This window comes from Staphylococcus chromogenes, from assembly GCF_029024625.1.
GTDB lineage: Bacteria > Bacillota > Bacilli > Staphylococcales > Staphylococcaceae > Staphylococcus > Staphylococcus chromogenes.
On the sequence record NZ_CP118953.1, the window covers coordinates 1,787,816 to 1,903,158 of the forward strand.

Below are 115,343 nucleotides of genomic sequence, written 5' to 3' on the forward strand. Positions count from 1 at the left end.
AATTTTGATGGTTATTTTAACATAACTTAGATAAGTAAAATTGCCAGTGAGGCAAAGACAAATACATTTGATGAATTCTGTAGCCTAGATTAATGAAACAATCAAAAAGGAATATGTCAATGCCCTCGCCCTTTCAACCTCTAAGAAGGAATATCGCATTGTTGTTGTAATTGTACAGCTTCCGTAGCTTTTTGCAGACAAGCGTCATAAGAGAGTTTTTCGTCAAAAGAAAATTGATATATGTCTTGAAATGCATGGGCAATATCACTAGGTGAGCCCAGTTGATGTACAGCATCCATCATTTCATAAACTTCAGCATCTCCTAATGTTTTATCTTCAAAATGCATCGGATTCCATTCGGATAGTAATTGATAAAGCGCTATATTCAAATCGTTGTTCGCCATTTAAGAGCCTCCCTCAATGCATTAACGATACAATTATGCAGTAGGTTCGTCTTCGATATCAATTGATTCAATGACAACATCGTAGGCTGGTTTGTCTCCAGGGCCCACTTTAACATTGGCAATATCTTCTAATGTCTTTTCACCTTCGATTAATTGACCAAACACGGTATGCTTTTGATCCAACCATGGTGTGCCACCTTTTTCACGATACGCTTCTGCGATTTCTTTTGGCCATCCACCATCTTGTAACTGATTGAGCATTTGAGCTGGAAGTTCTTTCATTTGGACAATGAAAAATTGAGATCCATTTGTTCCCGGTCCAGCATTAGCCATAGAAAGTGCGCCATACAAATTGAAAGCTTCCATTGAAAATTCATCTTCAAATGGTCCGCCATAAATACTTTCTCCACCCATTCCAGTTCCTGAAGGGTCACCGCCTTGAATCATAAAATCATTAATGACACGGTGGAAAGTAATCCCGTTATAATACCCTTGTTTAGAAAGCTCAACAAAGTTTTTCACCGTTTTAGGTGCAATCTCAGGGAATAATTTTAAAGTCATATCTCCCATATTTGTATGCATGACTGCTTTTATTTCGTTTTTTTGAATTTCTTTTGTCAATTGCGGATAGTTCGTCATTTGTCATATCTCCATTCGTGTTAAACTAAATATAACCATATCTTAACATATTTAGAAAAGGAAGGGATATCTATGCGCTATCGATTCGCTCATAAAACAGGCGTTTATGGTGTAGAAATTGTAGAAGAATCGAACGACCAAGTTCTCGTCAAAGTGATGCAAGTCATTAAACATCCCAAACAAGGAGATCTTCATCATCCTAATGAAGTTGAAGGCGTCTTTTTTCATGAACGGAAAGCGTTGAGTTTATACGAAAAACGTTTTACGACAAAAAGTAAATTAAAACCTTTTGAAGATGAAATTATGCCTTATACTGATTCTTTACAACAAGCGATCACAACGCTAGAAAATAAACTCAACACTTCGGATACACCATTCAACCAACAATCTCTTGCTTGTTTAGAAGCACTAAAAACAGATTATGCACGCCAATATAAAATAAATTTTGACTAATTGATTTACTTATTTTAGACGTGTTTCTTCTTATTTAAATAAACCTTTAAAAACAACCCTGTCCTTAGATGGGGTTGTTTTTCTTAACTTTCATAATCATGTATAATAGAGGTAATGTAGTTTTATGAAGGAGGACAATTTATGAGTTGGTTACATATTGCGGTCATTTTGCCGTTGATATTCGCACTTCTCATACCTGTTTTGTATCGTTTTTATAAACGTGTACATTTGGGATGGTTTGTGTTACCTATTCCAGTTGTGTTGTTCGTATACTTTTTAACGTATCTTCAACCTACGATGTCCGGTCATTACGAATTAGCATCTGTAAAGTGGATGCCTCAAATCGGAATGAATTTTGACATATATGTAGATGGACTCGGCTTATTATTTAGCTTGTTAATCACTGGTATTGGGAGTCTAGTTGTACTATATTCTATTAGTTATTTAAGCCGTTCTGAACAACTTGGCAATTTTTATTGTTACTTGCTAATGTTTATGAGCGCCATGTTAGGCGTTGTACTTTCAGATAATTTGCTTACTCTGTATTTATTCTGGGAGTTAACTTCATTTTCAAGTTTCTTACTTATTTCATTTTGGCGTCATAAGGAGAAATCGCTCTATGGCGCAATGAAGTCTATGCTCATTACTGTATTCGGTGGTTTATCATTACTTGGAGGATTTATTTTACTTTATATTGCTTCAGGGACTTGGAGCATTCGAGAAATTCTCACGCAAGTCAGCGAGATACAAGATTCACCGTTTTTCATACTTGCTATGATATTCATCATCATTGGAGCAATGACAAAATCAGCGCAATTTCCATTTTACATTTGGTTACCGGATGCAATGGAAGCCCCAACTCCTGTCAGCGCCTATTTGCATTCGGCAACAATGGTTAAAGCAGGAATTTATCTTATCGCCCGTTTTACGCCTGTATTTGCAATTTCGCAAGGGTGGATTTGGACAGTCACGCTCTTTGGTTTAGTGACGCTCTTTTGGGGTTCTCTAAACGCAACCAAGCAACAAGATTTAAAAGGGATTCTCGCTTTTTCAACTGTGTCTCAACTTGGGATGATTATGTCAATGCTTGGAATCGGAGCTGTAAGCTATCATTACACTGGCGCTCAAAATCAATTTTATGTCGCCGCTTACAGTGCAGCCATTTTTCATTTAATCAACCATGCCACTTTTAAAGGCGCTTTATTTATGATTACGGGTGCCGTAGATCATGCCACAGGGACACGTGATATTAAAAAGCTCGGTGGTTTGATGACCATCATGCCAATATCATTTACTTTAGCGATCATCACTTCATTAAGTATGGCAGGCGTGCCCCCATTTAACGGGTTTTTATCGAAAGAACAATTTTTAGAAGCCATGATAGAAGTGACAAACGCACATCTCTTTAGCTTGAATACGATAGGTCTTTTATTACCTATTGTTGCGATAGTAGGGAGCATTTTTACATTCGTGTACTCATTTAAATTCATCTCTGAAATATTCTTAGGCAAACATCAACCTGAAGCTCTACCCCATAAGGCTCATGAAGCTTCATGGCTGATGAATATCTCACCTACGATTTTAGCAACTTTAGTCATTGCTATTGGATTATTTCCGAGCCTTGTTTCAGGGCCACTTGTTGAGCCAGCTGTAAAATCAATTGGTAACGTTAATAATGTAACGGCTGAATTCCATTTATGGCATGGATTTACCCCTGCATTTTTCGCAACGTTAGTAATTTACATTGTAGGAGCACTTTTACTCCTCACACACAAGAAATGGGTCGGTATTATCAAAGGTTTACCTCAATTCTTAACGTTAAACCATTGGTATGATCAAACAGGTCGTTATTCCCCATATTATGCGACACAATTAACACGCACTTATATGACAGGGTTTAGTCGAAACAACTTAGTGATTATATTTACAACTTTAATCATTATTACGGTGGTTACATTAATTTCTGTACCGTTTACTTTTGATTTCAAACACGTATCACCTGTTCGCCCATACGAATTTATTTCAGTCATTACAATTATTATTGCAGCCGTGATGATTATCTTTGCACGTTCACGTCTGTTCAGTATTATCATGCTCAGTGCAGTAGGATATTCTATGGCCATTTTCTTTATTTTCTTTAATGCGCCTGACCTTGCTTTAACACAATTCGTGGTTGAAACGATTTCAACTGCACTATTTTTACTTTGTTTCTATCATTTACCTAATATGAGCCGCTATAACGAAACGCCTAAATTTAAAATTGTTAATGCCATCATCTCAATCAGTGTAGGTTTGATTGTTACGATTCTCGGTTTAATTGCATATGGTAATCGTCATTTTGTTTCTATTAGTGAATTTTATAAAAAACATGTCTATGACCTTGCAGAAGGTAAAAATATGGTTAACGTGATTTTAGTTGACTTCCGTGGTACGGATACATTGTTTGAATCGGCAGTGCTTGGTATTGCGGGCATGTCGATCTACACGTTAATTAAACTACGTGCTAAGCACAAAAATGGTTATGAAAGGGTTGAGAAAATTGAACAGACAGAAAAATGATTTAATCTCTCAATATTCTGCACTCATCATCTTTTTCTTAATTATGATGTTCGGTTTCTCACTCTTTTTAGCCGGACACTATACTCCAGGGGGAGGATTTATTGGGGGCTTACTCGTTTCAAGTGCGCTCGTCATTATTGCAGTAGCGTTTGATGTTAAAACATTACGCAAAGTCTTTCCTTGGGATTTTAAAAAGTTAATCGCACTCGGTCTTGCTTTTTGTGTGTTTTCACCTATGCTGAGCTGGTTTTACGGTAAAAATTTCTTTACACATACGTCAGTCGATATTCCTTTACCGTTACTAGCACCCATGCACCTTCACACAGCCGTACTTTTCGACACGGGTGTCTTATTCGTTGTTATCGGTACTGTATTAACTATCATTTTAACGATTGGAGAGAATGAGTAATGGAGATTGTTTTAATTGTCATTTGTGGCTTGTTAACATCAATTGGCGTGTACCTTATTCTTTCTAAAAGTTTGATACGTATTATTATCGGTACCGCACTCTTGTCACATGCCGCCAATTTATTTTTACTTACAATGGGAGGATTAAAAACGGGCAACGTACCGATCTATGAAAAAGATGTATCGAACTATGTTGACCCTATCCCCCAAGCCTTAATCTTGACAGCTATCGTTATTTCCTTTGCTGTTACAGCCTTTTTCTTAGTATTGGCATTTAGAAGTTATAAAGAATTAGGCACAGACAACGTAGAACGTATGAAAGGAGTGCCACAGGAAGATGATGAATGAGAACTTGATAATTTTACTTGTGGCAGTCCCGGTGGTCACTACGATTCTTCTTATATTTAGCGGTCTACGTCCATTTATTAAACGCTATATTGCTTTAACTGGGACGTTGATTACTTTAGGCTTTGCCATTTGGAATTTATTGAACGTATGGTATGCGGGGCATCCCATTATCCTTGAATTAGGTTCTTGGAAAGCCCCTTATAGTATTGTGTTTGTTTTAGATTTATTTAGCGCATTACTTGTCACGGCGAGTACACTCATTACTGTTTTGATTATTTTGTTTTCTTATCAATCTATAGGGTTACATCGTGAAACTTATTATTACTATTTTACTGTCATGTTTATGTTAGCTGGGATTAATGGCGCATTCATTACAGGAGATATTTTTAACTTATTCGTCTTTTTTGAAGTTTTCTTAATGGCTTCTTATGGCTTGATGGTAATTGGGGGAACAAAGATTCAACTGCAAGAAAGTGTGAAATACTTACTTGTTAATGTTGTCTCTTCAGCCTTTTTCGTCATCGGTGTCGGTATTTTATATTCTGTTGTCGGCACTTTGAATATGGCTGACATCAGTGTGAAACTTGCCGAAGTAGGTAAATCACATCCTGGGTTAATCAGTATCGTATTCATTTTGTTCATCTTTGTGTTTGCAACAAAAGCAGGTGCTTTCCCGATGTACGTGTGGCTTCCTGGCGCTTATTACGCACCGCCTTTTGCGATTATCGCTTTCTTCGGTGCACTATTAACAAAAGTAGGCGTTTACGCTATTGCACGAACGATGAGCTTGTTTTTCCAAGATACTTTGTCCATTTCGCACTATACGATTTTGACACTTGCCCTACTGACGATTATTTTCGGCTCAGTCGGCGCTGTGGCATATAGAGATACAAAACGCATCATTTTATACAATATTATGATTGCCGTGGGTGTTATTCTCGTGGGAGTTGCCATGATGAGCGAATCAGGAATGATTGGCGCTATTTATTACACATTACATGATATGCTTGTCAAAGCCGCTTTATTCTTTTTGATTGGAATTATGTTTAAAATTACGAAATCAACTGATCTACGTAAATTTGGAGGATTAATCCATCATTATCCCGTGTTAGGATGGACCTTTTTCATCGCCGCTTTGAGTTTAGCCGGAATTCCACCTTTAAGTGGTTTTTACGGAAAACTCTATATCGTCCAAGCCACATTTGAAAAAGGATTTTACGTGAGTGGTATCATCGTCCTTATTTCTAGTCTCGTTGTACTGTATTCTGTGATGAATATTTTTCTACGTGGTTTCTTTGGTAAAAGCTATGGCTATATTTACAATCCACGATTACATCACCGCGGACTATTAGCGGTAGCTATACTTTCAGTCATCATTACGGTTGTATTTGGACTTTCTGCCGGACAATTATATCCTCTTGTCTCAGAAGCAGCGAAATCTTTCTATCAACCAGAGACTTATATTCATAGCGTATTAGGAGGCGTTTAAATGGCAGTTCAAATATTAATTAATATTATTCTCGCTGTCTTTTGGCTCTTTTTATCTGGAAGTTACACGATGAATTCGTTTGTACTTGGATTTTTATTCGCCTTATTACTTGTATTTTTAATGCGTCAGATTTTACCAGGGCGTTTTTATCTCATTACGCTCTATAAAATTGTTAAACTTGCGCTAATCTTTATCGTTGAACTTGTTAAAGCAAACTTCGACGTATTTAAAGTAATTATGCAACCCCATTCTAAAAATGAATCTGCATTTTTCGTCTATGAAACGGATTTAGAACATAAATGGCAAGTCGCCTTATTATCTAACTTAATTACATTAACTCCAGGTACGGTTGTTCTTGGCGTGAATGATGATATGAAACGTTTGTATATTCATTGTTTAGATTTCTCAACTAAAGAAGAAGAGGTCGCTTCCATTAAAAATTCTTTAGAAAAAGCGGTCAAGGAGGTCGGTGAATCCTCATGAATTATGACATTTTTATCATTATTGCATTAATTATCGTTGTTTTGTCGATTTTAGCGATGTTAGTTCGCGTCATATTAGGGCCCTCACTACCAGATCGTGTGGTTGCATTAGATGCCATTGGCATTCAACTCATGGCCATTGTTGGGCTATTCTCGATTATTTTAGGGACGCACTATATGATTGTAGCAATACTTTTAATAGGAATTCTTGCCTTTTTAGGCACAGCGGTATTTGCTAAATTTATGGATAAAGGTGAGGTGATTGAACATGACCGGAACGATCGTGATTAGTATTGGAATCATTCTTGTCATTATCGGTGCTTTATTCAGTGCTTTAGCTGCGATTGGGATTTTAAAACTAGATGATGTGTACTCTCGTGCGCACGCTGCGGGTAAAGCAGCCACACTTGGCGCGATGCTCTTATTGACTGGCGTGTTCATCTATTTTATAGGTAAAGAAGGTTATGTGAATTTTCAACTTTTAATTGGAATTCTCTTTGTCTTTATCACAGGACCTCTTTCAAGTCACCTTATCTTAAAATCAGCCTATAACCTAAAAACACCGGCTTCAAAACGTTTGAAGCTAGATGAGGTTAAAGATGATTTAAACGGAACTAAACTATAATAATTCAAAAAAGCTAAGTTGCTTATATCGTGAATTAAATGTTCACTTGCAACTTAGCTTTTTTATTTTAATTTTTTTATTGCGAGGGTCCCTCTCATTACAGAAATTAAGTTGTCGTGATGATCTGTAATTCTAATATCCCATACATGCGTTGTTCGACCTTGATGAATGATTTTTGCTTCAGCAATCACTGAACCCTCTTTTGCTGATTTAATATGATTGGCATTCATTTCTAAACCAACAGGTATCTCTTCTGAGGTATCTAAAAGGTTAGCAGACCCTAGTGAACAAGCGGTCTCACCTAAAGCCATTGTGGCGCCCCCATGGAGATAGCCAAAAGGTTGCTTCACTTTATCACTTACCGGCATTTCCATTTTCAGGTAGCCTTCTTGTTGCTCAAGCACTTTCATTTCTAATAATTCAACTAAATTGGTCATCGTTGCGCCTCCTCAAATTTATTATAATACAAGTGCTGCAACAGTACCCATGATGACGAGCGGAATATTATAGAATAAAAAGTTAGGAATACATGTATCTCGAATATGATCATGTTGGCCGTCGACATTCAAACCTGCGGTAGGACCTAGTGTAGAATCACTCGCTGGAGATCCAGAATCTCCGAGAGCACTCGCTGTCCCTATTAATGCAATTAAAGCCATTGTACTCATTCCAAGTGACTCACCAAACGGAATAAATAACGCTGCAATAATTGGAATTGTGGCAAACGAAGAGCCAATGCCTAAAGTAACAATCAATCCTATTAAATACATGAGCACAATACTGACAAACATATTTCCTCCAGAGAGTGTTGTCAGTCCACTGACAAGTTTCTCAATGTCCCCTGTTTTATTCATCACACCCGCAAATCCATTCGCAGTCAAAATTACGACGCCAATATAGGCCATAATTTTAATCCCATCGACAAACTGCGCATCCAAATTTTTCCACTGATACACACCAGAAATAAAAAATACCAGCACCCCAGCTAATGCACCGAAAATCATAGAATCTGTCACAGTTTGAACGATAAATGTCGCGAGTATTGCAACAATGACGACAAGAATAACGTACGGTTTTAAAGTCACTTCTCCTGCTTTATCTGTCACTTCTACCGTTTTATAATCACGGGGTTTACGATAGAAGTATAGTGCTAAAATTAATCCGATAATATAGCCACTCGCTGGAATTAACATCGCTTTCCAAATCATTCCAAATGCAATGGGATGATGCGCCTTTTCAAACCCTTTTTGGATAATTTCATGGAAAATGTGTCCAAATCCAAAAGGTAATAATACATATGGAAAACATAGACCAAACCCAATAATTACCCCAATTAATCGTCGATCCATTTTCAACTCATTAAATAAGCTGAGTAACGGTGGAATCACGATTGGAATAAATGCAATATGGACAGGAATCATATTTTGACTCATCACACTTAATGCTAATAAGCTGATGATGATAAAAACTTTAACTTTAATACGCGAAAACTTTGTATTTTCTTGACGTATCGCATCAATGATTCGATTCACTAAATAATCTGTAATACCGCTGTATGAAATAAGCGCAGCAAAACCACCCAATAGCGCATAGCTGAGTGCAACTTCTGCCCCATCAACGATATTTTCTGTAAACGTTGTAATGGTTTTATCTAAAGGTAATCCTGCAATAAGACCCCCCACGAGCGCACTAATAAACAAACTAATGACAACGTTTAAGCGACACAAACATAAAATAATCATAAGTAATACTGCAATTAAAACTGCATTCATTCCCGTAATCTCCTTTAGTTCATTATCGTGTTAAAGCGTTATGCAAATCATAACAGTTTCACAAATTGATGTCAATGCAATAAAATAAAAAAGCGCTACAGTACAGAATGATGTATCTGTAGCACTTTCTTAGTCTTACTGTTGCCCGTATTCCTCTTCTAAAAAATGAATAATGGTTGAAATCATAAATCCGGTTGGCCCTTTTGGTCCTTTAAATGTTGCTTTAGAGGTTGTTGCCGGTCCTGCAATATCAAAATGTAAGTGAGGAATTTGTCCGCTAAAGTGTGTAATAAATGCAGCCGCAAACAACGCTTTACCATCAGCATTTACGTGGTTAGTTAAATCTGCGACATCAGATTTTTTAATATTACGCCGTTCTGTTTCTGTAATAGGCAGTTCAAAAACGGGCTCATCTGCTCGAGTCGCTTGTTCTAATATTGCGTTGAGTGTCTTATGTGGTACGCCTTTGTTAAATACCGCGGCCTTGTCTTCCCCTAATGCAACAATTGCAGCTCCTGTTAATGTGGCAAAATCCATTATTAATTCTGGTTGATATTGCGCAGCATAGAATGAAGCATCTCCAAGCACTAATCGCCCTTCAGCATCGGTGTTTGGAACTTCAACAGATTCTCCACTCATCGCAATGAATACATCATCCGGTTTCATCGCATTACCTGCAATCATATTTTCAGCAGCAGCAATCACCGCCACCACGTTTACTTTTAATTGGAGTGATTGAATCGCCTCAACCATACCTACTACATTAGCCGCACCACACATATCATACTTCATTGTTGGCATTCCTGTTTTAGACTTGATGGAATAGCCCCCTGAGTCATACGTAATTCCTTTCCCTACCAAGGCAATACACTGATCAGGATTTTCAGGGTTCCCACGGTATTCCAGTGTGATTAAACGAGGTCCATGTACAGAACCTTTTCCGACTGCATGAATTAAGCCAAATCCTTCTTGTTGTATGTCATTTTCATCTTTAATTCCAACTTGTACTTCTGTTTTCTCAAAATACTCTTTTATTATTTCGGCAAAATACGTTGGAGTTAAAATATTCGGAGGCATATTTCCTAAATCCCGTGCAAAATTAATGGCTTTTCCTATGTGTTCACCTACCTGTACCGAAGCAATCTCTTGTTGTTCTCTTTCAGGTTGAAACGTAATTTGTAAATGATAAGGTGGCTTCTTATCTGACTTATACGAATCAAACGTGTACAGCGCTTGTTGGCGTTGTAATCCTAAAATTTGGAAGATTTTGTTTGACTCAACAGATTTTGCATAGAACGTTGGAGTGACAATAGAAATTTCCGATATCCCTTGTTTTTTTAAGTATTGAAAAACATTTCCCCATATTTCTAAATAGTTTGCTTCATTTAATGTTTTTAAATTGCCAAGACCAACTGTAATTACGCGTACTACTTCTTCATCCAACATCATCGCAGTGTCTCGGATTTCTCCTAATTTAGAACTGATAATTTGTCGTGTTTTTAATTCTGTGAGACCTTTAATGAGTGATTCATTTTGTTTTGCCTCATTTAAATATTGGTTTAAATGTTCAGGAATTCCTATGACTTGAATCATTTTAGTCTCTTGTGTCGTCATATAAACACTCCTTTTTAGATATAAAGAAAGGCTAGATGGCGCCTCTTTCTAGGGCGCTATCTAGCCTAAATATTTGTGGACTTAAAATTTACCTTTTTTGTAAGCTAAACCTAAGCCACCAATTTTAAAGATAGCACGTGTATCAATAACACGTTTAAGAAATGCTGCTTTTTTACCAGTGACTTCGCGACCATAAACAAGTCCTACACCCTCATATTTACCTAATGATGCCACTGTACCACGGTCAACATAATTGAAGTTTTCTGTTGGTTCACCTTTTAAAATGTGTTGAATATTTTTCGCTACGTGTTCACCTTGTTGCATTGCAATTTGTGCTGTCGTTGGTAATGGACGCTCTTCACCTTCTGGAATAAATGCTGAACAGTCACCGATAACGAAAATATCATCATAACCTTCAATTGTTAAATCTTGTTTCGTTACGATACGACCACGTTTTACACCTTCGAAAGATTTTTCCATTAATTGACTACCGCGAACACCTGCAGCCCATACAACTGTGTTAGCTTCTAGTGTTTGTTCCTGATCGTTAACTTTTACAACAAATCCTTTTTCATTTGCTGCAACGATAGGTGTGCCTACTTTAAATTCAACGCCACGACCTTCTAAGTAACTTACCGCATGATTCACTAGGTTGTCAGAGAACATTGGTAACATTTTTGGAGCTGCTTCAACACAAGTAATTTTAACTTTGCTTTGATCCACACCATATTTATTCGCAAGTTCAGGAATACGGTCTGTCAACTCACCTAAAAATTCAACACCCGTAAATCCTGCGCCACCTACTAAAATCGCTAAATCGTTGTCGTCTTTTGTTTTAGAAGCTGCATAGTTTGCAAATTTATCTTCAATATGACGTGCAATTTTACGAGCTGTATGCACGTTTTCAATTTGGAATGCATATTCTTTCATTCCGTTGATACCAAAAGTTTCTGATTCGAAACCTAAACCAACGACTAAAATATCAAAGTCGAAGATACCACGTGTTGTTTCCACTTTTTTAGCATTGCGATCAATTTTAGTGACTTCCGCACGTACAAATTCAACATTGTCTTTTAATACACTTTCAACTGGGTATAATAAGTCTTCGTAACTTATTGTCCCCGCTGATGCTTCATGTAACCAAGTTGCTTCGTAGTGATAGTCATTTTTATTTATTAATGTAATTTGTGCATCTTCTTCTGATAATTGCTTTTGAAGTTTAACTACAGTTTGTAAACCAGCGTAGCCTGCACCTAAAACAAGCACTTTTTTACGTTCTGCCATTTCAATTCACCTATTCCTTCATAAATATTGTAAATACTTTTAATACTGTATACCCTCATAACTTTTAATGTACACAAAATTGTAAAATACAGTCCATTAATAGTTTATATTTTTTTAACAACGAATTCAAGTTAATCATCTAAGTCAAATATGTACACGTAAAGAAGCCTACACTTTGCAGAAAGCGCTTTCATTAATTCCTGAATAAAAAGTGAAGCATCTCTCAATGTTTCACTTTTTATATTTTTAGCAATCTTCTGGAGTACCTGCGACTTTAGCCGTTCTAAATGAACTTCCACAGCCACATGAAGCAATTGCATTAGGGTTTTCGATTTGGAAGCCACCACCCATGAGAGATTGTTTATAATCAATAGTTGTTCCATTTAAAATTGGCACATCTTCTTTATCAACAAGCACCTTTAGCCCAAAATATTCTAGTATTTCGTCATTTTCTCCTGGTTCTTGTTCTGCAGTCATACCGTATGTGAGTCCTGTACAACCTCCACCATTGACTTTAACTTTTAAATATCCTTCAGGCATATCATTTTGTTTTAACATATCTTTAACTTCATAAGCCGCAGCTTCTGTAAGTATTACTGTTGGCATTTAAAATCCTCCCTTAAAAAATCCATGTTGTTTCTATATGAGCATAAATATTTTGAAGCAACTCATCGGCGGTATCGCCTTCTACTAAATCGCCATTCACAAGCGCATATAATCCAGACGAGCAAATTCCGCAATTTTGTAAGCAACCATAATCCAAAACATCGACATTGGGATCATTTTCTAATGTTTGATAAACCGCTTCCGAACCCCGTGCCATATTCGAGATACAAAATTCAACAATAGGATTCATATTTCACCCTCTCGCATAATTTTTAGTATTCTCATTATAACAAACTCTGACTTCACATTCTATGAGACGCGCTTATGACTCATATCACCTTTTATATTGATGACCCACAATTAAATGAATAAATTATGTCGAGATTTTGACGATTGTTTGTACGCACATACAAAAACGTTTATAATTAATATGGAATAATGATGTCTGAATCTCATTCTAATATAATCACCTTCTAGCATGTTTTGGGGTAAATACATGTTAGATGTCGCATGATATCAAATCAACATTAAAGGGGAATTTTACAATGAAGAATTTAGTATTATTAGGCGGCGGCTATGGTAATATGCGTATTTTATCACGGATTTTACCAGATGCATTACCTGAAGAGTATCAAATTACGCTTATAGATCGTATGCCCTATCATGGGTTAAAAACAGAATTTTATGCACTGGCTGCAGGTTCTAAATCAGACAAAGAGGTACGTGTTGGATTTCCAAAATCTGAACGTATGAACATCGTCTATGGAGAAATTACAGATATAGATTTAGAGCAACAGATTGTTTCTGTAGGGCAAACACGTGTAGATTATGATGAACTCATCATCGGGTTAGGTTGTGAAGACAAGTACCATAATGTCCCTGGCGCAAAAGAACATACATATAGTATCCAAACGTTACCTAATGCGCGTAAAACTTATCATGATATTTGCGATTTACCTTCAAAATCACAAGTCGGCATCGTGGGGGCAGGATTGAGTGGTATTGAACTTGCGAGTGCATTGCGTGAAAGTCGAAGTGATATTGAAATCTTTTTATATGATAGAGGCGACCGTATTTTAAATCAATTTCCTGAAAAGCTCAGTAACTACGTTAAAAAGTGGTTTGAACAACATGATGTTACAGTTGTCCCAAATTCTGATATCGTAAAAGTAGAACCTGGAATTTTATACAATAAAGAAACGAAAAATGAACATGACTTAATTGTTTGGACAGCGGGCATTCAACCTGTTGAGCTTGTTCGTAACTTACCCATAGATTTAAGTCGTAGTAACCGTGTGGTGTTAAATCAGTATCACCAAATCCCAACGTATCCTAATGTGTATGTCGTTGGAGATTGCGCGGATTTACCTCATGCACCGAGTGCTCAGCTTGCTGAAGAACAAGCAGATCAAATAGCGACGGTATTGAAAACACAATGGCAAGGCCAGCCTCTCCCTGAACATATGCCAGAAATTAAAATCCAAGGTTTCTTAGGTTCATTAGGTGAGAAAAAGGGATTTGCTTACTTGATGGATAAAACAGTGACTGGACGCCTTGCTTCCATTTTAAAATCAGGTGTGCTTTGGCTTTATAAATATCATAATGGATAAGCAAAACAACAAGGTAAATGATCGTTTACAACTTCAGTCGTTAACGATTGCCTTTAACTAGGACAAAGAGCCTAAAATTTAAAAGAGGTTGGGACATAATTAATTTCATGTATTTGATTGTTCCAAAAAACCTCGCTTTTCTAGGCGCCTCAGAAGTCTCGGCTTAGGAATCAATCAAATTTGCTATAATTATTCACCGCTCTAAAGTTATAAAATTTGCATTATCAACTCAATTTTTATGAACTAATTTGTATCAAAATAGCCATCAAAATTTATAGTCAGGTAAATTTTGATGGCTTTCTAATTATTGGTAACCTTTATGTCCCAATCCCCTTTTTTGATTATTGAGCGATATGCTCATCAATAAATCGTGTAATTGGTTTGAGTTGAACATATCCGTCTGTTACATATTCATCGTTCATTGTGACTAACGGATAGAATAATTCATCTTCATTGATTTGTTCAATGTACTGTTGATCATGATCTGATAAATTTTCTGTATCTTTTTCAATATCTATATACGTATATTCAAATTGAATATCTGGATATTTTCGTTCTAAAATTGATTGTAACCACTCATAGGTGTTACGTGAACTCGGTGCATTCACACAACTGGCACAAATGACATCCGCACCGTAGACAACAACACTCACCTTATTCATTCAAAATCCCTCCCATTTTCAAATATAGATTTTTACTACTGATTCTATTATAATAAAAAAATAAGAGTAATTAGAACCATTTAACTTGAAAGGAGGCATTTTACATGCCAACTGAAAATGCAACCATGTATGACCAAGTTGCTGAAGTCATCGAAAAACTACGTCCTTTCTTATTACGCGATGGCGGTGACTGCGAACTCGTTGATGTTGAAGATGGTATCGTCAAACTTCAATTGTTAGGAGCTTGTGGTACATGTCCTAGTAGTACTATCACATTAAAAGCTGGGATTGAACGTGCTTTAGTGGAAGAAGTTCCTGGCGTTATCGAAGTCGAACAAGTCTTTTAATATATTTCATACGTTAGAGAAGAAACGGCGCATTGTGCCATTTCTTCTCTATTTTTTGTTAACATAAAAGTGATTTTTTCAAAATAGAATTCAAAAACCAGTAACCCGCTTCGATGGCGATGTTACTGGTTTTTATTTTTAAGATTTAATATGTTTTTCAATTTGTTCCGTAAGTTCAACAAGTCCACGCCATCCAATATGAACGGCATCACTCATCACATAAGGTTTGTAGTCTTGGTTTGTCATATCATAAACATTGCCACCGCGCTCATTAATTGTTTTAACAATTTTTTGATTTACTTTTTGACGACGTTCATGATTCACTTTAATTGAGTCGTACCACTTACCATTTACAGGTAACACTACATATTGAACATCTGCATTTCCAGCTTTCATTAAATCAACTAATAATGCCAAGTCTTTGAACTCTGGAGAATTTGTACGGAATTCATATTGACGGTTAATAGGTCGTTTATTTTCTTTAATTAATTTCCAGTATGCGTCTTTTATACGGTAAGGATTCGTTGAACTATGGGCTTTACCATATTGTTCTGCTTCTTTATCCAATTGTTGATAAGATTTATGCGTTGGTTTTGACTTATCAACAAGTTTCGTTAATTTATCAGTTTCTGAAGGTATTTGAAGATAACTTTTAATGACTTCCATTTTCTCTAAATGATTCGCATAAAACGGATTGAGATAATGTCCTTTAACCTCACCTGTTTTTGATACTTCTTTTAAGAATGCGTCATTTTTGTTCGTTTTAAAATGGAGCAGACGTTGGGCTAAACGTTGCTTAAGATGATTCGGTATGTTTGGATTATCGAAATATCGATTAATTTGAACTTTAGATACACGCCCTAAATAGTTATTTTCTAAAATACCATTTCGCGTGAACCACTGTGGAGAAACAATAATGGTCATCTTCTTACCTTTAAGCTGATCATATTGCGCCCCTAATGCGATGGCTTGTAATAAATCCGTTTGACCACCCGTTCCAACATAAAAGAGATCAGGTTGCTTTCCTTTTAATAGAATTAAAGGTTGGTAAGGATCGTCTTTACGAAGTTCACTCGAACCATAAACAGGATAAAAGTTTTTATCCTTTAGCATTGCATTTTGAATGGCTGAGCCTTTAATGACAGTATCGCTATTCGCCACTTGTTGTTTTAATAATTTATCATGCGACCAATTCGGCTGTAGCCATGAAGCAGGTATCAATACAAAGGCACCAAACAAAAGTGCACTAACTAAAAAAGCAATAAGTGCAGGATATTTTAGTTTCATTGTAATTCAGATAATACTTCAACGATTTTATTTGGTGTTGCCCATGCTTCACGATCAAAATCCATAATTGACACTTCGATATCCAATTCGTTCTGAATCGCTAAAATCAGTTGAACGGTTTGCATAGAGTCTAAAATACCTTCATCAAATAAACGCACATCGGGTTGTTCTTTTACAACGCTATCTTCTGTTACTTCTTCTAAAATATTCAATACTTGTTCTCTAAATTCCATATCAATCACTCCTAAATTAAATCAGTTTTCCTGAGAATATTAATAGTCCAAATGCTATAAAGTGGAACGTAATAAGGATACCCATAACATTAAAAAATGGATGTTTCAGTTGACCAAAACGTTTTTTACGCCATTTTTCATAATAGGCATATCCGATAAATAATGCTGCATGGTATAAACCATAAATAATATAGAACCATTCAAGACCGTGCCAAATCCCCATAATTCCGAAATTGACTAAAAATGCTAAATTAGAGATATGAAATGTTGATTTCATATATTTCTTTTTCGTCATAAAGAAGACGATACGCATGTAGACGCAATCTCTGAACCAGAAAGATAATGACATGTGCCAACGGTTCCAGAAATCTTTAATGTTTTTAGCAAGGAACGGTTTATTAAAGTTCATTGGTGTTTGAATACCATAGATGTAACTGAATGCCACCGCAAATAAACTGTAACCTGCAAAATCAAAGAATAAATAGAAAGTATAACCATACATATAAATCCAATAATCAGTAAAGGACGTTAAATGGTTACCCATTGGTGTTGTCACATATTTTTGAATTAAAAATGCAACAATGTATTTGTATAAGAACCCAAGCATCACATAGTGTACAGCTTTTTCTAGGAGTAATCGGTATTGCGCTGGGTCTGGAATTTTCTTTTCATCTTTTATAAATCGTCTAAATCGATCGATAGGTCCAGATGAAATTGTTGGGAAAAATGTCATAAAAGCTAATAATTTTTTGAGTGGTATTTCTTTAATAGAATGATCTCGAATCTCCATAATTAATTGGATACTCTTAAACGCAATGTATGAAATACCTAAAAACCCAAACAATCCTAAAAGTTTCGAACTATACATATGTACTTGTCCAGTACCTAGCCAAGAACTTTGTAACACTTTAACCGCAATTAAAGGAAGCAAAGATAAGAATAGGACCGTGATGTACAATGCCGTTGAATTTTTTTCTTTATTTTTATTTAGCTTTTCATATCCTTTTATCACCACGACTTGCCAAATGATATAAAGGAAAAATGTTATTGTATGATAACTTAAATATTGATTGCCAAAAAAGTTGTGCTTGTGATCAGCAAAGATAATCACTAGCATCACAAGAGTACTTAGGGCATTATAAATTTTTGAGCGTTTACCAAATAGCCCTAATATAATAATTGGCAATAATATAATTAAAGCAATTAAGAAAAAATGAAAAGAAGCATATGGTGTCATGATTGATATACCTCGTTAATCATTTTTCTGTCTATTTTACCATTATTATTTAATGGCATTTGATCCACACATACCCATTGTTGTGGAATCATGTAATCTGGTAATTCTTTTTTAATGCGTTCTTTAATTGCTTTTATAGCCTTTTTTTCATCTAAATCTTGTGAAGATAAACGAATGACGCCTTTCAACAATTTAACCTTATTATTTTTGCGAACAGGCACGACCATCGCACTGTTAATTTCGTCAAGTCGATTTAATTTTGCTTCGATTTCTTCAAGTTCCATACGGTAGCCGTTATATTTAATTTGGTTGTCAATACGTCCTTGGATGAACCATTGATCATTTTCAAATTTTGCACTATCCCCAGTTAAATAACCTCTCGTGCCATCTGTTTCAATAAACACACGGGCACTACGTTCTGGATCTTTCACATAACCTGCACTCACACAAGAACCCTCGATGACAAGCTCATTTTCCTCAGTAAGACGTAACTGAACACCTGGTCTCGGTGCGCCAATAGGGACAATGTCAAACTGATTCAACAATGCTTCAGTTACTAAAATACTTGTAATGGCCACTGTTGCTTCTGTTGGACCATACGTATTATAGATATCTGCTTGTGGAAATTGTTGCACCAAACGTTGTGCGGATTTGTGGCCAAACACTTCTCCACAGAATAAAAATGTCGATAAGTTCGGCATTTGCCCTTCGTTAAATGAAGGTAAGAGTAAGCACATTTCCATAAATGAAGGGGTAGATACCCACACATCTATGCGTTGTGAAATAAATAGCTCATGTAATGCTTTCGGGTTCATAATCATGTCTTTAGAAATAAACTGTATTGTCCCGCCTGAAATCAACGCAGGATAAACTGACATAACAGACAAATCAAACGAAAGTGGGGCTTGGTTCAACCAGACTTGGCCTTCTTTATTATGATTTAAATCATCTACCCAGTTCGCAAAATCCACAAGACTGTCGTAATAGATTTGTACACCTTTAGGTTCACCAGTAGAACCTGATGTAAAAATCGTATAGGCAATCGTATCAGGTTGAATATTGGAAATGTGATCATCTTCACCTATTAAGTCAAGTTCATGCACATCTACAACGTCGACACCTTCAATGGTGATTGTATCTGTCATCGTGTTCAAAAATAAACTCGGTTCAATTTTCTTAACTATAGATTCAATACGATTAGCTGGAATCGAATAATCTATGGGTACATAGCCACATCCTGCTTTCAATGCTGCAATCATTCCAACTATCATATAAGGAGACATATGTCCATACACAACAATAGGCTGTGTCTCGTTCTTCAAACGAAGTGCAAGTTGATTTGAATAAGTTTCTAATTCTGAATACGTGAGTGTATTCTCTTGATGTTGTACAGCATTTTTATTTGGAGTGGCTTTACTAAAATGGCGAATTGCTTCTAAAATATCTCTCATCGTCATCACTCCTAAATATTAAAATTCATTATAGACAAATGTACTTTGTGCACCGCTATCCCCGTACAACAAATACAAAGCCATCATTATTGCAAAATACAAAACCATTAATAAAAATGACTTTAGATACACATGATCTGCCAATTTCATAGTACGTCACTTCTCTTTTCTAAAATTGTCGTGCATAGAATTGTTAAACTCAGAAGTGAGCCAATATGTCCTTCGTTCCTCCTGGCTTTCCTTGATGTTTAACCCCAATTAAAACATACTTCACATTTCTCATTCATCTGTTTCATTCATTTACACAAGTAATATTATAATACTATTCAGTCATTATATCTCTCTTTTTTAATAATTTAAGTAAAATTTAAACTTAATACGACTAAGGTCGTAGACAGTCTTATATCCTAGTCTATGCCTCATGTTTATCCTCTATCTCATATGTAAATAGCAGGTGAAAGAAAGGTAAACACCGAATCAATTCAGTTTTTAGCACTCAAAAAAACAAACATACAAATATTGTATGTTTGTTTAATCAATACTATATTATATAAAATACATATAAAAAAACTATTAATGATAAAATTCTATATCGTGCTAATGCCCTTTGACTTGATTGCGTGCTGTTTTGCTATGAAAGACATCTTCAATATTTAAGACACACGTTTGAATCATTTGATCTCGCGTTAAAATAGAAGCACTACCGATATGAGGTGTGACAATCACATTTGGATATTTTAATAATGGGTGGTCTGTACGTATAGGTTCATCGCGTACGACATCTAAACCAGCACCTGCAATCTCTTTATTTTCAATGGCTTCTATAAGGTCTTCTTCTACCACTAAGTCCCCACGTCCGATATTAATAAAAATTGCATCATTTCTCATATTTTTGAATACGTCACGATTAAAGGTGTTTTGTGTCTCAGGCGTTGAAGGGGCGGTGGAAATGATAAAATCACTCTCTTTAATCAATGTTTCAAATGAGGTATAAAATGCACCCAATTCGCTTTCTGCTTTAAGGTTTTTTGATCGATTATGATATAAAATATCCGCATTAAATCCTTTCAGTCTGCGTGCAAAGGCCCTACCTATTTCACCCATTCCAAATATTCCTACTTTTGAACGGTAGATATCTTTACCTGCTAATAAGTATGGTCCCCAACTCTCCCATTTGCCATCTTGCACATATTTTTCCGCTTCTACAATTCGGCGCGATGTCGCAAGCATTAAAGCAAAACCTAACTCTGCCGTTGTTTCTGTGAGGACGTGAGGTGTGTTTGTCACCACAACACCATGACGTTCCGCTGCTGCCAAATCGATATTATCGTAACCTACCGCCATGTTGGCTACAACTTTTAAATGAGGTGCTGCTTGGAAAAGTTTTTCATCAATCTGTTCACTTAATGTGACAAGTAACGCTGTTTTATCTTTGGCTGACTGTATAAATTGGTCTCTTGGCATAGGTGTGAGGTGATGGTCCCACATCTCAACTTCTGATTGTCGTTCTAAGCGCGTCTTAAATTTCTCTGGAATTTGTCGCGTCACAAGTATTTTATTCATGTGTATCACTCGCCTTTTCAAGTTTCTGTTTTAATACTGCTAAATCTCGAACACTATAAGTTGGAGGTGTCGGTTTCGATAAGGCCTCTGATTCAGACGTAACGCCTGTTTGAACATGTATCGTGTCAATGCCGATATTAATTCCGGACAATATATCCGTATCATATAAATCGCCAATCATCGCAACATCTTTCGGGGAGACTTGTAATAAATCAAGCGCTTTATGCATAATTGGCGTCTCGGGTTTTCCGATAAATTTAGGTTCTGTTTTTGAAGAAACCGTCACCACGCTTGTTAATGAACCATTTCCAGGCAAAAAACCTTGCTCTTTAGGAATAGAGGGATCTTTGTTCGTTGAAATAAACGTGGCACCATTTTGAACGGCCAATGTTGCGGTCGTAAGCTTATCATAAGTAATATTTTCATCTAACCCCATCACAACATAATCCACATCTATATCTGATTTAAGTACTAGACCTGCTTCTTTCAAAGCACTTTCTAATCCAGAACCTCCTACCATATATACTGAAGCTTGTGGGTGTTCAGAAGCGATGTAATCCGCTGTAGCCATCGCTGACGTCACGACCTCTTGCGGTTTTGCTTCTATATTCATTTGCGTGAGCTTTTGAACCACATCTTCAGGTGATTTAGTAGAGTTATTCGTCACGTATAAATGAGGAATTTCTTGAACATTCAAATAGTCTATAAATTCACGTGCCCCTGGAATCACATCATTGCCCTTATATAACGTTCCGTCTAAATCAATGAGAAAAGCTTTGTATGTTTTCATTCTGCGTTCTCTCCTTTACCAAAAGCAGTGACAGGTACATTTTCATTTTCTAAAAAATAAACCACTTCCTCTATAAATTGACGATAGTAAGGCAAGGCCTCGTCGAAAAGTGGCTGTACCTCAGCCATATTTAATTCATCATATAAATGTACAAATTGTTTACGTACTTCAATCGTTTTATGTAAATGGAGCTTTGTTTCTTTAGAGATGGCACCTTCTAATTCTAAAATGTCAATCACATCTTTATAGTTACCTGGATCTCTTAAAATAAATGCATCAATAATCATATTGCCTATATCCACAGAAGATTCAATCAACATTTGAGCCACGCGTTCAAATGCATAATGATTGTTTTTAACAGATTCATAGTCTTCTGTGAGTTGTTTTAAATAAGTCAGTTTACGAGATAATTTTTCCTTATTTACAAAATACATTTTCGTCACCTCTATTATCTTAATCATATCACAATTTTGCAGTTCCAATCATTTATCGTTATACTTGCCTTAACATTTTCATTGAAGGAGTTCGAAATATGATAGATATGTATTTATATGATGACGTTGAGCCTTCCCAAGTTCGATTCGTTGGGTTTGTAGGAGAACATAGTCGATACGATTTGGTTTTAATCCAAACAGATCGCCATTACGGAAAAACGCTTGTGCTCAACACACAAACTAATAAATTTGGAATTATAGGAACCGATGATTTAGAAGAAGAAGGCTATATTGCTTATATTTTAGGTGTTAGCGAACAAGAAGGCGATGAAATTACAGCTTACTTGCATGAAGTGATTCAATAGATAAAACAGCGCTAGGATATCAATAATATTATTGATGCACGATTTCATGCTCAAATAATTGTATTAAAAGAGCCATCAAAATTTACCCTTGAATAAATTTTGATGGCTTTCTAATTTTTTAGGGGGTCCCGTTTATTTACTTTCGTCTGTTTTTGTATTTAAATTGCGCTCTAAGTTGATTGCTTCACGTTGCGCGCGTTTTCCAAAAATAATATTTGTACACGCCATCTGAACAATTAAAAAACTAGCGTTTGTAATCCAATATAACGCAATCGCACTCGGGGTTTGCATTGCTGCGAGTATAATGAAAAGTGGCATTAAAATAGCCAGAATAATAGACACACGCTTATGTTGAAAGTTCCCCATATTGACTAAAGGCTGAATGAAATAGAGTAAGCCTGCCAAAAGGGTTAAAACAAGTTCTGGATGTCTTAAGTCATAACCTAAAAACATCATTTCTGTCATTAATATATGATGACTTGGATGTTTAATTGCATATAATAGCCCCAGTAAAATAGGAATTTGTAACAATACAGGTAGACAACCTAACATGGTTTGAGAGGGATGCATACCATACAGTTTATACTTCTCCATTAACTTTTGATGAGCGATTTCTTTTTCCTCAGGTGTTTCGGCTTCTTTGAGTTTTTTTTTGCGTTCATTTATTAAAGGCTCAACGACAGGTTTAATATGTCTAAGACGATGACTCATTTTAGATTGGCGTACCATGAAAGGTAATAAACATAAGCGCACGAGTAAAACGAGTACAATAATCCCAAAACCAAAATGACCGCCTCCCCAACTGCTAAACAGTGTTAACAATCGTTGCATTGGAACGATAAATATCATTTCGAAACTTTTCGAAATCCAATCACTACTTTTCATAGAACATCCTACTAAAAAAATTGCACAACTGAACACAACCATTCCCTTTTTAAGTTGTGTCAACATCATTTAACCCCTCACAATTAATAGTCCACTGTCAGTATAACATGACTCCAAAACTAAAGAGATACAAATGAAATCCTTTCATTTCTATCTCCTAAAATATATTGCGCACTCATAAAGAGGAATAATCAATTTCTCTAAAAAAGCCCCTGAAGTCAATCACTTCAGGGACAGTATGAACACTAATCTTGTATACTCGGCTGGATTTTAACATCCTTCAATTTATCTTCTGCAATAATACGCGCATCTTCTGCTAGGTGTTTTTCTGCTTCATGTTTGCTTAAACGACGCACAATGAAATAGGCACACCCAAAATTACAATACTCTAATAAATAGTCTTGTATCGTGGAAAAACGTTTATTATAGTCTGCTTTTTTGTGTGTATCTTTGTAGAACCCTTTTAAGCGTAACTGTTCATATCCGTAATCTCCAACGACAAAATCATATTTATCTAAAATTTCTGAGTACCTTGCGACAAAATCTTCTTCAATAAATCCATTTTGATAAGATTCTAGAAGTTCAAAATAATGGTTACCTACTTTTATCATGCTTATCACACCTTGGTTTATTGATTCAATTGCGCTTCACCAAGACGATGTTTTTCTTTAGCAGCTTCGTTTACTTGTTCATCAGCATGATATGAACTGCGAACTAAAGGTCCTGCTTGACAATGTTTAAATCCTTTTTCCATTGCCACTTTACGCAATTTACCAAATTCTAATGGTGTGTAGTATTTTTGAACTTTTAAGTGCTTGCGAGAAGGTTGTAAATATTGTCCAATCGTTAAAATATCTACATCATTTGCACGCAAGTCGTCCATCGTTTCGTAAATTTCTTCGATTGTTTCCCCTAAACCTACCATAAGACTTGATTTTGTAGGAACATCCGGTTGTAATTCTTTAGAACGACGTAAAAACTCTAACGTACGATCATAAGTGGCACGTGCACGAACTCTTGGTGTTAATCGACGTACCGTTTCAATATTATGGTTTAAAATATCTGGTTTAGAATCCATTAATGTTTTAAGTGCTTCGTAGTCGCCACCCATATCTGATGGTAAAATCTCAATTGTTGTGAATGGATTACGCTCACGAACTTTTCGAACAGTTTCAGCATATACGTTTGAACCTGCATCTTTTAAGTCATCACGTGCCACAGCAGTTATAACAACATGTTTTAAGTTCATTAATTCAACAGATTCTGCTACGCGTTCTGGTTCTTCAAGGTCAAGTTCATTCGGTAAACCTGTTTTTACCGCACAGAAACGACAAGCACGTGTACACACAGCACCTAAAATCATAAATGTCGCAGTACGACGCGCGCCCCAGCATTCGTGAATATTCGGACATTTAGCTTCCTCACATACAGTATGTAAGTTTTTTTCACGCATCATTTTCTTGAGCCCAGTATAGTTCTCATTCGTGTTCAACTTTATTTTCAACCAATCTGGTTTACGTAATATTTCTTCATTTTTTGTAGCCATAACAGCAGATACCCTCCTGTATTTTTAGGTCTCACTATATTATAGCGAACTTTACACTAAATTAAAATCTACTGGCTTAAAATTCATAAACGCAGTAGCTTTTCTTTGAAAATATCTCTTAAAAATTCTGGCATTAGGTAATCTACCTTCTCATCTTTTAAAAGCGGGAAATAGCGTCCAAATGTATACATATCAACTGTCCCTAAGGTATAAATTTCATCATCAATGATTTCTTTCCCTTGCACAAAATAACGTTGGGAAGAAGCAATATAACCTGCATCATATAAAATATATCCTCCAAAGATATCGCCTCGAAAACCTAAACCTTGTGCATTTTGATACATATATTCATTTTCACTCGCCAATAACAAGACTTCTTTTAATTTTAAACCACTTAATTTTATCCGCACAGTATTAATCGGATGCGGTAACATTTGATGAATATCATATTCTGTGAGACGCGTATTTTCATACCCTCTTACTATCAGTCCCGCATTAATAATTGTACAGTCTGCTTCAGTAAATTCATTTACGCTTTCTGCTAAAAGATAACTTGCTTCAGTAATAAAATTTGTCGCCTTCTGAAATGTCATCGGTCGTGGGACCACCGCTTTACTCAGTAAAGTACGTCCTTCTCTTTCAAAATCTGTGGTCACTTCAGGGAGCGTCTCTAATGGATGCAGTTGTGCCGTATGACGAATGACTTTCCCTTCCTCAATATCTAACGTTACCTCGCCTAAATAATGCCCATATTTCCCAGCTGCTGCCATTAACACACCATTTTCAACTTTACCGTTTTCAAAATAATGATGGGTATGTGCGCCAAATATAACGTCAATTTCTGGTAATTTTTCACATAACATTTCATCAAAGAAAATTCCGACATGACTTAAAATTATAAGCACATCATATTGCTTTTCATGTTCAGCTATTTCATCTTTAATCGCTTCAAAAGGATCTGTCACCACCCAATCTAACGCACGATAAAAGGGTGTAAACGGTGCTGTCGCCGCCACGAAAAGAAAACGAACGCCTTCAATCACCTTAACAGTTGATGAAACAAAATGATGTGGTAATTGCCCATGCTCATCAAAAACGTTGGCACACGTGACTGTAAAATTGGCATCTGCATATAAAGTTTGGAGGGCTTCATGTGAAATGGTCATCCCTTCGTTGTTACCTATCGTTGCGATATCACAATGTGCTTCATTTAATAAGGCGACATTTCTTTTCCCCATCGTTCCTTCCGTTACAGGTAACGATAAATCCACGTGATCACCTATATCTACATAGAGTGAGGGATGACTTAATTGAGGTCGATGTTCAGCCATATATGTCGCTATGCGTTGATACTCATGCAAATGGCTATGTATATCGTTTGTATGATAAATCGTGATTCGCATACCTATCTCTCCTTATCCCATCATAGTTTGAAGAATTAAATACACACCTAACACCAACATCACGATGCGTAAAATTAAAACGATTAAATCGGATTGAATCGTTTTGTTCACTTTCACCCCGATTTGTGCACCGATATAGCTTGAAATGATTAATATAATGCTATACCCCCAAACGACATGATCAAGTAAAATGTGTCCAATAGATCCAGCTATACTTGAAAAGAAAATCATCATCATACTCGTACCGACGGCGACATGCGGTGGAAAGCGAAAAACAAGTAACATTAAAGGTGTCATTAAGGCGCCTCCACCAATCCCAAATAATCCTGACGTTAATCCAATGATAAACGATGCTATGACAGCAATATAAGGCACGACCCCATATTCATAACGCTTACCATGAGAGTCAATGAAGGTTTTCATATATTTCGGCTTTTGGAACGCTTTGATTGGCGGTATTTTGTGACGAATCATAAGCAACATCGCGACAAATATTAAGAAAATACCAAAATATAAATTAAAAGAGTCTATCGTTAAAAAACGACTTAGATATGCGCCAATGAAAGCACCCGGTAATATTCCTACTAAAAAGATCATGCCATTTTTAACGTCGACTTGTTTGACTTTCAAATACCCAATAGTAGAAGAAAGCCCTGTGGCAATTAAAATAATTGAAGAGGTTCCTATTGCAGTTTGAGGAGTAATCCCGTGCAATAGCCCTTGTGTCATACCAAAGTAAATCAAAGTAGGCACAATGATGATACCGCCGCCAATTCCCACTAAAGACCCGATAATAGCTGAAACGAGTCCAATGATAATCAATAACACAATGCTCATCACTTTCTCTCCTTATTAAAAAAGTTTAAGTTGTTGGGGTGCAAGACCTTCATAATCAATATCAAGGTATTTTTGAAACATTTTTGCATTTTGCGCGGCATGGCCACCAGAATTATTGTTAAAGACAACGTAAACATTCTTCGCTTTTTGATCTAAAATACGTACTTTTTCGGCTAAATCTTGTAATTCTGAGGCATTATAATCATATAAATAACGTACATCCCGCCATTCTTGGTCACTCATATCTTTTTTTGTCCATCCATGTACATTGCGTCCGTGAAAACGCACAAAGGCGAGTTCATGCGTTACGCGATTCACGAATGGAATACTGCCATCTCCAACTTGCGGCTCATCACATACAGAGTGAATCAATCCTTGTTGCGTTAAAAATTCAAGCGTGTGTTCTTTCATCGGTCCTTCAAACCACGATTGATGCCTAAATTCAATACAAGTCGGAACATCTTTGAGCTGTGATTTTACAAACCGTATGTAATTTATATTCTTAGTATTGCAATCAAACCAAGGTGGAAATTGCACGAGTACCATCGCAAGTTTGTTTGCTTTAATCAAAGGATTAATCATTTGTTTGAAATCTTCGAATAAAGATTTGATGGATGACGCAAAGTCTTTATAATCTGCGTGTAAAGTCAGTGCTTGATGGATTTTCACAACAAACTTAAAACGTTCTGGTGTCTCTTTAATCCATTTTAAAATATTTCGTTCAGGCTGGATGGCATAGTAGGAAGCATCTAACTCGACGATTGGAAAATGACTTGCATAAGTTTTTAATTTATCTGTTTGTCGAGCGACGTCTTCATACAATGAATCATGGTCTCCCCAACCTGTGAGTCCTATCTCTATCATGTTCATCACCGCTTTCATTTTATCATATTCGCTTCATATTCGACGACTTGAAGGTTGTATCTTCCGTTTTTCAAGTGCGGCTTAGGGTAAAGGGTTAAAAAAGACATTTAGGAGCGATGATTCATGGAACAATTTTTTTATGGAGACAATGCAGCACAGCATTATGATGTATATTTAAGCGATACAATGACTAACCCCACTTGGATTGTTTTAGTACATGGGGGGTATTGGCGTGAAAAATTTGATAAACATATGATGGACCCCATGATAGATGCCCTGTCTGAAGAAGGCTACGGTATAATCAATATAGAATATCGGAGAGGTCCAGAACATCCATGGCCGACACCTTCTGAAGATATCCATGCTGCGCTAAAACATTTTAAATCTTCAAAGTTTGCTCCTGATAAATGCATCGGATTAGGTCATTCTGTTGGGGGTCAACTTGTCTTATTAAATCACAAAGACTTTGATGCCGTTGTTGCTTTAGCGCCTGTGACAGATGTGTTATATACGTTACACCATCAATTAGGTCAAAATGCGGCTACTGAATATTTTGATACACGTGACACAAATATTTTAAAAACGGCTTCTCCAATCACTCAGTTACCTATTGAGACAGAAACATTAATCATACATGGATATAACGATACTTCTGTCCACATTGATACGTCACTTTCCTTAGTACATGAAAACTATCATAAAGGTGAATATATCACATTTTATGCGTTACCTTTTTTAGACCATTTGGAATGTATCAATCCAAGAGGAACACATTTTCCGCTATTATGTGCTTGGCTTAAGCAATTTTCATTATCATAATCATTTTATTGTATCTTGATGATTTATAATTACTTCGACGATTCTTTAATACATTCAAACCTAGAGGGACGTCACAGCGATTTATCGTTCCTTAAGCATTGAAACGTGATAATGTGAGTGACGTTTCCTCTTCCAAATGGGAAAGCAACGCTTTAGTTGTACAGATTCTTGATAATCTAAGACCTTGGCCACTCCACAGATGCGTCCAATCTGGAATGCCTTGTTGCGCAGCCATTTTTCGGACTCTTTTCGTCATATCATTTTGATAAGGATAAGGAAGAGGGTCTACCTGTTGTTTGCGCATGTCTATAATCCATTGATTTTTTATGCCTCGTGCCCATTTTCCACTAAACAGACGTGTGAGTGTCGTGTCTGTTTCATTATGTTGCATAAGGGCCTCTTGATGCGTGGCATTGGCACCGGACTCTTTTGTCGTCAAAAATGCTGTCCCCAATTGGACACCTGCAGCCCCAAGCATGAGGGCAGCACTGATACCTCTCCCATCCATTATGCCGCCTGCCCCGATGACAGGAACAGAAACGTAATCTACGACTTGAGGAATTAATGCCATCAATCCTATACCGGGAGCTTCGTCTGCCTCCTGTTTTAAAAATGTTCCTCGATGACCTCCTGCTTCCCAACCTTGTGCTACGATAGCATCTACACCTGCACGTTCATTTTTTATTGCTTCTTCAACTGATGTCGCACATCCAATCACAATAATTCCTTGGTTTTTGAGCTGTTGAATCACATTTTCAGATGGAATCCCAAACGTAAAACTACATACAGGGACTTTGAGGTCTATCACGGTTTGGATTAATTCTTGAAATTGTTTATCACTATGGAGTTCAGGAGCGTCATGTTGAAGTTGAAATTTATCTAAATAGGGTTCTAAATAATGGTGCATCGTTTCTACTTCATGTTGAGTATAGTCACTATGCTCAGGCACAAACAGATTGACTGCAAATGGTTGATCGGTCAGCGCTCGGACTGCTTCAATTTCGAATTTGAGTTTCTCTGGTGTATCATATCCTCCACCAATCGTGCCCAGTCCACCATATTCACTTACTGCTGCCACAAGTTCAGCAGAGGTCGACCCAGCCATACCGGCTTGAATAATCGGCAACCGTATTTGACATAATTGACTAATCGTCGTTTTTTTCCACATCCCTTTTTCCTCCATTCTTTTGTCATTACCATTTATATTAACCTTTCTTTTATTTTTTACTCTTCAATAAAAAAAACACAGTATCGACATCCCCCATTTTAGCTTGAGATCAATACTGTGTTTATTCGGTTCTCTGTCAAATCGGACTGGTCACATTAAATTAAGGAGTAAATTCCTTTTTAGTTGTGAGAGTATAAATTATTGAACGTTGTTGGTTATTTTAATACTACTTAAATCAGTATAACTAAGTCGTAAAATAGATTTTATAACGCTTATGAATATATATAGCGTATTTGATTAGTTCCTAAGCCGAGACTTCTGAGGCATCTAGCCGAAACCGAAATTCCATTTTAAGATTGAGTTTATCTCAATCTTAAACTATGGATCACCTATTCACATATGTTCATAGGTGTACTGAATACGTAACTCATTTCATTCGTAACGTTTTCATGCAGAGGTGAGGCGCCTAGAAAAGCGAGGCTTTTTGGAATAATCAAATACATGAAATTACTTATACATCAGTCCGATTTATTATAAAACCGTTTATTCGATTTAGTATGAGAATTAGCGGACTTTCTCGACCATTTCACTTTCTACTTTGTCCATTTCATCCTCAATTTCCATACCCAGCATTTCTTCAATTAAGTCTTCATGTGTCACGATGGCATCAGTCCCACCGTACTCATCAATCACAATCGCGAGATGTTTGCGTGTAACTGTCATTTTACGCAAAACCCATTCAGCACGGTTATGTTCATATACAAAGAGAGGTTCCGAACAAAAATCACGCAACGTTTTTTCAGGTTGGCGACTCCATGCAAGTAAATATTTAGAATGAAAAACACCAACCACATTATCTATGTCCCCTTCATAGACAGGATAACGCGTATATGGATGTTGCATGACGACATCATAAACTTCATCGTAAACGTCCTCCACATTTAAAGAGGTCACATTGACACGTGGTGTATTATTAACGTCGGTAATTTTGAGACGGTCAAAGTCCATAACCCCTTGAATACGGTTGCGTTCCATTTCATTAAATGCACCTTCGCTCCCGGCAATAGAAACCATTGCACGAACTTCTTCTTTTGACATCCCTTCATCGTCTCTTCCACGAGTAATCAGGTGATTAATCGCATCAGTTATCGCATTCAAAATGACCGTTAACGGTTTAAAAATAATAACAAAAAAGCGAATTACTGGAAAAACAAGACGCGCTATAGGATCTGGTGAAGTCGCCGCAATAGATTTAGGGATTACTTCGGCAAATAAAATAATAACCACTGTTAACACAGCTGATGCTATTCCAACGCTTATCCCCATATCAACAGCTAAAATTGTGACCAGTGTCGGTAACAAAATGTTTGCAATGTTGTTTCCGATAAGAATGGTTGTGATGAATTCACTAGGTTTTTCAAGCAACTTTAATAATTTAGCAGATTTACGATTTGAATCTGCCTCTGCTTGTAATTTCACCTTATTCGCAGCAGTCAATGCCGTTTCACTGCCCGAAAAGAAGAAAGATACACATATTAATAGAATGATCGCAATGATCATTAAGCAGTTCCCCTTCCGATACGTCTTTTTAAAATTAAGTTGTATGCTCATCATTTTGTAGGAAAAAGATTGAAAAATCAAGTCAAATTCCTCTTTTGTTTGATAACTTTACCCTTGAATATAAACAACTTAAGAAGCCAAACTTCAAAATATGAACATAAAAAAGAAGGAGTGAGCCATGAAATCCAGTCGATTTCTGCTCCACTCCTCATTAATCGCAATATTAACCGATTGAACCTTCCATTTCAAATTTGATGAGACGGTTCATTTCAACAGCGTATTCCATTGGTAATTCTTTTGTAAATGGCTCAATGAAGCCCATAACGATCATTTCAGTTGCTTCTTCTTCTGAAATACCACGAGACATTAAGTAGAAAAGTTGTTCTTCTGACACTTTAGATACTTTCGCTTCGTGTTCAAGAGAAATATTATCATTGAAAATTTCGTTATATGGAATTGTATCTGATGTGGATTCATTGTCTAAAATCAATGTGTCACATTCGATGTTAGAACGTGCACCTTTTGCTTTACGGCCAAAGTGGACGATACCGCGGTATACCACTTTACCTCCGTCTTTAGAAATTGACTTAGAGACAATTGTTGAAGACGTATTTGGTGCTTTATGAATCATTTTAGCGCCCGCATCTTGAACTTGGCCTTTACCGGCAAAAGCGATGGATAAAGTGCTTCCTTTAGCACCTTCCCCAACAAGTACACAAGAAGGGTATTTCATTGTAAGCTTAGATCCTAAGTTACCATCGACCCATTCCATATTACCATTTTCATGAACGAGGGTACGTTTTGTAACGAGATTGTACACGTTATTTGCCCAGTTTTGAATTGTTGTATAACGTACATGCGCATCTTTATGCACAATGATTTCTACAACGGCAGAGTGTAAAGAATTCGTTGTATAAACAGGTGCTGTACAACCTTCAACGTAGTTTACAGAAGCCCCTTCATCCGCAATGATTAATGTACGTTCGAACTGTCCCATATTTTCTGAGTTAATACGGAAATAAGCTTGTAATGGGGTATCAAGTTTTACATTTTTTGGAATGTAAATAAATGATCCTCCTGACCATACTGCGGAATTTAAAGCGGCGAACTTGTTGTCTGCAGCTGGGATAACGGAAGCAAAATATTGTTTGAATAAATCTTCGTTTTCTTTTAATGCTGTATCCGTATCTTTAAAGACAATTCCTTTTTCTTCAAGTTCTTTTTCCATATTATGGTAAACCACTTCTGATTCGTATTGCGCAGAAACTCCCGCTAAATACTTTTGCTCTGCTTCTGGGATACCTAATTTATCAAATGTACGTTTAATTTCTTCTGGTACTTCATCCCAAGAACGTTCTGAACGTTCAGAAGGTTTAACATAGTACGTAATATCATCAAAATCTAATTCAGATAAATCTCCGCCCCATTGTGGCATTGGCATTTTATAGAATAATTTCAATGCTTTTAGACGGAAATCTAACATCCATTCAGGTTCGTCTTTCATATTTGAAATTTCACGAACAATATTTTCAGTGAGTCCACGTTCTGAACGGAAAATCGATACGTCTTCATCATGGAACCCATATTTATAATCGCCTACATCAGGTGCTTTTTTAGCCATCAACGATCACTCCTATCAACTCTTATTTTCGTATCTTTGTGCGATACGCTCTATTATCACTACATTCAATGTGCTTATTCTTCTGTTTTGCCTTCTTTTTCTACAGTACCCTTTTCAAGTGCTTTCCATGCTAATGTGGCACATTTGATACGGGCAGGAAATTGAGAAACACCTTGTAACGCTTCGATATCACCCATGTCCTCAGTGATTACATAATCTTCACCGAGCATCATTTTAGTGAATTCTTGACTCATTTCCATCGCTTCTTTAAGACTATGCCCTTTAATCGCTTCAGTCATCATCGATGCACTTGACATAGAGATAGAACAACCTTCACCTTCAAATTTTGCATCTTTAATAATACCGTCGACGATATCAAAAGTAAGGCGAATTCTGTCGCCACATGTCGGGTTATTCATATCAACAGTCATCGTACCATCTTCGATAACACCTTTATTACGTGGGTTTTTATAATGATCCATAATCACTGAACGATACAATTGGTCGAGATTATTAAAATTCATATGTGAAAAACTCCTTCGTTTGTTTCAACCCTTCAACCAGTTGATCTACATCTTCTTTTGTATTGTAAATGTAGAAACTTGCACGCGCTGTGGACGATACATTCAACCATTTCATTAAAGGTTGCGCACAGTGATGACCTGCGCGAACGGCAACGCCTTCAGTATCAAGTGCTGTCGCCACATCATGTGGATGTACATCTTTTAAGTTGAAGGTGATGATACCTGCCCGCTTATCTTTGTCTGGGCCATAAATATCAATACCTTCAATTTCAGACATTTTTTCATAAGCATATGCTGTAATCTCAGCTTCATGCGCATGAATCGCATCAAAACCGATATTCTCTAAATATTCAATCGCCGCTTTTAAGCCAATAGCTTGGGCAATCAATGGTGTCCCTGCTTCAAATTTTGTGGGTAAGTCTGTCCATGTACTTTCATAAAGACCTACAAAATCAATCATATCTCCACCAAATTCAATAGGCTCCATTTGATTGAGCAACTCACGTTTACCATATAGGGCGCCTATACCCGTAGGTCCAAGCATTTTATGGCCACTAAAGCTATAAAAATCTACATCTAAATCTTGAACATCCACTTTCATATGTGGAACAGATTGCGCCCCATCAACTGAAATAATTGCGCCATGTTCATGTGCGATTTGAGCAATAGATTTCACATCATTGATTGTCCCTAAAACATTCGAAACATGTGCGACGGCAACGATTTTTGTTTTATCTGTAATCGTTTCTTTTACAGCTTCAAGCGTCAATTCCCCTGAGTCTGTCATTGGAATGAATTTTAATGTTGCATTTTTTCTTTTTGCTAACTGTTGCCAAGGTACGATATTCGCGTGATGTTCCATTTGAGTGACCACAATTTCATCACCCGCTTCAACGTTCGCATCACCATAGCTATGTGCAACTAAGTTAATGGAAGCTGTAGTTCCACGTGTAAAGATAATTTCTTCAAAGTAAGGTGCATGAATAAAACGACGCACAGTTTCACGCGCACCTTCATAACCATCCGTAGCAAGTGATCCTAGCGTATGCACACCGCGATGCACATTAGAATTGTAGCGCTTATAATAATCCTCGAGTGCATCAATCACTTGTTGCGGCTTTTGACTCGTCGCTGTTGAATCTAAATATGCAAGACGCTTCCCATTAACTGTTTCTTTTAAAATGGGAAAGTCTTTTATGATTGCTTCAACATCAAATTGTGTTTCGGTCATTTGTACCACAGACCTTTCTCCAAAAAGTTACGTTCTCTAATTAAAATCTATGCTTCCTCTTCTAAATGATGAAAGATATGCCCCATTTGTCATGAGGATTTCCGATGAAAATCGCTTATTTACCCACTTTAAGTTCAATCACTTCACGTAATTGACGTTGTACATCTTCAATAGGGAGTTCACGAACGACAGGATCTAAAAAGCCATGAATAACTAGACGTTCCGCTTCGTGTTGTGAAATACCACGACTCATAAGATAGTAAAGTTGCTCTGGGTCAACTCGGCCTACTGATGCCGCATGACCTGCTTCTACGTCATCTTCATCGATTAATAAGATAGGGTTCGCGTCCCCACGTGCATGTTCTGATAACATTAACACACGAGATTCTTGGTTAGCCGCAGAACCTGAACCGCCATGTTTAATATGACCGATACCATTGAAAATAGAAGAGGCATTTTCTTTCATAACACCATGTTTTAAAATATGTCCATCTGTTTCTTTACCATATTGAACAATGCGAGACGTTAAATTAATCGTTTGATCACCGCGTCCAACTACGACAGATTTCAAATCAGACGTTGAACGATCTCCAATTAAGTTCGTCGTATTATCAATAATTTGATTACCTTCATTCATTAAGCCAAGCGACCAATTGATTGTCGCATCTTGAGCTGTAACACCACGACGGATAATATGACCTGTAAATCCTTGATCTAAAAAGTCTACTGATCCGTAAGTAATTTTAGAATTGGCACCCGCAATAACTTCGGAAATAATGTTTAACTGGCAACCTTCCGCTGATGTAGTTGATAAATAGTTTTCCACATAAGTGACTTCAGCACTTTCCTCAGTCACTAATATAACGTGGTTGAAAAAGCTTGCCTTTTCATCATCATGTAATACAACATATTGAATTGGGTGGTCAACAACCACATTACGTGGCACATAGACGAAAACTCCACCATTCATTAAAGCAGTATTTAACGCCGTTAATCGATGTTCATCTACTGTTACTGCGTCTTTCATATAATATTTTTCAACAAGATTGCTATGATTTTGAAGTGCTTCACTAATATGTTCAATAATAACGCCATCTTGCTGTGCTTTTTCGTTCACTTTAGAAAAAGCTAAAGTATTATTATGTTGAATAATTAAGTTTTCACTCGCTTCTACATTAATAATACGGTCAATTTCTTTTGGTAGATCATGTAAGCTTTCAAAAACAGAACCTGTCGTTTCATGCTGTTTGAACGAATCAAAGTCCCATTTATCAATTTTTGTTTTATCTGGTTTTGGCATTTCTAAAGATTCTGCTTGTTTTAACGCGTCTTTTCTTAGTTCTGTCATCCAAGAAGGTTCACGATGCGCTTTGGAATAATCAACAAGTTGAGCTTCAGAAATATTTAATGTTTCAGTCGTCATACTTATTTCCTCCTATGATGATTATTGGTTCGCAGTTACTGAATCGTATTCTTCTTTAACCCACTCGTAACCTTCTTCTTCTAAACGTTTCGCTAATTCTGCTCCGCCAGATTTTACAACAATACCGTTGTACATTACGTGAACATGATCCGGCGTAATATAATTTAATAAACGTTGATAGTGCGTAATGATTAATGAACCAAAATCTTCTCCGCGCATTTCATTAATTCCTTTAGAAACAACTTTTAAGGCATCAATATCTAAACCTGAGTCAATTTCATCTAAAATCGCAAATTTAGGTTGAAGCATCATCAATTGTAAGATTTCGTTACGTTTTTTCTCACCGCCAGAAAACCCTTCGTTTAAATAACGTTGAGCCATATCTTTGTCCATATCTAAGAAATCCATTTGTTTATCTAATTTTTTGATGAATTGCATCAAATTAATCTCTTGACCTTCTTCGCGTTGAGAATTGATAGCTGAACGCATAAAGTCCGCATTTGTCACACCTGTAATCTCAGATGGATATTGCATTGCTAAAAACAGACCTGCTTTAGCGCGTTCATCAACTTCCATTTCTAAAATGTTTTCACCATCTAATAACACTTCACCTTGTGTTACCTCATATGAAGGATGGCCCATAATTGCTGATGAAAGTGTAGATTTACCCGTACCGTTAGGTCCCATAATGGCATGGATTTCACCTGTATTAATTGTTAAGTTAACACCTTTTAAAATCTCTTTATCGTCAATAGACACATGTAAGTCTTTAATTTCTAATGTTGATGGCATTACTATTCCCTCCAAAAATGTTAGATTCCATATACCAGTTTATAATAATTTTAATGTAACGTCAAAAGTATTTCATATGTTTCTAAATGCTAATTATAACGAAAATGACGGGAATTATAAAACATTACGGGTTGAAAAATGATGTTCAATTTTAAATCGATTTTACATAGATTTTAGAAAAGTTATTGATAATATAATACGGGATGTTCTCAATCACTATGGATATTTGATTGCTTAAAGTGCTCCGTTATTGTAATATGACATTTCAGTACCTTTAATTTAATTAGAAAGGAACATAGCTCTATGTCGCAATTTAAGTTTTCTAACATCCCTCGAGGCTTTGCCATGGGTGTAAGTGATTTAATTCCAGGTGTAAGCGGGGGCACCATCGCCTTATTATTAGGAATTTACGATGAATTTATTTCTTCAGTCAGCGGTGTGTTTTCAAAAAACTTTAAACGCAGTATTTTATTTTTATTGCCCATTGTCATCGGTATGGGATTAGCGATTGGTATATTGAGTAGCCTTATCAACTATTTGCTAGCACATCATCAAGTACCAACGATGTTTTTCTTTACAGGATTAATTATTGGGGTCATCCCTTTCTTATTGAGAATCTCACATTATAAACGTACATTTAAAGCCATCCATTGGATTATTGTTTTCATTTTTATTTTATTACTACTTGCGATGGCGATGTTAAAAGGGGATACTTCTCACGCTGCACCGTCTAATATTGACCTTTCAGCCCCAATGCTCATCAAATATTTTGTGGCAGGTATACTCGCTTCTAGCGCAATGTTACTTCCAGGTATTTCAGGTTCTTTCATTTTATTATTGCTAGGTGTTTACAGTACCGTCACATACGCGATTTCAGAAGTGGTAAGATTTCATTTTCAAGCACTGCCTGTGATTTTGTTAGTTGGCGCGGGTATAGCCGTCGGATTTATCGTCGCGAGTAAAATCATCCAGTATTTGCTCACGAATTACACCTATTTAACATACGCAGCCATTCTTGGACTTGTTATCGGATCTTTATTCTCTGTTTTTCCAGGATTACCTCAATCAGGGATAACTTGGGTCGTTTCCCTTATCACGTTAATTTTAGGCTTTGCTATCAGTTATGTACTCGGACATTATACTGATGAACAATAAGCGTAATAAAACCTCTTTAAATAACGGATGATTTATTAAGAAGTTTTAGCGCTCACTTATCGCCTTATTCTTAGAGATTTAAATCGTATTAAAATAGCCCTCAACATTTATCTGACGGTAAATGTTGAGGGCTATTGAATTATAGGCGGACGCTATCTCTATATCGTGCGCATTGAACTCATTAAAAAATAACGGTCAGTGATGTGCTCACTAACCGTTAAAAGTATAGCATCAATAAATTTTGATAATGTTTTAATTTAAGGTACTCACTATGATGAGTCTCACTCCAAAATATTATTCAGCTGGAGTAACAGCACCATCGTATTTGTCATTGATGAATTTTTTAATATCATCTGAACGTAATACTTTCATTAACGCTTTGATTTTTTCATCGTTTTTATGACCTTCTTGTACAGCAATTAAGTTTGCATATGGGTTATTATCAGCTTTTTCAACAGCAATTGAATCTTTTTGTGGATTTAATTTTTGTTCAATCGCAAAGTTAGAGTTGATAATCACTGCGTCCCCTTCATTGTTTTGATATGTTTTTGGAAGAAATTCTGCGGCTTGCTTATTATTGAATTTTAAATCTTTTTTGTTTTCTTCAATGTCTTTAAAAGTAGCGTCTTGGATTTTAACGCCTTTTTTAATTTTAATTAAACCTTCATCTACGAAAAACTTCAAGAAACGACCTTGTTCTGCTGGGTTATTAGAAACGAAAATTTCTGCCCCTTTTGGTAAGTCTTTTAAACTTTTATGTTTTTGAGAATAAACAGCCATTGGTTCTAAGTGGACATTACCAGCTGATTCAACTTTATAGCCTTTTTCTTTTTTCTCAGTATCTAAATATGGAGTATGTTGGAAAAAGTTAGCATCCAATTCTCCAGCATCTAATAATTTATTAGGTGTTGTGTAATCGTTAATTGTTTTAATTTCTAAATCATAACCTTCTTTTTTCAATAAAGGTTTCGCTTCTTCTAAAATTTCAGCATGAGGTGCTGGAGATGCCCCTACGACAATCTTTTTGTCGTCTTTATTGTCACTACTTTTTGAGTCGTTGTTACCACATGCAGCTAATACAACAGTAAGCACTAAAACTAAAGCAATTGATATAAATCTTTTCATTTGACCATTCTCCTTAAAATAAATTTATCGTTTATCTATTTTATTCGTTGCCCAATCTCCCAATAATTGAATAACGAAGACGATAACTAAAATTAAAATTGTGGAAATCAAAATGACATCATTTTGATTTCGTGTAAAACCTGTTAAATAAGCTAAATTTCCTAATCCGCCTGCTCCAATGACCCCAGCAATGGCTGTAGATCCTACTAAAGCAATCGCTGTAACGGTAATACCTGAAATTAAGGCAGGTAACGATTCAGGAATTAAAACCTTTCTAATGACTGTCCAAGTTGTTGCGCCCATAGACCATGCAGCTTCGATGACCCCTTTATCTATTTCTTTTAAGGCAATCTCAACAAGTCTTCCATAAAATGGCGATGCGCCAATAATTAAGGCAGGTAACGCCCCCGTCGGACCACTGATTGTTCCTAGAATTAAACTTGTAAACGGAATAAGCAATAAGATTAAAATGATAAAAGGAATTGCTCTAAATAAGTTTACAAAGAAAGACACAATACTATAAAAAACACGTCCAACTTTAGATTTACTTTTAGAAGTGAGAAATAAAATCACTCCAATAATCAAACCAAATATAAATGAAAATAATGTAGAAATGACTGTCATATAGAGCGTTTCATATGTAGCTTCCCAAACCTCAGGCCAACTCACATTGGGCATCGTTATCATTTCTTGTAATATTTCGCTGAAACTTTTACCCATGACTGATCACCTCAACTTCAATATGTTTCTCATTCAAGTCTGTTTCTAATCGATGAAATGCCTCGTTTGAAAGATGAGGAATATGAATTACAATAAAACCAATCGTTCCAGACTTAGAATGTTTGATGTTCGCTTCTAATATATTGACGTCAATTTGATGTTCTTTTGCGAGGTAAGAAATAATAGGTTGCGTCGTCGTTTTACCTGAAAAGTTAAGTCTGACTAATCTGTCAAAAGGTTCGAGTTCAACGAGTCCAGAAATATCTTCGTATTCAGCTTCAGGTTTCAAATCTTCTTGCACAAACCGCTTAGTTACCGAATGTTTTGGATTTTCAAAAACTTCTGAAACTTTACCTTGTTCGATGACACGCCCATTTTCCATGACTGCCACTTCATCACATATACGTCGAATCACATGCATTTCATGGGTGATAATCACGATTGTTAACTTTTGTTCTTTTTTTAGTTGTAATAATAAATCTAGAATTTCATCTGTCGTTTGAGGGTCAAGGGCACTTGTCGCCTCATCACATAACAATACCTCTGGATCATTAGCTAACGCTCGTGCGATACCTACCCGTTGTTTTTGTCCTCCAGATAGTTCAGAAGGATAGGCTTTTTCGCGGCCTTTTAAACCGACACGTTCAATTAATTCAATCGCCTTTTGTTTTGCCTCTTTTTTAGGTACGCCCGCTATTTCTAGTGGAAATAAAATATTATCTAATACCGTACGTGACCACAATAAATTAAAATGCTGGAAAATCATACTTACTTTTTGTCTTTTATGTCTTAAAGCTTGTTTGCTTAATTGGCCGATATTTTCACCACCAATAATGACATCACCTGATGTTGGTGTTTCTAGATAATTAAACAAACGGACTAAAGTACTCTTACCTGCACCAGAAAAACCAATAATGCCAAAAATAGTTCCAGCACTAATATTTAAATCGACATGGTCAACAGCCGTTACTGATTTAGATTTGCTCTTATACTGTTTGACGATGTTTTTAAGCTCAATCATAGTGTTCCCCCTTATGTGTTGCCATTCCAACGATCAGAAAAAAAAGCTTTCTCTTACAAAATAAGAGAAAGCAAAGATACCGATGCATTTCTCTCATCTTCAAAAGTATAAATACTTTATGTGAATTGGCACCATTTCTAAATATAGACGGTTGCCGGGCTTCATAGGGCACATCCCTCCACCACTCCGGATAAGAGTTTTCTGAATATTGAATTGTTTAAATCTTACCATTATCCTCAATTTTCGTCAATGGCTTTTTTTATTCTTTCCAATAAAAATGTGACCGATTGAAAAGCATAAATTCGTTCCAATTCTTGTTCACCTTTCATAATTAACAATATGGGCACAGATTGGATCTCAAATTCTTTGCTAAATTCAGGATAAAAGTTCAAATCTCGCTTTTCCAAAGGGAGATGTGTTACTTCGTTTGCAATATCTAACATGCGTTCTGATATCTTACACGTTCCGCACATAGGCGTATATCCGAAAATTAAATGAATCGGATGTTCTTGTTTATCTTTTTTAGATATATTGTTCGATTGCTCTGAAACATTCATGATAAGAATACTTTCCTTTTACATAGAAATCTTTTTTTACGTCAAAACCGTGACGTCCGAGTACATTTGAGAGGTAATCTCGTGGGCATCGTGCCACTTCACTATAAGTTGAATCAATGAAAATATCATTGCTCTCACTTAAATATTTGTGAAACCATTTACGGATTTTTCTTCCTTCTGTGTCGGCATCTGTGAGGATATAGACTTGTTTTCCATATAAGGATTCAATCATATTATCTAACTTTTCAATCCCCATCGTCCCATGTGTACAAATTATTTCGACAGGTTCTAATAACACCTCTTTAACTCTTTTTTTATCAGATTTACCTTCCACAATAATGACTTTGCTAATCATCGCCATGGTTTTCACCTTCTAAAAAGATATTATTCAGTACAAAAAAACTCCAAGATAGTCCAAAGATTATCTAGGAGTTTCGTATCTATTATTCGCCGATCATTTCTTGATAGCCGTTTGCATCCATTAAAGCGTCAATTTCACTTTCATCACTTAACTCAACTTTAACCATCCATGCTTTTTCGTATGGTGATTCATTAACTGCTTCTGGTTCATCTTCAAGATCTTCGTTAATTTCAGTAATTTTACCAGACACAGGTGAGTATAATTCTGAAACTGTTTTAACAGACTCAACGCTACCGAAAGTTTCACCTTCTGAAACTTCGTCATCTACTTCTGGAAGTTCAACGAATACGATATCCCCTAACTCATTTTGAGCGAAGTCAGTAATACCGATTGTTGCAATATTTCCTTCAACTTTTACCCATTCATGTTCTTTTGAATATTTTAATTCACTTGGCACTGCCACTTGAATCCCCTCCTATAATTGTTTACAAGATAATCATGACACATTGCTTATTATCAATCAACTATTTTTATCATAACCATGTTTCACGATAAGTTTGTTCATTAAATCCAACTGTGATTTTATCGCCTAATATCGCTAAAGGTCTTTTGACCAACATCCCATCTGAAGCTAAAAGTTCTAATTTTTCTTCGTCAGATAATGTGCTCAATTTATCTTTGAGATTAAGTTCACGGTATTTTGCACCGTGAGTATTGAACAATTTTTTAATTTCGATTCCTGTGCGATCCACGATATCTCTAAATTCTTCTTTTGTAGGCGTTAATTGAACAATGTCAATCGGTTCAAAACTCACACCATGCTCCGTTAAAAATTTAGAGGCTTTTTTACATGTAGTACAGTTCTGATACTGATAAAACTTAATCATTTCATTACCTCCTTGCTTGACTTACATCAAATATAACAAAATTTGTTAAATTAGACTAATTTTTATACTAGTATTATTTTTTTGTTATTTTGACAGACGGAAAGTATGACGCATTTTATGAAATCCGCTATAATGAACTCTATAAATAAGAGTAACGGAGGAACTACACATGCAAAAAATTCAAGACATGGAAACATTCAAAAAGATTATTAACGGAGATCAAACTGTCATTGTTAAATTCGAAGCGGGTTGGTGCCCAGATTGTAAGGCGATGGATATGTGGATAGATCCTATTGTTGAAAAATACAATCAATATGATTGGTACGTTGTCAACCGTGATGAAGTCGAAGAAGCCGCTGTAGAAAATGAAGTTATGGGTATCCCAAGTATTCTCATTTTTAAAAACGGCGAAAAATTACATCATTTACATTCAGCAAATGCAAAATCTCCAGAACAAGTAGAATCGTTTTTAGCTGAAAGTTTAGGTTAATAATAAGAGGTGGATATATGTCCACCTGAAAATAGAAAGCCATCAAAATTTACCCTCAGATAAATTTTGATGGCTGTTTTAATCTCTTAAATATATTCTGTATAAACGCCTCTATTTTTACGTCTAGCTTCTTTTCCTGAATTATCTTCAAGATCGGTTAAATAAACAAAACCAATCAATCTTTCGTCTGGAAGTACGCCAAATACGTTTCTCACTTTAGGATTAAAAATATATGTTGGGGTTTTCCAACATGTCCCAATACCTTTCTCATATAATAGCAATAATAAATTTTGTGCATATGCCCCAACCGCTAAGTAATTTTCATTTTCTTCACGTTGTCTTGCATCGCACGTCATAATAATCGCAAGAAAACCTCCTAAATTCGTGACTGCATCATAATGACTCTTTTGTTTTTCAGGTTCCCTTGGAAAGGCATAGCGTGTTACTTCTTTACTCATCTCTCCTAATTTATGTTTAGGAACATACACGACACGCCATGGCTCGCGCATACCATGATTTGGCGCATTTGCCGCTTCAACAACAGCTTCTCTTACCGCGTCTTCATCGATATGCATATCTCTATCAAATTTTTTAATACTTCTCCGATATTTAATTGCGTGTTGAAGTTCCATCCTCATCTTCCCCTTTTTCATTGATAACCATTATCAATTATAAGGGAGGTGGGTGTGATTTTCAAATGGCTGATACAATGCCATCACATTTTTGAGCGTTTTAACATCTAATTGCCCTGGCGCTACACTTTCACTTAGTGACCCATATGTCAAAGCTCCTCCAAAAGTAGCCTGTGCTGTTCTAGAAATCACCCCTAAACTTGACATAGAAATGCCTGTGACCCAATGCGATAAAGCTTCACTCGCTTCAGAGACCGCTTGTAATAGTGTTAACACATCTTGTTTCGACTGAGGCATAACAGCAATTTTCAAATGTGTGCCTCCCCATTGAGACATGTGATAGTATGTTTTCTTTAAAACTTCTATTTTAGGCGTTTCTTGAAAATTATGATACGAAATAATGACCTCTACGCCTTGGGATTGAATGGATTGTACTAATTCTGAACGTGACGTTTCTTGTTCCCATTCCACATCTATATAATCAACATGCTTTATACCAGCAATGGATTGTAATAAATTTTGATAAGCCGCCTCTTCAATAGAATGTGCCCCACCTTGCGACTCCGTTCGAAAAGTGATGAGCACTTCTTTTCGGAATCCTTTTTGTAGCAATTGTTCAATCATTTTTTCTATTGTTTCTATAGTAAGATCTTTAATTGCGTCAATTCTGATTTCTAAAATATCGAAGAAATCTTGTTGATTTATGACATTTTCAACTTCAGATAAAGTTAACGTGACATCATTTGGCATGAGACTTCCTACGATTCGGGTTTTCATAAACTCCACCTACTTTTTTGATTTCAATTACGCTAAATATAGCGTATCTCTTTTAAATTTTAAAGGGATGATTGAGAAATAATGAACTGGGTAAACAATGTAATGTATCATAAAGGAGGAATTGCAATGTCAACAATTTATGAAACAACTGCGACAAATACTGGTGGAAGAAATGGTCATGTAAACACTGATGATCAAACGTTAGATTTAAAAATAACACCTCCAGATAAAGCGGATGGTCAAGCAACTAATCCTGAACAACTCTTTGCTGCAGGTTACGCTTCTTGTTTTAATGGTGCTTTTGACTTAATATTAAAACGCAATGGACATAGAAATGCAGAACCCGTTGTCGACTTAACTGTCAGACTCGTTGATGATCCTGATGTAGAAAGTCCAAAATTAGAAGTCGATATTTTAGGAAAAGTTAAAAATATGACGCAAGAGGAAGCTGAGCAAAACCTCAAAGAAGCACATGAATTTTGTCCTTATTCTAAAGCAACAAGAGGCAATATTGATGTGAATTTAAAAGTAGAAGTCATTTCATAATTGAGATATAAGATTACGGGGCTAGGACATAAGGTTTTAGCTTCTAAGAAAAAACATACTAAGATTGGCAGTGAAGAATTTTAGGTTCTATACTTTTAACGGTTGGTGAGTTGTTCACTAGCCGTTATTTTGGTTTTAAATACATAAATAGCACAAATATCTCTATAATTGAAAGTGGCTAAACAAACAAATTAAGGAGAGATATTCGTGCCTGTATTTAATGATATATCAGAAATGATCGGAATGAAAGTCCCAAACTTAAAAATCACTCAATGCTTAGGTATTAAAAGCTTTAAAAACGTTCAGTCATTATTCTATAAAGGAACTTTAACGTATCAACCTAAAGGTTGTGAGTGTTGTGACATCAAGAATGAGCAACATATAGTTATTAAAAATGGCTTCCGTAGTACTCGAGTTTATATGGGCCTTATTCTTGAAAGACCCACTTTTGTAATCTTGAAAAAGCAACGCTTCTATTGTAAGGCCTGTGGTCAAACCTTTACAGCGACAACGCCATATATTAATCCTCGTTGTACAATTTCTAATGATGTAAAACTCATGGTCAGCCAAAAGCTCTCCAGTGTTGTATCTGAAAAAGATATAGCACATAGTATTTCAATTTCACCTTCAACAGTTCATCGTTATTTGAAAAGACTAGGTGAAACAGTAAAAACACAACCGAGTGATGTATTACCTCAACATATGTCTTTTGATGAATTTAAATCAACCAATGATGTTGACAGCTCTATGAGCTTTATGTACTGCGATAGTCTTACTCATGACATTATTGACATCTTACCTGATCGACGCAAGTTTAAGTTGGAAGAATACTTTTTAAGATTCTCTAGAAAGGAACGTAAAAAAGTTAAAAGCGTCTCTATTGATATGTATCCTCCTTACGTGTCGCTAATTCAATCACTGTTTCCTCAAGCTGAAATTATCTTAGACCGTTTTCATATCGTTCAATCCGTTAATCGTGAAATTAATCGCTGCCGAGTTAAAACCATGAATAATTTTAGGACTCAAGATAAGACCAAGTATAATAAATTAAAACGGCATTGGAAGCTATTGTTAAAGTCACCCATGGATTTAGACAGTGTACATTATCACGCGTTCAGACTTTTTGATACCTGGCATAGTCAATATAGCTTAGTGCAGTTCTTATTAGCATTCGACGAAGTACTCAAGTTAACTTATGAAGTCGGACATCATATTTTGAAGCGCTAAAATCTAATAACATTAAACAACTACAACACGTGTTACATCGTTCGAAGAACTTGGGTATTTCAAAAGGCCTTAAACGTGTCATTAGCACATTAATTAATTATTTACCTTATATTGCAAATACGGTTCAAAATCCTCATTTGACCAACGGTCCAATTGAAGGGATTAACAACAAAATTAAACTTATCAAGCGTGTCGCTTATGGTTATAGAAATTTTAATAACTTTAGAAATAGGATATTAATCATTTCGAGGTTATATGTGAGTGAATATAAAAAACGTACTAAGCAACAAAAACTTGCCACTTAGCACGTTTAATCTTCACCAACCGGCGTTGACAAAGAGCCGTTATCCCAGCCCTCCTCCTACGATTAGTCAAGTATTTTCAACTTATTAATAAACGGATAATAAGAATATATAATATTTTTAGAAGTAAAGATAGTTTATTGCTCTATCTATTTTTACATCGTAATCTTGATACAGTTGATTTAAATCTAGATTATTTTCGTCCTTTTCGTTGAATTCTATTTCAATATCCAATAACTGTTGAGTGTATTTGCTATATTTATCAATAGCATAGTACCCTAATATAAGTAATAATATAAAAGCGACCTTTTTCATAAGATAAAAACCCCCATTTGTTTTTATAGGACTTCAAATTTCTATAGATAACTCTCAATCAAACCAAGGTTTAATTTGTTTTTAACAATTTATAAAACTCTTTCATAGCTGTATCATTGTGCGCATTTGGGTCAAACTTTTGGTATTCCGGTGTTTGTCGATCTATAAATTTCAGTATTCCTTCGGTTACATTTTCTATATCATTATCAACAAGCATGCCATATTCTCCGTTATTTAAGACATACCTGTTCGCAGGTATATTTGAAGCTAAGACATTTAGGTTTAATGTAAGAGCTTCTAATAAAACCATTGATTGTCCTTCGTAATGAGAAGTTAAAACAAACAAATCACAGTTTTTCATTATATTGAATGGATTGCTTTTTTGACCTACTAAAAAGACATTATCTTCTAAATTTAAATTGTTGATTTGCTTAGTGAGAGTAGCTCTTAATGGTCCTTCACCTAAAATGTATAATTTAGCAGAAGGTCGTTGTTCAACAACTTCTTTAAAGCTGTCTATTAATATATCAAACCCTTTTTCAGGAGATAAACGCCCCATAGATACGATTTTATAATCTTCATCTGCAAAAGGTATAGTTTGAATATCGTTGTTTAATGAAGAAACAAGAACTTTATTATTATTATTGATGAAAATGTCATTCGTATCGTTCATTAGGTGATATATTTTATTTAGATTTATTGTATTCATAGCAGAAGTGAACTTATTGATAGTAGCTGGTTTAGAGAAATTTTTGACATTTATTTTTTTTGTTTCCTCTGAAACACTCACAATATGATCAAAGTAGTCGTATAAAGTGATAACGCCTTTTAAATTTAAATAATGAGGCCGGCGTCCTTTTACTTTTCTTTCCATATCACTTTTAATATCACTATGTAGGTATATCAACTTTTTCTTAGACTCAGTACCTAGTAATATGTTTGGCCAAAACATTGAGTATCCACTAAAATCAATAACATGGTCAAATTTTGAAACTCCAAATATTTTATTGAATTCTCTTTTGAATGCCTCTCGAGGATACAGCGACTTTTCAATGAACGTGTATAAACCTCTATTTTTGACAAAGGTATTTTTATAATAATCTACAATATCTGTTAAAAAAGGCCCTTTTCGTAATATAATCCGTACATTTTTGTTTACTTTACTTAAGTTACTTAGGATTTCTTTATTCTTAGTATTATTTAATAGAATAGTTACATCATATTTATCGTAGTTTATATTATCTAATAAGTTAATTGCTGATGTAGTAATCCCATTATTTTTCATACCGCCCGGGTACATAAGTATTGTTTCTTTATTTTTATTTGGTTTCTTAACGTTACGATTATTAAATACTAAATCAACAAAATTGGTGGTTACTTCTCCGTTATCATGTGGTGTATACAGTTTTTTAAATTTATTGTATTTATCTTTATACAAAGCAAATTGGCTATCAATATTGCTTATTTCCTTACATAATTCATCGGCATCGTGTGCTGATGGACCAGGCAATTTTTCAGGCTGTATATAAAAACCTCTTTCAGTTGAATATTCGTCAAAATCAGGAGAATAAAAGATAATCGGATTATCTGTCACTAAGAAATCAAAGAATATGCTTGAGTAATCTGTTACTAAGAGATTTGTAATAGCTAATAGTTCATTTGTATCAAAGTTATCTGGAACTAAGTAAGGTTTTAATCGGTTGTCTTTTACTGCTCTTGCATAATCAAAAGGATGTACTTTCAACAATACTTGGAAATCTGTATTTTTTTCAATCACTTTAACAGTTTCAAATATCATCTCAATATTGTCTAGTGAATTATTTACATCTTTACCACGCCATGTGGGAGCATATAATAATGTTTTTGATTTATTGATTTTTATGCCTTTTTTCTTAAGTGATTTTACAACTTGTTTTTGATTAGCATTAATGGTTAAATCAATTCTTGGATAGCCTATTTCGAGAAACTTTCCGTTATATATGTTTTCTAACTTAAATGCCCTATTAAATACATCAGTTGTATGGGCGTTAGGAGAAATAATATAATCAGAACTTAAAAAGTTTTTAATTACATTCTGTGATCCGACTAAATTATCCTCTACATCTAATCCCATAAATTTTAAGGGCGTTCCATGCCAAGTGTTAATATAGATTTGAGATGGTTTTTTAGAAAAATAGCTTGGAAATGTGGAATTATTTATTAAATATTTTACAGAGCTTAGCGCTTGTAAGTAGTCATCGCTTTCTTTAATGATGACACTAACATTTTTGTACTTTCTTAGTATTTTTTCAAATTCTTTTTTTTGTTCTTGACTACTAGCGACCCAAATATGTTTAAAGTTTTTGTATTCTTTATTTTGAGTTAAGTGTAGAAATATAGCGTATGGACTATCTGATACACTTTTTCCGTCACGTGATTGATACAAAATATGATTAGAAAGAACACCATACTTTTTATACATATGTACGTATTTAGATACTTTCTTTGTATATTTACTTTTTAAGTTAGCTCTAAATGGTGCCAGTACAAACTTAGTTTTTCTTTTGGTTTGATTGCTTATTTTCTTTCTTATGTTCAATATTACTCTCTCCATCTTTAGCTTTTATTATATTCTATATATTCATTTAAACCTCTTAAAATATCGTACTGAGGTTTAAATCCTAATTTATTTAATTTTGAAATGTCTGCATATGAATATTTAACATCCCCTTTTCTAAAATCATAGTACTTTGTATTAATAGTCTTGTTAAAGATTTTCCCAAAAGTATTAAATACTGTGATTAAGTCAGTTGGTATACCAGTCCCAACATTATAAATACCACCATTACATTTAGTATTATTCACCACTATATCTATAGCATGAACAACATCTTTAACATATATAAAGTCTCTTGTTTGTGAACCATCACCGTAAAAATTAAAAATTAAATCATTTTCGTAAGCATTTTTTATGATTGACAGAACACCTGAATACTGTGATTTTGGATCTTGTTTCGGTCCATAAACATTAAAGAATCTTAAAGCTGTAGTAGGTAGGTCGTATAGATTATTGTATACTTTTACATACTGTTCACCACTATACTTTTGGATGGCATAAGGAGACTCTGGCTGTATTCTACTTTCAGAAGACTTGGGTAGAGTTTGTTCATTTCCATATACTGCAGCTGAAGAAGCAAATACAAATTTCTTTAAGTTCTTATTTTGTTTACATGTATTCAAAATATTTAAAACAGCGTCTACATTTACGCTATTAGATTCTATTGGCTTTTTAATAGTTTCGACAACACTTACCATTGCTGCTAAATGAACAATAATATCAAAGTTATGAAGCATTAGTATATCATTTATTTTTTTATAATCTGTAATATCTATATTGAAGAAATGATTATCATCTATAAAGGGAATATTTTTGCGATACCCTGTACTTAAATTATCTACTATATAAACATCATATTGATTTTCAAAAAAATGTTCCGCCACATGTGAACCTATAAATCCAGCTCCACCTGTAATTAAGACTTTCATATTTACACTTCCTTCTAAAATTAAGAAAAGTTTAAGTAACTTAGTTTTAACTATACCATGTAGTAATTTATTAATCTATAGTGTTAAACGCTGGAACTTCAAATACGCTAAATAAAGTCGACATCGTCCGCCCCCATTGTAGAAGTAAATTGACAATAAACAGTAATCCAGCAACCTATTAGCAATTTCATCATCCGTTTAAATGTCCCCAAAAAAATATATGCACGAATACATACATAAAATGAGGTCTCACTTTAAAATTAATCACCGTTAGGGTGATAATTCAATATATTATCTGATTGCTTCTGAATAAATATGTCAGATACTAATTACATTCGACTCTACTTAGCCAAAAATATTTTAATAAGATTAACTTTTGAATTTACTGTTTTAACTAAAACGACCTATACATATCTTCTAAATATTTATCAGGTTCTGGCATCTGTCCAGGCTTTTTACCTTTTTCTCCTATAATAAAATAAGTTTGTAATCCTCATAATTTAGTGTATCTATATCAAATATAATTTCTGAATCTATAATATCAGTATGAATAGAGTTCTCTTCTAATAAAAAATTTATAGTCATAGAGAACGCTATTTCACGATACAATTATTCTATAAAATCAACTTTTCAACAGAATATTAGGTCAAACCTTTTAGAACTTATAAATATACAAACACATTTTGCGATAATTCTTTTAAGCATAAGGCTTATGAAAATGGTACTTTATTAATGATGAAATCATATGTTATAGGGTTATTATGTTTAGGACTAGTAATGATCAACTATTCTTTAAATAGTAGTAGTTAGTAGTCACGGAGAAAATGACAATCCTAATGCAAGCATAACATCAGAAGTTGAAACCAAGAAACTATCGTTCTTTTTTGAGAATAGAGCTCAATATACTATTATGAATTGGTTGCTAAGATTTCAAGAATTAGTGGGAAAGTTTTTAATGATCTGGAGAAAAAAGCCTTAGCAGAAAGTCTGAGAGGGTCAATAAAAGGAATAGATAATTATATTAAAAATCTCCCTGTAGAAACAAAAGGAGATTCCGAAATACAAGATAAATTAACGCAAATATATGATTATTACAATAAGGCCGTTGAAAACTTTAAGTTATACGAATATATTGGGGATATTTCTTATATGAATAAAGGTAACGAAGTAGTGAATAAAGGATATATCCTAGAAGCTGAAGTAAAAAGAGATACGAACTTAATTTAAAGCTAACATAACTTTTAAATTGCAGCTACAAAGTTGGTTTTATGTTGTAACTCTAGAGACAATGACGAATTAAAAAACGCTGCAATAGGACTAGTCGAGAACACTCCAGAACAAAGTGGGATACCGTCAACAGTGTAGACGCTCTAACCTAATATGCATTAAACTAGAAATCCCATAAACCATCCAAGCGTCTATCCTTACAATGACGGACAACGTTCTACTACTCTCCACCCACTACAAAATAGCGGTGAAGAATTCTATCGTCATAAAATTCTTAACCGCTAATCTTAGTATGTTTTATATGTTGCAACAACAATAAATTCTTTTTAAAATTATATCAAGTGTAATTCGTCCGAATATTCAAATATATCATTGCATTCATGTTTATCCTTTTATATGATTGAGATAATAAACCGATTACATATAGGAGGATGCTCATGATTCAAGTTTTAAATGATAGTCATGCAAAAGCATTTTATCAACTTACTTGTGAAGCATTTCAACTTCATCCTATTGCTTTTGTACATGAAATTAATGAACGTTCAGATTATACTGAACAAAACATTGCGCAACTGCTCCACCCTGATCATCATCACATTCAAGTTTTTTTCGGTGCTTTTGAAAATCAGGATCTCGTAGGATTTGTTCAACTCAACTTTTCTCTGTATACTTCTAAAAGTCATAAAGCAACAATTCAAGGTTTATACGTTACTCCAAAAGCGCGAGGAAAAAATTTAGCACATCAGCTCATGGAATATTTAATACAATATGCTAAAAAACATCGTATCGAACAACTCATTTTAGCTGTTGCATCAAATAATATAGCAGCAAAAATCTTTTGTGATCGCTTGGGCTTTGAATTTTTAGCAATAGAAACAAACGCCCGTAAACTCGACAACAAATATATTGATGAGCACTGGCTGATTTATTACATCAAATAGGAGGCGTTATGAAAGAAATAACCCGCATTCAACATTTATGGCGATACGAAAAATATCATGTGATGATGCATGACTATCGCTACTATATTGAAATAAAAGAATTGATAAAACAAGGTGCTGATTATCTAACAATAGAACAGCGCATACATGATATATTGCAAACTCCCATTCGTCATTCTGCATTTGTGAATACATTTCAACATTTATGGGGCTATTTTAAAAACGTAGCCACGGACGAGGAAATGAAATCATATTTATCATATATAGAGCAACTCCACCATCATCATGTCTCTCATCAAACTTGTCTTATATTTATTCAGAATTTGACACGCAAATACCAAAACCCCTATTTATTACATAGCGCAATCATGGATTTATAACCTTTATATTATTTTAATATAGCATCTTTACTATGCCTTTTTGTTTAAAAACATGGTATAATGTCTCTTTGTAAATTAATCATTAAGGGTGCATGTTATGAAAATATTTTGGTCTAAAAGGGCTCGCATGTTCGAAATTGCGATTATGTCCTTTCTTACGATTATTGGAATTGGCTCTCAATTCTATTTAAATTTAGCTTACAGTTTAAATCAGGGGTTATATCATTATGCTTTAGGAATCCATTCTGATTTATTGATTATCCCAGCAATTATGGGTAACTTTGCTTTTGCATTTGGTGTTCCACTCGGTCATTTACTCGTTCATAAATTTGGCTTCCGAAAAAACTTCATGCTCTTTTCTTTCATATTTTTAATCGGTTCTATCATAGGATTTTTATCATTCGGGATTGTTTCGTTATCTATTTCAAAAGTAATTCAAGGTTTTAGTACAGGGGTTTTATTTTTTACAATGCTTCCTAAAACGTTTCATGTATTTCCGAAGCGATTTAAAAACGTTTTTTTATTCATGATCATTGTAGGTCTTTTTGGTGCGAATGCATTAGGCGGCTTGACTGGGAGTATTACTTTATTTTATGACCAATGGCAATGGGTATATCCTGTCAATATGATTTCTGCAGTGATTTGTTTACTCGCAGGATGGTTGTATTTCGAAAGAGAAGAACCCAACCATAGTACTATAAAAGAAGACCATTCCGTTGTTTTCTTTTTAGCCCTTTCTTCTATTTTCTTGCTTTTACCATTATGTCTTATGACACAATACCCAGTTGATTCTCTGCAAGTGTGGCCATGGTACTTTTTAACATTCATATTATTTGCTCTATTTTTAATTACAAATGAGCGCAGTAATAACCCAATCGTCCACTTTTCGACATTACTTTCACCTAAGCCTTTATTAGGATCTGTCATGGCTATCGTTTCTCATTTAACCTTACTCATTGGGATTGCAGCCATTAACTTTTATTTATTACAAGTAATTCATTTATCACCAAGCCAAATCATACTCTTTTATATTTACTTTTTCATAGGTGTCATAATCACAGGTGTGTTAAAAATGATATTCTATAGCGCTTGGGGACCTGGTGTATTAGGCACAATCGGCTCTATTGCATTACTTTATGTCAGCATTCACTGGTATATTATGCAAAGTGAACTCATCATCAACTTATTGTATTTTCAAGGGATGATTATTGGATTTGGAGCAAGTATGGTACTCGTTAGTGGTGCCATGTCGACGTTGTTGGACGGTGATTTATCTCGCGCTTCCCACCGATCGTTGACGATGCATTCAATACGTAATTATTTTGCTGCCATTCTCGTACCCATTATTGCCGTCTATATGAAACATAAAATTCAAAAAGGTATAAACGACGTCCAATACAATAACATCGAGAACAAGGCGATTATTTTAAAGCATATTCATGATGTGTTCATGGATGCGACAAATCAGCTCTTTTTCGTCATGATTATTTTAAGTACTATTTTACTCATCTCTTCACTCTCTCAATTTTTCTTTGGTAAAAGTCGTCGTATTGTCGCCAAACGCAAGTAGCACGTTTTTTCTATATAAATGTTTTAACCAAACTTCGAAATTTAAAAAGCCGTTACAGTATTTCATTTTTTGAACTGTAACGGCTCTTGTTTTGTATTTTTAACGAAATTGCTTAGATCTTATACTCACTTAATTTTAAGCACTTTGTATCCTAAATTTTCAATTTTATTTTTAACAGCTTTAGAAGTTAGTATTTCTTCATCTATCGACATTTTAGCTTTACTCGAATTGAATAATACTTTTGAATCGTAGACGCCTTTCGTTCTATTTAACAAACCTTCAATAGATGCAATGCAAGATGGACAAGTTAAAGTTTCTAGTTGTAATGTAATTTGTTTCATAATAAGTGCCTCCTCTATAAATTTAAACAACGGCTTGGGCTGTGTTTCTATAAGTTTCTTTATATTGTGGATGATGTGGGCGAAAGCGAATTAATCGCATCGCATTGAGAATTACAATTAGGACGCTCACTTCATGCGCAAACATACCAATCGCTAAGTTCACGCCTCCAAGTAATATACCGATAAGTAACAGAACGACTGTCATTAGTGCAATGGCGATATTTTGTTTTAAAATGGACATCGTTTTTTTAGATAAATCAAAGGCATGTGCATATTGAGATAATGCATCATTCATGAGCACAAGATCAGCTGTCTCCATGGAAATATCCGTTCCACCTTTGCCCATTGCTAAACCGATATGTGCTGTTGCAATTGCTGGCGCATCATTGATACCATCACCTGCCATCGCTACAATTTTTCCTTGGGACCGTAATAATTGAATCATGTTCACTTTGTCTTCAGGTAAAAGTTCTGCTTTATAACCATCCAATTTTAGCTGTGTGCTTACGGCTTCTGCTGTTCGCACGTTATCTCCTGTCAGCATTATTATTTCTTTCACACCACTTTGACGCATTTGATTTAAAGAGTGTAATGCATCAGATCTCACCTTATCAGCAATCGCGATATAGCCTATAAATTTTTGATCGATAGCAATCAATACGACCGTGTTCCCCGTTGACTCTTGTAAACTTATACGGTCAAGAATTGTATCTGACATGAAAATATTTTGCTTATTCATTATCTTTCGATTTCCAATGATGACTTCATTGTTTTGGACCTTACCAATGAGCCCTTGTCCTTTTACTGTCTCCATTAAGCGCACTTCTTTATAGGGTAGTACCGTTTTCGATTCGGCATAGTCAACAATTGCACGCCCCAAATGATGTTCTGACATTTTTTCTAATTGTGCAACTTTGCTCAATATTTCATTCTCATCAAATTCAGCCGTATCAAATTCAAACGTTGTCACTTCTGGGTGCCCTTTAGTAAGTGTTCCTGTTTTATCAAAGACTAAAGTATTGACTTTGGAAAAGGTATCTATTACATCTCCTCCTTTAATTATGACGCCATTTTTTGCGCCATTTCCAATACCGGCTACATTTGCTACAGGTGCCCCAATGACTAAGGCCCCTGGACATGCAATCACTAAAAAGGTTATCGCTAAGTGGAGATCACGAGAAATCAGCCAAACTAAAAACGAGATGAGCGCGATACTTGGCGTGTACCATTTAGAAAAACGATCTAGAAACTTTTCTGCAGGTGATTTTTTATCCTGAGCTTCTTCCACCAATTCAATAATTTTGGAAAATGTGGTGTCCTCAGCGACTTTTTCTGCAATAATTTCTAAATATCCCGTATCAACGTTGGTACTGCTATACACTTTTTCATCGACTGACTTAGAAACTGGAACTGATTCTCCAGTGATTGAAGATTCAATAATATTGGCATTCCCTTTTACTATACGTCCATCTACAGGAATCGTACTTCCTGAACGCACAACAATACGATTACCGACTTCTACATCATCGACATCGATCTTTTCTGTTTCACCATTCTCTTTTATTCGTATTGCTTCTTTAGGTGCTGCGTCGACTAAATCACTAATAGACTTCCTTGTTATTTTTAAAGTTCTGGCTTCTAGATAACTTCCAAACAAAAATAAAAATGTCACAATAGAAGATTCCGTATATTCTTGAATCCATAATGCCCCTATCACAGCAATCGTTACTAATAGCTCGATAGAAAAAATTTTCGCCCTCACAGACTGATATGCTTTCAAGGTAATTGGTACCATGGCTATCAATGTCGAGATGATAAGAAAAATTTGACTTAAATTAGTCATTGATAGCCATTTAAATATGAATCCAGTAACTAAAAATAGAAATGTCATCCCTGTAATAAAGTTCACGTGTTGATAGATAAACCGTTTCATAAAAAAATCTCCTTTCATAATAGTGTGTGTCTTTTCATCTATTATGATAAGAGATTGATTGAGGAAAAAAATTGACCTAAGTCAACTTTTGAAGTATTTCGTATGTTTTGTGATTTATTTTTTTAATTAATCCTTCTTCTTCTAGCTTTTTGAATGTCCGGGCTAATGTCTCAGGTTTCATACTCAAATATGACGCGATGTGTTTTTTGGAGATATTTAAATGAAGTTTGTTTCCCTCTCTATAGGTATCAATATACGTTAACAATTTTTCTCTACTATTAAGTAATGCAATATGGGTCGTTTGATCTTCGGTTTCTGAGAGGCGTGAAGCAAAGGTTTCAATAAAAGAAATGGCAATATTGGGATAAGTCGACATCAATTCGTAAATACTTTCCTTCGATATCATACAAATCTCTGCATCTTCAAGTATTTGCGCATACGACGCGCTATCTGTAGAAGCGTTAAAAATTGAAAGCTCTCCAGTGTAGTCACCATGGGCTAATACGCGTATTAATTGTTCTTCTCCCTCATCATTCAGTCGATAAATTCGAACACGCCCCTTGTGAACCACATAGAGAGAATCAAGCTTATCCCCTTCCATATATAACATTTCATTTTTACTAAAATAGCGATGGTTGATTTTCTTAAACACTAGTTGTTGTGTTTCATTTGAAAGATGTGCAAAAATAGGCACTTGACTCACACATAATTCATAACTGTGATGACAACTCATACAACCCCTCCTCCTTACTTGTAACACTTATAAAATAACACATTACTTTATAAGTGAGAAAACGCTTCTACTTTTTCTTTATCTTATATTGACCCCTAAGTGAGATGATCTAAGACTTCAACATGCGCAATACACTAGGAGACGTCTCCTCATTATGATACAAAAAAAGCGACCCATTACGAGTCGCTTTTTACAGTTAAACTTATATTCAATTGTTCGCATTGAACATATTTAAATCAATTTATTTTTTGAATTTATCTACGACTTCATTCATCTTTTCTTTGGCGTTATCTGTGGCTTCTTTCACTTTTCCAGAAGCTTTATCTTGTTTACCTTCCTTTTCAAGATCTTTATTTCCTAAAACATTACCAGCTGTTTCTTTTAAATTTCCTTTAGCTTGTTCTTGTTTACTCACATTATCCATGATAAAACCTCCTGTTATTGAATCTATATAATAACCTATACCCTTATCATATAAACACAAACATAACAAAAACGCATTTAGACCAATCGTTTTAAGAACTTAGGCATAATAGTTTATGACTTGGATATAACTTTCGCACACAGAGGAAATATTAAAATCGTCAAAGCACCACTTGCAACTAAAACAGAAGCTGTTGTGACATCAATAATATGATTGTTTTTAGCCATTTCTGTTACAGCAACAATGACGGGTAATCCAGAAGCTGAATATAGCGCCAATGTCATTTTGTCTTTGTTAGAGTTTAAACCTGATTGTGTTACAGACATTTTTTCTCTAATAAACACCACCATTCCACGCATAACGAAAATAAATACGATTGCTAAAATCAATAAGTGCCATTGATTAAGAACTCGAAGAATATCAATGTTCATGCCACTTGTAATAAAGAATATTGGAATTAAAAAGCTAAATCCTACCACTTCCACTTTCTTTTCAATTTCATATTGGTACTTTGGAGAAAATGTCTTTAATATCACGTTCATAAAAATACCAGCGACAAAAGCCCCCAATGCAATATCTAACTCTAAAATGGCTGTCAGTAACATTAAAGAAACTAAAACAAAAATAGCTATTCTTAAAGTCGTTTGCATCGTTGTATGAGAAGCAGAAAGAATTGCCTTTCCAAGTAGTGGAACTTTTCGAATAAATCTTATTGGGGCTACCACTATTAAAAAAGCCAATATTGTAAAAGTGATAAGAATGAGCGCAGAACGCCATGGTGAAACTGTTGATAGTAATAATGACATCATGATAATTGGTAATAGCTCGCCATAAGCTCCATGAATCAAAATTGACTTTCCTATCGGTTTATTTATCATATTACTATCTTTTAAAATTGGAAGTAGTGTCCCTAAAGCTGTAGATGTGGTTGCCACAGCCAAAACAATCGCAAATGCTATGTTCCCTTTTGAAATGAGATAACCTACTCCTACTGCTAAAATAAAACTTATTAACCATGTGACCATTGCTTTTTTACCTTGATGTGCTTTCATATCCTCCGTACTAATTTCAAGACCGGCAAGTAAAAATAAAAACCCCATACCGATTTCACGTAAAAACTCTATAGACTCTGTCATTTGGGCTAATTTCAAAACGTGAGGCCCTATAAGCACACCAAATAGTAATAACCAAATGGCATCTGGAATATACTTACGTGTCATAAGTGCCAAAACCGGAGAAAGCATAGCGGCAAAAATAATCCACCATATGGAATGTAAATTTTCAGCTAAAATCTGATGTGACATCTTCTACCTTCTTCCCTATTATAAGATAACTGTACTCATCAAAATTATAAAAGAAATATATGCTATTCTTCTATCATAACAAATTCAATCTCATTAGACGATTTTAGAACCCCTAAAATTCTGATTGATATGATATAGTAAATTAATAATTTAAACAAAAGTGTCATATCATTTTTAATATCTATTCCAGAAAAAAATCCCTTTACTTCTAATAGTATAAAGGTATAAAAGACACTTTAACTTTATCTCCTAGGAGGACTTTTATGAACAACAAAGATCTCATAGACGAAACAGGATGGACACTCACTGAGATTATCAATAGAATCAATAGTTTGCCTCATATCAAACAAAAAATAACTCAGGAAGACTTACAAAATATGAGTAAAGTTGAGTTTCAAGAAATGATTATTGGCCATAAGTCTTCAACTGAACGTTCTAACCACTTATAAGTAGCACACAAAAAGAGAGAGTTAAATACTTATAAGGTGATTAATTATGAGGTTGTTTTAATTGAGAGATTATTAATGAAGCGAACTATGATATAACTTATGATGTCTTAGAAGAAGATATAATTATTGTTGATAAAGCATCAAATAGCCAACTTGCATATTTAAAGAACAATTCCAAAGAAGATATTTATACCATAGACTACAATGTTCACAAGGTAGTCTTACAAATTAATGATATTAGTAAATCAATAACAATATATGATAATATTGCGCCCTAATAATAGGGCGTTTTTTGTTTACTGTGCACTTTTTGTGCACTTTAAAATAAAAAGCCCATAACCACGAAGATTATAGGCTACATAGTGGAGACGGCGGGATTTGAACCCGCGTCCAAAGGTCCTGATACAAATGTTTCTACGTGTGTAGTCTGTTTAGAAATTTAGCATAATGTTTAGAAACAGACAACCGACATTATGCGAGTTTGATTCATCTCTTCTCGTCAGACTTCAAACGGCAGTGACGAGCGTATCCTACTAAAGTTGAATCACGTTAATCGCACATAGGCGATGCGATTAGGTGATGCAGAGCGCGATTAGGCAGCTACTGCTAAGTTATTGTTAGTTTTGCCAGTTATTATAAACTGATGTGTTTTTGCGGAGACAACCCTCCGACACGCTTCATAAGCTCTGGGGACCCCTGTCGAATCCATAAACGTCCCCTTGTATAAAATGTACTTTCATTTTCAGAAAGCACATTTAATTATAACGAATCTTAACATTCTTAGCAATCATTTAATAATTTTGTTTCATCGCGCGGTCGATATCACGTTTTACCGCTTTTTCTTTCAACGCTTGACGTTTATCGTATTTTTTCTTACCACGTGCAACACCTAATAGTACTTTGCACATCCCATGCTTGAGATACAATTTTAATGGTACAATCGAATAACCCACTTCACGCGTTTGGTCTCCTAGTTTATTAATCTCACGTTTATGCAGTAATAATTTACGCACACGTCTAGGATCGTGATTAAATCGGTTGCCTTCTTCGTAAGGTGCAATATGCATGTTGTGAAGATAGATTTCTCCGCCTTTCACTTGTGCATAACTGTCTTTTAAGTTTGCACTGCCTCGGCGAATCGATTTAATCTCTGTGCCTTGCAACGCAATGCCCGCTTCAATCGTATCTTCGATGTTATAATCATGTCTTGCCTTACGATTCTCTGCTAAAGTGCCTTTTCCTGATTTTTTTGGCATTGGGTCTCACCTCAGTTTACTTTTTCTTCTTTTTACCTTTCTTTTTAACACGTTTGTCTTTGTAGAAAGGTTTATGTTTCGTATTTCCTGATTTTTCACGCTTTCTTGCATGTTTACCTTTACGTTGTTTGCGCTTTTTCTTATTAGATTTGTCTTTTTCGAATGTATTGCCTTTTGTTTTAGCTTGAATCGTTGTGCCCCGTGACTTTTTCTCACGTTTAGGATTGACATCTAAAGGCATGCCAACAATTTGAAAATCAATTTGTCGTTCGTCTACATCTACATGTATGACTTTTACCTTAATAACGTCTCCAATACGATAAACAGATGCTTTTCGTTCTCCAATCAACGCCATCTGACGTTCATCAAAATGATAATAATCATCTGACATGTTTTGAATCGTGACCATACCTTCAATCGTATTCGGCAACTCGACAAACATTCCAAAATTGGCTACAGAACTAATGACACCTTCAAATTCGTCACCGAGGTGTTGAATCATATATTCAGCCTTTTTCAAATCATCCGTATCCCGTTCGGCATCAATCGCTCGCCGTTCACGGTTTGACGTATGTTCTGCCATTTGAGGGAGTTTTTCTTGCCATTCGTGTTGCGCTTTCCCATTCATTGATTTCTCAATTAAATATTTTCGTACTAAACGATGAACAATAAGGTCAGGATAACGGCGAATCGGAGAAGTAAAATGCGTATAATAATCTGCTGCTAGTCCAAAATGCCCTAAATTATCTGCATCATAATGGGCTTGTTGCATCGAACGTAACATCATTGTCGAAATGACACGGTCTTCAGGTCGCCCTTCCACTTCTTGTGTAATATTTTGAAGTGTGCTTGGATGAATATCTTCCCCTGTCCCTTTAATCATAATCCCAAAGTTTGTGATAAAGTCGAAAAATTGTCTTAAACGTTCAGACTTTGGTTGTTCATGGACACGGTAAATAAATGGAACTTCCATTTTACTAAAGTGTTCGGCGATGGTTTCGTTGGCTGCTAACATGAAAGATTCTATTAATCGTTCCCCTTCGCCACGCTCACGTGCAACCACTTCTTGGGGAATGCCTTCTTCATTGACTAAGACTTTCGCTTCTTTAATATCAAAATCAATTTCTCCTCGACGACGGCGCATCTGAATCAGTTGTTGGGAAAGTTGTTGTGCTAAATCTAACATAGGTGTAATCTCTTTATATTTTTCACGTGTCACAGCATTTTGTTCTGTAATAATTTCATTCACTTCAGTATAGGTCATACGCGCATCTGAATGAATGACACTATCGAAAATATCATGTTGGACTACTTCTCCGCGACTGTTGATTTCCATGCGACAACTCATCGTTAAACGGTCTACTTTTGGATTTAATGAACAAATGCCATTACTTAATCGGTGGGGAATCATCGGGATAACGCGGTCCACCAAATAAACACTTGTGGCACGGTCATAAGCTTCACGATCTAAGGCAGAGCCTTCTTTAACATAATAACTCACATCCGCAATACTCACTGTTAGTTCCATATTCCCATTTGGAAGCTTTTTAATGGCAATCGCATCGTCTAAATCTTTAGCATCCGCGCCGTCTATTGTTATAGTTAAATCTTGGCGTAAATCACGACGTCCTTCAATTTCAGACGGCAAAATAGTTTCTGGTACGGCTTCAGCTTCTTTTAAAACATCATCCGGAAATTCAATTTCAATTCCATGTTGATAAATGATAGATAAAATATCTACGCCAGGGTCATTTTTATGTCCTAATATCGCTGAAATATGTCCTTCTGGATTGTTTGATCCATCAGAATATTGCGTGATTTGCACGAGTACTTTATGACCATCAACTGCCCCTAAATCTTGACCTTTAGGGATGAAGATATCTTGCATAATACGCTTATCATCTGGAACGACAAAACCGAAATGTCGCGCTTCTGTGTAGGTACCAACGACTTGTTTCACTGAATGGGTTTCAATCGATTTTACTTCGCCTTCAACTTTCCCTTTGCGGTGATCACCACGCGATTTTTTCACTTCAACTATTACAGTATCGCCATCCATGGCACGATTAATTTTTGTCGGTGGAATAAAAATGTCTTCTATGCCTTCTTCATCTGGTCGCAAAAAGGCAAATCCTTTTTTATTTTGACTTAACGTCCCTCTTACTAGTCCGGGTTTAGGACCTTGTTTTTGATATCTATCTTGTTTAGTACGCTTGACTTTCCCTTCTTGTTCAAGCTCGTTTAGGACTTTAATGAGATCACGAAAACTTTCGGCACTACTGAGTCCTAGCGCATCTTGAAAATCCGACACCGACATAGGTTCATAACTGGTACGTTCGACAATCGCTTTAATTTGTGATTTTAAGTTCATATGAAGTCCTCCTTTCTATTAAAAATCGTTTCTGTTATTTACTCTGACCAATCTAATGATTCTAAAAATTGATAGACTTCTTCAAAAACGTCCTCTTTTTCTTTATCAATTGTAATCACGTGGCCTGAATTTTTGTACCATGATAAATGCTTTTCATCTGAAGCAGCTTCATTATAAATAACATTAGCTGAATCTGGATTAATCATTTCATCTTGTTCAGCTTGAATGACTAATAAAGGTTCTATCACATCTTCCACATGGTCTCGTACACTTTGAATCGTTTCTTGTAATTCACGCAATGTACTTGTTGGATGGAAAGCTTGCATTTCACGTTCTATTGTCGTTTCATCCTTACCTTCATATTTTTTAAAATTGCGTGCGTATTCTAAAACACCTTCATACATAGAACCTTCTGTTTTAATGTACATCGGAGAACACATGGTTACAATACCCTTCACATCACGATTTAAGCTTAATTTTAAAGCAAAGACGCCTCCAAGTGACAAGCCAGCAACGGCAATTTCATCGTAACCTTTGTCGACTAGATAGTCATATCCATCTAATGCATCTTTGTACCAAACATGTGGACTCGATTTTAAAATCTCTTCAGGTGGTGCTGCATGCCCTTCATAATGCGGCGCATAAGAAGTGTATCCCTTTTTTTGTAGAAAACGGCCAAGTTGTCTTACATCAGAGCTATTTCCCGTAAACCCGTGTAATAATAACACTGCACGCTTACCTTCTTCAAAAAGAAAAGGCTTTGGTAATTGAATTTTCATTCGTTATTCCGTCCTTTCAAGTCACATATAGTTTTATTTTATAGTTTAATAGAATGCCCGACAAATAAAAAAGTCCGACTTATCAACTGTCGGACTTTGTTTTTTCTTATCGGTCGAAAAGGTTCATGCTATTTTTAACGTAAACCGCAAGACTTATAAATTAAAATAACTGATACCTAACATTAATACAAAGAAAATAATTGAAAGTACAATTGTCAATCTATGCAAAAATAAATCTACACCACGTTGCTTTTGTTTACCAAATAACTGTTCGGCTCCACCACTGATGGCACCTGATAAGCCATTACTTTTACCTTCTTGTAATAAAACAACTGTGATGAGTGCGATACAGTCAATAATCAGTAATACAACAAAAAATGTGTGCATCAGATTGTCCTCCATTCATCATATACGAAGGTTATTCTACCATAATTAACCCCTTTTCACAATACATCCCTAGCGATTAAAGGTGGACTTACGTTTAATGCTCACTGTAATCATAAAAATTGCCAAAATAAGTGATCCGATGCTAACCACTATAAATGGAATTAAAGCAAAGAACCCTTTCACATTTAAAATCGCTGCATATAAAATTGGAGGATTGAGTAGCGCATTAAATAATTGTGAGATAAACACAGCGACCATAAACCACCATAAATATGGATGTTGATATTTAATAGCCACCACCCCGGCAGAATAAGCTAATATATATAAAATGCCTGTATACCTTAAACTGTTGTTAATCGCGTTTATCGCATTTTTAGTAGTTTGGTTCCCTGAATGTTCTAGCATGTAACTGATGACGTGTCCATCCACAATAATCACTTGATGAATCACTAAACAAACGGCAAACAAAAATGAAATATAACCAATCAACCTTCCAGTATGTTGGGCACGCACCTCATTGGTCGAATTTTGTTTCATCATATATTTGTGCTCCTTTTTATTTTCACTTGAATTCATTATATCAGTTCAAAGCAGAGTTTGAAATATGCGTCTACACCTCTTTAAATATCGGCAATAAAAAACAGGGTGAGGATAATGTATATCCCCAACCCCGTGTTGAAATTAGCTTCAACTTATTTGTTTAAGTTATAGAAAGCATCTAAACCTTCATATTTAGCTGTTTCGTATAATTCATCTTCAATACGTAATAATTGATTGTATTTTGCAATACGATCTGTACGTGATAATGAACCTGTTTTAATTTGACCTGCGTTTGTAGCCACAGCAATATCAGCAATTGTTGTATCTTCAGTTTCACCTGAACGGTGTGAAACTACTGCAGTGTAGCCTGCTTTTTGTGCCATTTCAATAGCTTCAAAAGTTTCAGTTAATGTACCAATTTGGTTCACTTTAATTAAAATAGAGTTACCGATATGGTTTTGGATACCTTTAGAAAGGATTTCAGTGTTTGTAACGAATAAGTCGTCACCCACAAGTTGAACACGATCACCGATACGTTCAGTTAATAGTTTCCAACCATCCCAGTCATTTTCATCCATACCGTCTTCGATAGTTAAAATTGGGTATTTGTTCACTAACTCTTCTAAGTAGTCCACTTGTTCTTCAGCAGTACGTTTTGCACCTTTTTCACCTTCGAATTTAGTGTAATCATAAACACCATTTTCGTAGAATTCAGAAGACGCACAGTCAAAACCGATAAAGATATCTTTACCTGGTTCATAACCAGCTGTTTTAATAGCTTCAATGATTGTTTCTACACCATCTTCAGTACCTTCAAATTTCGGTGCGAAACCACCTTCATCACCTACTGCAGTTACTAAACCACGAGATTTTAAGATTTTCGCCAATGCATGGAAGACTTCAGCACCCCAACGTAATGCTTCTTTGAAACTTTCTGCACCTACTGGTAAAATCATGAATTCTTGGAATGCAATCGGCGCATCAGAATGAGAACCACCGTTTACGATGTTCATCATTGGTGTTGGTAATACTGTTGAGTTAAATCCACCTAAATATTTGTATAAAGGTTGACCTAAAAAGTCTGCAGCAGCACGTGCAACGGCAATAGATACACCTAAAATAGCGTTTGCACCTAATTTACCTTTGTTTGCTGTACCGTCTAATTGAATCATCATTTTATCGATTGAAACTTGTTCTAAAGCTGAAAACTCGCCTTCGATAATTTCAGGAGCGATAATTTCATTTACATTTTCAACAGCTTTTTCGACACCTTTACCAAGGTAACGATCTTTGTCGCCATCACGTAATTCTACTGCTTCGTGTTCTCCCGTTGAAGCACCTGATGGTACAAGCGCACGTCCAAACGCACCACTTTCTGTTAAAACTTCAACCTCTACTGTTGGGTTCCCACGTGAATCAAGTACTTCGCGAGCGTAAACATCCGTAATAATTGGCATAATATAAAATCTCCTTTTTCATGATTGTATTTAAAACTAACAGCTGAAGAGGATGAGGGATGCGACACGTAGTTTACGTGTGCGTCACTCACTCCTTTCGTCGCTGTCTCCATGAGTTCATCTTCATTATAACTTGTTTTGATATGGACTCAACTATTTTAATGTTTTATTAAACTTTCGCCTGTCATTTCTTCAGGTTGTTGAATATTTAATAAGTCCAGTAACGTTGGAGCAAGGTCGCCTAAACGTCCTGTTTCTCTTAATTCAACGCCCTCTTTTGTTACAATAACAGGCACAGGATTCGTTGTATGTGTTGTCATCGGTTGATCATCATCTGTTAACACTTCATCTGAGTTCCCATGGTCGGCAGTAATAATTGCATGGCCGTCCATTTCTAAGATTTTATCAACGACTTCACCTAAACATTCATCCACCGCTTCAATAGCTTTAATAGTTGGTTCTAACTTACCACTATGACCAACCATATCAGGGTTAGCAAAGTTAAGAATGATTAAATCAAGATCCCCTTTAGCTAACTCTTCAAGTAAGGCATCTTTCACTTCATAGGCGCTCATTTCTGGTTTCAAATCATAGGTCGCAACTTTTGGTGAATTAATCAATCGACGGCGTTCGCCTTTAAACTCTTCGTTTTGTCCACCATTCATAAAGTACGTCACATGTGGATATTTTTCAGTTTCAGCGATACGCAATTGATTTAAACCATGATCTTGAGCGACTTCTCCAATAGTGTTTTTCAAATCTACTTTTTCGAATACAACTTCAGCATCGACATTGTCATTGTATTTTGTAAATGTCGCATAGAATAAATCGTTCACGCGTTCAACTTCAAAACCATCAAACGCTTTATTTGTAAATATTTCTGAAAGTTGTGCTGCGCGGTCAGGACGGAAGTTATAAAAGATGACTGCGTCGCCATCGTTTACTCCTTCGTTTTGATTTTCAACAACGAAAGGTACGATAAACTCATCTGTTAAATCGTCATCATAGTTTGCTTCGACACCTTCACGCGCAGAGGCATAAGTCGGTGCAGAATCAAAGCCACGAATCGCATCATAAGCTTTATGTTCACGTTCCCAACGTTTGTCTCTATCCATTGCATAATAACGTCCTGCGACTGAAGCAAATTGACCTACGCCAATTTCTTTAAATTGTTGTTCAGTTTCTTCAATATATTTAAGCGCTGATTTTTGATCTACATCACGACCGTCTAAAAAGGCGTGTACATAGACTTTATCCAAACCTTTTTCTTTTGCTAATTTTAAAATCGCAAATAAGTGTTTGTAATGGCTGTGTACACCTCCATCAGACAATAAACCAAAAACATGGAGACCTGATTGATGTTGAAGCGCGTGGTCAATTGCACGATTTAACACGTCATTATCAAAGAAATCGCCATCTTCAATCGCTTTATTGATACGTGTCAAACTTTGATACACAATACGACCTGCACCAATATTCATATGGCCGACTTCAGAATTTCCCATTTGTCCTTCTGGAAGTCCAACATCCAAACCACTTGCTTCAATTTGAGTCGTTGGATACTTTTCGTAATAACGATCAAAATTAGGTTTGTGCGCTTGTTTAACAGCGTTACCATGGACTTCATCTCTATTTGCAAAGCCATCTAAGATAATAAGAGCTGTTGGTTGTTTTGCCATATTATTTAGCACCTTCTAACAATTGAACATAATCGTCTACTTTAAGTGAAGCACCGCCAACTAAAGCACCATCAATATCTGTTTCAGCCATATATTCTTTAATATTATTCGGTTTCACACTGCCACCGTATTGGATACGCACGGCTTCTGCTACTTCATCACTTGTTAATTTTGCAATTTTTTGACGTACGGCTGAACACATTTCATTCGCATCTTTAGCTGTAGAAGATTTACCTGTTCCGATAGCCCAAATAGGTTCATAAGCAATAACCACTTGTTTGACTTGCTCGTCTGATAAACCTTTAAGTGCTTTTTCAACTTGTCCTTCTACAACTTCGTTTGCTTTACCGTTTTCACGTTCTTCATCACTTTCGCCCACACAAATGATAGGTGTCATGTCATGATTAAAAACAGCGTGTGCTTTTTTGTTAATGTCTTCATCTGTTTCATGGAAAATATCGCGACGTTCAGAGTGTCCGATGACCACGTAGCTCACGCCTAAATCTTGAAGTGCTACAGGTGATGTTTCTCCTGTGAAAGCACCACTTTCTTCATAAAATGTATTTTGCGCACCAATTTTCAGTCCAGGTGCGACACCTTCTTTAGTTAATGAAATTAATGCATCTAATTGAATCGTTGGTGCACAAATCACAGCTTCAACTTCATTTGTACCCGGTAATGCCGGTAATGCATTAACGAAATCTTTCGCTTCTGCTACCGTTTTGTTCATTTTCCAGTTACCTGCAATGATTGGTTTTCTCAATTAAAACACTCCTATTTGTGCAACGTACGCGCTTTTAATGCGCCGTACTCGCAAAATTTTTAAACATTGTTCTTACTTATTTGCAATTGCTTTAATACCTGGTAATTCTTTACCTTCAAGGTACTCTAATGATGCACCGCCACCTGTTGAGATGTGGGTGAAGTCATCTTCAAATCCGAGTTGCATTGCTGCAGCGGCTGAATCTCCACCACCGATAATTGTCGTCGCGTCTTTCAATTCGGCAATAGCTTCACAAACGCCAATTGTACCTTGCGCAAAGTTACTGAATTCAAAAACACCCATTGGGCCATTCCAAACGACAGTATGCGCCCCTTCAAGTTGCTTTTTAAATAATTGAACTGTCTCAGGTCCAATATCCATGGCTTCTTGATCTTCAGGAATTTCATCAATTGAAACTGTCGTAATGTCGGCATCGTTAGAAAATTCTTTTGCCACTTTACCATCTACTGGTAAAACGATTTGATCTCCTGCACGCTCAAGTAAATCTTTGGCAAAATCAATTTTATCAGCTTCTAAAAGTGATAATCCGATTTCTTTGCCTTGCGCTTTTAAGAACGTATACGCCATACCGCCACCAATGAGTACTTTGTCAGCGATTTTTAATAGATTTTCAATGACGCCAATTTTGTCAGAAACTTTAGCGCCACCTAAGATAGCTACTACAGGTTTATCAGGGTTTTCAACTACACCACCGATAAACTTGATTTCTTTTTCCATTAAGAAACCTGCAACTGCTTCTAAATGTGTAGAAATCCCTACATTGGAAGCATGTTCACGATGTGCTGTTCCAAATGCATCATTCACAAAAATATCACCTAATGAAGCCCAATATTTACCGAGCTCACTATCGTTTTTAGATTCTTTTTTACCATCTAAATCTTCAAAACGTGTATTTTCAAACATTAATACGTCGCCATCATTCAATTCTTTAATGGCAGATTCTAATTTTTCGCCACGTGTTTCAGGAATAAACGTAACCTCTTTGTTTAACTTTTCGGATAAGCGTTTTGCTACCGGTGCAAGTGTTAACTTTTCTTTATCACTTTCTTCTTTCACTTTTCCTAAGTGAGAGAAGACAACAATTTTACCACCTTGCTCGATGATATGTTCCAATGTTGGTAAGGCTTGTACAATTCGGTTGTCATTTGTGATTTCGCCGTCTTTCATAGGAACGTTAAAGTCTGCACGTACTAAAACGACTTTCCCTTTTAACGAAACATCAGTTACATCTTTTTTTGCCATAATAATCCTCCTCAAAAACACTGTTATTTTAAAATAAGCGGAGAAGCGATTGTGCTCCTCCGCTTACTATAAGCTAAATTCTGGGTAGAAGCACGTACATTGAATACTTGCTTAACCAAGATTCGTTAAGACAAAGGATATGCCTTTAACTTTGAGTATATATGCTATGCTCTTATTTAGCGTGGCTTGCTAAATATTCTAAAGTACGTACTAATTGAGCAGTGTATGACATTTCGTTATCATACCAAGATGCTACTTTAACTAATTGACGGTCGCCAACAGTCATTACACGTGTTTGAGTTGCATCAAATAATGCTCCGAAAGTCATGCCTACAACATCTGAAGATACAATTTCGTCTTCAGTGTAACCGAATGATTCGTTTGTTGCATTTTTCATTGCATTGTTAACGTCTTCTACTGATACTTCTTTATCTAAAACAACTGTTAATTCAGTTAATGAACCTGTTGCTACTGGTACACGTTGTGCGCCACCGTCTAATTTTCCATCAATTTCAGGGATAACTAAACCGATTGCTTTCGCAGCACCTGTTGAGTTAGGAATAATGTTTTCTGCAGCTGCACGTGCACGACGTTTGTCACCTTTTCTGTGTGGTGAGTCTTGTGTATTTTGGTCACCAGTGTATGCGTGAATTGTAGTCATTAAACCTTCAACGATACCAAATTCATCATTTAAAGTTTTTGCTACTGGTGCTAATGAGTTTGTTGTACAAGAAGCACCTGATACAACTGTTTCAGAACCGTCTAATTCTTCATGGTTGACATTATATACGATTGTTTTAAGATCGCCAGTTCCTGGTGCAGAAATTAATACTTTTTTAGCACCTGCTTCAATGTGAGCTTCTGCTTTTTCTTTTGATGTAAAGAAACCTGTACATTCTAAAACAACATCTACGTCAAGATCTTTCCATGGTAATTTTGATGGTTCTGGTTCAGAGAATGATTTCACTTCTTTACCATTTACGCGGAAACCACCATCAATTACATCTACTTCTTCAGTAAAACGACCTTGCATTGTGTCATATTTCAATAAATGTGCAAGCATATCGTCGTCTGTTAAATCGTTTACAGCTACAACCTCAATATTTTCTACGTCTTGAATTCTTCTGAATGCTAAACGACCAATTCTACCAAATCCGTTAATTGCTACTTTTACTGCCATGTTAATGGCCTCCTTTAATGATATTTAAAAAGTGATATACGCCCCAAACTGGTTCTCTTTACCTTTAAAACAGTCTATCAGTGACTACTTTCAGCTTGTTTAAAACCACTTTTTACTTTTTTTAATGAATGCTATTTTGCCACAATCATTTTTGCTGCTTCTTCATCAGTGATTAACACTGTGTTTTTAGGAGCAATGTTCAAGTATGCTTTTATTGCATTACCTTTTGAACAACCTCCAGCAACAGCAAAATTGTGTTCTTTCAATCGGACCTCTTCAAGTTGAAGTCCAATCGTATTAACTTTGTGAATAATTTGACCATTTTCATCGAAATAATAGCCAAATGCTTCACCTACGGCATTATGATGTTGAAGTTTTTCAATCAATGCTTGAGAAGATTGACGTCTTTTTGCCATTTTCAGCGCATCACCAATGCCATGTATTGTAATTTGTGAATCTTTAATTTTTTCTAAAGTTTGTATAACTGCAGGTTCTTTCAGTAAGTTTTGATATGTGAGTTCGCTCACGTTATCGGGCACATAAAGTGTCGTATAATTTCCGCCGGTTCGATGAGCCATTGTCGAACAAATCGTGTTTGCTTGGAAAACAACATTTTCGCCAAGACCTCCTCGAGCTGGAACAAACAACACATCGAAGGGGAGAGGTGACATGGCGTCACTCACAGAAGCCATTGTCGAACCACCTGTTACAGCAACAATCGCCTCATTGAATAACTGTTTTTCCAACAGTTGCCCTGCGATTCGCCCAATTTCTACTTTAACACTAAGATCATTATCACTATTGCCAGGTACCACATGTACTTCTTTAATCTGATACAAATCTTTAATTTGTTTCGCTAAGCTGTGATAATCCGTGTAGTTGTTAAAATAGACGTTTAACTCACTCAACACGTCGACACCTACATTGGTCAACGTCATTCCTGTCGGTTTAATTAAAATTAAATCTTGCTCTTTAAGAAGATGAGTTTCAGAACGTAGCACCCTCTCAGTAAGACTTAACTTTTCGCTAAGTGTCCGACGTCCTACAGGTTGAAACTTTTGTATGGTACTTAAAATTGAAAAACGCCGATACATCTTGTCTACCAAATCAGGAACAATCTTTTGCTGCACTTGAATGATGTTTTTCAAGAGGCACGCCTCCTTATTAGCGAAACAGGATGGTCAAATTTGAGCCAAGCGTTGACAAATTCAGTCCCATTCGTCACAAAAAAATATTACCTGTTTACATTTTTCATCTTACTACGTCTTCTTTAAAAAAGCAAGTCAAAAACAATCCCGCTTCCAAATTAGTTGGTCATTTATCGACCCGCTTATATTGTCAACTTTAACTTATAATTTTATTTTCACAAATTTGTGTGTTTTTAAACATGAAGGGTATGTAGGGAGTATGTATAATAGTTTTAGCAAGGAGGCACTGAAATGAAAGATTCAAATAACCAGCCTGAAGTTATCGATCCAGATGATCCGCGCTATAGACGCCCCGATGACTTTAATCGAAATCACGGTCGGGATTCGAATCAAGATATGTTTGATAATCGCTATCTTGATAGCCAACGTGGCGGCCGCCATTTTTACTACCGCTCATATGGTTGCACACCTATAGGTTGTTTTCCTGGCTGTTTAATTTCACTGATTCTTTCTATTCTCTTAACTTTTATGTTAAATATGTTTTTCTGGTAATCTGACTTACCCTACGTTTTAAATATAGACACCCCTAAAGTCGAGCAAAAATTCAACTTTAGGGGTGCTTTTTTATGATTATTGATTAGATTGTGTTGTTGTTGTAGAACGCGTTTGTGCTTGCTCATTGGAAGTCGTTCTTGTTGTTGATTGTTGTGTACTGTTAGTATTGGACTCAGTTTGACTACGCGTTTCGGTAGAGGGTTGTGGTGATGGTTTAGGCTGTTGTGTTTTGGGCTGTTGTGTTTTGGGCTCTTCTGTTGTAGGTTCTTCTGTAGACGGCTCTGCTGTGGTAGAAGGTTCTGAAGTCTTTTCCTCTGTAGACGTTTCTTCAGAGGAACGTGGTTTTTCTTCTGTTGTCTGTTCTTCCTTAGTACTATTATTAGTCTCTTTTGTAGGCTCTTCCGTTGATTGTTGCTTCATTTGTGCTTGACGTGCTGCTTCAATAGACGCTTGTCTTTCCTGTTCCAGTGACGCTTGACGCTCTTGTTCAATCGAAGCTTGCGCCGCTTGTTGTTGTGCACGTGCTTCTTCTAAACTTGCCTCACGCTCACGTTTTTCTTTCGCTTGCTTTTCTCTTTCTTTCTCTTTCTCTGCTTCTTTTTTCTTTTGTTGTTCCTCAATAGATTTTTCTTGTAGATGTTCTTTTCCCCATTGTGATTGATCTACAAAGGAAAATATCGCAAAAACTAAGCCGCCCAATAATAATAAAATGACGAACAGACTTAAACATCCTGTCAGAAATTTTTTTGTTCGATGGTCTTTTGACGAGGATGTTTGACGATCGTTAAATCCCATATTCTTACCTCACTTTATATAACTTCACCTTATGTTAATATCTGGATGAGTGGCATAAATCGAGTTAACACAAAATATGACTTTTAAATGTTGTTCAATATGTCTCATTATAACAAGACGATTCTCAAAAATAAAAATATCCGATTACATTCTAGCCCTACTTTAAATTCAAACGTAAAAAAGATTCAAATTATTTCCACATGGGGTTTAAACCTTTATAAATGGAGGAATTACATAAAGCATATAAAGCTTTAGGAGGGTCTCATGCTAAAGTCAATTTTCAGAATGATTATTCGTGTTGTTGTCATGAAAGTCATTGCACAATTGTTTAATAAAAAAAGATAAGACCAGAATGCTACATCATTCTGGTCTTATCTCAACTAAAGGGAGTTAAACCTTCGTCGTATATTATGGGGTATACGCTAACTAAGAGATGGGTTAATAAATCTATTTTCGAAGGCACTTTTATTATAACTCACTTTGTGAAAAAATAAACATACTTTAGAGATGTTTTTTTGATAAAATCTTGACAGTTTTTTGAACCAATTTTGAACAAAGAGAAACGGAGGCGTTCGATGACTCACTTTTTAATCACTGGCGGCACTGGTCTAGTTGGCAGTCAACTCGTAGAAAAACTACTCGCGTATAAGGAAAACAAGATTTTCATATTAACACGTTCTGATAAAACTTCAGAAACGAAAGGTGTTACTTTTATAAATTGGCAGAAAAAGCATTGGGAAAATCAAGTTCCATATATTGATGTGGTCATTAACCTTGCCGGAGCAACATTGAATCATTATTGGACAGATTCACATAAACAACAAATGATGCAAAGCCGAATTCAATCGACACATGCCTTATATCACTTGTTTAACTCACGCGCACAACAACCATCTGTGTTATTTAATGCGAGTGCAATGGGATACTATCCCCCTTCACTTACGCAAGCGTATACGGAACAATTCAAAACACTTCCTCACGATTTCTTATCCGAGATTGTTTATCAATGGGAAAGACAAGCAGATCATTTTGCAAAACTAGGAACACGTGTCATCAAGGGGCGTTTCGGACTCATATTGTCTGATCAAGGTGGCGCTTTACCTATGATGTCTCTTCCTTATCGCTACTTTGTCGGTGGCAAAATTGGTCATGGAAAACAATGGTATTCCTGGATTCACCTTGAAGACTTAGTGCAAAGTATCCTATTTTTAATTCAACACCCCGAAGCAAAAGGCGTTTATAATTTGAGTGCGCCCTTACCTGAAACACAAAACGATTTTGGAACTACGCTTGGCAAAGTGTTACATCGCCCGCATTATACACGTGTTCCTTCTTTTGTTTTACGTTTGATTTTAGGAGAAATGTCAACACTCATTTTAGATACCCAATATATGATATCTGAGCGTTTACAATCAATGGGCTTCCATTTTCAATATCCAAATCTTAAAGACGCACTGGAAAATATTTACCATTCATAAAGATTTTAATCCCATTCATCATTTTAAATACTCGTATTATGTGTGACTTATATAGCTTACGTGAGAGGGAGCAGAGTTAAAAACTAATGCTCTCTCTTATTTGAGCTGCAATTGATAAAATGCTAAGTCTAACCATCGATCAAATTAATATCCGACTTGACGGAGAACACCTGCAGCAACAAATCCGTGGCGCTCATGTAAAAGAATACTGCTCTTATTTGAGGCATCAATACCTGCAACAATTGTTTGATAGCCTTTTTTCTTTGCATCCTCTATAAGATGCATTAACAATTTTGAAGCCACCCCTTTTCGACGGTACTGTGTACTCACATAGATAGAGTGTTCAATCGTATATTGGTAAGCTGGCCAGTCTCTAAAAGCGCCATAAGTGGCAAATCCTGCGATGTTACCCTCAATTTCATAAACCCATAAGGGCCAACCTTCATTTTGTTTTTTCATCATCCATTGTGTCCGTTCTTCTACTGTTGTTTCAAGATAAGTGTAAACAGCCGTCGTATTAAGAATTGCATCATTGTAAATTTCTGTTATAGCTTTTAAATCTTGAGTTTTAGACTCTCTAATCATCTATTATCCTCCTTTTGTAAATTTTCAAATAATTATGAACAAATAATAAATTAAGCGCTATCATAACGTCTCATGCCATTTAGACTAATTGTATAATGGCAAACCATACTGTGTTAAGCAATTTTTTATCTTAAAATATGTTTGTTATTTATTCCATAACTTATGATATAATAAATTTATCTTTTAATTAGGAGGTTTTTTTATGTATCAAAAACTTGGAATTTGTGCATTATCTTTATCTCTTTTAGGTACCGTCTACACACCAAATGCTGGGGCTGAGTCTGTAGCACCTACAGATCAAATCACTGTCCATTCTAAATCGGATGTGATGAAAGCGCTTAAGCAAATAGCACCGGACAAAGGCATTAAAAATTACAACAAGTATTACAGCATCGAAAAAGAACAAAAGGACGACATGGGTTACACGCACTATACGCTTTACCCGAAAGTGAAAAATCATATTGCAACTGACCGCGAAGTGAAAGTACACGTAAATCCTCAAGGTAAAGTCGTAATGGTGAATGGTGAGTTCAAAGCACCTGAAGTAAAACCTAAAAATGACGTTGCGCTAAGCAAAGAGGACGCATTAAACAATGCGTTTAAAGCTGTAAAAATGACACGTAATGAAGCTAAAAATGGTAAAGATCAAGTTGTAAAATCTAACAAGGTCATCATTAATGGTGATGAAAACAAATATGTTTACGAAGTTGAATTAACAACTATTGATCCTAAACCAACACATTGGAAAGTTCAAATTGATGCAAAAACAGGAAATGTTGTTGATAAGCAAGACTTAATTCAACACGCTGCGGAAAAAGGTACAGGTGTGGGGGTACGTAATGACCGCAAGCAAATCAACATCAATTCTACACAAGGTGGCTACACATTAGAAGATTTAACGCGTAACGGTGTTTTATCTGCCTATAGTTATAACCAATATCGTGACACTGCCAATCTTATCACAAGTAGAACACGTACATTCGACGCCAATGATCAAAAAGCAGGGGTAGATGCCAATTATTATGCAGGTAAAGTTTACGATTATTACAAAAATGTGCATAACAGAGACTCTTACGATGACAAAGGAAGTCCTATTCAATCGATTACACATGTTAACACTTTCCATGGTGAAGATAACAGTACAAATGCAGCATGGCTAGGCGATAAAATGATTTACGGTGATGGTGATGGTCGTGAAATGCACAGTCTTGCAGCAGCAGATGACATTATCGCTCACGAAATCACGCACGGTGTAACACAAGAAACTGCTGGTTTAGTCTATCAAGATCAACCAGGGGCATTAAACGAAAGCTTCTCAGATGTTTTCGCTTACTTCATTGATCCAGAAGATACATTATTAGGTGAAGATGCTTACATTCACCCAAGTCCAAATAAAGCATTCCGTAGCTTTAGCGAACCTGAAAAATTTGGCCAACCTGCTCATATGAGAGACTATAAACGTGTAGGTTATGACAACGGTGGCGTACACATTAACTCAGGTATTCCAAATAAAGCTGCATACTTAACAACTGAAAAATTAGGGAAAGAAAAAGCTGAAAAAATCTATTACCGCGCCCTTTCACAATACTTAACATCTACATCTCAATTTGTAGATGCTAAACGCGCATTAGAACAATCAGCTGAAGATTTATACGGCGCAAGCGCTAAACAAAAAGTCACTGAAGCTTGGAATGAAGTGGGACTCTAAGCGACATCATTTTTACGATTAAAATAAATATATACACTTATTCATAAATCCTAATACTCCTTCATACTAAAGGGGATAAGCATGAAATAAATTTCCATGTCTTATCCCCTTTTTTGTTTATATTATGATTAAAAGAATGCACTACGCTATTCTTTTAATATCAAGGTCTATTTCTTATTAATCGTAAGTCGTAAACCTTCGGGCGTTTCAAGCTGATTTTCCTCTACATTTGGAATAGCAAGATTAAATGTACTTAATCCATAAGTTTTTTCAGCATCTACCCTTTTTTGATTAGATTGCCACATATTAATTGCTAAATGGTGATGATAATGTTGATCAGATAAAAAGAGTGCTTGAGGTAATGTTGAAACTACATTAAAACCTAATTCATTATAAAATGTGCGTCCTTCTTCTAAATCATTTGTTTTGAGATGCAAATGTCCAATTTGCGCATGATTTTGCATCCCTTCCCATGTTGAATTTTGCGCTTTTTCCAAAATTTCATCCACATTTAATGCGAGCGTATCCATTTTGACTAAGTTCTCTTTCCATTCCCATTCACTCTTATCTCTATCTACATAAACCTCAATTCCATTTCCTTCAGCATCATTGAAATAAATGGCTTCACTCACTAGATGGTCGCCACCTCCAATAGGAATACGATGTGTTGCAATATGTTTGATAAAAGTACCTAATTGTTCAACAGAATCTAATAAAAACGCAATATGGAATAAACCTGCCTCTTGAGCATGTGCTGTACGCCCATTTTCTAGTTGTTTCAAAACAACTTCATGACCCTTTGTACCTACAGATAAAACCGCTTGCTTAGCAGTTTGCTTTTTAATCGGCATCCCTAAAATCGTATGATAAAAATGCAGTTGTTGACTTAAATCTCTGACATTAATGGTTATTTGGTTCACATGGATGATGTCCTCAGTATGAAAATCCATTTCGAAACCTCCTTTATTCGTTTTAAGTATAATTAATATATCAATAACTGTTTAAAAATAGCTATTTTTAAGTCCGTTTTGCTCACAATTTAAGCACCATAATAGCAATAAAAAGTATTATGTTTTATATTAAAATTGTATAGATAAAATGATTTATAAAGGAGGCTTTACGATGCAAGTTAACAAACTCGCTTATGTGTTATTAGCACTGTTTTTAGGATCATTTGGGATTCATAAGTTTTATGCCGGTAAACCTATACAAGCTTTATTACACATTGCTTTTTGTTGGACGGCTATTCCACATATTATCGCAATTATTAGCGCCCTACGCGTCTCACTCATCCCTTCTGATGAATACGGTCGCGTCCGTGTGTAAAGCAAAAAAACGTGCCGATGTTCTATCGACACGTTTTTATTAATTAAAATATATCATTACATTTTAACAACGTTTGCAGCTTGTTCGCCACGGTCACCGTTAACGATTTCGAAGTCAACGTTTTGACCTTCTTCTAATGATTTGTATCCATCACCCACGATAGCTGAGAAATGTACGAATACATCGTCGCCATCTTGTCTTTCGATAAATCCAAAACCTTTTTCTGCGTTAAACCATTTTACTGTACCATTATACATATAGAATACCTCCGTTGTGCTTTTAGCACGTTTTATTTGTAAAAAAAATTCATTCATTAAAAGGAGTATATTCTAAATAATAAACTTCAATCAATTTCACGATCTTTTATTACGATAAAGTTAACTATACGCTCCTTTTCTATAAAAGTAAAGGAAAAGTTGAAAATATTTTATAAAAGAACGATTAATATTTGTAAATAGCCCGTCACTACTGATTTTCCTTAGAATTTTTTAACTTCTTTAATTTGTAATTTAATAGTCATCAAGATTTATCTGAGGGTAAATTTTGATAATGGTAACGAACCAAATCCAAAAATTGATGCATATCATACCCCCATTGAGCATAATAACTTATTGGATCAACATGTGTGGTTCCACCCCAATATTCTCTCACAGCATTATGACTTATAATTGTTCCTTGTCCATGATGATCATCTGCAAGTGTAGGCTTTAGTCCGTTCTTTTTTAGCATATACGCAGCTAGCCACGCTTGATTATTTACAGATTGTGCAAAATCTTTAAAAGTATAAGTGCGCACTAATTCAATTTGATAAAAATACGGATTGGCTTTTTTACCAGCTCCCCACACATAAAATTGTTCTGGGGCTGTAAGGTGTATTTCATTGGCATCCACAAAAGCATGAACAAAAGCCTTATCATAAGTCGCATACATACGGTCTACCCACTGTGGTAAAGTACGATTATCTTCACCCACTTCATGAATGATAATCCCTTTATAAGTCCCCTCTTTATAGGACAGTTTCGGTAATGTGTTCATTCGTCTATCTTTAACAGTGTGGGCAGGTGGAATATGGTTTTCAATTAAATATTTATTGACATTTGGATAAATAACAGGCGGAAATGGGAAAGGGTGTGGTTGTTGTGAGGATGAAGCTTGTGTAATTGAAGAATTGAGAGAAGAAGTGTCAGGTGTCTTCATTTGTGCATGAACCCATGGCGAACCAATCATTAACATTAATAACAGCGTGACCATAACCGAAAAAAAGCGACATATTTTCGACATAGACAGCGCTCCTTTCTATTTATATAATATTAATTATTATTACAATAACTATATTACTATTTAGTTATTTTATGTCAATGACATTTACATAAACGACATAGAAAGTTTGAAATACTTCTTAATATTGTTATTCTCTCCTGTCTAAGACCCGTTGAATTCATCACTTTCTTTCCCTCAAATTTCATAATAAAGAAGCGCGACCGAGACTTACATTATTTGTGACCCAAAATGTGACCTTTCAGTTTAATTTGAGAGGGTTTTAAAAAAATTAAAAATCGCTATCATCATTATGTTTCTAATGACAATAGCGTTTAAGATTATTTCTAAGTATTTAAAATGGGTGATGTAGCCCCCTCGAGAGGAATCGAACCTCTATTGTAAGAACCGGAATCTTAAGTGTTATCCATTACACTACGAGGGGATAATGTGAGTATTAAATTGGTAAATCTTTTTCAAAAAGCTTAAAATCGAGATAACTTATACAATAAGCTTTATTTTTGACCATTTTTGACTTTTAAGTTAAAATAAGTTCAAAGTTATTAATAGGAGGAAAGAGTTATGAATTTAATTCCTACAGTTATCGAAACAACAAACCGCGGTGAACGCGCATACGATATTTATTCACGTTTATTAAAAGACCGTATTATTATGTTAGGTTCAGCAATTGATGACAACGTTGCAAATTCAATTGTATCACAACTTTTGTTTTTACAGGCACAAGATGCAGAAAAAGATATTTATCTCTACATTAATTCACCAGGTGGTAGCGTCACAGCAGGCTTTGCGATTTATGATACAATTCAACATATTAAACCAGATGTACAAACAATTTGTATCGGTATGGCAGCCTCTATGGGATCATTCTTACTTGCTGCTGGTGCCAAAGGTAAACGCTATGCCTTACCTAATGCAGAAGTCATGATTCACCAACCTCTTGGCGGCGCACAAGGTCAAGCCACTGAAATCGAAATTGCAGCGAACCACATTTTAAAAACACGTGCGAAATTAAATAAAATTTTATCAGAACGCACAGGTCAACCTATCGAAAAAATCGAAAAAGATACAGACCGTGACAACTTCTTAACAGCCGATGAAGCGAAAGAATACGGCTTAATTGACGAAGTTATGCAACCTGAATAATTTAGAGTGAGCGAGCTTTCAAATGAGAGCTCGCTTTTTTATATGTCAAACGGCTCTCCGTTACGAATTTTGTCTGCCATTTCATTCAACTTGCGTAAACGATGGTTAATGCCCGATTTCGAAATAGTGCCTGTACTGACCATTTCACCTAGTTCTTTAAGAGAAACGTCTTGATGTTCTATTCTTAATTTAGCCACTTCTCTTAATCTGTCCGGTAAATTATCTAGACCAATTTCTTGATCGATGAGTTGAATACTTTCAACTTGCTTCATAGCAGCACTGACCGTTTTGTTTAAGTTAGCTGTTTCACAATTTACAAGGCGGTTAACTGAATTTCGCATATCACGGACAATGCGCACATCTTCAAATTTCAATAACGCTTGATAACCCCCGATTAAACTTAAAAATTCTGCAATACGCTCTGCCTCTTTAATATACGTAATCCAGCCCTTTTTACGCTCTAACTTTTTCGCATTGAGCTCATATTGATTCATTAATGCCGTTAACCCTTCAGAATGTCCTTCATATAAAGAAAATATTTCTAAGTGATATGAGGAGGTTTCTGGATTATTAACAGACCCTCCTGCTAAAAAAGCGCCACGCAAATAACTCCGCTTCATTTCATCGTCTTTCACCATGGTTTCATCAATGTCATGACTGAACATACCTTCTTTAAGAATCCCCAGTTCATCTAATATTTCTTTCGTTTTCATTTTAATGCGACATATATATATGTTATTTTTCTTCAATTTCATTTTTTTACGCACTAAAATTTCAACTTCGACATGAAAGACAAGTTTGATTAATGAATAGATACGACGTGCTGTCGTCGCATTTTCAGTTTGAATATTAATGACAAACTGTTGATTAGAAAAATTCAAAGCTCCATTCATTCGAATCAATGCACTGAGCTCTGCTTTTGCACTTTTAGCATCTGTTTCTATTCGTGTTAATTCATTTTTCATTTCGGATGCAAAGCTCATGTTCCTCGATTCCTTTCTATATTATCCTAATTTAATCCTATGTGTTGAGGTGTCACAATTAATATCGTTTAATTTGGTCAGGATTAAATTGAATCGTACTAATTTCTTCAAGCGCAATATCATAAATCATATCGGCGAGAACCTCATTACAGTGGCGAACGTGATAATTTTCTGAAACTTGTGCTAAATCTTCGCCTGTCACCAATTTAATCCCATTTTTTTCCAATTCATCCGCATCATAATAAACCGGTTGAGCCCCTTTTTCTTTATATTTCTCTATAATTTCATTTGAAAAAGTGATTTCATTAGCTATGACGAAATCAATCACATTTTTCCCTAATTGTTGGTGTATCGCTTCCACATGATCGTTGACGGAATAGCCATCTGTCTCTCCCGGTTGGGTCATAATGTTAGAAACATATAATTTTTTAGCTTTACTCTCCACAATCGCTTTCGCAATCCCTTTGACACATAAATTAGAAATAACACTCGTATATAAAGAACCTGGCCCCATGACAATTAAATCTGCTTCTAATAATGCCTCTACCGCTTCATCCATCGGTTCAACATCCGCAGGTTCAAGAAACACACGACTGATTTTTTTATGTTTACTCGGAATATTAGATTCCCCTACCACAATTTCCCCGTCTTCCATTTCGGCATTAAGAGAAACGCTTGAAATAGTGGAAGGAATGACTTGTCCTTTTATATTGAGGATTCTACTGAGCTCTTTTACAGCATGGCCAAAATCATCTGTAATATTTGTCATCGCTGCAATAAGCAAATTCCCAAGAGAATGCCCACTAATTTTATCTTCTTCAAAGCGATATTGAAACAACTGTTCTAATGTCGGTTCAACATCACTCAAAGCAGCAAGGACGTTGCGTACGTCACCGGGAGCTGGGATATCCATTTCATGACGGATTTTCCCTGTGCTCCCCCCATCATCTGCCACTGTTACAATACAAGTAATATCGATTGGAAATTTTTTTAATCCTCTCGCAAGTACAGATAGTCCTGTACCCCCACCAATCAATACGAGTTTAATTTTTTTCATGCTTATCGCCACTTTCAAGATGCGCATCTCGATGATGCACATGGATATCATAGTCAAAGTGTTGTTTTAGATCCTCTGATAGACGTTGTGCTAATGCTACAGAACGGTGTTGTCCTCCCGTACATCCAAACGCAATTACAAGTTGTGACTTTCCTTCTTTTTTATACCCTGGAATCATAAATAACAGTAAATCCAATAATTTTTCATAAAATGTATTGGTTTCTTTCCATTTCATGACATAGTTGTAAACATCTTCATCCATCCCTGTTTGAGGACGCAGCGCTTTTACATAATAGGGATTAGGTAAAAAGCGCACATCAAATACAAGATCCGCATCAATTTGTATGCCATGTTTAAATCCAAAACTTTGTACACTGATGGTGAACGTGGAATGATTTGATTTGTTGAAATACTCATAAACGCGTGTCCGTAACTCTTTCGGAGACAGATATGTCGTATCCACGGTATAGTTTGCCATACTCCGAATATCAGAGAGCAAGTTACGTTCCTCACTAATTGCTTCAACCAATGTCAGATTGTTTTGGTCTTGTAAAGGGTGTCTACGTCGCGTTTCTTTATATCGTGAAATTAACTTTTCTGTCGTCGCGTCCACAAATAGCACATCCGTAATGACATTTTTACGACTGAGGACATCATCAAGTTCTTGAACGAGATATTTAAAAAATTCACGGCCTCTTAAATCTATTCCAATGGCCACTTTTTGAAGGGTCGGATTGCCTTGCTCCATGAGTTCAATAAATTTAGGAAGGAGTATTGGAGGAAGATTGTCTACACAAAAATAACCTAAATCCTCTAAACTCTGAATCACCACAGATTTACCCGCCCCTGATAAACCTGTAATGACTAACAATTCACTTTTGACGATTTCATTTTTTTCTTCTTGTTGCATACTTACCCACCATCCAATCATATTCTATTTAAGTGTACATGAAATCCAACTCTAGTAGTAGTGGCTATGTAAAAAAAGAGTGAACCAGTAATCAAATTGTGTTCATTTGATGGACTGATTCACTCTCTATCGCATCCGTAAAGATGACGTAGTGACATACTTTCTATGCTTCAGCAGTGTCTTTTAATGTTTCGATATACTCTTGTACACTTTGTGCAGCGATACTACCATCGCTCGTCGCAGTAACAATTTGACGCAAACCTTTTTCTCTTACGTCTCCAGCAACATAAATACCTTTTACAGCTGTACTCATATCTGGGTTGGCAACGATATAACCGGCATCATTTGTAATCCCTAAATTTTCGAAAGGTTGCGTTAAAGGTTTCATACCAATATAAACAAACAAACCATCTGCTTCAACAGTTTGTTCAGACCCATCTACTGTAGAAACTAATGTTAAAGAGCCGACTTTTCCATTTTCTTCATTTACAGATTTTAAAGTATGGTTCCAAATAAAGTCGATTTTTTCATTTTTAAATGCACGATCTTGTAGGATTTTTTGGGCCCGTAATTTATCACGGCGGTGCACAATAGTGACCTTATCTGCAAATTTCGTTAAGAATGTCCCTTCTTCAACGGCCGAATCGCCGCCACCAATAACATAAACATTTTTATTTTTAAAGAAAGCTCCGTCACAAACAGCACAGTAACTTACGCCTCTTCCTCCAAGTTCTGACTCACCTGGAACACCTATTTTTTTATACTCAGCGCCTGTTGCGATAATCACGGCTGTAGCTTCTACCTGACTTGAACCTAAATCAATGACTTTGTAATCACCTTTGTCTTCAATCCCTTTAATATCACCATACTGATATTCTGCACCGAATTTTTTTGCGTGCTCAAACATTTTTGAAGATAAATCAGGTCCGGAAATCATTTCAAAACCAGGGAAATTTTCAACTTCTTCTGTATTTGCCATTTGTCCCCCTGGCATTCCGCGTTCAATCATAACCGTATCTAGATTCGCACGTGAGGCATAAACTGATGCTGTCATACCTGCAGGCCCTGCACCGATAATTGCAACATCATATCTTTTTTGTTCTGACATGGATGAATCCTCCTCTTTTCTTTATCATACGCATTTTACACCAATTCACTTCTTAAATTGAAGCTAAATGCTCAATAGTTGCTGTAGTGCTTTATCCAACATTTCTTCAGTGATGTCGAATAATGTGGAAAGTTGAGATTTTAATATTGTAGTGTTTGTCATATTAAAATACAAATAAGTCACCGCTCCAATGTACGGATTGACATTTTCGGTGTCTACTTTTGCTTCTAATAAGGATTCTGCATAATTAATCCAACTTAAAAACAATGCAGATTCGTCTTTTGTTTTAGCGCAATCATATAACACTGTCATGCCTCTATGGATAAAATCAAGTTTGTGCAATTTTAAATCTTGTACAAGATAGGAAAGGTATAATTTTTCATAATCACCTAACCTTTCCAAAATGGCCCAAACATCATTTGTGAGTAAAACTTCCTTTCCATTCAGTTGATGTAATAAAAATAAGCCATAAATTCTTTCATGCGTGTCATCACTCGTTAATAAGGGCTCAACATACCGTTTGAAATGGTGTTCACTTGAGTCCATCACCCACGGGGGAATGCCTGGGTTAGCCTTCGAGAAATTTTCTAGTAATTCCCAAAAATGCTCGCTTTGTTCTTTATTTCCTAGGTAATAATAATTGAAAGCTAACGCATGAAACAATTGAAATGTTTGGAAACTCCCTTTCCGATGAAGAGGTAACAACAGTTGCTGAGAGGCCTCATATTGTTTTAAATAGCTCAATACAATCCCTAATTTAAACGTTTGCTCATCATTCATGGGGACAATTTTATTCAAGACTTTGACATAGTGTTCATATTTCTTATAGTCGTTCATGTTGTAAAGTAGCAATGTGTAATGACATAAGGCATGCACATCTGAAGGGTCCTCTTCAAGAAGAGATTCAAACATTTCTTTCGCAAGTTGATTTTCATTGAGATAGAGATAACACATCGCTAGAAGATTTCTTATCACTTTGTGTTTTTGTATCGCATCTTTTTGCGCCAAGATAAACTCACGTGCCTCTAGCAAACGCCCTTGACCAAAAAGATATTGAAAAATTACTTGCGTCACAAACAACTCACTTTCAAGTTCAAGTTGTGCTTCTCCCATATAAGTGACTTCAAACATAGTTTCAAGTTTGTCACGATAGTCTTCATCTTCTGATAAATACGCATAGCGGAGCCCAAATAAATAAGCTTTATTGGCTTCATTCAAATCTACATTTATCTGACTAAGTTCATAAAAACATGTTTCTAGTTTTTGTCCTCGACTCACTGCTTCATAATACAAGGCTTCCGCTTTTTTAGGTTGTCTTAATTGAACATAACACGTTGCGAGTTGTTGCGTGGCTTCAAAATTATCAGGTGACAATGCTAACACTTTGTCGAGATATTTTTGCGCTTTCTTATAATCTTGTTGTCGCAATTTTTGATCAGCTAATCGTTGATATAATGCTACATCATCACTTAATTGTATGATTTTTGGACGCTGCGCCATCCCCGTCACCTCCCTTTCACAACGGTTTGAATTGCATAGGATTTCCCATCGCTTTGGTATCGTTTGGAATATCTTTAGAAACAACGGTATGCGCCCCAACTTGGACACGGTCACCTATCACGACACCGGGTAAAATCGTCACATTAGCCCCAATTAATGTATCGTTCCCAATAATTACGTTTCCTACTCGAAGTTCATTTGGTAAAAATTCATGCGTTAAAATTGTTGTTTGATAACCAATGGTCACATTTTCACCAATTTTAATTTTTTCAGGATAGAGTAAATCCGGCACAACTTTAAATGCCAGTGCTGTATAAGCGCCAATCTCCATATTTAATAAACGACGATACAACACAGGTTTTATTCGAATAAATGGAAAATATCTTAAAACTTCAATAATGATGGTATTTTTAAACAGTTTAAAAAAAGAAATATACCGATACAAATGCCAAAGCGGATTATGTTTGCCTTTCGAAGCAACAACTTTAACGTTTCTTGCCATGTTTGATTTCCTTTCGTCGATTTGGCCAAGGTAATACATTAACTTCTTTATATTTGGGTGGTTTTACTTTAAAGCGTCTCCATAAAATCATGATAATCCCCATGATAATAAGTATGACGGACACCAATTGGGCAATGCGGATTGTCTCCGTTAACATTAAACTATCGGTACGTAAGCCCTCAACAAAGAAACGACCTATAGAATACCAGATTAAATATAAGAAGAAGGTTTCTCCAATACGTAAATTTTTTCGTAATAAAATCAAGATCACAAATCCGATAATATTCCATAAGGATTCATATAAAAACGTCGGATGATAGTATTGACCATGGATAAACATATTGTCGATAATAAAGTTTGGTAAATGCAAGTTTTCTAAAAATGCACGTGATACAGGTCCACCGTGAGCTTCATGGTTCATAAAATTTCCCCATCGCCCTATCGCTTGTGCCAGTATAATACTTGGCGCCACTATGTCACCGAGTTGAAAAGGATTCCAATTTTGTCTATGGCAATAATAAATGCCCATTAAGAAAGCGCCTATAAGCCCCCCATGAATGGCGATACCTCCTAGCCAAATCATAGGAATTTCAATAGGATGCATCGCATAATAGTCTAAGTTGAAGAGTACAAAATACAGTCTAGCGGTTAATATCGCAACCACCACACAAATTAAGATCGTATTTATCAGGTCTTCTTCTTTAAACCCTATTTTTTGCGCGCTTTTTTGGGCGATGACATACCCAATCAGAATGGCGGTGGCAATGATAATCCCATACCATCTCACCTGAATAGGACCAAATGAAAATGCTACGGGGTCAATATAACTAAACACGTTTAAGCATCTCCTTTATGTTGGCTGTTTTTTAGAATTTCAGCATTCAATCGCTCATTGAATTCTTCTGCTGTATTGATGCCCATAATATTTAAGCGATAATTCATTGCAGCAACTTCTATAATCACTGCCACGTTTCGTCCAGGTCGAACTGGAATCGTTTTTTTCGTAATTTCAGTATCTAAAATTTTTAAAGTTTCTTCACTTAATCCTACACGGTCATACAATTTATCTTGACGCCATGTTTCTAGGTTGATATTCAGACGGATACGTTTCTGCGTTAGGATAGACCCCGCGCCAAAAAGCGTCATCACATTGATAATGCCAAGTCCTCTAATTTCTAATAGATGTTCAATAATTTTAGGAGGCTTTCCTATCAGTTGATCTTTATGAATTTCTTTAATTTCAACATTATCATCAGCCACTAAACGGTGACCTCGTTTGACAAGTTCAAGTGCCGTTTCACTTTTACCAATGCCAGAATCACCTGTGATTAACACACCGACTCCATAGACATCGACTAATACGCCATGAAGTGAGGTTGAATTGGCAAGTTCGTGCTCTAAAAACGTCGTAAATCTACCCATTACACGCGTCGTGGCTTCATCAATATACATCAATGGCGTATCTGTTTCATTAGCAGCTTGAATGAGTTCCTCTGGCGCTTCAAGTCCTCTTGTAATGATAATCGCAGGTGTTTCTGGTCTGCATAATTTTCTCATGCGCCCTTCGCGTTCGTCTTCAGGCAATAAATTATAAAAAGAAAGCTCAGTCGTTCCGAGTAACTGGATACGGTTTGAGGCATAATGAGAAAAATACCCCGCCATTTCTAAACCTGGTCTTGAAATGTCAGTATTATGTATCGGTCTATTTAAGCCATGTGCTCCAGCAATCACATCTAATTGAAATCTTTCCGCCAAATCTTTACTCGTTAACATACATTCACCTCAATGCGCACTCTGCGCTATTTTGAATAATTATAGTATACATGAATCACTAAATGAACATGCTTATTTTTTCCTTAGTTTGTCATTCCATTATACATGAACAGAGTGAGCGTTAAAAATAAATCTTTATGACTTATTGTTCACACTCACCCTGTAATTTTGTACTATTTATTATATTTATTTAACTTTTCACTGACATCGCGCAATGATTTTTCGATCTGACTGAACGTTTCTATCGGATTTGTTTTATTACCACCGTTTTGGGATGAACTTTTCTCGCTGGACTTACGCAAAGTCGAAGAAACTTGTTTTAATGCTGTATTTACAAAATCCTCAACGGAAGATGCGGTTTCAGCATACGTTGACGATTGTGCCTCTTTGGACTGTGAACTTTCCTTTTGATGCTTATGTTCCTCTTTTGAAGTCGCCTCATGAGACTTATTCGTATGTTGCGCTGGGCTCATGGCATCTAATAAAAGCGCCGCTGAATCTACTGATATTTTATGCGCTTCTAATAGTTCTAATACTTTAAGTTGTGCTTCTTTCATAAATTAATCCTCCATACGTGCTTTATCACGTGCTAAAACTTGTTTCAAATATTTCCCGGTGTATGAAGCTTCATTAGCCGCAATGTCTTCTGGTGTTCCTGTTGCAATAATCGTTCCGCCACCATCTCCGCCTTCAGGACCTAAATCAATTAAATAGTCTGCGGTTTTAATGACATCTAAATTGTGTTCAATAATTACGACTGTGTCACCATTATCCACAATTTTATTTAAAACTTTAAGCAAACGACTGATATCATCTACGTGAAGACCTGTGGTAGGTTCATCTAAAATATAAATAGAGCGACCCGTCGAACGTTTATGCAATTCAGAAGCCAATTTCACACGTTGTGCTTCTCCACCTGATAGTGTCGTTGCAGGCTGACCTAAAGTAATATAGCCTAATCCGACATCTACGAGTGTTTGCAATTTTCGTTTGATTTTAGGTATATTTTCAAAAAATATCGTTGCATCTTCTACGGTCATGGCTAAGACGTCAGCAATACTTTTCCCTTTATACGTCACCTCTAATGTCTCACGATTATATCGTTTTCCACCACAGACTTCACAAGGCACATAAACATCTGGTAAAAAGTGCATTTCAATCTTTATAATGCCGTCTCCTTTACAGGCTTCACAGCGTCCACCTTTAACGTTAAAACTGAAGCGCCCTTTTTGGTAACCTCGGACCTTGGCTTCGTTCGTAGAGGCAAAAACGTCACGAATATCGTCAAAAACACCCGTATATGTGGCTGGATTAGACCGCGGTGTTCTACCTATAGGAGATTGATCAATATCGATAATTTTATCGATTTCATCGATGCCTTTAATGGCATCATGTTCTCCTGGTCTCACTTTAGAATTGTTAATTTTTTTAGCCAACGACTTGAATAGCACTTCGTTAACGAGCGAACTTTTTCCAGAGCCAGAGACCCCTGTCACGACATTCATGACAGATAGAGGAAATGCCACATCAACATTTTTTAAGTTATTACTCCGTGCGCCAAGAATTTCTATTTTACGCTCCGTTGTTTCACGACGGACTTCAGGAACAGGAATGAATTTTTTGCCGCTTAAATATTGACCTGTAAGTGATTTCTTATTTCGCATGACTTGTTTAGGCGTTCCATTCGCGACAACATGCCCTCCGTGATCTCCAGCACCAGGCCCGATATCTACTAAGTAATCCGCTTCCATCATTGTATCTTCATCGTGTTCCACAACAATGAGCGTATTTCCTAAATCACGCATATCTTTTAAAGTCGCTATCAATCTATCGTTATCTCTTTGATGTAAACCAATGGACGGCTCGTCTAAAACATATAAAACACCTGATAATCGAGAGCCAATTTGTGTGGCCAAACGGATACGTTGTGCCTCTCCACCTGATAAGGTTCCTGAAGCACGGTTCAACGTCAAATAGCCTAACCCCACATTATTAAGGAAATCCAAGCGGGCTATAATTTCTTTGAGTATTAAATTGGCAATTTGTTGATCTTGATTCGAAAGTTCAATATTTTGATAGTAATCTAAGGCATTTGATATAGATTGTTCTACGACTTGACCAATATTTTTATCCCCTACATAAACAGATAGCGCTTCTCTACTCAACCGATGACCGTGGCAGGTTTCACATACTTGTTCTGCCATGTATTTTTGCATCATTTCTCTCACATATTCAGACGGTGAATCATGGTAGCGTCGTTCAATATTCGGAACCACACCTTCGAAAACCATTGTTCTTGTCCGTGATTGGCCGAATTTAGATTTGAAGGTGAAGGTAATTTCTTTTTCTCCTGAGCCGTATAAAATAATGTTTTTTTGTCGCTCAGTCAGTTTTTTATAGGGTTTATCCATATTAATTTTATAAACTTCACACACACGTTTTAAAAGGGTTGGGTAATAATCCGAACTTGTAGGTTCCCAGGGTAAAATCGCACCTTCATTCAACGTTTTATCTTTATCTGGCACGACTAAATCTAAATCTACGGTTAACTTTTGTCCGAGTCCATCACAAGTTGAGCATGCGCCAAATGGACTGTTAAAACTAAACATCCGTGGTTCCAATTCCCCAATTGAAAATCCACAAATTGGACAAGCATGTTTTTCTGAGAATTCTAGCGGTTCCCCATCGATGACATCCACAAATAACCGCCCATCTGCAAGTTCTAAAACGGTTTCTATTGAATCAGCTAATCGTGATTCAATGCCAGGTTTAACTACAAGACGGTCCACAACAATTTCAATGGTATGATTTTTATTTTTATCTAGTTCGGGAACCGCAGTAATATCCATAATTTCACCGTCAACGCGGACACGCACATACCCTTTTTTACTAATATCGTTTAAAAGTTTTTCATGTGAACCTTTTCGATGATTGACGACGGGCGCTAACAATTGAATCTTAGTGCGTTCTTCAAGTTGAAGAATACGATCGGTCATTTGTTGTACAGTTTGGGACTCAATTTCAATCCCATGGTTCGGACAATAAGGTTTCCCAATACGTGCATAGAGTAATCTGATATAGTCATAAATTTCTGTGACAGTCGCGACAGTTGATCGTGGGTTTTTACTCGTCGTTTTTTGATCAATCGAAATGGCAGGTGACAAACCTTCTATCGTATCGACATCGGGTTTGTCCATTTGCCCTAGAAACTGTCTCGCATAGGCACTTAAAGATTCCACGTAGCGGCGTTGCCCCTCTGCATAAATGGTGTCAAAAGCAAGTGATGATTTACCAGAACCTGACAAGCCTGTCATGACAATTAATTTATGTTTAGGCAATTCAATATCTACATTTTTTAAGTTATGGGCTCTAGCCCCTTTTACAACGATTGACGGCTCTTTCATTCCAATCACCCTTCTGCTTTTAATTCAAATAATAAATCTCTCAATTCGGTCGCTTTTTCAAAATCTAACGCTTTGGCTGCTTCTTTCATTTCTTTTTCTATATTTTGAATCGTTTTTTGTCTTTCTTTCTTCGTGAGTTTCTTCGGTACTTCTTTACGGTTATCAGCATTGGTTTCATCTGTTTCAACAGTAGCACTTATCACATCATGTATTTTTTTGTTAATCGTTTTAGGTGTAATGCCATGCTCCTCATTATATGCCATTTGGATGTTACGTCGACGTTCTGTTTCATCAATCGCATATTGCATAGAATCTGTCATTTTATCAGCATACATAATCACTTCACCTTTGTCATTACGTGCTGCACGTCCAATCGTTTGAATTAACGAACGCTCTGAACGTAAAAATCCTTCTTTGTCTGCATCCAAGATGACCACCAGAGAAACTTCTGGAATATCAATACCTTCTCTTAGTAAGTTAATTCCGATTAAAACATCAAACGTTCCCATACGTAAATCACGAATAATTTCAATACGCTCTAATGTTTTAATTTCAGAGTGTAAATAATTGACTTTGACGCCCGCTTCTTTAAGATATGTCGTTAAATCTTCACTCATCTTTTTCGTTAATGTAGTGATGAGGACACGTTCATTACGTTCGACACGTTCATGGATTTCGGATAATAAATCGTCAATTTGATTTTTAGTAGGACGCACTTCGATTTTAGGGTCTAAAAGTCCTGTCGGTCGAATAATTTGTTCAACCATTTCATCTGTATGTTCTAATTCATAAGGACCCGGCGTTGCGGAAACATACACCAATTGTTTCGCTTTTTCTTCAAACTCTTCAAATTTTAATGGACGGTTGTCTAAGGCGCTTGGCAAACGAAAGCCGTGTTCAACTAAAACGTTTTTTCGGGCTTGGTCTCCATTATACATTCCCCGAATCTGAGGTAAGGTCACATGGGATTCGTCTATCATGATGAGCCAGTCCTCACCGAAATAGTCTAAGAGTGTATAAGGGGTAGATCCTAATGGGCGTAACGTTAAATGAACGGAATAGTTTTCGATGCCTGAACAAAATCCCATTTCTCGCATCATTTCTAAATCATAATTTGTACGCTGTTCTAAGCGCTGAGCCTCTAAAAGTTTATTTTCACTGCGAAGTTTTTCAAGTTGTGTTGCTAATTCCTTTTCAATACGTTCAATGGCTAATTTCATCTTTTCATCGCGTGTGACGAAGTGAGATGCTGGGAATAAAGCAAAATGTTCACGCTCACGTAAAACTTCTCCAGTTAAATAATTGATTTCACTCACACGGTCAATTTCATCACCAAAAAATTCAACACGAATACATAGCTCGTCTTTAGAGGCCGGGAAAATTTCAACGACATCTCCTCTAACGCGGAATGTTCCCCGTTTAAAGTCAATGTCATTTCGTGTATATTGAACATCAACTAATTTTCTTAGCAATTCGCTGCGGTCCATTTCCATACCGACGCGTATACTCACAACTAAATCTTTATATTCATCCGGGTTCCCTAAACCATAGATACAACTAACACTTGCGATGATGATTACGTCATCTCTTTCGAACAACGCACTTGTCGCTGAGTGCCGTAGTTGGTCAATCTCATCATTAATAGAGGCATCCTTTTCAATAAAAGTGTCTGTGGAGGGTACATAAGCTTCTGGTTGATAGTAGTCATAATAGCTGACAAAATATTCGACTCTATTTTCAGGGAAGAATTCTTTAAACTCGCTATAAAGCTGTCCTGCTAACGTTTTATTATGGGCAATGATTAAGGTCGGTTTCCCAACTTCTTTGATGACATTACTCATCGTAAAAGTTTTACCCGTTCCAGTGGCACCGAGTAAGGTTTGATGGCGTTTACCTTCATTGATACCTTTGGCAAGTTCAGCAATCGCCTTAGGTTGGTCCCCTTGTGGATCAAATTCTGAAGCAATCTTAAAATCATGGTGCTCCATCTATGTTCGCCCCTTTCACAGCAATATTAAACATATTTTAACAAATTTTTTCAGTTTATTCCAAACATCTGTTCGGCAATTTCAACTCTCTTTTTTCACTTTCCACTATAACAAACATCTAAAAGAAGGATAAGATATCCATATGAGGGGTATCTTATCCTTCAGTATCGTGATGTTTATGAATATGCAATTGATCAACAATAATATAACCTGCTAATAGCGAAACGACATCTAAAAAAATAATCCATTCATTATGAAAAAAACCTTTGTAGACAGAGGCGCCAATCAAGACAAGCGTGATGAAAGTTCCCACCCATTTACTGCGTGTAATTGCACTAAAAATAACGACAAGAACACACGGAAAAAAGGCTGCTAGCATATACCAAATCAATGGAATCACGCTTTCTTATTGTTTAATATTTGCATCGTTGTTTCACGCAACTCTGAACGTGGAATAAATTTTTCAGTGAGCATTTCGGGAATGATATTTTCAATAAAATCTTGAACAGAATATAGATGATCAAACTGCATAATCGTTTCTAAACTCATCTCATAAATTTCAAAAAATAAAGGTTCTGGATTACGTTTTTGAATTTCACCAAACGTTTCATAAAGAAGATCAATCTTATCAGCCACTGCTAATATTTGCCCTTCTAACGAATCATCTTTACCCTCTTGAAGTCTTTGGCGATAGATGTCTCTATATTTTTCTGGTATTTCCTCGGTAATAAAAGTATCTACCATCTCTTCTTCAACTTGTGAAAACAATTTTTTTAATTCGCCACTCGCATATTTTACGGGTGTTTTAATATCCCCTGTAAATATTTCAGCAAAGTCGTGATTCAACGCCTTCTCATACAAACTTTTCCAATCGACTTCTTTACCGTGATATTCTTCCACCGTTCCTAAATACTGCGCAATTTTCGTTACTTTAAAAGAATGCGCAGCCACGTTATGTTCAAAATATTTGAATTTACCTGGCAAACGAATTAATTTTTCTAAATCAGATAGTCTTTTAAAATATTGATGTACACCCATTACCAGACCCCCTATCACGTCGTTGAGCTTGTTCCGTTTTCTGAAAGTATTTTCTAGTTTGATGATAATATAACACAAAATGAACGATTCTATCACTATATATATTCATTGAATATAAATATTCACATTTAATGAATATAATCGTACTGATTGAAATCGTGAATGATTCTTTGATTGACCACATATGGCGCTATCCAATTCATCTCTGAAACAATAATATGCGTGGGTAAGATTTTTTCTACAATGGCCACGTGTCCATACACGCCTTCTTTGGTAACAAGAATCGCTCCAAGTTGAGGTGTGTTATTAACGACAAAACCTTGATAGCGTGCCTGATCACCCCAATATTTTGCATCTCCCCAAAGGTTAGAAATAGGTGAATTTAATTCCAAGCGTCTCTGAAATGCATAAAATGTACATTGGCCTTGTGTATAAAGATTAATCGGCACGTTATGTTTTGGAAGAGATATGACTTTGTTTGGAACGAACGGCAAAACTGGTCGTATTAACTTATCTTTTTTAGCATGCTTGTGGGTGATTTTCTTTTGTACTACTCGTCGTGCCCTTTGCTTGCGGGCATATTTTTGAGATTGTTGTAGAGTGTGTAATGGGCGTTGCTCAATTTGAGGATTTTTAGTCAGTTGAGGTTCAAATAGAATCGCTAACCCTTTCGGTGAAAGCGCAAGCCATTGATTCGTCTGGAGTGAATGAAAATGGGGATTATAATTTTGAAATTCCTTCTCAGTCAAATGATAACGTTTTAATATATGCGAAAGTTGTTCATCGGGTTGTACCCTGTGCACATGTTTATTTGGAAAACGTATAGTATCAAAGTGAATTTTTTCTTTTGAGATTTTAGGGTTTAATTTTTCTATCTCTTTAGTTGAGACCCCTGTCGCTTGTGCAATTTCAGAAATTGTCATCTGTTGAGGTAGTGCCACCTCTTGTGTAGGCACTAATAATGTCATGACAGTGACGATGAAACCCTTCATAAAGTCAAACTCCTAATCCTTTTTTAATTCAAAAAACTTGGAGTAAAGAAATCAATATCTACACTCCAAGTTTCAATAGCTACTTTTTATTTTAATTGACTGCGTAAATAAGCATCAATGAAGGCGCCGATGTCACCGTCCATTACTGCATTCACATTTCCGGTCTCTTCATTCGTTCGATGGTCTTTAACCATTGAGTAAGGATGGAAAACATAGGAACGAATTTGACTTCCCCAGCCTATCTCTTTCTGTTCTCCACGTATTTCAGCAAGTTCACGCTCTTTTTGTTCAATTTCTAATTGATACAGCTTAGCTTTTAACATTTTCATTGCGGCTTCTCGGTTTTTAATTTGTGAACGTTCATTTTGGTTGTTCACGACAATACCTGTCGGATGGTGAGTGATACGAATGGCAGATTCCGTTTTATTGATGTGTTGTCCACCTGCACCAGAAGCACGGAATGTATCTACTGTAATATCATCAGGATTAATTTCGACTTCAATTTTTTCATTATTAAACTCTGGAATGACGTCACATGAAGCAAATGAAGTATGGCGTCGACCTGATGAATCAAAAGGTGAAATACGCACTAAACGATGAACACCTTTTTCAGCTTTTAAATAACCATATGCATTGTGCCCTTTAACGATCATTGTCACACTTTTAACGCCTGCTTCATCCCCTGCTTGGTAATCCGCAATTTCAACTTTAAAACCTTGTTGTTCACAAAAGCGTTGGTACATACGTAGCAGCATATTCGTCCAATCTTGTGACTCTGTACCACCCGCACCCGGATGAAGTTCCATGATGGCGTTATTGGCATCATGTTCACCGTCAAGCAACAACTGTAATTCAAAACGATCTATTTTCTTATCATAGTCAGCCACAGTCGCTTCTAATTCATTCTTCATTTCTTCATCATATTCTTCTTGTAATAATTCATAAGTTGCCATCATATCTTCAATATCATGATTTATTTCATGATACGTATTGACAACTGACTTCAGCGCATTATTTTGATCAATAATCTCTTGCGCACGTGCTTGATCGTCCCAAAATGTGGTTTCAGCCATCATTTCTTCATACTCTTGAATATCGGTCTCTTTTTTTTCTAAGTCAAAGAGACCCCCTAAGCTGATCAAGTTTAGTCTCGAAGTTTTCAATATGACGTTTTATCTCTGATAGTTCCATTACGGCACTCCTTACCTTTTTTATTATTTACCACAACAGTTTTTATATTTTTTGCCACTTCCGCAAGGACAAGGTTCATTACGTCCTACTTCGTGCTCTTTAACGATAGGTTGAGGTTTTACTTTTTCTTTCCCATCGTTCGTAGAGACGTGTTGACCTTCAAATTCCTTTGTCTTTTCACGTTGCACGTCATCTTCAACTGTCACAACTGATTTTAAGATGTATTTACTTACATCTTCTTCAATGCCTTGCATCATAATATCGAAAAGTTCATGACCTTCATTTTGGTAATCACGTAAAGGATTTTGTTGACCATAGGAACGTAAATGAATCCCTTGTCTCAATTGATCCATTGTATCGATGTGGGACGTCCATCGTTCATCAATAGAACGTAATAAAATCATTCTTTCAAATTCTGGCATACGCTCACCAAGGGCTTCTTTTTGACGATTGTATGCTTTTTCTATTTTTTCCCAAATGATGTCGAAAATATCTTCACGATCTTTGCCTTTGATTTCCTCTTCTTTCAATTCACCTTCATGCAAGAACACATCTTCCACATAATGAATTAGTGGTTCATAATCGGGATTTTCAGCATCTTCATTCACGTGATATTGAATCGTACGTTCAAGTGTTGATTTTAACATTTCAATGACAAGGGCTGAACTGCTTTCTTCATCGATAATTCGATTACGCTCTTCGTACATGATTTCACGTTGTTTACGTAACACTTCATCGTATTCTAGAATCCGTTTACGTGCATCAAAGTTGTTACCTTCCACACGTTTTTGTGCGGATTCAACCGCACGCGATACCATTTTAGATTCAATTGGTGTGGAATCGTCCATACCCAGTCGATTCATCATGGATTGCATACGTTCAGAACCAAACCGTACCATTAAATCATCTTGAAGTGACAAGTAAAAACGGCTGTCTCCACGGTCTCCTTGTCGACCTGAACGTCCACGCAATTGGTCATCAATACGTCGTGATTCATGTCTTTCAGTCCCGATAACTGCAAGACCTCCTAAATCTTCTACGCCTTCTCCAAGCTTAATGTCCGTACCACGACCGGCCATGTTTGTAGCAATCGTTACAGCACCGCGTTGTCCTGCATCTGCTACAATTTCGGCTTCACGTTCGTGGTTTTTCGCATTAAGTACGCTATGGCGAATACCACGTTTTTTAAGTAAGTTTGAAATGTATTCACTCGTTTCCACTGCAACTGTACCCAAGAGCACAGGTTGGCCTTTACGGTGTTTTTCAATCACTTCTTCGACCACTGCATCAAATTTTCCTTTTTGACTGACATAAATTAAATCAGAATGATCCACACGTTGGACAGGACGGTTGGTAGGGATTTGCGTTACGGTCATATTATATATATTTCTAAATTCTTCTTCTTCCGTTTTAGCTGTCCCTGTCATACCTGCTAATTTATTGTACATTCTAAAGTAGTTTTGGAAGGTGATAGAAGCCATTGTTTTAGACTCATTTTGAATTTTAACCGATTCTTTAGCTTCAATAGCTTGATGTAACCCTTCTGAAAATCGTCGTCCGGGCATTGTACGACCTGTGAATTGGTCAACAATTAAAATTTCGCCATTTGATACCATATAATCTATATCACGAGCCATTGTATAATGCGCTCTTAATGCAAGGTTGATGTGGTGAATGATATCCACATGTCGCACATCATATAAATTGTCAATTTTAAACATACGTTCTGCTTTGTCAATCCCTTGCTCAGTAAGCTGAATCGCTTTTGTTTGTACATCATAATTATAATCATCTTCAGCTTTTAGCATTTTGGCAAAGACGTTGGCTTGCGTATACAATGATGTTGATTTTTCTGCCTCACCAGAAATAATCAGAGGTGTACGCGCTTCATCGATTAAAATTGAGTCAACTTCATCGATAATAGCAAAATTCAACTTGCGCATAACGCGATCCTCTTTATAGTTCACCATGTTATCTCGTAAATAGTCGAAGCCCAGTTCATTGTTTGTACTGTACGTAATGTCTTTTGCGTAAGCATCACGTTTTTCGTGTGTTTGTAAACTATTCGTGTTAAGTCCTACATTAAGCCCTAAAAATTCATATAAATGCGCCATCTCTTCACTTTGAGAGGAAGCTAAATATTCATTGACAGTGATAACGTGGACACCACGTCCAGTTAATGCATTCAAATACGTTGGCATTGTGGCAGTTAATGTTTTACCTTCACCCGTTCTCATCTCTGCAATATCGCCTTTATGAATCGCAATACCACCCATAATTTGAACTTTATAAGGAACCATACCAAATACGCGTTTTGATGCTTCTCTGACAAGTGCAAACGCCTCTGGTAAAATTTCATCAAGTTTATTATCCTGTTTTTTTCGATCTTCTATTTCTTGCAATTGTTCCTGAAATTTGCGTGTTTTCTCTTTAATTTCATCATCAGTTAAAATTGCCATGTCTTCTTCCAAGGCAATAACTTTGTCCGCAAGTTTTCCAAGTCTTTTGACTTCTCGGTTATTACCTTCAACCAGTTTCGTTAAAAAACCCATTTATTTCGCTCCTTTAGCAATAAACTGTGCTCTCTTACAACAACACATCATATCATTTTTAGGTATAAATTTATACTCATATACTTAGTGTTTAAGAAAATACTAAGTAATATATACCACAACGTAATAATTTCACGTCAGAATGTTAGTACTAAAAAAGAGCCTACAGATGTGCTATAGGCTCTTTCGGTAACAACATTTATATTTGTAACATACAATTTTAATCTAAAGCTTCTGTTTCAATCAGACCATATTTTCCATCTTTACGACGATAAACAATGCTAGTACCTTCTGTTTCTCTGTCGTGGAATACAAAGAAGTCATGTCCTAATAAGTTCATTTGAAGTACAGCTTCTTCTGAGTCCATTGGTTTTAAACCGAATGTTTTAGAACGAATGATTTCAATGTCTGATTCAGATGTTTCATTGTCAATTTCAGGTGTAGTTGCTTCTGCATCTACGAAAATATCTTGTTCATTACCGCGATCACGGTTTTTTCTATTCACGCGTGTTTTATATTTACGAACTTGACGTTCTAATTTGCTCGTAATTAAGTCAATACCCGCATATAAATCATCATGACGCTCTTCAGCTCTTAAAGTAACGTTTTTAAGCGGAATCGTTACTTCAATTTTAGTACTTGAGTTTTGGTAAGTTTTTACTTTAACATGTGCTGTTGCATTAGGCACATTCGTAAAGTATCGTTCTAATTTACCAATTTTGTCCTCAATATAATTGCGAATTGCATCTGTGATTGTGAGGTTGTCTCCATGAATTTCAAAGTTAATCATAGTGCTCGCTCCTTTCAACCTCTTGCTATAATATATTTCTTACTTATATTTTACCACGTTTACGTCAACGTGCAAACGTTAACATACTCAATTTTCTGACTTTTTTCGAGAATAGCTTAACCGCAACGTTATGGGCAGTTTGGCCCGTTGTGTAAATATCATCTACAAGTAAAATGTGTTTGTTTTCGAGTCGAATGTCACCTTGAATTGAAATGCCATTCTTCAAATTCATCCTGTCTTTTAAGTTAAGAGAAAACTGTTTAGGACGTTGATTCATCTTAAGACAGTTTTGAAAAGGAATTTTCGCTTCTTCTAATACCGTTTGTACTGGATTAAATGTTCTTTTAAGGTCATTTTCTTCTACTGAAGGGACAGGTATCACCATATCAAAGTTAGCGTATGGAATTCGAAGCGCTTGCGCAATCACTTTAGCCAATGCGACATCGCCGAGGAATTTGTATTGGTGATAAAAGGATTTATAAAAACCTTCATAATGAAAACAGGCAGTTATCTTATCGAAACGATAGTGATACTTACGTACGCTACAATTCACACAGTGTTGCTGTTCAATTTTTCCGAGGCAATACTGACATCGGTTTTCTGGTTGAAATTGATATTGATTCATAGCTAAGGTGCACCGCTCACAAAGAACGGGGTGCGGTGTAAAGAGCGTTTGAAAAGAAAGTGTATCAACTATCGTAGTTTGACATATCAGGCACTTCAATGTTTAATCCATTCCTTTTCTCTTCCCAACTCATTCATACGTTTAATTTCATGACGTGCCGCATACATCGCTATCGTCCTCCCCGTGTGATAAAACAGCACTGTTCCATCTGGACATACCTTCTTTCTTCCAACCCTTCCAGCAATTTGAATCAGCGCAGAAGCCGTATACTTGTGGCTATCCATTACCCAAACGTCTAAATAAGGCATTGTGAATCCTCTTTCTAAAATAGTTGTTGTTAATACAATTTTGTAATGGCCATCACGAAGTGCTTGAACTTTAGAGAGGCGCTCTGGGTCTTCACTATAGACGTAACATAAACTGTTTAGCAAAGATTGATAGGTTTTATAAAAATCTTTCATCTCTTCTATATTACTAAAAAATAGCAAAGTCGTCCGTTGTAATTGAACTTGTTGATTTAAATGTTTTATCAAATAACTTTGCCGATGTCTAAATTTCACTTTGAAATATTTAAATGTAGGCACAACAAGAGGGTAACGATGAAACCGTGCTGGCAACGTAATGATATGTTCTGGCGAGAAAGATTTTAATAAACTTTTTGGTGGGGTGGCCGTCATATAAATTAACGTTTTTTCACTACGTGCTGCACTTGAAATACAGTGCATTAAATTCGGATCCATAGAAAGCGGAAAAGCATCCACTTCATCAATAAATATGACATCAAAATGGTTTTTAAAGCGATACAATTGATGAACGGTCGCTATAATGAAATGACCCTGAAATTTTTGTTGACTCGCTTGATGTAATACATCAATATTTTCATGTTTAAACGTTTGACAAATCCGTTGACTCACCTCAATGACAACATCTACCCTTGGCGATACGACTGCAACGTTGAAACCTTTCTGACGTGCCACTGAAATGGCTTCAAACATCATCTCTGTTTTCCCAGCACCAGTCACTGCATGTAGAAGCAAACTGTTCTTTTCATGTAATGCGGTCACAATTTGAGAAGATGCAAATTGTTGTTGGGGAGATAATTCGAAAGAAAGCGCATAATTTCCAGCTGAACGTTGATGATGCGTTTGGGTTAAAACAACTTTATGGACAGAATCCATTCGCCCCATCGTGATACAATGGCGACAATAGGTAATAGGCTCCTTAAAAAAAGCGCTATGATACTGATAAAAATGGTGATTTTGCACTGTCTCACATTGCACACAAAACCATTTTCCTTCTCTTTTGATCACTCCGTAAGTGATTTTTTCTATCGTTTCATCTGTTAAAGTCGCGCGCTCCTTCACTAGTTGTCCGTACCGTTTCATTTGGTCCCTCCTTCACTATTCTACTCGTTTTAAAGAATGAAATTACTTTTCTTTCTTTAATCTTTTTCAAAAGGAGGTCTCTTATATATCAAAAGAGCAGTAAAGCCTCTTGATGTAGAGTGCTTACTGCTCTTTTGAAAGCGCGATGAATTACTTGTAATCTGGCACAGTAATTTTACGATTGACTGCACCTATACCAAATCCACCTAATCCTAAGTGGGAGGAGATAACTGGACCAAATTCAGAAAAAATGATATTTTTTTCTGGAAAGCGCGTTTTTAAATCTTCAAACACACGATGTGACTCTTCCTTATTATCTCCACCGATCACAACAACTGTCGATTGTTCAAATTGATTTGACAATTCGATAGCTTTGTCTTCGATTAATTTCAATGCTTTTTTCTTTGTGCGTACTTTTTCATAAGGAACAATAAGCCCTTCCTCAAATGTCAGCACAGGCTTCATTTTTAATAGATTTCCAACCCATGCCTGTGCCCCTGTGATGCGTCCGCTTTTACGCAAGTTTTTCAAATCATCGACGACGAGATAAGCTCCAGTGTGTTGACGCATATCTTCTAAATCCTCGAGAATTTCATCTATATGCTTACCTTCTTTAATTAAGTCTATTGCCCGAAACACAAATGCACCTTCCACCATACATGCAATTTTGGAATCTATGGGATGTACATTGATACCTTCGACCATGCTAGCTGCTTGTAAAGATGTTTGATAAGCTCCACTTATCCCACTAGATAAATGTACGGTAATGACGTCTGTATAACCTTCAGCTTTGTATGCCTCAAACGCATTAATCATCTCACCAATCGCGGGTTGGCTTGTCGTCGGAATCGTTTCAGACTCCTTTAACACAGTATAAAATTCATCTGCTGTAATTGTTTCGTTTTCTTTATGATTTTCGCCATTTTCTAACGTAATACTTAACGGCACAATTCGTATATTATTTTCTTCTAAATAAGGTTGAGGAATATAACTTGTAGAATCTGTCATGACAGCGATTTTCATTTTTTAATGTCCTCCTAATTATTTACAACATTCACACCTATTTAACGATCGTTTTATTTGGTAACGTTGATGATAAATTTATATTTTCACATTAATACTATCATACAATCCTTTATATCAAATTTCAGTCATTAAAGCCATTGATTTTTTTAGTATTCACATTTAAGCTAAGAATAATCTTAATACATTTTAATCAAGATCGGAGCCGGTGCTATGGAAGATTCAATCATCACAATTAAAAGTGAACACATCATTGAAAATGTCATTAGTAAATCGCGGTTTATCGCTCATATTAAACCCGTCCAAACTGAAGAAGAAGCAAAATCATTTATAGAAGCTAAGAAAAAAGAGCATCGCGAAGCCACACATAATTGTTCCGCCTATACGATTGGGGACACGATGCATATTCAAAAAGCGCTCGATGACGGTGAACCCAGTGGAACAGCAGGTGTCCCAATGCTTGAAATGTTAAAAAAACACGATATTCATAATGCTGCTGTTGTGGTTACGCGTTATTTTGGTGGCATCAAACTTGGAACCGGTGGCTTAATTCGTGCTTATGGTGGAGCTGTACGTGATTGTATAAAAGCGGCAGGTCGCGTGGAATTAAAACCGGCTATCCCTTCTCACGTTACGCTCTCTTATGATTTAACCGGTAAATTTGAATATGAGCTTCAATCCACTTCATTTTATTTAAGAGACACCGTTTACACCGATAAAGTGACTTACGATATTGATGTTATCGAATCGGATCGCGAGGCATTTGTTCAATTTTTAAACCAACATACACAAGGCCAATTCGTTCTTACTGAAGATCCTGTGAAACGCCTTGCCTTTGATATCGAGACATAAAAATATCCTGTTACTTAAAAGCCTTCCTCGCTGTTAAGTAGCAGGATTTTATTTTGGATGACGTTTTGAAATCAAATTGAGCAACGGACGATAATCATCATCAATGAGCCCCGTAAACTCTACAATAAGCTCTATTGTAATGATAATGAGGAGCACCGTTAAAAAGAAACCACAAGGTTGAGATAGATATAATATGACACTTACGACACTGAACATAATGGCCATCGCATAGATTAATATGACTGTTTGGCGATGAGTATAACCTAAGTCTAACAGTTTATGATGCAAATGGGATTTATCCGCTTGCATAATATGCTGACCTCGTTTGACGCGTCGAATCATCGCAAACAATGTATCAATAAATGGCACTGCCAAAATGACGATTGGGAAGAACAGTGAAATAAAAGTAATATTTTTGAATCCTAATAAAGAAAGGAAACCTATAATAAACCCAAGCAACAATGCGCCACTGTCTCCTAAAAATATCTTTGCCGGATGAAAGTTAAAAACAAGAAATCCGAGTAATGAGCCAATCAGAACACTACAAATCATAATAATAAAAATGTTACCTTGTAAAATTGCGATAAATGCAATGGTTACAAGAGCAATCGTTGAAACTCCGGCTGCTAGGCCATCCAAACCATCGATTAAATTAATCGCATTCGTAATCGCTACAATCCAAAAAATAGTAATTGGAATACTTAGCCAGCCAAAATGTATCGTTGGACCAATAGGAATCGAAATAAAATCAATAGTGACGCCATACACAACGACAATAGACGCGGCTATAATTTGTCCAATTAATTTTAAAACGGGTTTCAAATCATATAAGTCATCAATAAGCCCAACTAAATAAATGACGATAGCACCTAGTAATAGAGGTTTTATTTCTCGTTCTATTGGAGCGCCGAGCCATATTCCAATAAAGAAAGAGAGTAAAATTGCAGAGCCACCTAACATAGATATAGGTTTAGTATGTATCTTTCTAAAGTTAGGTCGATCAACGATATCTAACTTTTTGGAAACCGCTATCACTATAGGTGTTAAAATCAAACTGACAATCATTGAAAATATAATCAACGTGAGTGTATACATCAGTTCACCTACAAATTTAAAAATTAATTCATCTGTTATATTTTACTTATTCCTATTCAAAAAACAAGCACTTTCTATAATCAATCCTATTATATAGTAACACGAATTACCTAAGTTAGCATCACTACTCATAATAATCTTAATCTTGCATTAAATTATTTAATGACAAAATGTAACTTTTCACTTACAATAACATAGGGTTAAGTAAAGGAGTCATAACTATGATTGAAGCCATTATTTATAATATATCAGTATCCATCGCGGGTATCTATTTATTTCATCGGTTACAATACGCTGAATCGCGTGACTTTAGATTTTCTAAAAGTTATATGAGCGTATTGATGACTATCGTTGGATTACTGCTTGCCTTGCAACCAGTCCCCATCGAACATTATTACATTCAACTTTCATTTGTTCCTTTATTATTTTTAGGTCGATACACAAATGCATTTTATACGTTTATTTCTGCGTTACTCATTGCTATTGTCAGTTATTTTGTACTTTCAACAACATTCACATTTGCCATTTCACTACTTATTATTGCAGTGATTGTAAGTACAATTGGACCTTTTATTAAACAAAATCATATTATTGCGATACAAATCTTAAATATCATTAGTATTGTCATTTTACTTGTTATTGCAATAATCGTCCCTCACTTTGACACGATTGAAGTATTGTATTTACTGCCATTATCCATCGTTGCGACGTTGATTACAGCATTATTTTACGTAGATTTACATCGCTTTTTCACTTTAATTGATCGCTACGATAATGAAAATACAATCGACTATTTAACCGGATTAGGAAATGTTAAAGAATTCGACAGACATTTAAATGCATTAGCACAACGCGCCGATACAAAAAAACAAAGTCTTGCCTTGTTATTAATAGACATTGACGGTTTTAAAGATGTGAATGATGCACATACACACGAAGCTGGAGATGCCATTTTAAAACAGATTTCTCATCTTTTACAAAATTATGTCCCTCCAAAACATAGAATATTTAGAAATGGTGGAGAAGAATTCTCTATCGTTATTAAAAATTATTCATTAGATGATTGCGTCAAATTGGCCGAAAGTATTCGTAAAGGTGTTGAAAAATCAAATTTCCACTTGCCTGACAAATCTGTCATTAAATTATCCGTCTCCATCGGTGTTGGCTATTTAACAAGTGATGACTATAAATCACAACGTAAAGTATTTAAAGATGCCGATGATATGTTACACATTGCTAAAAATGAAGGGCGTAACAAAGTGATGTTTAATCCGATTATCAAGCTACAATAAAGCTATTATCGCCACAAAAGTATTTTAAAAATCATGCCTCTTTCAACAAACAACGACATTGATTTTAATAAAATATTCAAATCTCGACATTATCTTTTATTGAATTCAAATCTTCCGCATACAGGTTAGGAGTTTAAACGTCCTAACCTGTAATTTTTTTAGCCATAAATTATAAATCGCCCACTTTTACTAGGACATTTCTATTAAGTTGCCCCTTAAATTAAAATGAAACTTTCGATTAATCTTGCAACATCTAGCATTCACATGTAGACTGACAATTGATTCAGTTGATAAGGAGGAACCTCTATGGCAGATTCACTGACAATTATTGATGAAAACAAAGTGCTCGATGTCGTTTTATTAGCGGGAAAAGTTTTGCTAGAAAGCGGCGCCGAAACCTATCGTGTTGAGGATACAATGGGTCGTATTGCAGCGAGTTTTGGCTTGGATGATACATATGCCTTTGTCACTTCAACTGCCATTATGTTTTCACTCAATGATCGTACAAACACGCGCTTAGTTCGTGTGCGAGAGCGTACGACAGATTTAGAAAAAATTGCTATCGCAAATAATGTTTCACGAAAAATATCACAAAATAAAATCACTTTAGACGAGGCCAAAACAGAATTGATACATTTAGAACAAGCCTCTCTTCAATTTTCTTTTATTGTAAAATTTTTATCTGCTGCTATCGCATCTGGGTTCTTCTTATTTATGTTCGGCGGTGTGGCCCACGATTTTATTTATGCTGTAATGGCCGGGGCCGGTGCGTTTTTAACCTTTGACCTTGTTCAACGTTATATTCAAATTAAATTCTTTTCTGAATTCATTAGTTCTATGGTCGTCATCGCCGTTGCTGCCTCTTTCACAAAATTAGGAATGACGGTAAACCAAGATATTATTACAATTGCTGGTGTCATGCCACTCGTCCCAGGTATTTTAATCACAAATGCGATTCGTGACTTAATGGCGGGTGAATTACTTGCGGGTATGTCACGAGGTGTGGAAGCCGCATTAACCGCATTTGCGATTGGTGCTGGTGTCGCAGTCGTCTTAATTATATTTTAGGAGGGTTGGAAATTATGATGTCTATTTTTTATTATATCGCTCAATTTTTAATCAGTTTTATTGCCACCATGCTGTTTTCAATCCTATTCAACGCACCTAAAAAATTACTTGTTGCGGCTGGTTTTGTAGGTGCCATGGGATGGATTATTTATAAATTCACGCTTGATTTAAACTTTGGAACGGTCCCTGCCGCTTTTTTCGGGAGTTTCATTTTAGGCGTTATGAGTCACGTGATGAGTCGTCGTTATAAACGGCCCGTCATTATTTTCATCGTTCCCGGCATTATTCCCCTCGTTCCCGGAGGTGCCGCATACGAAGCCACCCGTTTACTTGTATCAAACGAATATACAAAAGCCGTCAATCAATTTTTAGAAGTGACATTAACTTCTGGCGCCATCGCTTTTGGAATTTTATGTGCCGAAATTTTTTACTATATCTACACGCGTTTAAAACACCACTATGCTAAACTAAAAGGTAAGACCTATAAAAGAGGCTATCATATGAACAATCGTATATAAGGAAGTGTAAACATGAAAGAAAATATCATCGAAAGACTAACACGTTACGTCAAAATAAATACACAGTCCAATCCTCATAGTGAAACAACACCCTCAACACCTGAACAATGGGATTTACTGCATTTATTAGAAGATGAACTTAAAACGATGGGGCTCAAAACCGAATTAGATGCACATGGTTATTTATTTGCCACCCTTGAAAGTAATACGACAAAAACTGTGCCCACTATCGGCTTTTTAGCTCACGTGGATACATCTCCTGATTTTAATGCGGCGCATGTTCATCCGCAACTGATTGAAAACTACGATGGTGGCACAATTCAACTCGGTGATTCCGGAAGAATAATTGATCCGGAGGTATTTCCAGATATCGTGAAAGTGAAAAGTCATACGTTAATGACAACGGATGGGACTTCTTTATTAGGGGCAGATGATAAAGCCGGTGTCGTTGAAATCATGGAAGCACTTCAATGTTTAAAAAATCATCCAGAAATAAAGCACGGCACTATTCGTATCGGTTTTACGCCAGACGAAGAAATTGGTCGTGGCCCGCATCAATTTAATGTAGAAAAATTCAATGCTGATTTTGCCTACACAATGGATGGCAGTCAGTTAGGCGAATTACAATTTGAAAGCTTTAACGCAGCAGAAGCTAAAGTCACTTTTGAAGGGGTCAATGTCCACCCCGGCTCGGCTAAAAACAAGATGGTCAATGCCTCAGCCTTAGCAACGCAGTTTCATGCCCAATTACCTGAAAAAGAAGTCCCAGAACATACAGAAGATTACGAAGGCTTTTATCATTTAACTGAAATAGAAGGGAACGTTGAAACAGCAACGCTTCATTACATTTTACGTGATCATGATCATGAAAGTTTTGAAAAACGTAAACAGACACTCATCGATATCCAAGCCCATATGAATGCAAAATATCATTATGATCCTGTGCAACTCGTAATTAATGATCAATATCGTAATATGGCTGAAAAGATTAACCCCCACCCTCACATCATCGATGTTCCGAAACGCGTTTACGAATCTTTAAATATCGTTCCTAATACAGCGCCTATCCGTGGAGGGACAGATGGATCGCAATTATCATTCATGGGCTTACCGACCCCGAACATTTTTACAGGTTGTGACCATTTTCACGGGCCTTACGAATATGCGTCTATCGACGTCATGGCTCAAGCTATCAAAGTTATAATTGGAATCGTTCAAACCTTTGAAAAAGAAGCATAAAAAGAGACCGATGAGTATCGAACATAGTGTTCGTTGCTCATCGGTTTTATTTAAATGTGGGCATTTAATAATTTGACAACTTGCACAGTATAAGCACGTAATGTCACACCTAACTTAAAATCCGGATATTCATTAGGCATTTCATCGAATGCATTGAACATCGCTGTGACACCTAAATTCTCATACTGCTCAAATTTTTCAGATGTGCCGCAAAGCGCTATGGCCAATTTTTGGTACTGTTGTGCCAATTCAGCAATTCTTAATGACGATGTGTTAATCACGTGATCGCGTTCGTTAATCCCTTCGCCAAACAAAATTAAATCCGCTTGTTTAACTAGATTTTCAAGTCCTGTAATTTGATCTACAAGTTCATGACTTGTCATAATTTCTGCATTAAACATCGTTTTAAATATCGCAGCCATGCCTCCACCAGCACCACCGCGTTCAATTTGGCCTAATGACAGCTTTAATTCATGTTTCATAATTTCACTAAAATACCAAAGCAAGTTATCAATTTCTACCGCTTCTTCTCTTGATAAGTGAAGCGTCTTGTAGCTTTGCATGATGGCACTCTGCTTTCCATACATTTTGCTACTAAAATCTATTAAGATTTGAAAGTGAGTATCTTTTAACTGAGGATGTAAGCCACTAGTATCTACTCGTCGAATATGTTTCACTTGACCCAAGCCTTTTGTCATATCCACACGTTCTCCATCGTCATTATAAAAGACCGCACCTAGAGCTTGTAACATCCCTGCACCGCCATCGAAGGTATCCGTCCCTCCGACAGAAATCGCAAATGTTTTAGCACCTTTATTCAATGCGTGTTGAATCACTTCACCCAAACCATAACTCGTATGGTTTAAATAATGTCCAGTGCCTTTTTGGAATTGTTCTGCCTGTATCACCGTTAGACCATCTTCCGTTTGCCCATATTGCGCTTCAATTTCATTCATTTCAGCATCATGTACATCGATTCGGTATTGTGTCCCTGATTTCCACATAAATACTGAATTTAAAAGTTCATGTCGCCCGTTAAATAATGGAACTTGTACAATATCTGCGTCTTCAATTTGACTATCCACCGCTTCTTCAACAAAGCGGTTTGCGTCATAACTCGACAGAATTCCATTAAATTCATCCATCGCAACGAGTACTTTCATATTGTCACCTCTCGACATCATATTATTATTCATTATAGCCTTGCTTTGCCCTTTAATACAAATGAAGAGAACGCTCACAAGTAAGTATCTCGACTTACTTAAGAGCGTTCTATTCTAAATTACTCAGCTTTTGCTAATGAGGAAACAGTAATATTATCATGGCTTTCGTGCCAAGACGCCTCACCATTTACAAAGTAAAAAGCTTGGGGAGATTCGTGTTTAATCCCCGTTTTTTCTTCGATATAATTTGATAATTCTCGTTCTTCTTGAACGATGAGATAATACCCGTCCATATCTCTTTCATATAAAAACTTATTAAATTGATCCATTGCGCGTTCGGAAATAGGACAAGTATTACTGTGTTTTAATACAAATACATATGGATACTGTTGGATGACTTGTTCAAACTGATCAATTGACGTCAGCTTTGTCGCCATACTTTTCACCTCTAAGTTCAATTCTACTTAATATTAATATTTACCGTACCACTTTTTCTCATTTCTCAATGGTATTCATTATACACATAATCTACGTCATTGTTAACCTTATTTTAAAAACTTAATTTTAAAATGTATCAGTAGTTACTGTAATTGACTTTCTAATTCATCATTTTTTTGATGATAAGTCGTTTCATAATGTTCTAATTCGTCAGAAGTTCTAATAACGTGTTTAATATTCATTTCAGATAATTTTTCACTATTTATAGCGTTTTTAGCGCGTTCTTTATAATAATTTTCTAATTCATAATACATTTGAATCGCATGTTGACGTGCGTTATTTACCGTATTATCATGAATTCGCTCTTGGTTTAAGGATTTGATGTGCGTTTGGATAAGAGGGAGAATTTCGTTTTTCAATCTTTGAGAACGTTTGATTTCATTTTTTTCTGAAAGAACGTCCTCTACTTCTTTTTTAATATTACTATTATTTTTAGCTAAAACCCTTTCTAAAATTTCACTATCTTGTTGTCCTTGGGGTGTTACTTTCGCTTCTGTTAATTCATCTTCCACACTTTTACGACGCTTTTCAAATTTTTGTGTATACTCTATGATATTTTCATTGGATTTTATCGTATCCAAGCATAGCGATATAAATTCAGAAGTCTGATTTAAACTTTGGCCTTTTTTATCGACGGCTTTTAGATATTCTTTTTTAAGTGCCTCTACATCTTTATTTGGCGTCGGTAGTTTTTGCGCTTCTTTGCGATATGCTTTCCATTTAGGACGCACGCTTTCGTTCATCACGCGTTGCTTTTGTTCAAAAGCTGCTTTATTGTCTTCTGTTGCTTCTGTATGACGCATTGTCTTTAATTCATGAAAATCAGCATCATTATAGGCTTTATAAAAGGCTTGTTCTTTTTGTTCAACCTTTTTGAGTTGTTGATCAAATTGTTGTTTATCTTGTTTTTGATGTTGCCCACAAGCAGATAAAAGACTAACGACACTTATAACCATTATTAGTAGAAATAGGGTATGCTTCATTTCACCCCTCCTATCGCGCTTCATAAAAAACGTGTTTAACTTCAAAATAAACTATGATATAGTAATTCAGAATTTATACATTAAACTAAGGAGTAAACGATGTATCGACATGTCCAACCATTTACCGTTAAACCTGAAACCTCTCACTTTGAGCAAGAATACGCCACTTATCGAGAGATATTATTTAATCTTTTAGATACGCCCATTAAAACTACCCAACATATTGGAGGCACTAAACATTTCAATTATCCGACTGAACCGATTCTGGATATCCTGGTAGGCGTTGATAATTTACATGATATTACCTCTTTAGACGAAAAACGTTTAAACTATGCTAGCTTTTATCGCATCCACCAACCGATGCATAAAAAAGTTTTAATGGCAAAATTTAATGATTTAATTGAACTTAAACAAACTGTTCGTTTACATATTATCCAACGAAGCACGGATATTTTCCATCAATATGTAGAAATTGACGAATTATTGTCAAATGATACGACAGCGATTCAAGATTTTACACATTTCAAACAAAGTATCAAAAATTTGTCCATTCGAGAATATGAAACTCGTAAAGCCAATTACTTTAAAAAATTATTGCCTCTCATTCAGTCAAAATGATATTACTAGATGACTTTAGAGCTATAAAAGCGTTAAAATGAGAGTAATGACATAAAAGAAAGGATGTTATTTTTGGATAACGCTAACATCTTACAAAAATTAAAGCAGATCATTCCAGAAGAGATTATTAAAGTTGATGAACCGCTTAAACGTTATACGTACACTGAAACAGGAGGTAATGCGGATTTTTATATTTCTCCTAAAAGTTATGAAGAGGTACAAAAAGTTGTACAATTTGCATATGAAAACAACATTCCTGTAACTTATTTAGGAAATGGCTCAAATATTATTATTCGAGATGGTGGTATACGAGGCATTGTGTTAAGTCTATTAGATTTAAATTATATCGACGTCTCTGATACAACGATTGTAGCAGGAAGCGGTGCTGCGATTATCGATGTTTCTCGTCAAGCGAGAGATTTATCTTTAACAGGGCTTGAGTTCGCATGTGGTATTCCTGGTTCTGTTGGGGGTGCGGTTTACATGAACGCAGGCGCTTATGGCGGTGAAGTTAAAGACGTCATCGATTATGCACGTGTCGTCAACGAAAAAGGCGAAATGTTTCAGTTAACACATAATGAATTAGATTTAGACTACAGAAATAGTATCATTCAAAAAGAACATTATGTCGTGCTAGAAGCGGCTTTTACTTTAGCTCCTGGCAAACAACATGAAATTCAAGAAGTCATGGACGACTTAACAGAGCGTCGTGAATCTAAACAACCGTTAGAATATCCATCATGTGGCAGTGTTTTTCGTCGACCACCTGGTTATTTTGCAGGTAAATTAATCCAAGATGCCCATCTGCAAGGCTATCGTGTCGGTGGTGTGGAGGTTTCTAAAAAGCACGCCGGTTTTATGGTTAATGTGGATCACGGAACTGCTACTGATTATGAGGATTTAATCCATCACGTACAAAAAGTCGTGAAAGAAAAATTTGATGTTACTTTAGAAAGAGAAGTTCGTATTATTGGCGAAAAAATAGAAGCACGTCAGTAGTAAAGGAGCAAAATTATGCCAACTGTATATGGTCAAGTCATCGATAATGAAACACGTTGTGTACACTATCAAACGATTCTTGATGTCATTGCAATTAAATTTAAATGTTGCAACAAATACTATCCATGTTACAAATGTCATAACGAAGCGGAACATCATCGTATTCAGAGATGGAAAGAACATGAATTTAATGAAAAGGCCATTATGTGCGGCGTATGCAAACATGAAA

119 protein-coding genes, 1 other RNA gene, 1 pseudogene and 1 riboswitch (1 of these 122 cut by a window edge) are annotated in these 115,343 nt (G+C 36.0%); of the genes and pseudogenes, 34 read left to right on the forward strand and 87 right to left on the reverse strand.

Features of this window, described 5'->3' with window-relative positions:
* Window positions 1-140 precede the first annotated feature (140 nt).
* Together PYW36_RS08675 and PYW36_RS08680 are read right to left on the reverse strand one after the other, a co-directional pair.
* Entirely contained in the window at window positions 141-404 is a 264-nt protein-coding gene (locus PYW36_RS08675) for a DUF1871 family protein (protein ID WP_037572266.1), read from the reverse strand.
* A 33-nt stretch (window positions 405-437) separates the two neighbouring features.
* On the reverse strand, window positions 438-1,043 hold the full coding sequence (locus PYW36_RS08680) for a peptidylprolyl isomerase (RefSeq protein ID WP_037572270.1): 606 nt from the start codon (window positions 1,041-1,043) through the stop codon (window positions 438-440).
* 72 nt (window positions 1,044-1,115) lie between these two features.
* On the opposite strand from PYW36_RS08680, the gene PYW36_RS08685 reads away from it, so the two are divergent.
* From PYW36_RS08685 to PYW36_RS08720, 8 genes are all read left to right on the forward strand, one after another.
* Window positions 1,116-1,496 (forward strand): kinase-associated lipoprotein B, encoded by a 381-nt coding sequence (locus tag PYW36_RS08685; RefSeq protein ID WP_037572273.1) that lies wholly within the window; start codon window positions 1,116-1,118, stop codon window positions 1,494-1,496.
* Between the two features lie 141 nt (window positions 1,497-1,637).
* On the forward strand, window positions 1,638-4,055 hold the full coding sequence (locus PYW36_RS08690) for a Na+/H+ antiporter subunit A (protein ID WP_103158904.1): 2,418 nt from the start codon (window positions 1,638-1,640) through the stop codon (window positions 4,053-4,055).
* On the forward strand, window positions 4,018-4,464 hold the full coding sequence (locus PYW36_RS08695) for a Na(+)/H(+) antiporter subunit B (RefSeq protein ID WP_084275994.1): 447 nt from the start codon (window positions 4,018-4,020) through the stop codon (window positions 4,462-4,464). Before PYW36_RS08690 ends, PYW36_RS08695 begins: the two co-directional genes overlap by 38 nt.
* Complete coding sequence (gene mnhC1 / locus PYW36_RS08700; protein WP_037572280.1) at window positions 4,464-4,811, forward strand: Na+/H+ antiporter Mnh1 subunit C; 348 nt, start codon at window positions 4,464-4,466, stop codon at window positions 4,809-4,811. The genes PYW36_RS08695 and mnhC1 overlap by 1 nt, the downstream gene beginning before the upstream one ends.
* Window positions 4,801-6,300, forward strand: a complete 1,500-nt coding sequence (locus tag PYW36_RS08705; RefSeq protein WP_103158903.1) for a Na+/H+ antiporter subunit D — start codon at window positions 4,801-4,803, stop codon at window positions 6,298-6,300. The genes mnhC1 and PYW36_RS08705 overlap by 11 nt, the downstream gene beginning before the upstream one ends.
* Window positions 6,301-6,783, forward strand: coding sequence for a Na+/H+ antiporter subunit E (locus PYW36_RS08710; RefSeq protein WP_037572284.1), 483 nt, complete (start codon window positions 6,301-6,303; stop codon window positions 6,781-6,783).
* Complete coding sequence (locus PYW36_RS08715) at window positions 6,780-7,073, forward strand: Na(+)/H(+) antiporter subunit F1 (protein WP_037572285.1); 294 nt, start codon at window positions 6,780-6,782, stop codon at window positions 7,071-7,073. Before PYW36_RS08710 ends, PYW36_RS08715 begins: the two co-directional genes overlap by 4 nt.
* The gene (locus PYW36_RS08720) at window positions 7,051-7,407 is read left to right on the forward strand and encodes a Na+/H+ antiporter subunit G1 (protein WP_037572287.1); all 357 of its coding nucleotides are present in this window, start codon (window positions 7,051-7,053) and stop codon (window positions 7,405-7,407) included. Before PYW36_RS08715 ends, PYW36_RS08720 begins: the two co-directional genes overlap by 23 nt.
* A gap of 62 nt (window positions 7,408-7,469) precedes the next feature.
* Here PYW36_RS08720 and PYW36_RS08725 read toward each other — a convergent pair whose 3' ends face one another.
* The 6 genes from PYW36_RS08725 to PYW36_RS08750 form a co-directional block, all read right to left on the reverse strand.
* Window positions 7,470-7,844, reverse strand: a complete 375-nt coding sequence (locus PYW36_RS08725) for a PaaI family thioesterase (RefSeq protein ID WP_103158902.1) — start codon at window positions 7,842-7,844, stop codon at window positions 7,470-7,472.
* Window positions 7,845-7,865: 21 nt separating this feature from the next.
* Window positions 7,866-9,179: a Na+/H+ antiporter family protein gene (locus PYW36_RS08730; RefSeq protein WP_103158901.1), complete on the reverse strand. Its 1,314-nt coding sequence runs from the start codon at window positions 9,177-9,179 to the stop codon at window positions 7,866-7,868.
* Window positions 9,180-9,314: 135 nt separating this feature from the next.
* The gene (locus PYW36_RS08735) at window positions 9,315-10,793 is read right to left on the reverse strand and encodes a M17 family metallopeptidase (protein WP_103158900.1); all 1,479 of its coding nucleotides are present in this window, start codon (window positions 10,791-10,793) and stop codon (window positions 9,315-9,317) included.
* An 81-nt stretch (window positions 10,794-10,874) separates the two neighbouring features.
* Window positions 10,875-12,077 (reverse strand): NAD(P)/FAD-dependent oxidoreductase, encoded by a 1,203-nt coding sequence (locus PYW36_RS08740; RefSeq protein WP_037572298.1) that lies wholly within the window; start codon window positions 12,075-12,077, stop codon window positions 10,875-10,877.
* Window positions 12,078-12,323: 246 nt separating this feature from the next.
* Entirely contained in the window at window positions 12,324-12,683 is a 360-nt protein-coding gene (locus PYW36_RS08745; RefSeq protein WP_103158899.1) for a HesB/IscA family protein, read from the reverse strand.
* Window positions 12,684-12,696: 13 nt separating this feature from the next.
* The gene (locus PYW36_RS08750) at window positions 12,697-12,933 is read right to left on the reverse strand and encodes a YuzB family protein (RefSeq protein ID WP_103158898.1); all 237 of its coding nucleotides are present in this window, start codon (window positions 12,931-12,933) and stop codon (window positions 12,697-12,699) included.
* A 295-nt stretch (window positions 12,934-13,228) separates the two neighbouring features.
* Here PYW36_RS08750 and PYW36_RS08755 point away from each other — a divergent pair, with 295 nt between their 5' ends.
* Window positions 13,229-14,293 carry an NAD(P)/FAD-dependent oxidoreductase gene (locus PYW36_RS08755; protein ID WP_037572307.1) on the forward strand — a complete coding sequence of 355 codons (1,065 nt, stop codon included), beginning with the start codon at window positions 13,229-13,231 and terminating at the stop codon, window positions 14,291-14,293.
* Window positions 14,294-14,634: 341 nt separating this feature from the next.
* Here the strand turns inward: PYW36_RS08755 and PYW36_RS08760 are convergent, their stop codons facing one another.
* A complete protein-coding gene (locus PYW36_RS08760) occupies window positions 14,635-14,955 on the reverse strand; it encodes a YuzD family protein (RefSeq protein ID WP_037572310.1) in 321 nt (106 codons plus the stop codon).
* A gap of 104 nt (window positions 14,956-15,059) precedes the next feature.
* Between PYW36_RS08760 and PYW36_RS08765 the strand changes: the two genes are divergently transcribed.
* Window positions 15,060-15,302, forward strand: a complete 243-nt coding sequence (locus PYW36_RS08765; RefSeq protein WP_037572314.1) for a NifU family protein — start codon at window positions 15,060-15,062, stop codon at window positions 15,300-15,302.
* A gap of 138 nt (window positions 15,303-15,440) precedes the next feature.
* Here PYW36_RS08765 and dltD read toward each other — a convergent pair whose 3' ends face one another.
* The 8 genes from dltD to PYW36_RS08805 form a co-directional block, all read right to left on the reverse strand.
* Window positions 15,441-16,589: a D-alanyl-lipoteichoic acid biosynthesis protein DltD gene (gene dltD / locus PYW36_RS08770; protein ID WP_037572317.1), complete on the reverse strand. Its 1,149-nt coding sequence runs from the start codon at window positions 16,587-16,589 to the stop codon at window positions 15,441-15,443.
* Window positions 16,586-16,822, reverse strand: a complete 237-nt coding sequence (gene dltC, locus PYW36_RS08775) for a D-alanine--poly(phosphoribitol) ligase subunit 2 (protein WP_103158897.1) — start codon at window positions 16,820-16,822, stop codon at window positions 16,586-16,588. Before dltC ends, dltD begins: the two co-directional genes overlap by 4 nt.
* 16 nt (window positions 16,823-16,838) lie before the next feature.
* On the reverse strand, window positions 16,839-18,059 hold the full coding sequence (dltB, locus tag PYW36_RS08780) for a D-alanyl-lipoteichoic acid biosynthesis protein DltB (protein ID WP_037572322.1): 1,221 nt from the start codon (window positions 18,057-18,059) through the stop codon (window positions 16,839-16,841).
* Complete coding sequence (dltA, locus tag PYW36_RS08785; RefSeq protein WP_103158896.1) at window positions 18,056-19,510, reverse strand: D-alanine--poly(phosphoribitol) ligase subunit DltA; 1,455 nt, start codon at window positions 19,508-19,510, stop codon at window positions 18,056-18,058. Before dltA ends, dltB begins: the two co-directional genes overlap by 4 nt.
* An 18-nt stretch (window positions 19,511-19,528) precedes the next feature.
* Window positions 19,529-19,660 carry a teichoic acid D-Ala incorporation-associated protein DltX gene (locus PYW36_RS08790; RefSeq protein WP_084275967.1) on the reverse strand — a complete coding sequence of 44 codons (132 nt, stop codon included), beginning with the start codon at window positions 19,658-19,660 and terminating at the stop codon, window positions 19,529-19,531.
* Window positions 19,661-20,107: 447 nt separating this feature from the next.
* Window positions 20,108-21,073 carry a 2-hydroxyacid dehydrogenase gene (locus PYW36_RS08795; RefSeq protein ID WP_037572337.1) on the reverse strand — a complete coding sequence of 322 codons (966 nt, stop codon included), beginning with the start codon at window positions 21,071-21,073 and terminating at the stop codon, window positions 20,108-20,110.
* Window positions 21,066-21,863 (reverse strand): TIGR01457 family HAD-type hydrolase, encoded by a 798-nt coding sequence (locus PYW36_RS08800; RefSeq protein WP_037572340.1) that lies wholly within the window; start codon window positions 21,861-21,863, stop codon window positions 21,066-21,068. Before PYW36_RS08800 ends, PYW36_RS08795 begins: the two co-directional genes overlap by 8 nt.
* Window positions 21,860-22,297 carry a DUF86 domain-containing protein gene (locus PYW36_RS08805; protein ID WP_037572343.1) on the reverse strand — a complete coding sequence of 146 codons (438 nt, stop codon included), beginning with the start codon at window positions 22,295-22,297 and terminating at the stop codon, window positions 21,860-21,862. The genes PYW36_RS08800 and PYW36_RS08805 overlap by 4 nt, the downstream gene beginning before the upstream one ends.
* Before the next feature lie 98 nt (window positions 22,298-22,395).
* Between PYW36_RS08805 and PYW36_RS08810 the strand changes: the two genes are divergently transcribed.
* The gene (locus PYW36_RS08810) at window positions 22,396-22,662 is read left to right on the forward strand and encodes a DUF3055 domain-containing protein (RefSeq protein ID WP_103158895.1); all 267 of its coding nucleotides are present in this window, start codon (window positions 22,396-22,398) and stop codon (window positions 22,660-22,662) included.
* 132 nt (window positions 22,663-22,794) lie between these two features.
* Here PYW36_RS08810 and yidC read toward each other — a convergent pair whose 3' ends face one another.
* From yidC to PYW36_RS08840, 6 genes are all read right to left on the reverse strand, one after another.
* Window positions 22,795-23,547, reverse strand: coding sequence for a membrane protein insertase YidC (yidC, locus tag PYW36_RS08815; protein WP_157946634.1), 753 nt, complete (start codon window positions 23,545-23,547; stop codon window positions 22,795-22,797).
* 245 nt (window positions 23,548-23,792) lie between these two features.
* Entirely contained in the window at window positions 23,793-24,158 is a 366-nt protein-coding gene (locus PYW36_RS08820; RefSeq protein ID WP_103158893.1) for a YutD family protein, read from the reverse strand.
* A 17-nt stretch (window positions 24,159-24,175) separates the two neighbouring features.
* Window positions 24,176-25,093: a lipoyl synthase gene (gene lipA / locus PYW36_RS08825; RefSeq protein ID WP_037572352.1), complete on the reverse strand. Its 918-nt coding sequence runs from the start codon at window positions 25,091-25,093 to the stop codon at window positions 24,176-24,178.
* 83 nt (window positions 25,094-25,176) lie between these two features.
* Window positions 25,177-26,496 carry a bifunctional metallophosphatase/5'-nucleotidase gene (locus PYW36_RS08830; protein ID WP_103158892.1) on the reverse strand — a complete coding sequence of 440 codons (1,320 nt, stop codon included), beginning with the start codon at window positions 26,494-26,496 and terminating at the stop codon, window positions 25,177-25,179.
* A 12-nt stretch (window positions 26,497-26,508) separates the two neighbouring features.
* Window positions 26,509-27,333, reverse strand: a complete 825-nt coding sequence (locus tag PYW36_RS08835) for a sulfite exporter TauE/SafE family protein (protein WP_037572356.1) — start codon at window positions 27,331-27,333, stop codon at window positions 26,509-26,511.
* Between the two features lie 15 nt (window positions 27,334-27,348).
* Window positions 27,349-28,197: a DUF72 domain-containing protein gene (locus PYW36_RS08840; RefSeq protein WP_103158910.1), complete on the reverse strand. Its 849-nt coding sequence runs from the start codon at window positions 28,195-28,197 to the stop codon at window positions 27,349-27,351.
* A gap of 123 nt (window positions 28,198-28,320) precedes the next feature.
* On the opposite strand from PYW36_RS08840, the gene PYW36_RS08845 reads away from it, so the two are divergent.
* Window positions 28,321-29,016, forward strand: coding sequence for an alpha/beta hydrolase (locus tag PYW36_RS08845; protein WP_103158891.1), 696 nt, complete (start codon window positions 28,321-28,323; stop codon window positions 29,014-29,016).
* A 91-nt stretch (window positions 29,017-29,107) separates the two neighbouring features.
* On the opposite strand, the gene PYW36_RS08850 is transcribed toward PYW36_RS08845, so the two are convergent.
* The 7 genes from PYW36_RS08850 to sufC all read right to left on the reverse strand — a co-directional run bounded on the left by PYW36_RS08850 (window position 29,108) and on the right by sufC (window position 37,335).
* Window positions 29,108-30,184, reverse strand: coding sequence for an NAD(P)H-dependent flavin oxidoreductase (locus tag PYW36_RS08850; protein ID WP_103158890.1), 1,077 nt, complete (start codon window positions 30,182-30,184; stop codon window positions 29,108-29,110).
* 564 nt (window positions 30,185-30,748) lie between these two features.
* Window positions 30,749-31,744: a hemolysin family protein gene (locus PYW36_RS08855; protein WP_037572362.1), complete on the reverse strand. Its 996-nt coding sequence runs from the start codon at window positions 31,742-31,744 to the stop codon at window positions 30,749-30,751.
* Between the two features lie 223 nt (window positions 31,745-31,967).
* Entirely contained in the window at window positions 31,968-33,365 is a 1,398-nt protein-coding gene (gene sufB, locus PYW36_RS08860) for a Fe-S cluster assembly protein SufB (RefSeq protein ID WP_037572364.1), read from the reverse strand.
* Between the two features lie 74 nt (window positions 33,366-33,439).
* Window positions 33,440-33,889 carry a Fe-S cluster assembly sulfur transfer protein SufU gene (gene sufU, locus PYW36_RS08865; RefSeq protein ID WP_037572365.1) on the reverse strand — a complete coding sequence of 150 codons (450 nt, stop codon included), beginning with the start codon at window positions 33,887-33,889 and terminating at the stop codon, window positions 33,440-33,442.
* Window positions 33,879-35,120, reverse strand: a complete 1,242-nt coding sequence (locus tag PYW36_RS08870) for a cysteine desulfurase (RefSeq protein ID WP_103158909.1) — start codon at window positions 35,118-35,120, stop codon at window positions 33,879-33,881. Before PYW36_RS08870 ends, sufU begins: the two co-directional genes overlap by 11 nt.
* Window positions 35,121-35,235: 115 nt before the next feature.
* Complete coding sequence (gene sufD, locus PYW36_RS08875; RefSeq protein WP_103158889.1) at window positions 35,236-36,543, reverse strand: Fe-S cluster assembly protein SufD; 1,308 nt, start codon at window positions 36,541-36,543, stop codon at window positions 35,236-35,238.
* A 21-nt stretch (window positions 36,544-36,564) separates the two neighbouring features.
* Complete coding sequence (gene sufC, locus PYW36_RS08880) at window positions 36,565-37,335, reverse strand: Fe-S cluster assembly ATPase SufC (protein ID WP_037572369.1); 771 nt, start codon at window positions 37,333-37,335, stop codon at window positions 36,565-36,567.
* 303 nt (window positions 37,336-37,638) lie between these two features.
* Between sufC and popT the strand changes: the two genes are divergently transcribed.
* Window positions 37,639-38,490 carry a polyprenyl-phosphate transporter PopT gene (popT, locus tag PYW36_RS08885; RefSeq protein WP_037572371.1) on the forward strand — a complete coding sequence of 284 codons (852 nt, stop codon included), beginning with the start codon at window positions 37,639-37,641 and terminating at the stop codon, window positions 38,488-38,490.
* A gap of 294 nt (window positions 38,491-38,784) precedes the next feature.
* On the opposite strand, the gene PYW36_RS08890 is transcribed toward popT, so the two are convergent.
* The 7 genes from PYW36_RS08890 to PYW36_RS08920 all read right to left on the reverse strand — a co-directional run bounded on the left by PYW36_RS08890 (window position 38,785) and on the right by PYW36_RS08920 (window position 43,161).
* Window positions 38,785-39,615, reverse strand: a complete 831-nt coding sequence (locus tag PYW36_RS08890) for a MetQ/NlpA family ABC transporter substrate-binding protein (protein ID WP_037572373.1) — start codon at window positions 39,613-39,615, stop codon at window positions 38,785-38,787.
* Between the two features lie 24 nt (window positions 39,616-39,639).
* Window positions 39,640-40,335 carry a methionine ABC transporter permease gene (locus tag PYW36_RS08895; RefSeq protein WP_037572375.1) on the reverse strand — a complete coding sequence of 232 codons (696 nt, stop codon included), beginning with the start codon at window positions 40,333-40,335 and terminating at the stop codon, window positions 39,640-39,642.
* Window positions 40,328-41,356, reverse strand: a complete 1,029-nt coding sequence (locus PYW36_RS08900; protein ID WP_037572377.1) for a methionine ABC transporter ATP-binding protein — start codon at window positions 41,354-41,356, stop codon at window positions 40,328-40,330. The genes PYW36_RS08895 and PYW36_RS08900 overlap by 8 nt, the downstream gene beginning before the upstream one ends.
* 90 nt (window positions 41,357-41,446) lie before the next feature.
* A riboswitch (SAM riboswitch) is annotated at window positions 41,447-41,553 on the reverse strand.
* Window positions 41,554-41,592: 39 nt separating this feature from the next.
* Complete coding sequence (locus PYW36_RS08905) at window positions 41,593-41,913, reverse strand: thioredoxin family protein (RefSeq protein ID WP_037572379.1); 321 nt, start codon at window positions 41,911-41,913, stop codon at window positions 41,593-41,595.
* Complete coding sequence (locus PYW36_RS08910; protein ID WP_037572380.1) at window positions 41,879-42,274, reverse strand: toprim domain-containing protein; 396 nt, start codon at window positions 42,272-42,274, stop codon at window positions 41,879-41,881. Before PYW36_RS08910 ends, PYW36_RS08905 begins: the two co-directional genes overlap by 35 nt.
* Window positions 42,275-42,356: 82 nt before the next feature.
* A complete protein-coding gene (gene gcvH / locus PYW36_RS08915; protein WP_037572381.1) occupies window positions 42,357-42,737 on the reverse strand; it encodes a glycine cleavage system protein GcvH in 381 nt (126 codons plus the stop codon).
* Window positions 42,738-42,807: 70 nt separating this feature from the next.
* A complete protein-coding gene (locus PYW36_RS08920; protein ID WP_103158888.1) occupies window positions 42,808-43,161 on the reverse strand; it encodes an arsenate reductase family protein in 354 nt (117 codons plus the stop codon).
* A 169-nt stretch (window positions 43,162-43,330) separates the two neighbouring features.
* Here PYW36_RS08920 and PYW36_RS08925 point away from each other — a divergent pair, with 169 nt between their 5' ends.
* Window positions 43,331-43,651, forward strand: a complete 321-nt coding sequence (locus PYW36_RS08925; RefSeq protein ID WP_037572383.1) for a thioredoxin family protein — start codon at window positions 43,331-43,333, stop codon at window positions 43,649-43,651.
* Window positions 43,652-43,737: 86 nt separating this feature from the next.
* Here the strand turns inward: PYW36_RS08925 and PYW36_RS08930 are convergent, their stop codons facing one another.
* Complete coding sequence (locus PYW36_RS08930) at window positions 43,738-44,283, reverse strand: nitroreductase family protein (RefSeq protein ID WP_037572384.1); 546 nt, start codon at window positions 44,281-44,283, stop codon at window positions 43,738-43,740.
* 33 nt (window positions 44,284-44,316) lie between these two features.
* The gene (gene aroD / locus PYW36_RS08935; protein ID WP_103158887.1) at window positions 44,317-45,060 is read right to left on the reverse strand and encodes a type I 3-dehydroquinate dehydratase; all 744 of its coding nucleotides are present in this window, start codon (window positions 45,058-45,060) and stop codon (window positions 44,317-44,319) included.
* Window positions 45,061-45,186: 126 nt separating this feature from the next.
* Here aroD and PYW36_RS08940 point away from each other — a divergent pair, with 126 nt between their 5' ends.
* Both PYW36_RS08940 and PYW36_RS08945 read left to right on the forward strand, forming a co-directional pair.
* Entirely contained in the window at window positions 45,187-45,606 is a 420-nt protein-coding gene (locus tag PYW36_RS08940; protein WP_037572388.1) for an organic hydroperoxide resistance protein, read from the forward strand.
* A 234-nt stretch (window positions 45,607-45,840) separates the two neighbouring features.
* Window positions 45,841-47,138, forward strand: a pseudogene (locus tag PYW36_RS08945) (ISL3 family transposase).
* Between the two features lie 382 nt (window positions 47,139-47,520).
* Here the strand turns inward: PYW36_RS08945 and PYW36_RS08955 are convergent.
* Together PYW36_RS08955 and PYW36_RS08960 are read right to left on the reverse strand one after the other, a co-directional pair.
* The gene (locus PYW36_RS08955; RefSeq protein ID WP_103159645.1) at window positions 47,521-50,028 is read right to left on the reverse strand and encodes a glycosyltransferase; all 2,508 of its coding nucleotides are present in this window, start codon (window positions 50,026-50,028) and stop codon (window positions 47,521-47,523) included.
* A 17-nt stretch (window positions 50,029-50,045) separates the two neighbouring features.
* Entirely contained in the window at window positions 50,046-50,975 is a 930-nt protein-coding gene (locus PYW36_RS08960) for an NAD-dependent epimerase/dehydratase family protein (protein WP_107367941.1), read from the reverse strand.
* Window positions 50,976-51,890: 915 nt separating this feature from the next.
* Here PYW36_RS08960 and PYW36_RS08965 point away from each other — a divergent pair.
* The 4 genes from PYW36_RS08965 to PYW36_RS08980 all read left to right on the forward strand — a co-directional run bounded on the left by PYW36_RS08965 (window position 51,891) and on the right by PYW36_RS08980 (window position 55,093).
* Complete coding sequence (locus PYW36_RS08965) at window positions 51,891-52,202, forward strand: hypothetical protein (protein WP_103158938.1); 312 nt, start codon at window positions 51,891-51,893, stop codon at window positions 52,200-52,202.
* Between the two features lie 437 nt (window positions 52,203-52,639).
* Window positions 52,640-53,143 (forward strand): GNAT family N-acetyltransferase, encoded by a 504-nt coding sequence (locus PYW36_RS08970; RefSeq protein WP_037572390.1) that lies wholly within the window; start codon window positions 52,640-52,642, stop codon window positions 53,141-53,143.
* Window positions 53,144-53,151: 8 nt separating this feature from the next.
* The gene (locus PYW36_RS08975; RefSeq protein WP_037572392.1) at window positions 53,152-53,523 is read left to right on the forward strand and encodes a DUF1722 domain-containing protein; all 372 of its coding nucleotides are present in this window, start codon (window positions 53,152-53,154) and stop codon (window positions 53,521-53,523) included.
* Window positions 53,524-53,620: 97 nt separating this feature from the next.
* On the forward strand, window positions 53,621-55,093 hold the full coding sequence (locus PYW36_RS08980) for an MFS transporter (RefSeq protein WP_037572395.1): 1,473 nt from the start codon (window positions 53,621-53,623) through the stop codon (window positions 55,091-55,093).
* A 125-nt stretch (window positions 55,094-55,218) separates the two neighbouring features.
* On the opposite strand, the gene PYW36_RS08985 is transcribed toward PYW36_RS08980, so the two are convergent.
* From PYW36_RS08985 to PYW36_RS09005, 5 genes are all read right to left on the reverse strand, one after another.
* Window positions 55,219-55,434: a heavy-metal-associated domain-containing protein gene (locus PYW36_RS08985; protein WP_103158937.1), complete on the reverse strand. Its 216-nt coding sequence runs from the start codon at window positions 55,432-55,434 to the stop codon at window positions 55,219-55,221.
* Window positions 55,435-55,456: 22 nt separating this feature from the next.
* On the reverse strand, window positions 55,457-57,367 hold the full coding sequence (locus tag PYW36_RS08990) for a heavy metal translocating P-type ATPase (protein WP_037572398.1): 1,911 nt from the start codon (window positions 57,365-57,367) through the stop codon (window positions 55,457-55,459).
* A gap of 76 nt (window positions 57,368-57,443) precedes the next feature.
* Window positions 57,444-58,100 (reverse strand): Crp/Fnr family transcriptional regulator, encoded by a 657-nt coding sequence (locus PYW36_RS08995; protein ID WP_037572399.1) that lies wholly within the window; start codon window positions 58,098-58,100, stop codon window positions 57,444-57,446.
* A 241-nt stretch (window positions 58,101-58,341) separates the two neighbouring features.
* On the reverse strand, window positions 58,342-58,524 hold the full coding sequence (locus tag PYW36_RS09000; protein WP_103158936.1) for a CsbD family protein: 183 nt from the start codon (window positions 58,522-58,524) through the stop codon (window positions 58,342-58,344).
* Between the two features lie 113 nt (window positions 58,525-58,637).
* On the reverse strand, window positions 58,638-59,828 hold the full coding sequence (locus tag PYW36_RS09005; RefSeq protein WP_103158935.1) for a cation:proton antiporter: 1,191 nt from the start codon (window positions 59,826-59,828) through the stop codon (window positions 58,638-58,640).
* A 263-nt stretch (window positions 59,829-60,091) separates the two neighbouring features.
* Here PYW36_RS09005 and PYW36_RS09010 point away from each other — a divergent pair, with 263 nt between their 5' ends.
* Window positions 60,092-60,277: a hypothetical protein gene (locus PYW36_RS09010; protein WP_037572404.1), complete on the forward strand. Its 186-nt coding sequence runs from the start codon at window positions 60,092-60,094 to the stop codon at window positions 60,275-60,277.
* Between the two features lie 360 nt (window positions 60,278-60,637).
* Here PYW36_RS09010 and ssrA read toward each other — a convergent pair.
* From ssrA to PYW36_RS09070, 12 genes are all read right to left on the reverse strand, one after another.
* Window positions 60,638-60,996: a transfer-messenger RNA gene (ssrA, locus tag PYW36_RS09015) on the reverse strand.
* Between the two features lie 72 nt (window positions 60,997-61,068).
* The gene (gene smpB, locus PYW36_RS09020) at window positions 61,069-61,533 is read right to left on the reverse strand and encodes an SsrA-binding protein SmpB (RefSeq protein ID WP_037572408.1); all 465 of its coding nucleotides are present in this window, start codon (window positions 61,531-61,533) and stop codon (window positions 61,069-61,071) included.
* Window positions 61,534-61,549: 16 nt separating this feature from the next.
* Window positions 61,550-63,904, reverse strand: a complete 2,355-nt coding sequence (rnr, locus tag PYW36_RS09025) for a ribonuclease R (RefSeq protein ID WP_103158934.1) — start codon at window positions 63,902-63,904, stop codon at window positions 61,550-61,552.
* A gap of 38 nt (window positions 63,905-63,942) precedes the next feature.
* A complete protein-coding gene (locus PYW36_RS09030) occupies window positions 63,943-64,683 on the reverse strand; it encodes an alpha/beta hydrolase (RefSeq protein WP_037572421.1) in 741 nt (246 codons plus the stop codon).
* A 153-nt stretch (window positions 64,684-64,836) separates the two neighbouring features.
* The gene (gene secG / locus PYW36_RS09035) at window positions 64,837-65,070 is read right to left on the reverse strand and encodes a preprotein translocase subunit SecG (RefSeq protein WP_037566707.1); all 234 of its coding nucleotides are present in this window, start codon (window positions 65,068-65,070) and stop codon (window positions 64,837-64,839) included.
* 69 nt (window positions 65,071-65,139) lie between these two features.
* Window positions 65,140-65,610, reverse strand: a complete 471-nt coding sequence (locus PYW36_RS09040) for a hypothetical protein (protein ID WP_229717270.1) — start codon at window positions 65,608-65,610, stop codon at window positions 65,140-65,142.
* A 152-nt stretch (window positions 65,611-65,762) separates the two neighbouring features.
* Window positions 65,763-67,067 (reverse strand): surface-displayed alpha-enolase, encoded by a 1,305-nt coding sequence (eno, locus tag PYW36_RS09045; RefSeq protein ID WP_037572424.1) that lies wholly within the window; start codon window positions 67,065-67,067, stop codon window positions 65,763-65,765.
* A 158-nt stretch (window positions 67,068-67,225) separates the two neighbouring features.
* Window positions 67,226-68,746, reverse strand: a complete 1,521-nt coding sequence (gpmI, locus tag PYW36_RS09050; RefSeq protein ID WP_037572425.1) for a 2,3-bisphosphoglycerate-independent phosphoglycerate mutase — start codon at window positions 68,744-68,746, stop codon at window positions 67,226-67,228.
* Window position 68,747: 1 nt separating this feature from the next.
* A complete protein-coding gene (tpiA, locus tag PYW36_RS09055) occupies window positions 68,748-69,509 on the reverse strand; it encodes a triose-phosphate isomerase (RefSeq protein ID WP_037572427.1) in 762 nt (253 codons plus the stop codon).
* Between the two features lie 72 nt (window positions 69,510-69,581).
* Window positions 69,582-70,772, reverse strand: coding sequence for a phosphoglycerate kinase (locus tag PYW36_RS09060; protein WP_037572429.1), 1,191 nt, complete (start codon window positions 70,770-70,772; stop codon window positions 69,582-69,584).
* 172 nt (window positions 70,773-70,944) lie between these two features.
* The gene (gene gap / locus PYW36_RS09065) at window positions 70,945-71,952 is read right to left on the reverse strand and encodes a type I glyceraldehyde-3-phosphate dehydrogenase (RefSeq protein WP_037572432.1); all 1,008 of its coding nucleotides are present in this window, start codon (window positions 71,950-71,952) and stop codon (window positions 70,945-70,947) included.
* A gap of 131 nt (window positions 71,953-72,083) precedes the next feature.
* Window positions 72,084-73,100 (reverse strand): sugar-binding transcriptional regulator, encoded by a 1,017-nt coding sequence (locus PYW36_RS09070; protein WP_037572435.1) that lies wholly within the window; start codon window positions 73,098-73,100, stop codon window positions 72,084-72,086.
* A gap of 291 nt (window positions 73,101-73,391) precedes the next feature.
* Here PYW36_RS09070 and PYW36_RS09075 point away from each other — a divergent pair, with 291 nt between their 5' ends.
* Complete coding sequence (locus PYW36_RS09075) at window positions 73,392-73,652, forward strand: hypothetical protein (protein ID WP_103158933.1); 261 nt, start codon at window positions 73,392-73,394, stop codon at window positions 73,650-73,652.
* A 78-nt stretch (window positions 73,653-73,730) separates the two neighbouring features.
* On the opposite strand, the gene PYW36_RS09080 is transcribed toward PYW36_RS09075, so the two are convergent.
* Complete coding sequence (locus tag PYW36_RS09080; RefSeq protein ID WP_103158932.1) at window positions 73,731-74,450, reverse strand: prolipoprotein diacylglyceryl transferase; 720 nt, start codon at window positions 74,448-74,450, stop codon at window positions 73,731-73,733.
* A 575-nt stretch (window positions 74,451-75,025) separates the two neighbouring features.
* Between PYW36_RS09080 and PYW36_RS09085 the strand changes: the two genes are divergently transcribed.
* On the forward strand, window positions 75,026-75,928 hold the full coding sequence (locus PYW36_RS09085; protein ID WP_103158931.1) for a TIGR01777 family oxidoreductase: 903 nt from the start codon (window positions 75,026-75,028) through the stop codon (window positions 75,926-75,928).
* Between the two features lie 144 nt (window positions 75,929-76,072).
* Here PYW36_RS09085 and PYW36_RS09090 read toward each other — a convergent pair whose 3' ends face one another.
* Window positions 76,073-76,513, reverse strand: a complete 441-nt coding sequence (locus PYW36_RS09090) for a GNAT family N-acetyltransferase (protein WP_103158930.1) — start codon at window positions 76,511-76,513, stop codon at window positions 76,073-76,075.
* A 202-nt stretch (window positions 76,514-76,715) separates the two neighbouring features.
* Here PYW36_RS09090 and PYW36_RS09095 point away from each other — a divergent pair, with 202 nt between their 5' ends.
* Window positions 76,716-78,221, forward strand: coding sequence for a M4 family metallopeptidase (locus tag PYW36_RS09095; RefSeq protein ID WP_103158929.1), 1,506 nt, complete (start codon window positions 76,716-76,718; stop codon window positions 78,219-78,221).
* A 167-nt stretch (window positions 78,222-78,388) separates the two neighbouring features.
* On the opposite strand, the gene PYW36_RS09100 is transcribed toward PYW36_RS09095, so the two are convergent.
* Entirely contained in the window at window positions 78,389-79,171 is a 783-nt protein-coding gene (locus PYW36_RS09100; RefSeq protein ID WP_103158928.1) for a VOC family protein, read from the reverse strand.
* A gap of 172 nt (window positions 79,172-79,343) precedes the next feature.
* Here PYW36_RS09100 and PYW36_RS09105 point away from each other — a divergent pair, with 172 nt between their 5' ends.
* Window positions 79,344-79,547, forward strand: coding sequence for a TM2 domain-containing protein (locus PYW36_RS09105; protein ID WP_037572452.1), 204 nt, complete (start codon window positions 79,344-79,346; stop codon window positions 79,545-79,547).
* 56 nt (window positions 79,548-79,603) lie between these two features.
* Here PYW36_RS09105 and PYW36_RS09110 read toward each other — a convergent pair whose 3' ends face one another.
* Window positions 79,604-79,804, reverse strand: a complete 201-nt coding sequence (locus tag PYW36_RS09110; protein ID WP_037572454.1) for a cold shock domain-containing protein — start codon at window positions 79,802-79,804, stop codon at window positions 79,604-79,606.
* 262 nt (window positions 79,805-80,066) lie between these two features.
* Window positions 80,067-80,828: a peptidoglycan recognition protein family protein gene (locus PYW36_RS09115; RefSeq protein ID WP_037572456.1), complete on the reverse strand. Its 762-nt coding sequence runs from the start codon at window positions 80,826-80,828 to the stop codon at window positions 80,067-80,069.
* A gap of 558 nt (window positions 80,829-81,386) precedes the next feature.
* Here PYW36_RS09115 and clpP point away from each other — a divergent pair.
* Entirely contained in the window at window positions 81,387-81,968 is a 582-nt protein-coding gene (gene clpP / locus PYW36_RS09120; protein WP_037572459.1) for an ATP-dependent Clp endopeptidase proteolytic subunit ClpP, read from the forward strand.
* 38 nt (window positions 81,969-82,006) lie between these two features.
* Here clpP and whiA read toward each other — a convergent pair whose 3' ends face one another.
* From whiA to fakB1, 20 genes are all read right to left on the reverse strand, one after another.
* Window positions 82,007-82,951 carry a DNA-binding protein WhiA gene (whiA, locus tag PYW36_RS09125; RefSeq protein ID WP_037572462.1) on the reverse strand — a complete coding sequence of 315 codons (945 nt, stop codon included), beginning with the start codon at window positions 82,949-82,951 and terminating at the stop codon, window positions 82,007-82,009.
* Window positions 82,952-83,009: 58 nt separating this feature from the next.
* A complete protein-coding gene (locus tag PYW36_RS09130; protein WP_037572464.1) occupies window positions 83,010-84,008 on the reverse strand; it encodes a gluconeogenesis factor YvcK family protein in 999 nt (332 codons plus the stop codon).
* The gene (gene rapZ, locus PYW36_RS09135) at window positions 83,995-84,918 is read right to left on the reverse strand and encodes an RNase adapter RapZ (RefSeq protein ID WP_103158927.1); all 924 of its coding nucleotides are present in this window, start codon (window positions 84,916-84,918) and stop codon (window positions 83,995-83,997) included. Before rapZ ends, PYW36_RS09130 begins: the two co-directional genes overlap by 14 nt.
* 163 nt (window positions 84,919-85,081) lie before the next feature.
* Entirely contained in the window at window positions 85,082-86,026 is a 945-nt protein-coding gene (gene trxB, locus PYW36_RS09140; RefSeq protein WP_037572468.1) for a thioredoxin-disulfide reductase, read from the reverse strand.
* Between the two features lie 63 nt (window positions 86,027-86,089).
* On the reverse strand, window positions 86,090-87,526 hold the full coding sequence (locus PYW36_RS09145) for a tetratricopeptide repeat protein (protein WP_103158926.1): 1,437 nt from the start codon (window positions 87,524-87,526) through the stop codon (window positions 86,090-86,092).
* Between the two features lie 16 nt (window positions 87,527-87,542).
* Window positions 87,543-88,028: an acyltransferase gene (locus tag PYW36_RS09150; protein ID WP_103158925.1), complete on the reverse strand. Its 486-nt coding sequence runs from the start codon at window positions 88,026-88,028 to the stop codon at window positions 87,543-87,545.
* A complete protein-coding gene (lgt, locus tag PYW36_RS09155) occupies window positions 88,012-88,863 on the reverse strand; it encodes a prolipoprotein diacylglyceryl transferase (RefSeq protein ID WP_103158924.1) in 852 nt (283 codons plus the stop codon). The genes PYW36_RS09150 and lgt overlap by 17 nt, the downstream gene beginning before the upstream one ends.
* Window positions 88,864-88,865: 2 nt before the next feature.
* Window positions 88,866-89,801: an HPr(Ser) kinase/phosphatase gene (gene hprK, locus PYW36_RS09160; protein ID WP_037572477.1), complete on the reverse strand. Its 936-nt coding sequence runs from the start codon at window positions 89,799-89,801 to the stop codon at window positions 88,866-88,868.
* Window positions 89,802-89,974: 173 nt separating this feature from the next.
* Complete coding sequence (locus PYW36_RS09165; protein ID WP_037572478.1) at window positions 89,975-90,358, reverse strand: hypothetical protein; 384 nt, start codon at window positions 90,356-90,358, stop codon at window positions 89,975-89,977.
* Window positions 90,359-90,361: 3 nt separating this feature from the next.
* Window positions 90,362-93,205, reverse strand: coding sequence for an excinuclease ABC subunit UvrA (gene uvrA / locus PYW36_RS09170; RefSeq protein WP_103158923.1), 2,844 nt, complete (start codon window positions 93,203-93,205; stop codon window positions 90,362-90,364).
* Between the two features lie 5 nt (window positions 93,206-93,210).
* Entirely contained in the window at window positions 93,211-95,193 is a 1,983-nt protein-coding gene (uvrB, locus tag PYW36_RS09175; protein ID WP_037572484.1) for an excinuclease ABC subunit UvrB, read from the reverse strand.
* A gap of 154 nt (window positions 95,194-95,347) precedes the next feature.
* The gene (locus tag PYW36_RS09180) at window positions 95,348-95,584 is read right to left on the reverse strand and encodes a CsbA family protein (protein ID WP_037572486.1); all 237 of its coding nucleotides are present in this window, start codon (window positions 95,582-95,584) and stop codon (window positions 95,348-95,350) included.
* 5 nt (window positions 95,585-95,589) lie between these two features.
* On the reverse strand, window positions 95,590-96,231 hold the full coding sequence (locus tag PYW36_RS09185; RefSeq protein WP_037572489.1) for a YfbR-like 5'-deoxynucleotidase: 642 nt from the start codon (window positions 96,229-96,231) through the stop codon (window positions 95,590-95,592).
* Window positions 96,232-96,359: 128 nt separating this feature from the next.
* Complete coding sequence (locus PYW36_RS09190; RefSeq protein ID WP_103158922.1) at window positions 96,360-97,223, reverse strand: CHAP domain-containing protein; 864 nt, start codon at window positions 97,221-97,223, stop codon at window positions 96,360-96,362.
* 86 nt (window positions 97,224-97,309) lie between these two features.
* Window positions 97,310-98,414 (reverse strand): peptide chain release factor 2 gene (prfB, locus tag PYW36_RS09195; RefSeq protein ID WP_103158921.1). Its coding sequence is split into 2 segments (ribosomal slippage): window positions 97,310-98,341 and window positions 98,343-98,414, totalling 1,104 coding nucleotides; the frame shifts between segments, so codons are not numbered across the junction.
* Between the two features lie 23 nt (window positions 98,415-98,437).
* The gene (gene secA, locus PYW36_RS09200; protein WP_037572491.1) at window positions 98,438-100,966 is read right to left on the reverse strand and encodes a preprotein translocase subunit SecA; all 2,529 of its coding nucleotides are present in this window, start codon (window positions 100,964-100,966) and stop codon (window positions 98,438-98,440) included.
* Between the two features lie 220 nt (window positions 100,967-101,186).
* Window positions 101,187-101,756, reverse strand: a complete 570-nt coding sequence (hpf, locus tag PYW36_RS09205) for a ribosome hibernation-promoting factor, HPF/YfiA family (RefSeq protein WP_037572494.1) — start codon at window positions 101,754-101,756, stop codon at window positions 101,187-101,189.
* Window positions 101,757-101,820: 64 nt separating this feature from the next.
* The gene (locus PYW36_RS09210; protein WP_172458451.1) at window positions 101,821-102,381 is read right to left on the reverse strand and encodes a ComF family protein; all 561 of its coding nucleotides are present in this window, start codon (window positions 102,379-102,381) and stop codon (window positions 101,821-101,823) included.
* 95 nt (window positions 102,382-102,476) lie between these two features.
* A complete protein-coding gene (locus PYW36_RS09215) occupies window positions 102,477-103,766 on the reverse strand; it encodes a DEAD/DEAH box helicase family protein (RefSeq protein WP_103158920.1) in 1,290 nt (429 codons plus the stop codon).
* A gap of 150 nt (window positions 103,767-103,916) precedes the next feature.
* Window positions 103,917-104,789, reverse strand: a complete 873-nt coding sequence (gene fakB1 / locus PYW36_RS09220) for a fatty acid kinase binding subunit FakB1 (protein ID WP_037572500.1) — start codon at window positions 104,787-104,789, stop codon at window positions 103,917-103,919.
* Between the two features lie 213 nt (window positions 104,790-105,002).
* Here fakB1 and PYW36_RS09225 point away from each other — a divergent pair, with 213 nt between their 5' ends.
* Window positions 105,003-105,641: a YigZ family protein gene (locus PYW36_RS09225; RefSeq protein WP_037572503.1), complete on the forward strand. Its 639-nt coding sequence runs from the start codon at window positions 105,003-105,005 to the stop codon at window positions 105,639-105,641.
* Between the two features lie 48 nt (window positions 105,642-105,689).
* Here the strand turns inward: PYW36_RS09225 and PYW36_RS09230 are convergent, their stop codons facing one another.
* Entirely contained in the window at window positions 105,690-106,736 is a 1,047-nt protein-coding gene (locus PYW36_RS09230; RefSeq protein ID WP_103158919.1) for a glycosyltransferase family 4 protein, read from the reverse strand.
* 221 nt (window positions 106,737-106,957) lie between these two features.
* On the opposite strand from PYW36_RS09230, the gene gdpS reads away from it, so the two are divergent.
* The 4 genes from gdpS to pepT all read left to right on the forward strand — a co-directional run bounded on the left by gdpS (window position 106,958) and on the right by pepT (window position 110,853).
* Window positions 106,958-108,028, forward strand: a complete 1,071-nt coding sequence (gdpS, locus tag PYW36_RS09235) for a GGDEF domain-containing protein GdpS (RefSeq protein WP_103158918.1) — start codon at window positions 106,958-106,960, stop codon at window positions 108,026-108,028.
* A 306-nt stretch (window positions 108,029-108,334) separates the two neighbouring features.
* A complete protein-coding gene (locus PYW36_RS09240) occupies window positions 108,335-109,096 on the forward strand; it encodes a threonine/serine exporter family protein (protein WP_037572509.1) in 762 nt (253 codons plus the stop codon).
* A gap of 14 nt (window positions 109,097-109,110) precedes the next feature.
* Window positions 109,111-109,614 carry a threonine/serine exporter family protein gene (locus PYW36_RS09245; protein WP_103158917.1) on the forward strand — a complete coding sequence of 168 codons (504 nt, stop codon included), beginning with the start codon at window positions 109,111-109,113 and terminating at the stop codon, window positions 109,612-109,614.
* A 12-nt stretch (window positions 109,615-109,626) separates the two neighbouring features.
* A complete protein-coding gene (gene pepT / locus PYW36_RS09250; RefSeq protein ID WP_103158916.1) occupies window positions 109,627-110,853 on the forward strand; it encodes a peptidase T in 1,227 nt (408 codons plus the stop codon).
* Window positions 110,854-110,903: 50 nt separating this feature from the next.
* On the opposite strand, the gene PYW36_RS09255 is transcribed toward pepT, so the two are convergent.
* The 3 genes from PYW36_RS09255 to PYW36_RS09265 form a co-directional block, all read right to left on the reverse strand.
* Window positions 110,904-112,016 (reverse strand): glycerate kinase, encoded by a 1,113-nt coding sequence (locus PYW36_RS09255; RefSeq protein ID WP_103158915.1) that lies wholly within the window; start codon window positions 112,014-112,016, stop codon window positions 110,904-110,906.
* 119 nt (window positions 112,017-112,135) lie between these two features.
* A complete protein-coding gene (gene ytxJ, locus PYW36_RS09260; RefSeq protein ID WP_037572519.1) occupies window positions 112,136-112,453 on the reverse strand; it encodes a bacillithiol system redox-active protein YtxJ in 318 nt (105 codons plus the stop codon).
* 144 nt (window positions 112,454-112,597) lie between these two features.
* Window positions 112,598-113,497: an EMYY motif lipoprotein gene (locus PYW36_RS09265; RefSeq protein WP_157946220.1), complete on the reverse strand. Its 900-nt coding sequence runs from the start codon at window positions 113,495-113,497 to the stop codon at window positions 112,598-112,600.
* A 99-nt stretch (window positions 113,498-113,596) separates the two neighbouring features.
* On the opposite strand from PYW36_RS09265, the gene PYW36_RS09270 reads away from it, so the two are divergent.
* The 3 genes from PYW36_RS09270 to PYW36_RS09280 form a co-directional block, all read left to right on the forward strand.
* Window positions 113,597-114,115, forward strand: a complete 519-nt coding sequence (locus tag PYW36_RS09270; RefSeq protein WP_103158913.1) for a GrpB family protein — start codon at window positions 113,597-113,599, stop codon at window positions 114,113-114,115.
* A gap of 72 nt (window positions 114,116-114,187) precedes the next feature.
* On the forward strand, window positions 114,188-115,114 hold the full coding sequence (gene murB, locus PYW36_RS09275) for a UDP-N-acetylmuramate dehydrogenase (RefSeq protein ID WP_165806198.1): 927 nt from the start codon (window positions 114,188-114,190) through the stop codon (window positions 115,112-115,114).
* 15 nt (window positions 115,115-115,129) lie between these two features.
* Window positions 115,130-115,343 carry the 5' portion of a CHY zinc finger protein gene (locus PYW36_RS09280; RefSeq protein ID WP_037572530.1) on the forward strand. It continues 101 nt past the right edge of the window, so the window shows 214 of its 315 coding nt (coding positions 1-214); it begins with the start codon at window positions 115,130-115,132; the stop codon falls past the right edge of the window.

Excerpts from the sequence above, each read along its gene's own strand:
- PYW36_RS08675 (WP_037572266.1), bottom strand. The coding sequence starts at position 404 with ATGGCGAACAACGATTTGAATATAGCGCTTTATCAATTACTATCCGAA.
- PYW36_RS08680 (WP_037572270.1), bottom strand. The coding sequence starts at position 1,043 with ATGACGAACTATCCGCAATTGACAAAAGAAATTCAAAAAAACGAAATA.
- PYW36_RS08685 (WP_037572273.1), top strand. The coding sequence starts at position 1,116 with ATGCGCTATCGATTCGCTCATAAAACAGGCGTTTATGGTGTAGAAATT.
- PYW36_RS08690 (WP_103158904.1), top strand. The coding sequence starts at position 1,638 with ATGAGTTGGTTACATATTGCGGTCATTTTGCCGTTGATATTCGCACTT.
- PYW36_RS08695 (WP_084275994.1), top strand. The coding sequence starts at position 4,018 with ATGAAAGGGTTGAGAAAATTGAACAGACAGAAAAATGATTTAATCTCT.
- mnhC1 (WP_037572280.1), top strand. The coding sequence starts at position 4,464 with ATGGAGATTGTTTTAATTGTCATTTGTGGCTTGTTAACATCAATTGGC.
- PYW36_RS08705 (WP_103158903.1), top strand. The coding sequence starts at position 4,801 with ATGATGAATGAGAACTTGATAATTTTACTTGTGGCAGTCCCGGTGGTC.
- PYW36_RS08710 (WP_037572284.1), top strand. The coding sequence starts at position 6,301 with ATGGCAGTTCAAATATTAATTAATATTATTCTCGCTGTCTTTTGGCTC.
- PYW36_RS08715 (WP_037572285.1), top strand. The coding sequence starts at position 6,780 with ATGAATTATGACATTTTTATCATTATTGCATTAATTATCGTTGTTTTG.
- PYW36_RS08720 (WP_037572287.1), top strand. The coding sequence starts at position 7,051 with ATGACCGGAACGATCGTGATTAGTATTGGAATCATTCTTGTCATTATC.
- PYW36_RS08725 (WP_103158902.1), bottom strand. The coding sequence starts at position 7,844 with ATGACCAATTTAGTTGAATTATTAGAAATGAAAGTGCTTGAGCAACAA.
- PYW36_RS08730 (WP_103158901.1), bottom strand. The coding sequence starts at position 9,179 with ATGAATGCAGTTTTAATTGCAGTATTACTTATGATTATTTTATGTTTG.
- PYW36_RS08735 (WP_103158900.1), bottom strand. The coding sequence starts at position 10,793 with ATGACGACACAAGAGACTAAAATGATTCAAGTCATAGGAATTCCTGAA.
- PYW36_RS08740 (WP_037572298.1), bottom strand. The coding sequence starts at position 12,077 with ATGGCAGAACGTAAAAAAGTGCTTGTTTTAGGTGCAGGCTACGCTGGT.
- PYW36_RS08745 (WP_103158899.1), bottom strand. The coding sequence starts at position 12,683 with ATGCCAACAGTAATACTTACAGAAGCTGCGGCTTATGAAGTTAAAGAT.
- PYW36_RS08750 (WP_103158898.1), bottom strand. The coding sequence starts at position 12,933 with ATGAATCCTATTGTTGAATTTTGTATCTCGAATATGGCACGGGGTTCG.
- PYW36_RS08755 (WP_037572307.1), top strand. The coding sequence starts at position 13,229 with ATGAAGAATTTAGTATTATTAGGCGGCGGCTATGGTAATATGCGTATT.
- PYW36_RS08760 (WP_037572310.1), bottom strand. The coding sequence starts at position 14,955 with ATGAATAAGGTGAGTGTTGTTGTCTACGGTGCGGATGTCATTTGTGCC.
- PYW36_RS08765 (WP_037572314.1), top strand. The coding sequence starts at position 15,060 with ATGCCAACTGAAAATGCAACCATGTATGACCAAGTTGCTGAAGTCATC.
- dltD (WP_037572317.1), bottom strand. The coding sequence starts at position 16,589 with ATGAAACTAAAATATCCTGCACTTATTGCTTTTTTAGTTAGTGCACTT.
- dltC (WP_103158897.1), bottom strand. The coding sequence starts at position 16,822 with ATGGAATTTAGAGAACAAGTATTGAATATTTTAGAAGAAGTAACAGAA.
- dltB (WP_037572322.1), bottom strand. The coding sequence starts at position 18,059 with ATGACACCATATGCTTCTTTTCATTTTTTCTTAATTGCTTTAATTATA.
- dltA (WP_103158896.1), bottom strand. The coding sequence starts at position 19,510 with ATGAGAGATATTTTAGAAGCAATTCGCCATTTTAGTAAAGCCACTCCA.
- PYW36_RS08790 (WP_084275967.1), bottom strand. The coding sequence starts at position 19,660 with ATGAAATTGGCAGATCATGTGTATCTAAAGTCATTTTTATTAATGGTT.
- PYW36_RS08795 (WP_037572337.1), bottom strand. The coding sequence starts at position 21,073 with ATGAATAAAATACTTGTGACGCGACAAATTCCAGAGAAATTTAAGACG.
- PYW36_RS08800 (WP_037572340.1), bottom strand. The coding sequence starts at position 21,863 with ATGAAAACATACAAAGCTTTTCTCATTGATTTAGACGGAACGTTATAT.
- PYW36_RS08805 (WP_037572343.1), bottom strand. The coding sequence starts at position 22,297 with ATGTATTTTGTAAATAAGGAAAAATTATCTCGTAAACTGACTTATTTA.
- PYW36_RS08810 (WP_103158895.1), top strand. The coding sequence starts at position 22,396 with ATGATAGATATGTATTTATATGATGACGTTGAGCCTTCCCAAGTTCGA.
- yidC (WP_157946634.1), bottom strand. The coding sequence starts at position 23,547 with ATGAAAAGTAGTGATTGGATTTCGAAAAGTTTCGAAATGATATTTATC.
- PYW36_RS08820 (WP_103158893.1), bottom strand. The coding sequence starts at position 24,158 with ATGATAAAAGTAGGTAACCATTATTTTGAACTTCTAGAATCTTATCAA.
- lipA (WP_037572352.1), bottom strand. The coding sequence starts at position 25,093 with ATGGCTACAAAAAATGAAGAAATATTACGTAAACCAGATTGGTTGAAA.
- PYW36_RS08830 (WP_103158892.1), bottom strand. The coding sequence starts at position 26,496 with ATGCGAATCACGATTTATCATACAAACGATATACATAGCCATTTGCAT.
- PYW36_RS08835 (WP_037572356.1), bottom strand. The coding sequence starts at position 27,333 with ATGAGCATTGTGTTATTGATTATCATTGGACTCGTTTCAGCTATTATC.
- PYW36_RS08840 (WP_103158910.1), bottom strand. The coding sequence starts at position 28,197 with ATGATAGAGATAGGACTCACAGGTTGGGGAGACCATGATTCATTGTAT.
- PYW36_RS08845 (WP_103158891.1), top strand. The coding sequence starts at position 28,321 with ATGGAACAATTTTTTTATGGAGACAATGCAGCACAGCATTATGATGTA.
- PYW36_RS08850 (WP_103158890.1), bottom strand. The coding sequence starts at position 30,184 with ATGTGGAAAAAAACGACGATTAGTCAATTATGTCAAATACGGTTGCCG.
- PYW36_RS08855 (WP_037572362.1), bottom strand. The coding sequence starts at position 31,744 with ATGATCATTGCGATCATTCTATTAATATGTGTATCTTTCTTCTTTTCG.
- sufB (WP_037572364.1), bottom strand. The coding sequence starts at position 33,365 with ATGGCTAAAAAAGCACCTGATGTAGGCGATTATAAATATGGGTTCCAT.
- sufU (WP_037572365.1), bottom strand. The coding sequence starts at position 33,889 with ATGAATTTTAATAATCTCGACCAATTGTATCGTTCAGTGATTATGGAT.
- PYW36_RS08870 (WP_103158909.1), bottom strand. The coding sequence starts at position 35,120 with ATGACCGAAACACAATTTGATGTTGAAGCAATCATAAAAGACTTTCCC.
- sufD (WP_103158889.1), bottom strand. The coding sequence starts at position 36,543 with ATGACGACTGAAACATTAAATATTTCTGAAGCTCAACTTGTTGATTAT.
- sufC (WP_037572369.1), bottom strand. The coding sequence starts at position 37,335 with ATGCCATCAACATTAGAAATTAAAGACTTACATGTGTCTATTGACGAT.
- popT (WP_037572371.1), top strand. The coding sequence starts at position 37,639 with ATGTCGCAATTTAAGTTTTCTAACATCCCTCGAGGCTTTGCCATGGGT.
- PYW36_RS08890 (WP_037572373.1), bottom strand. The coding sequence starts at position 39,615 with ATGAAAAGATTTATATCAATTGCTTTAGTTTTAGTGCTTACTGTTGTA.
- PYW36_RS08895 (WP_037572375.1), bottom strand. The coding sequence starts at position 40,335 with ATGGGTAAAAGTTTCAGCGAAATATTACAAGAAATGATAACGATGCCC.
- PYW36_RS08900 (WP_037572377.1), bottom strand. The coding sequence starts at position 41,356 with ATGATTGAGCTTAAAAACATCGTCAAACAGTATAAGAGCAAATCTAAA.
- PYW36_RS08905 (WP_037572379.1), bottom strand. The coding sequence starts at position 41,913 with ATGAATGTTTCAGAGCAATCGAACAATATATCTAAAAAAGATAAACAA.
- PYW36_RS08910 (WP_037572380.1), bottom strand. The coding sequence starts at position 42,274 with ATGGCGATGATTAGCAAAGTCATTATTGTGGAAGGTAAATCTGATAAA.
- PYW36_RS08920 (WP_103158888.1), bottom strand. The coding sequence starts at position 43,161 with ATGATTAAGTTTTATCAGTATCAGAACTGTACTACATGTAAAAAAGCC.
- PYW36_RS08925 (WP_037572383.1), top strand. The coding sequence starts at position 43,331 with ATGCAAAAAATTCAAGACATGGAAACATTCAAAAAGATTATTAACGGA.
- PYW36_RS08930 (WP_037572384.1), bottom strand. The coding sequence starts at position 44,283 with ATGGAACTTCAACACGCAATTAAATATCGGAGAAGTATTAAAAAATTT.
- aroD (WP_103158887.1), bottom strand. The coding sequence starts at position 45,060 with ATGAAAACCCGAATCGTAGGAAGTCTCATGCCAAATGATGTCACGTTA.
- PYW36_RS08940 (WP_037572388.1), top strand. The coding sequence starts at position 45,187 with ATGTCAACAATTTATGAAACAACTGCGACAAATACTGGTGGAAGAAAT.
- PYW36_RS08960 (WP_107367941.1), bottom strand. The coding sequence starts at position 50,975 with ATGAAAGTCTTAATTACAGGTGGAGCTGGATTTATAGGTTCACATGTG.
- PYW36_RS08970 (WP_037572390.1), top strand. The coding sequence starts at position 52,640 with ATGATTCAAGTTTTAAATGATAGTCATGCAAAAGCATTTTATCAACTT.
- PYW36_RS08975 (WP_037572392.1), top strand. The coding sequence starts at position 53,152 with ATGAAAGAAATAACCCGCATTCAACATTTATGGCGATACGAAAAATAT.
- PYW36_RS08980 (WP_037572395.1), top strand. The coding sequence starts at position 53,621 with ATGAAAATATTTTGGTCTAAAAGGGCTCGCATGTTCGAAATTGCGATT.
- PYW36_RS08985 (WP_103158937.1), bottom strand. The coding sequence starts at position 55,434 with ATGAAACAAATTACATTACAACTAGAAACTTTAACTTGTCCATCTTGC.
- PYW36_RS08990 (WP_037572398.1), bottom strand. The coding sequence starts at position 57,367 with ATGAAACGGTTTATCTATCAACACGTGAACTTTATTACAGGGATGACA.
- PYW36_RS08995 (WP_037572399.1), bottom strand. The coding sequence starts at position 58,100 with ATGAGTTGTCATCACAGTTATGAATTATGTGTGAGTCAAGTGCCTATT.
- PYW36_RS09000 (WP_103158936.1), bottom strand. The coding sequence starts at position 58,524 with ATGGATAATGTGAGTAAACAAGAACAAGCTAAAGGAAATTTAAAAGAA.
- PYW36_RS09005 (WP_103158935.1), bottom strand. The coding sequence starts at position 59,828 with ATGTCACATCAGATTTTAGCTGAAAATTTACATTCCATATGGTGGATT.
- PYW36_RS09010 (WP_037572404.1), top strand. The coding sequence starts at position 60,092 with ATGAACAACAAAGATCTCATAGACGAAACAGGATGGACACTCACTGAG.
- smpB (WP_037572408.1), bottom strand. The coding sequence starts at position 61,533 with ATGCCAAAAAAATCAGGAAAAGGCACTTTAGCAGAGAATCGTAAGGCA.
- rnr (WP_103158934.1), bottom strand. The coding sequence starts at position 63,904 with ATGAACTTAAAATCACAAATTAAAGCGATTGTCGAACGTACCAGTTAT.
- PYW36_RS09030 (WP_037572421.1), bottom strand. The coding sequence starts at position 64,683 with ATGAAAATTCAATTACCAAAGCCTTTTCTTTTTGAAGAAGGTAAGCGT.
- secG (WP_037566707.1), bottom strand. The coding sequence starts at position 65,070 with ATGCACACATTTTTTGTTGTATTACTGATTATTGACTGTATCGCACTC.
- PYW36_RS09040 (WP_229717270.1), bottom strand. The coding sequence starts at position 65,610 with ATGATGAAACAAAATTCGACCAATGAGGTGCGTGCCCAACATACTGGA.
- eno (WP_037572424.1), bottom strand. The coding sequence starts at position 67,067 with ATGCCAATTATTACGGATGTTTACGCTCGCGAAGTACTTGATTCACGT.
- gpmI (WP_037572425.1), bottom strand. The coding sequence starts at position 68,746 with ATGGCAAAACAACCAACAGCTCTTATTATCTTAGATGGCTTTGCAAAT.
- PYW36_RS09060 (WP_037572429.1), bottom strand. The coding sequence starts at position 70,772 with ATGGCAAAAAAAGATGTAACTGATGTTTCGTTAAAAGGGAAAGTCGTT.
- gap (WP_037572432.1), bottom strand. The coding sequence starts at position 71,952 with ATGGCAGTAAAAGTAGCAATTAACGGATTTGGTAGAATTGGTCGTTTA.
- PYW36_RS09075 (WP_103158933.1), top strand. The coding sequence starts at position 73,392 with ATGAAAGATTCAAATAACCAGCCTGAAGTTATCGATCCAGATGATCCG.
- PYW36_RS09080 (WP_103158932.1), bottom strand. The coding sequence starts at position 74,450 with ATGGGATTTAACGATCGTCAAACATCCTCGTCAAAAGACCATCGAACA.
- PYW36_RS09085 (WP_103158931.1), top strand. The coding sequence starts at position 75,026 with ATGACTCACTTTTTAATCACTGGCGGCACTGGTCTAGTTGGCAGTCAA.
- PYW36_RS09090 (WP_103158930.1), bottom strand. The coding sequence starts at position 76,513 with ATGATTAGAGAGTCTAAAACTCAAGATTTAAAAGCTATAACAGAAATT.
- PYW36_RS09095 (WP_103158929.1), top strand. The coding sequence starts at position 76,716 with ATGTATCAAAAACTTGGAATTTGTGCATTATCTTTATCTCTTTTAGGT.
- PYW36_RS09100 (WP_103158928.1), bottom strand. The coding sequence starts at position 79,171 with ATGGATTTTCATACTGAGGACATCATCCATGTGAACCAAATAACCATT.
- PYW36_RS09105 (WP_037572452.1), top strand. The coding sequence starts at position 79,344 with ATGCAAGTTAACAAACTCGCTTATGTGTTATTAGCACTGTTTTTAGGA.
- PYW36_RS09110 (WP_037572454.1), bottom strand. The coding sequence starts at position 79,804 with ATGTATAATGGTACAGTAAAATGGTTTAACGCAGAAAAAGGTTTTGGA.
- PYW36_RS09115 (WP_037572456.1), bottom strand. The coding sequence starts at position 80,828 with ATGTCGAAAATATGTCGCTTTTTTTCGGTTATGGTCACGCTGTTATTA.
- clpP (WP_037572459.1), top strand. The coding sequence starts at position 81,387 with ATGAATTTAATTCCTACAGTTATCGAAACAACAAACCGCGGTGAACGC.
- whiA (WP_037572462.1), bottom strand. The coding sequence starts at position 82,951 with ATGAGCTTTGCATCCGAAATGAAAAATGAATTAACACGAATAGAAACA.
- PYW36_RS09130 (WP_037572464.1), bottom strand. The coding sequence starts at position 84,008 with ATGAAAAAAATTAAACTCGTATTGATTGGTGGGGGTACAGGACTATCT.
- rapZ (WP_103158927.1), bottom strand. The coding sequence starts at position 84,918 with ATGCAACAAGAAGAAAAAAATGAAATCGTCAAAAGTGAATTGTTAGTC.
- trxB (WP_037572468.1), bottom strand. The coding sequence starts at position 86,026 with ATGTCAGAACAAAAAAGATATGATGTTGCAATTATCGGTGCAGGGCCT.
- PYW36_RS09145 (WP_103158926.1), bottom strand. The coding sequence starts at position 87,526 with ATGGCGCAGCGTCCAAAAATCATACAATTAAGTGATGATGTAGCATTA.
- PYW36_RS09150 (WP_103158925.1), bottom strand. The coding sequence starts at position 88,028 with ATGGCAAGAAACGTTAAAGTTGTTGCTTCGAAAGGCAAACATAATCCG.
- hprK (WP_037572477.1), bottom strand. The coding sequence starts at position 89,801 with ATGTTAACGAGTAAAGATTTGGCGGAAAGATTTCAATTAGATGTGATT.
- PYW36_RS09165 (WP_037572478.1), bottom strand. The coding sequence starts at position 90,358 with ATGAAAGAAGCACAACTTAAAGTATTAGAACTATTAGAAGCGCATAAA.
- uvrA (WP_103158923.1), bottom strand. The coding sequence starts at position 93,205 with ATGAAAGAGCCGTCAATCGTTGTAAAAGGGGCTAGAGCCCATAACTTA.
- uvrB (WP_037572484.1), bottom strand. The coding sequence starts at position 95,193 with ATGGAGCACCATGATTTTAAGATTGCTTCAGAATTTGATCCACAAGGG.
- PYW36_RS09185 (WP_037572489.1), bottom strand. The coding sequence starts at position 96,231 with ATGGGTGTACATCAATATTTTAAAAGACTATCTGATTTAGAAAAATTA.
- PYW36_RS09190 (WP_103158922.1), bottom strand. The coding sequence starts at position 97,223 with ATGAAGGGTTTCATCGTCACTGTCATGACATTATTAGTGCCTACACAA.
- secA (WP_037572491.1), bottom strand. The coding sequence starts at position 100,966 with ATGGGTTTTTTAACGAAACTGGTTGAAGGTAATAACCGAGAAGTCAAA.
- hpf (WP_037572494.1), bottom strand. The coding sequence starts at position 101,756 with ATGATTAACTTTGAAATTCATGGAGACAACCTCACAATCACAGATGCA.
- PYW36_RS09210 (WP_172458451.1), bottom strand. The coding sequence starts at position 102,381 with ATGAATCAATATCAATTTCAACCAGAAAACCGATGTCAGTATTGCCTC.
- PYW36_RS09215 (WP_103158920.1), bottom strand. The coding sequence starts at position 103,766 with ATGAAACGGTACGGACAACTAGTGAAGGAGCGCGCGACTTTAACAGAT.
- fakB1 (WP_037572500.1), bottom strand. The coding sequence starts at position 104,789 with ATGAAAATCGCTGTCATGACAGATTCTACAAGTTATATTCCTCAACCT.
- PYW36_RS09225 (WP_037572503.1), top strand. The coding sequence starts at position 105,003 with ATGGAAGATTCAATCATCACAATTAAAAGTGAACACATCATTGAAAAT.
- PYW36_RS09230 (WP_103158919.1), bottom strand. The coding sequence starts at position 106,736 with ATGTATACACTCACGTTGATTATATTTTCAATGATTGTCAGTTTGATT.
- gdpS (WP_103158918.1), top strand. The coding sequence starts at position 106,958 with ATGATTGAAGCCATTATTTATAATATATCAGTATCCATCGCGGGTATC.
- PYW36_RS09240 (WP_037572509.1), top strand. The coding sequence starts at position 108,335 with ATGGCAGATTCACTGACAATTATTGATGAAAACAAAGTGCTCGATGTC.
- PYW36_RS09245 (WP_103158917.1), top strand. The coding sequence starts at position 109,111 with ATGATGTCTATTTTTTATTATATCGCTCAATTTTTAATCAGTTTTATT.
- pepT (WP_103158916.1), top strand. The coding sequence starts at position 109,627 with ATGAAAGAAAATATCATCGAAAGACTAACACGTTACGTCAAAATAAAT.
- PYW36_RS09255 (WP_103158915.1), bottom strand. The coding sequence starts at position 112,016 with ATGAAAGTACTCGTTGCGATGGATGAATTTAATGGAATTCTGTCGAGT.
- ytxJ (WP_037572519.1), bottom strand. The coding sequence starts at position 112,453 with ATGGCGACAAAGCTGACGTCAATTGATCAGTTTGAACAAGTCATCCAA.
- PYW36_RS09265 (WP_157946220.1), bottom strand. The coding sequence starts at position 113,497 with ATGAAGCATACCCTATTTCTACTAATAATGGTTATAAGTGTCGTTAGT.
- PYW36_RS09270 (WP_103158913.1), top strand. The coding sequence starts at position 113,597 with ATGTATCGACATGTCCAACCATTTACCGTTAAACCTGAAACCTCTCAC.